The organism is Candidatus Saganbacteria bacterium (assembly GCA_026387835.1).
GTDB lineage: Bacteria > Margulisbacteria > WOR-1 > JAKLHX01 > JAKLHX01 > JAPLKZ01.
Map to the genome: position 1 here is coordinate 54,422 of JAPLKZ010000010.1, position 91,903 is coordinate 146,324.

79 protein-coding genes and 3 tRNA genes (1 of these 82 only partly in view) are annotated in these 91,903 nt (G+C 47.7%); 37 read left to right on the forward strand and 45 right to left on the reverse strand.

Annotated features, from left to right (window positions below):
• Window positions 1–445, forward strand: partial view of a TldD/PmbA family protein gene (locus tag NTZ10_04370; GenBank protein ID MCX5749458.1) — the 3' portion only. Its footprint begins 812 nt before the window's first position; 445 of the gene's 1,257 nt are visible here — the last part of the coding sequence; the start codon falls outside the window, past its left edge; the stop codon is at window positions 443–445.
• On the opposite strand, the gene NTZ10_04375 is transcribed toward NTZ10_04370, so the two are convergent.
• The 8 genes from NTZ10_04375 to NTZ10_04410 all read right to left on the reverse strand — a co-directional run bounded on the left by NTZ10_04375 (window position 442) and on the right by NTZ10_04410 (window position 6,461).
• Window positions 442–615, reverse strand: coding sequence for a hypothetical protein (locus NTZ10_04375; GenBank protein MCX5749459.1), 174 nt, complete (start codon window positions 613–615; stop codon window positions 442–444). The two genes, NTZ10_04370 and NTZ10_04375, sit on opposite strands and share 4 nt — an antisense overlap.
• The gene (locus tag NTZ10_04380; GenBank protein MCX5749460.1) at window positions 612–1,124 is read right to left on the reverse strand and encodes a hypothetical protein; all 513 of its coding nucleotides are present in this window, start codon (window positions 1,122–1,124) and stop codon (window positions 612–614) included. The genes NTZ10_04375 and NTZ10_04380 overlap by 4 nt, the downstream gene beginning before the upstream one ends.
• Entirely contained in the window at window positions 1,121–1,984 is an 864-nt protein-coding gene (locus NTZ10_04385; GenBank protein ID MCX5749461.1) for a methylenetetrahydrofolate reductase, read from the reverse strand. The genes NTZ10_04380 and NTZ10_04385 overlap by 4 nt, the downstream gene beginning before the upstream one ends.
• Window positions 1,981–2,622 carry a methylenetetrahydrofolate reductase C-terminal domain-containing protein gene (locus tag NTZ10_04390; GenBank protein ID MCX5749462.1) on the reverse strand — a complete coding sequence of 214 codons (642 nt, stop codon included), beginning with the start codon at window positions 2,620–2,622 and terminating at the stop codon, window positions 1,981–1,983. Before NTZ10_04390 ends, NTZ10_04385 begins: the two co-directional genes overlap by 4 nt.
• A 1-nt stretch (window position 2,623) precedes the next feature.
• Window positions 2,624–4,132, reverse strand: a complete 1,509-nt coding sequence (gene lysS, locus NTZ10_04395) for a lysine--tRNA ligase (protein ID MCX5749463.1) — start codon at window positions 4,130–4,132, stop codon at window positions 2,624–2,626.
• Window positions 4,108–4,851, reverse strand: a complete 744-nt coding sequence (locus NTZ10_04400; GenBank protein ID MCX5749464.1) for a type III pantothenate kinase — start codon at window positions 4,849–4,851, stop codon at window positions 4,108–4,110. The genes lysS and NTZ10_04400 overlap by 25 nt, the downstream gene beginning before the upstream one ends.
• Window positions 4,852–4,896: 45 nt before the next feature.
• Window positions 4,897–5,139: a hypothetical protein gene (locus NTZ10_04405; GenBank protein ID MCX5749465.1), complete on the reverse strand. Its 243-nt coding sequence runs from the start codon at window positions 5,137–5,139 to the stop codon at window positions 4,897–4,899.
• A gap of 104 nt (window positions 5,140–5,243) precedes the next feature.
• Window positions 5,244–6,461 carry a hypothetical protein gene (locus NTZ10_04410; GenBank protein ID MCX5749466.1) on the reverse strand — a complete coding sequence of 406 codons (1,218 nt, stop codon included), beginning with the start codon at window positions 6,459–6,461 and terminating at the stop codon, window positions 5,244–5,246.
• Window positions 6,462–6,559: 98 nt separating this feature from the next.
• On the opposite strand from NTZ10_04410, the gene NTZ10_04415 reads away from it, so the two are divergent.
• The 4 genes from NTZ10_04415 to NTZ10_04430 all read left to right on the forward strand — a co-directional run bounded on the left by NTZ10_04415 (window position 6,560) and on the right by NTZ10_04430 (window position 10,921).
• Window positions 6,560–7,282, forward strand: coding sequence for a GAF and ANTAR domain-containing protein (locus tag NTZ10_04415; GenBank protein MCX5749467.1), 723 nt, complete (start codon window positions 6,560–6,562; stop codon window positions 7,280–7,282).
• 79 nt (window positions 7,283–7,361) lie between these two features.
• A complete protein-coding gene (gdhA, locus tag NTZ10_04420; protein MCX5749468.1) occupies window positions 7,362–8,699 on the forward strand; it encodes an NADP-specific glutamate dehydrogenase in 1,338 nt (445 codons plus the stop codon).
• Window positions 8,700–8,775: 76 nt separating this feature from the next.
• Window positions 8,776–10,356, forward strand: a complete 1,581-nt coding sequence (locus NTZ10_04425; protein MCX5749469.1) for a TIGR03960 family B12-binding radical SAM protein — start codon at window positions 8,776–8,778, stop codon at window positions 10,354–10,356.
• Entirely contained in the window at window positions 10,331–10,921 is a 591-nt protein-coding gene (locus tag NTZ10_04430) for a TIGR03936 family radical SAM-associated protein (protein ID MCX5749470.1), read from the forward strand. The genes NTZ10_04425 and NTZ10_04430 overlap by 26 nt, the downstream gene beginning before the upstream one ends.
• 51 nt (window positions 10,922–10,972) lie before the next feature.
• Here the strand turns inward: NTZ10_04430 and NTZ10_04435 are convergent, their stop codons facing one another.
• The 4 genes from NTZ10_04435 to trpC all read right to left on the reverse strand — a co-directional run bounded on the left by NTZ10_04435 (window position 10,973) and on the right by trpC (window position 14,178).
• Window positions 10,973–12,199: a hypothetical protein gene (locus tag NTZ10_04435; GenBank protein MCX5749471.1), complete on the reverse strand. Its 1,227-nt coding sequence runs from the start codon at window positions 12,197–12,199 to the stop codon at window positions 10,973–10,975.
• Window positions 12,200–12,303: 104 nt separating this feature from the next.
• Window positions 12,304–12,780: a hypothetical protein gene (locus tag NTZ10_04440; GenBank protein ID MCX5749472.1), complete on the reverse strand. Its 477-nt coding sequence runs from the start codon at window positions 12,778–12,780 to the stop codon at window positions 12,304–12,306.
• A gap of 13 nt (window positions 12,781–12,793) precedes the next feature.
• Window positions 12,794–13,414 carry a phosphoribosylanthranilate isomerase gene (locus tag NTZ10_04445; protein MCX5749473.1) on the reverse strand — a complete coding sequence of 207 codons (621 nt, stop codon included), beginning with the start codon at window positions 13,412–13,414 and terminating at the stop codon, window positions 12,794–12,796.
• Entirely contained in the window at window positions 13,411–14,178 is a 768-nt protein-coding gene (trpC, locus tag NTZ10_04450) for an indole-3-glycerol phosphate synthase TrpC (GenBank protein ID MCX5749474.1), read from the reverse strand. The genes NTZ10_04445 and trpC overlap by 4 nt, the downstream gene beginning before the upstream one ends.
• A gap of 65 nt (window positions 14,179–14,243) precedes the next feature.
• Between trpC and rsmH the strand changes: the two genes are divergently transcribed.
• Both rsmH and NTZ10_04460 read left to right on the forward strand, forming a co-directional pair.
• The gene (rsmH, locus tag NTZ10_04455) at window positions 14,244–15,158 is read left to right on the forward strand and encodes a 16S rRNA (cytosine(1402)-N(4))-methyltransferase RsmH (protein MCX5749475.1); all 915 of its coding nucleotides are present in this window, start codon (window positions 14,244–14,246) and stop codon (window positions 15,156–15,158) included.
• Window positions 15,155–15,430: a hypothetical protein gene (locus NTZ10_04460; GenBank protein ID MCX5749476.1), complete on the forward strand. Its 276-nt coding sequence runs from the start codon at window positions 15,155–15,157 to the stop codon at window positions 15,428–15,430. The genes rsmH and NTZ10_04460 overlap by 4 nt, the downstream gene beginning before the upstream one ends.
• Window positions 15,431–15,451: 21 nt before the next feature.
• Here NTZ10_04460 and NTZ10_04465 read toward each other — a convergent pair whose 3' ends face one another.
• Entirely contained in the window at window positions 15,452–16,348 is an 897-nt protein-coding gene (locus NTZ10_04465; protein ID MCX5749477.1) for a hypothetical protein, read from the reverse strand.
• Between the two features lie 23 nt (window positions 16,349–16,371).
• Between NTZ10_04465 and gltX the strand changes: the two genes are divergently transcribed.
• The 4 genes from gltX (at window position 16,372) to NTZ10_04485 (ending at window position 21,002) form a co-directional block, all read left to right on the forward strand.
• Window positions 16,372–17,817, forward strand: coding sequence for a glutamate--tRNA ligase (gene gltX, locus NTZ10_04470; GenBank protein ID MCX5749478.1), 1,446 nt, complete (start codon window positions 16,372–16,374; stop codon window positions 17,815–17,817).
• Between the two features lie 66 nt (window positions 17,818–17,883).
• Window positions 17,884–19,263, forward strand: a complete 1,380-nt coding sequence (locus NTZ10_04475) for a PIG-L family deacetylase (GenBank protein ID MCX5749479.1) — start codon at window positions 17,884–17,886, stop codon at window positions 19,261–19,263.
• Window positions 19,264–19,340: 77 nt separating this feature from the next.
• On the forward strand, window positions 19,341–20,258 hold the full coding sequence (locus tag NTZ10_04480) for a hypothetical protein (protein ID MCX5749480.1): 918 nt from the start codon (window positions 19,341–19,343) through the stop codon (window positions 20,256–20,258).
• A gap of 237 nt (window positions 20,259–20,495) precedes the next feature.
• Entirely contained in the window at window positions 20,496–21,002 is a 507-nt protein-coding gene (locus tag NTZ10_04485; GenBank protein MCX5749481.1) for a hypothetical protein, read from the forward strand.
• A 9-nt stretch (window positions 21,003–21,011) separates the two neighbouring features.
• On the opposite strand, the gene speB is transcribed toward NTZ10_04485, so the two are convergent.
• Together speB and speD are read right to left on the reverse strand one after the other, a co-directional pair.
• Entirely contained in the window at window positions 21,012–21,857 is an 846-nt protein-coding gene (gene speB, locus NTZ10_04490) for an agmatinase (protein MCX5749482.1), read from the reverse strand.
• A complete protein-coding gene (gene speD, locus NTZ10_04495; protein MCX5749483.1) occupies window positions 21,854–22,318 on the reverse strand; it encodes an adenosylmethionine decarboxylase in 465 nt (154 codons plus the stop codon). The genes speB and speD overlap by 4 nt, the downstream gene beginning before the upstream one ends.
• Before the next feature lie 142 nt (window positions 22,319–22,460).
• Between speD and NTZ10_04500 the strand changes: the two genes are divergently transcribed.
• Together NTZ10_04500 and pyrF are read left to right on the forward strand one after the other, a co-directional pair.
• The gene (locus tag NTZ10_04500) at window positions 22,461–23,930 is read left to right on the forward strand and encodes a S1 RNA-binding domain-containing protein (GenBank protein ID MCX5749484.1); all 1,470 of its coding nucleotides are present in this window, start codon (window positions 22,461–22,463) and stop codon (window positions 23,928–23,930) included.
• A complete protein-coding gene (pyrF, locus tag NTZ10_04505) occupies window positions 23,908–24,693 on the forward strand; it encodes an orotidine-5'-phosphate decarboxylase (protein MCX5749485.1) in 786 nt (261 codons plus the stop codon). Before NTZ10_04500 ends, pyrF begins: the two co-directional genes overlap by 23 nt.
• Here the strand turns inward: pyrF and trpA are convergent.
• Both trpA and rimO read right to left on the reverse strand, forming a co-directional pair.
• Window positions 24,677–25,444, reverse strand: coding sequence for a tryptophan synthase subunit alpha (gene trpA, locus NTZ10_04510; protein MCX5749486.1), 768 nt, complete (start codon window positions 25,442–25,444; stop codon window positions 24,677–24,679). The two genes, pyrF and trpA, sit on opposite strands and share 17 nt — an antisense overlap.
• A gap of 31 nt (window positions 25,445–25,475) precedes the next feature.
• Complete coding sequence (rimO, locus tag NTZ10_04515; protein ID MCX5749487.1) at window positions 25,476–26,702, reverse strand: 30S ribosomal protein S12 methylthiotransferase RimO; 1,227 nt, start codon at window positions 26,700–26,702, stop codon at window positions 25,476–25,478.
• Between the two features lie 159 nt (window positions 26,703–26,861).
• On the opposite strand from rimO, the gene NTZ10_04520 reads away from it, so the two are divergent.
• Window positions 26,862–26,951, forward strand: a tRNA-Ser gene (locus tag NTZ10_04520).
• A 526-nt stretch (window positions 26,952–27,477) separates the two neighbouring features.
• Here NTZ10_04520 and NTZ10_04525 read toward each other — a convergent pair.
• Entirely contained in the window at window positions 27,478–28,566 is a 1,089-nt protein-coding gene (locus NTZ10_04525; GenBank protein ID MCX5749488.1) for an ankyrin repeat domain-containing protein, read from the reverse strand.
• A 341-nt stretch (window positions 28,567–28,907) separates the two neighbouring features.
• On the opposite strand from NTZ10_04525, the gene NTZ10_04530 reads away from it, so the two are divergent.
• On the forward strand, window positions 28,908–30,665 hold the full coding sequence (locus tag NTZ10_04530; protein ID MCX5749489.1) for a hypothetical protein: 1,758 nt from the start codon (window positions 28,908–28,910) through the stop codon (window positions 30,663–30,665).
• Window positions 30,666–30,681: 16 nt separating this feature from the next.
• On the opposite strand, the gene NTZ10_04535 is transcribed toward NTZ10_04530, so the two are convergent.
• On the reverse strand, window positions 30,682–31,833 hold the full coding sequence (locus tag NTZ10_04535; protein MCX5749490.1) for a radical SAM protein: 1,152 nt from the start codon (window positions 31,831–31,833) through the stop codon (window positions 30,682–30,684).
• A gap of 111 nt (window positions 31,834–31,944) precedes the next feature.
• Here NTZ10_04535 and NTZ10_04540 point away from each other — a divergent pair, with 111 nt between their 5' ends.
• The 5 genes from NTZ10_04540 (at window position 31,945) to NTZ10_04560 (ending at window position 34,855) form a co-directional block, all read left to right on the forward strand.
• Window positions 31,945–32,766 (forward strand): ATP-binding protein, encoded by an 822-nt coding sequence (locus NTZ10_04540; protein MCX5749491.1) that lies wholly within the window; start codon window positions 31,945–31,947, stop codon window positions 32,764–32,766.
• A 13-nt stretch (window positions 32,767–32,779) separates the two neighbouring features.
• The gene (locus tag NTZ10_04545) at window positions 32,780–33,178 is read left to right on the forward strand and encodes a response regulator (protein ID MCX5749492.1); all 399 of its coding nucleotides are present in this window, start codon (window positions 32,780–32,782) and stop codon (window positions 33,176–33,178) included.
• Window positions 33,179–33,274: 96 nt separating this feature from the next.
• Window positions 33,275–33,829: a hypothetical protein gene (locus tag NTZ10_04550; GenBank protein MCX5749493.1), complete on the forward strand. Its 555-nt coding sequence runs from the start codon at window positions 33,275–33,277 to the stop codon at window positions 33,827–33,829.
• Between the two features lie 78 nt (window positions 33,830–33,907).
• A complete protein-coding gene (locus NTZ10_04555; GenBank protein ID MCX5749494.1) occupies window positions 33,908–34,774 on the forward strand; it encodes a hypothetical protein in 867 nt (288 codons plus the stop codon).
• Between the two features lie 8 nt (window positions 34,775–34,782).
• Window positions 34,783–34,855 (forward strand) — tRNA-Arg (locus tag NTZ10_04560).
• Between the two features lie 22 nt (window positions 34,856–34,877).
• Here the strand turns inward: NTZ10_04560 and NTZ10_04565 are convergent.
• Window positions 34,878–36,047 carry a hypothetical protein gene (locus tag NTZ10_04565; GenBank protein ID MCX5749495.1) on the reverse strand — a complete coding sequence of 390 codons (1,170 nt, stop codon included), beginning with the start codon at window positions 36,045–36,047 and terminating at the stop codon, window positions 34,878–34,880.
• A gap of 161 nt (window positions 36,048–36,208) precedes the next feature.
• Between NTZ10_04565 and rpoN the strand changes: the two genes are divergently transcribed.
• The 4 genes from rpoN (at window position 36,209) to NTZ10_04585 (ending at window position 40,801) form a co-directional block, all read left to right on the forward strand.
• Window positions 36,209–37,570, forward strand: coding sequence for an RNA polymerase factor sigma-54 (gene rpoN / locus NTZ10_04570; GenBank protein MCX5749496.1), 1,362 nt, complete (start codon window positions 36,209–36,211; stop codon window positions 37,568–37,570).
• Window positions 37,567–38,913 carry a sigma-54 dependent transcriptional regulator gene (locus NTZ10_04575; protein MCX5749497.1) on the forward strand — a complete coding sequence of 449 codons (1,347 nt, stop codon included), beginning with the start codon at window positions 37,567–37,569 and terminating at the stop codon, window positions 38,911–38,913. Before rpoN ends, NTZ10_04575 begins: the two co-directional genes overlap by 4 nt.
• A 182-nt stretch (window positions 38,914–39,095) precedes the next feature.
• Window positions 39,096–39,431, forward strand: a complete 336-nt coding sequence (locus tag NTZ10_04580) for a hypothetical protein (GenBank protein ID MCX5749498.1) — start codon at window positions 39,096–39,098, stop codon at window positions 39,429–39,431.
• Window positions 39,428–40,801, forward strand: a complete 1,374-nt coding sequence (locus NTZ10_04585) for a sigma-54 dependent transcriptional regulator (GenBank protein ID MCX5749499.1) — start codon at window positions 39,428–39,430, stop codon at window positions 40,799–40,801. Before NTZ10_04580 ends, NTZ10_04585 begins: the two co-directional genes overlap by 4 nt.
• 18 nt (window positions 40,802–40,819) lie before the next feature.
• On the opposite strand, the gene NTZ10_04590 is transcribed toward NTZ10_04585, so the two are convergent.
• From NTZ10_04590 to NTZ10_04605, 4 genes are all read right to left on the reverse strand, one after another.
• Window positions 40,820–40,904: transfer RNA gene (locus tag NTZ10_04590), tRNA-Leu, on the reverse strand.
• Window positions 40,905–40,911: 7 nt separating this feature from the next.
• Entirely contained in the window at window positions 40,912–41,190 is a 279-nt protein-coding gene (locus NTZ10_04595; protein ID MCX5749500.1) for a septum formation initiator family protein, read from the reverse strand.
• A gap of 9 nt (window positions 41,191–41,199) precedes the next feature.
• Entirely contained in the window at window positions 41,200–43,758 is a 2,559-nt protein-coding gene (locus NTZ10_04600; GenBank protein ID MCX5749501.1) for an O-antigen ligase family protein, read from the reverse strand.
• 4 nt (window positions 43,759–43,762) lie between these two features.
• Window positions 43,763–44,575 (reverse strand): prepilin peptidase, encoded by an 813-nt coding sequence (locus NTZ10_04605; GenBank protein ID MCX5749502.1) that lies wholly within the window; start codon window positions 44,573–44,575, stop codon window positions 43,763–43,765.
• Window positions 44,576–44,665: 90 nt separating this feature from the next.
• Between NTZ10_04605 and NTZ10_04610 the strand changes: the two genes are divergently transcribed.
• From NTZ10_04610 to NTZ10_04660, 11 genes are all read left to right on the forward strand, one after another.
• Window positions 44,666–46,363, forward strand: coding sequence for an ATPase, T2SS/T4P/T4SS family (locus tag NTZ10_04610; protein MCX5749503.1), 1,698 nt, complete (start codon window positions 44,666–44,668; stop codon window positions 46,361–46,363).
• A gap of 1 nt (window position 46,364) precedes the next feature.
• Complete coding sequence (locus tag NTZ10_04615; GenBank protein ID MCX5749504.1) at window positions 46,365–47,588, forward strand: type II secretion system F family protein; 1,224 nt, start codon at window positions 46,365–46,367, stop codon at window positions 47,586–47,588.
• A 47-nt stretch (window positions 47,589–47,635) separates the two neighbouring features.
• Entirely contained in the window at window positions 47,636–48,694 is a 1,059-nt protein-coding gene (locus tag NTZ10_04620) for a type IV pilus twitching motility protein PilT (GenBank protein MCX5749505.1), read from the forward strand.
• A 148-nt stretch (window positions 48,695–48,842) separates the two neighbouring features.
• Complete coding sequence (locus NTZ10_04625) at window positions 48,843–49,286, forward strand: type II secretion system protein (GenBank protein ID MCX5749506.1); 444 nt, start codon at window positions 48,843–48,845, stop codon at window positions 49,284–49,286.
• A gap of 71 nt (window positions 49,287–49,357) precedes the next feature.
• Entirely contained in the window at window positions 49,358–49,783 is a 426-nt protein-coding gene (locus NTZ10_04630; protein MCX5749507.1) for a type II secretion system protein, read from the forward strand.
• Window positions 49,784–49,830: 47 nt separating this feature from the next.
• Window positions 49,831–50,232: a prepilin-type N-terminal cleavage/methylation domain-containing protein gene (locus tag NTZ10_04635; protein MCX5749508.1), complete on the forward strand. Its 402-nt coding sequence runs from the start codon at window positions 49,831–49,833 to the stop codon at window positions 50,230–50,232.
• Between the two features lie 5 nt (window positions 50,233–50,237).
• Window positions 50,238–50,726, forward strand: a complete 489-nt coding sequence (locus NTZ10_04640) for a prepilin-type N-terminal cleavage/methylation domain-containing protein (protein ID MCX5749509.1) — start codon at window positions 50,238–50,240, stop codon at window positions 50,724–50,726.
• Complete coding sequence (locus NTZ10_04645) at window positions 50,723–51,871, forward strand: hypothetical protein (GenBank protein ID MCX5749510.1); 1,149 nt, start codon at window positions 50,723–50,725, stop codon at window positions 51,869–51,871. Before NTZ10_04640 ends, NTZ10_04645 begins: the two co-directional genes overlap by 4 nt.
• A 1-nt stretch (window position 51,872) precedes the next feature.
• Window positions 51,873–53,513 (forward strand): pilus assembly protein PilM, encoded by a 1,641-nt coding sequence (gene pilM, locus NTZ10_04650; protein MCX5749511.1) that lies wholly within the window; start codon window positions 51,873–51,875, stop codon window positions 53,511–53,513.
• 12 nt (window positions 53,514–53,525) lie between these two features.
• Window positions 53,526–54,380, forward strand: coding sequence for a type 4a pilus biogenesis protein PilO (gene pilO / locus NTZ10_04655; protein MCX5749512.1), 855 nt, complete (start codon window positions 53,526–53,528; stop codon window positions 54,378–54,380).
• Window positions 54,380–55,711: a hypothetical protein gene (locus tag NTZ10_04660; GenBank protein MCX5749513.1), complete on the forward strand. Its 1,332-nt coding sequence runs from the start codon at window positions 54,380–54,382 to the stop codon at window positions 55,709–55,711. Before pilO ends, NTZ10_04660 begins: the two co-directional genes overlap by 1 nt.
• 90 nt (window positions 55,712–55,801) lie before the next feature.
• On the opposite strand, the gene NTZ10_04665 is transcribed toward NTZ10_04660, so the two are convergent.
• The 20 genes from NTZ10_04665 to argF form a co-directional block, all read right to left on the reverse strand.
• Window positions 55,802–56,536, reverse strand: coding sequence for a dipeptide/oligopeptide/nickel ABC transporter ATP-binding protein (locus tag NTZ10_04665; protein MCX5749514.1), 735 nt, complete (start codon window positions 56,534–56,536; stop codon window positions 55,802–55,804).
• Window positions 56,536–57,270: an ABC transporter ATP-binding protein gene (locus NTZ10_04670; protein MCX5749515.1), complete on the reverse strand. Its 735-nt coding sequence runs from the start codon at window positions 57,268–57,270 to the stop codon at window positions 56,536–56,538. The genes NTZ10_04665 and NTZ10_04670 overlap by 1 nt, the downstream gene beginning before the upstream one ends.
• Complete coding sequence (locus tag NTZ10_04675) at window positions 57,264–58,076, reverse strand: ABC transporter permease (protein MCX5749516.1); 813 nt, start codon at window positions 58,074–58,076, stop codon at window positions 57,264–57,266. The genes NTZ10_04670 and NTZ10_04675 overlap by 7 nt, the downstream gene beginning before the upstream one ends.
• A gap of 1 nt (window position 58,077) precedes the next feature.
• Window positions 58,078–59,046 carry an ABC transporter permease gene (locus tag NTZ10_04680; protein ID MCX5749517.1) on the reverse strand — a complete coding sequence of 323 codons (969 nt, stop codon included), beginning with the start codon at window positions 59,044–59,046 and terminating at the stop codon, window positions 58,078–58,080.
• A gap of 3 nt (window positions 59,047–59,049) precedes the next feature.
• On the reverse strand, window positions 59,050–60,672 hold the full coding sequence (locus NTZ10_04685) for a peptide-binding protein (protein MCX5749518.1): 1,623 nt from the start codon (window positions 60,670–60,672) through the stop codon (window positions 59,050–59,052).
• 35 nt (window positions 60,673–60,707) lie between these two features.
• Window positions 60,708–61,121, reverse strand: coding sequence for a type II secretion system protein (locus tag NTZ10_04690; GenBank protein ID MCX5749519.1), 414 nt, complete (start codon window positions 61,119–61,121; stop codon window positions 60,708–60,710).
• Window positions 61,122–61,204: 83 nt separating this feature from the next.
• Window positions 61,205–62,191, reverse strand: a complete 987-nt coding sequence (locus NTZ10_04695; GenBank protein ID MCX5749520.1) for a type II secretion system F family protein — start codon at window positions 62,189–62,191, stop codon at window positions 61,205–61,207.
• Entirely contained in the window at window positions 62,192–62,956 is a 765-nt protein-coding gene (locus NTZ10_04700) for a TatD family hydrolase (protein ID MCX5749521.1), read from the reverse strand.
• 11 nt (window positions 62,957–62,967) lie between these two features.
• Window positions 62,968–64,461, reverse strand: coding sequence for a methionine--tRNA ligase (metG, locus tag NTZ10_04705; protein MCX5749522.1), 1,494 nt, complete (start codon window positions 64,459–64,461; stop codon window positions 62,968–62,970).
• Between the two features lie 92 nt (window positions 64,462–64,553).
• Entirely contained in the window at window positions 64,554–65,687 is a 1,134-nt protein-coding gene (locus tag NTZ10_04710; protein ID MCX5749523.1) for a hypothetical protein, read from the reverse strand.
• Between the two features lies 1 nt (window position 65,688).
• Window positions 65,689–66,981 (reverse strand): transporter, encoded by a 1,293-nt coding sequence (locus NTZ10_04715; GenBank protein MCX5749524.1) that lies wholly within the window; start codon window positions 66,979–66,981, stop codon window positions 65,689–65,691.
• 96 nt (window positions 66,982–67,077) lie between these two features.
• The gene (locus NTZ10_04720) at window positions 67,078–68,850 is read right to left on the reverse strand and encodes a hypothetical protein (GenBank protein MCX5749525.1); all 1,773 of its coding nucleotides are present in this window, start codon (window positions 68,848–68,850) and stop codon (window positions 67,078–67,080) included.
• Between the two features lie 150 nt (window positions 68,851–69,000).
• Window positions 69,001–70,020: a phosphodiester glycosidase family protein gene (locus tag NTZ10_04725; GenBank protein MCX5749526.1), complete on the reverse strand. Its 1,020-nt coding sequence runs from the start codon at window positions 70,018–70,020 to the stop codon at window positions 69,001–69,003.
• A gap of 66 nt (window positions 70,021–70,086) precedes the next feature.
• Complete coding sequence (locus tag NTZ10_04730; protein ID MCX5749527.1) at window positions 70,087–71,586, reverse strand: leucyl aminopeptidase; 1,500 nt, start codon at window positions 71,584–71,586, stop codon at window positions 70,087–70,089.
• Between the two features lie 7 nt (window positions 71,587–71,593).
• Entirely contained in the window at window positions 71,594–72,160 is a 567-nt protein-coding gene (locus NTZ10_04735; GenBank protein ID MCX5749528.1) for a LemA family protein, read from the reverse strand.
• 28 nt (window positions 72,161–72,188) lie between these two features.
• Entirely contained in the window at window positions 72,189–73,091 is a 903-nt protein-coding gene (locus NTZ10_04740) for a TPM domain-containing protein (protein MCX5749529.1), read from the reverse strand.
• Window positions 73,084–73,500, reverse strand: a complete 417-nt coding sequence (gene ndk / locus NTZ10_04745; GenBank protein MCX5749530.1) for a nucleoside-diphosphate kinase — start codon at window positions 73,498–73,500, stop codon at window positions 73,084–73,086. The genes NTZ10_04740 and ndk overlap by 8 nt, the downstream gene beginning before the upstream one ends.
• Window positions 73,501–73,505: 5 nt before the next feature.
• A complete protein-coding gene (gene argH / locus NTZ10_04750) occupies window positions 73,506–74,888 on the reverse strand; it encodes an argininosuccinate lyase (protein MCX5749531.1) in 1,383 nt (460 codons plus the stop codon).
• Window positions 74,889–74,891: 3 nt separating this feature from the next.
• Complete coding sequence (locus NTZ10_04755) at window positions 74,892–76,085, reverse strand: argininosuccinate synthase (GenBank protein MCX5749532.1); 1,194 nt, start codon at window positions 76,083–76,085, stop codon at window positions 74,892–74,894.
• A complete protein-coding gene (gene argF, locus NTZ10_04760) occupies window positions 76,082–76,972 on the reverse strand; it encodes an ornithine carbamoyltransferase (GenBank protein ID MCX5749533.1) in 891 nt (296 codons plus the stop codon). The genes NTZ10_04755 and argF overlap by 4 nt, the downstream gene beginning before the upstream one ends.
• A gap of 83 nt (window positions 76,973–77,055) precedes the next feature.
• Here argF and NTZ10_04765 point away from each other — a divergent pair, with 83 nt between their 5' ends.
• Window positions 77,056–77,595, forward strand: a complete 540-nt coding sequence (locus NTZ10_04765) for a hypothetical protein (protein ID MCX5749534.1) — start codon at window positions 77,056–77,058, stop codon at window positions 77,593–77,595.
• 207 nt (window positions 77,596–77,802) lie between these two features.
• On the opposite strand, the gene NTZ10_04770 is transcribed toward NTZ10_04765, so the two are convergent.
• Window positions 77,803–91,644 carry a hypothetical protein gene (locus NTZ10_04770; protein MCX5749535.1) on the reverse strand — a complete coding sequence of 4,614 codons (13,842 nt, stop codon included), beginning with the start codon at window positions 91,642–91,644 and terminating at the stop codon, window positions 77,803–77,805.
• Between NTZ10_04770 and NTZ10_04775 the strand changes: the two genes are divergently transcribed.
• Window positions 91,628–91,834 (forward strand): hypothetical protein, encoded by a 207-nt coding sequence (locus NTZ10_04775; GenBank protein MCX5749536.1) that lies wholly within the window; start codon window positions 91,628–91,630, stop codon window positions 91,832–91,834. The genes NTZ10_04770 and NTZ10_04775 overlap by 17 nt on opposite strands.
• Window positions 91,835–91,903 lie beyond the last annotated feature (69 nt).

Sequence of the window (91,903 nt, forward strand, 5' to 3'; positions counted from 1 at the left end):
TTTTATGAGCGATATCTATAATTCGAGAATATTAAATATCGGATCCTCCGGGAACGGAAGGCGCGAGGACTTTCAGCAAAAACCCCAGCCCAGGATGACGAATACTTATATCGAAAGGGGCAATTCCGATCCCGGAGAGATCATCAGCTCTGTAAAGAACGGTCTGCTCGTCAAAAAGCTCGGCGGAGGCCAGGTCAACGTGACCAACGGTGATTTTGTATTCGAAGTCCAGGAAGGTTACGTTATAGAGAACGGTAAAATAAAAAGGTCTGTCCGCGGTGCTACTCTTATCGGTAATGGCCCAAAGATACTTGCGGAAATAGATATGGTCGGCAGCGACCTTCATTTCATCATCGGGACCTGCGGAAAGGGAGATCACGCTCCTGTATCAGACGCGATGCCTACGGTAAGGGTACCTGAGATAGTGGTTGGTGGGAGAGCTTAAATATTCCCTTTCCTGACTTTGGCGGCAAATTCTTTGCTTTTTTGCGGCATAAAATAATACAGAAATCTGTTGAGCTTTTCAAGCCCTTCTAATTTTTGTTGAGGCGATAACCGTTCGAATATTTTTTTTCTCTCAGCCGAAGAATCCGTTGTTTTCTTTTCTGTTTTCATTTCATTTTCATTCTTTGTTTAAGAAGTTTGATATCTTCCATGTCTTTTTTTCTGCCTGCGATCTTTTTAAGTTCTATCAGTTCGTCGATACCTACAACAGACACATTTATTCCCCATGCCTCTATCACTATTCTTTTCTTGTATGCTTTCTTAAATGAAATATAGTTTTCTGTCATTACATCAATATTGATATACGGATTGTCTATATCAATAAATGAAAATACCAGCATCCCCTTTTCCTTCTGCCATTTTTTCACCTTATACGGGTCAGCAAGATCTTCCGGATTAACAGGAACTTTGGGTTTTAGCTTGAGTAGCTTCATCACTGAAATGAACTTCAGCAGGTTCCCTCTGTCCATTGAGAGCATAATATCCATGTCCCCTGTAACTCGCTCAACCCCGTGAAGATTAACCGCGATCCCGCCGATAATAAGGTACTTGACTTTCTTTTTCTCTAATTCTTCAAAAATATCTTCATAGTATAATTGTCTGTTTTTAGGTTCTCTCATATTTTCTCTGTTATCCGTTTGACTGTTTCCGCATCGTTCATCGTCATGAAGTGAACGCCGTCGCATAAAGATTTAAGTTCTTTTATCGTCTCGACCGCGATATCCAGGCCTTCTTTGACCGGATCTTTAGCGGCTTTCATCCTTTTCAGGACCTTCTCCCCCACTTTCACCCCGGGAACTTTCTGGTCCATAAAGACCGCTGCCGATAAAGATTTTAAAGGGAATATGCCGAGCAGAAGTTTTGCCTTGAGACGGCCCGCCTTGTCGCGGAACTTTTTGAACAGGTCTGTGTCAAAGACCACCTGTGTCTGGATGAATTCGGCGCCCGCATCTATTTTTTTTCTCAGTTTCATTATTTGAAGGTCCATCTGCTCGCTGTTCGGATTGACCACGCAGCCTGTGGTAAGATCGGCTTTGCCCGACAGACCGTTACCGTGAAGATCTTTCCCGCCGCTAATTTTTTTAATAAGATCTATCAACTGGACCGAATCCACTTCGAACACGGGCTTCGCGAGGACTTTCCCATCCTTGACGGGATAATCTCCGGTGATGGCCAGGATATTTTTAATGCCGAGCGCTGCCGCCGCGAGTATATCAGATGAAAGCCCCATGCTGTTGCGGTCGCGGCAGGACATCTGATATACCGCATCGACACCTTCGCTTACAAGCTTGTGGCAGAGGACAATGGGGTTCATCCTCATCACCGCCCTCTGGTTGTCGGTCACGTTTATCGCGTGTACCGTGTCTTTAAGCTGCCTGGCTTTTTCCAGAGCGGGGATTATATCGCTTCCCCTGGGTGGGAATATCTCCGCAGTCAATATGAATTCATTGTTATCTATGGCTTTTCTTAAGGTGTTCATTTTTCGACTTTTCTCGGCCGCAGCGCTGCGGACCAGTCTTTTACCGGCCGGAAATCCCTGATGTCCGAAACGGAATTTATCTGCTTCAGCCTCTCTTCGATGATCGCCCACGCGCAGTCGTTTTCCTTGTTGACCTCGCATTTGCCCTCTACGGAACCGCCGCACGGGCCGTTCAGGGTGTTTTTAGCGCATCGTGTTATAAGGCAGATGCCGCCCGTCTTGTCCAGCTGGCAGTCCCCGCAGGTGGTGCACATCTCGTAGAATTTTCCCGCGCGCTCCACTCTTGCCAGGAACATGGAATTGAGAGCGGGAAAAGTTTTTTTGCCGATCAGGTCGGCTATCGTCTGGGACCCCGCCCCGCATGACATGACAAGAAAAGTGTCGGCTTCGTCCATTTCTTTACGCAGGTCTTTGAGATCTTTTTTGCACAGCCGCTCGTCGCAGGTCGATTCTATTACTTTTGTCCCGGTAACGCGCTTTCCGGCTTTTTCAAGGGCCTTTTTCATCTCCCTGACCTGTTCTTCGCCGCCGGTATTTGTTGTCGTGGCGCACGAGCCGCAGCCCGCAATAAAAATGCTTTTGCTCTCTTTGAGCATCCCAAGTATTTCTTCGATCTTCTTTTGTTCTGTTACGATCATATTATGTCAAAGGCCTCATGTGCGGGAATAATAATACATCCCTTATCGATGATGAGTTCGTTATGAGCATTATCAGCCTGTCTATGCCTATACCCAGCCCGCCCGCCGGCGGCATCCCGATCTCGAGCGCTTTTATATAGTCCTCGTCAAGAGATTCCGTCTCTTCATCCCCGGCTTTTTTCAGCTCCATCTGTTTTTCAAAGCGCTGTCTCTGGTCGATGGGGTCGTTCAGTTCCGAGAACGCGTTGGCAAGTTCCATCCCCGCGACAATGACCTCGAACCTTTCGACCAGTTTCGGGTCGTTCCTTTTCTTTTTCGCCAGCGGCGACGTCTCAAGCGGGTAATCCGTGATAAAGGTCGGCTGGATCAGGTGCGGCTCCACGAACCTGTCGTAAAGTTCATTTATCAGTTTCCCCGAACCGAGCGAACCGGCCTCTTCGATCCCTCTTTCTTTTGCCAGTTTCCTGAGGTCTTTTTCGGATATGCCGATATCGATCCCCGCGAAGTGCTTCAGGGCCTGCGACAGGGTCATCCTTTTCCAGGGGGCGGAAAAATCTATCCCGTGTTCTTTGTACTTTACTTTCAATGTGCCGAGTACGCTGCTGACGGACTCGGAGACAAGTTCCTCGGTCAGTTTCATGATATCTTCATAGTCGGCATAAGCCTGGTAGATCTCGATCATCGTATATTCGGGGTTATGCTTGAACGACATCCCCTCGTTCCTGAAGACCCTGCCGATCTCAAAGACTTTCTCGAAACCTCCCGCGATCAGCCTTTTTAAATATAATTCCGGAGCGATCCTTAAGAACAATTCCATATTAAGCGCGTTATGGAAAGTCTTGAACGGTTTTGCGGCGGCCCCGCCCTGCATGGAATGGAGCATCGGGGTCTCTACCTCGATAAAGCCTTTTCCTTCAAGCGACCTCCTTATCTGCGAGATCACGCGGCTCCTGGTCATGAACACTTCTTTCACCGCGGGATTAACGATAAGGTCGACATACCGCTCCCTGTATCTTGTGTCGGTGTCATGGAGCCCGTGCCATTTTTCAGGTAGCGGCCTGAGTGATTTTGTCAGAAGGATAAGTTCATGCACTTTAACGGAGACTTCGCCCGTCTTTGTCTTGAATATTTTTCCCTTGACCCCGATGATATCGCCGATATCTATCTTCTCGAAAGCCTCGAATATTTTTGCGCCGACAATATCAAGTTTTACATATATCTGGAGCCTGCCTTTTTCGTCCTGGATATGCGCGAAAGCCGCTTTGCCGTGGCCTCTTTTGAGCATCACGCGGCCGGCAAGCGAGTATTCTTCCCCGCTTTCCTGCCCGTGCTCAAGATCTTTATACTTTTCGAGGATAAAGATCGAATCCGTATTTTTTTTGAAGTTGTATGCGAACGGCTCCATCCCGATCGACCTGAAAAAATCCAGCTTCTCCCGGCGGACCTTTAACAGCGCGCTGAGGTCTTCGGTATTTTCCTGCCTGTTCAGCTCTTCCATATTGCCTTCCATATTAAGTTCAGGCCCTTTAATGTCAGGTCGGGGTCTACAACATCTATTATATCAGTTTGGGATGAAATAATTCCCGCCAGGCCTCCGGTGGCGACTACCCTGGTTTTTTTGCCTAGCTTTTCCCTGAACCTTTTGACAAGACTTTCGACTATTCCCGCGTATCCGTAGATTATGCCCGACTGCATCGCTGAAACAGTGCTGCCCCCTATCGCTTTTACGGGGACTTTCAGAGCGACCAGGGGCAGTTTCGCGGTCTTTTCATGTAATGCGTCCCTTGAGATCGCGACCCCGGGTGATATCGCGCCTCCCAGGTAGGAACCTTTTTTATCGACGGCGCAGAATGTCGTGGCCGTGCCGAAATCGATCACTATCAGGGGCTTTCCGTAAAGGATCATCGCGGCGTAAGAATCGGCAAGCCGGTCCACTCCGATCTCATTTTTATTCTTCAATAAGATCTTCATAAGGCCGTTGAAAGTGGCCGCGTTCAAAAAGAAAGGCTCTATACCGAACAATCTATTGAGAATTCGCCCGATATTCTTCTCAACAGCAGGGACCACCGATGAAATAATGACGCCTTCGATGAAAGCGCCTTTAAAAGAGAAGAATTGTTTTTTGTAATCGTTTAAATACGTACTAAATCGGAATTTCTTTATTAAACGGTCATTTTCAAAAAGACCGGCGACGATATTCGTATTCCCGATATCGACGGTCAAGAGCATGGAAGGATTATAACATAATGGCTCTAAGCGCTGATACTTTTATGTTTAGCGGGCGGACTTGCTCGGCTGGTAGTTCGAGAGCCTCATCCTCTCGCGCATCGCGATCGGAAGGGTGTTCAGCAGGTTCTTTACGGTCCCGAACCTTTTTTTCTCGAGGCGGTGGGTGCAGCTTTCAAAGAATTCGCAGGGTTCTCCGACGACGGTGACCTCTTTGCATCGGGGACATTTGATCTCCCCGTCTTTCATGAGGAGCTTGTTGCATGACGGGCATCTTGTCTCTTTTTTCATCTTGATCCTGCTGCCTTTCCCTGCCCAAAATCCGTTCTATTAATGTATCGACAACTTTCCCCCGAAATTTCACTGAAAATTCGATATTATTCAGATCGATATCTTCAGTCATTCTGGAGCTTGTCTATCATCCTGATCTGCCTGACACTTGTTCTCAGCGTTGTTTCTCCCGGTTTTAATATCCACATTCCGGCCGGATTGAAACCTCTTTCCTTTGTTACAGGGAACTTTCGCCAACCCGGATTAAAGGGATCAGTGACACACGGTGCGAATTCAAAGCAAATTGCATTCGCGGCTAACGGGTTGCTGCTTTTCGGCGGAGCATATACCTGCAGGGCATGTATCAAAGGAAAATCCTTCGGGAAAGGCGTGGACACCTCCACTCCCCATCCCGCGGAAGGATAAAAGGCTCTTGCGGCATACTGTCTGAAATCTGTGTTGCCCGGCATCTGCTCTTCTCTCAATCGGATAATACAATGGTCAAGAAATTTATCCCCTAAAACGCGGTCCTTGAGCGGGCCGCAGAACAGATCATCGAAGGGGGTTTCCTGTCTGTCAATAAAAGGGTTCGGTTTAAAAACAGGGAGCAGTGTCTCTCCCTTCACGAACGGATCGGTTTTTGTCCGGATAAAGCTGTCTCCGGCGAGACTTATCATGACTTCGCTCCTCTTTTGTCCCTTTGGGATCTTAAAATAAGCATGGTCGGTGTCTGAAAAGAATGTCGGAACATTGCCGGGATTGGAAGGGTAAGTGCTCCTTCCCAGAACCCCGTCTGTCAAACTGATCGTCTGGAACAATTGAATAGTTGAGAACCACTCTGTCTCCGGTATAGTAGCCGTTGCGGTGATCGCCGCGGAATTATTGCAGGTATTTAAATTCACATCTACAATTTTCCATTCAAGAAGCGACCCGTACCCGTGAAGCCCGAGCCCGTGAAGCATTACACCGTCTGCATCCACAGGTATCACCTGTGTGTGGCCGTTGATTTTTATAGTTCTCATACCGTCTCCGTATTTCTCAATCGCCTTGACCCTGTTCTGCACCGGACAAATATAAGCACCGAACATCGCGCTGCCCCAGGTGCGGCGTTCATCGTTACCGATCCAGCCCACGGATTGCCGGTAAGACGGCATGGTCCTTATCAGGTCCACCCGTCTGCCGCTGTTATCCGTTCCTTTGATATCCAGGACAGTCATCCCTTTTAAGCGGACACCAACCGTGTCGATAATTCCTTTTCTGCCTTTATTATGCAACACGAAGACATCATCACTGGCGTTTTTGGTCCCGAAATGTAGGGCTTTGATTCCGCAAGTATTTCCCATTCTTTTTATTCTCCTTTTATATTTGTGTTAACTTCGACTATATTCTTATCGAACGTTATTTTCAGAAATTTCACTGAAAATGCTATAATTCCATGGTAATGCCAAAGACTAAGCCGCACAAAAAACAGCCGTTAAAAGAACAGATATTGGCCTTCAGCGAGATAAGCAAGGCGATCTCCTCTGACCTGTCGCTTGATGACATATTGCGCCTGGTCGTGAACGTCACCGCGAAGCTTTTAAAATCTAGCATCTGCTCCATCCAGCTCATCGACAAGGAGAAAAAAGAGCTCGTGATCCGCGCCACGCACAGCATGAGCGAGGAGTACAATAAAAAACCGCCGCTCAGGATCGGCGAAGGCATCGCCGGCAAAGTTGTGCTGGAGAACAGGCCGATAGTCGTGAAAGACATCGCGAAGGAACCGGAATACAAATATAGGGATATCGCCAGGAAAGAAAAGCTCAGATCATTACTCTGCGTTCCGCTTACTGTAAAAGGAAAGGTCATCGGCGTGGTAAATTCGTACACTTCAAGACCACACTCCTTCACTCATACCGAGATCGCAGTCCTGTCTTCGATCGCATGCCTCGCGGCCGTAGCCATTGAAAACACGGATATACTGACCATGGCCCACGATATGGAAGAAGAGCTCAGGACGAGAAAACTTGTCGAAAGGGCCAAAGGCATCCTCATGAGGGACGAGAAACTGACCGAGGAAGAGGCTTATCTCAAGCTCCAGAAGTTCTCGATGGATTCCCGCAAAAGTATGAAGGATATTGCGGAGTCCCTGATAGTAAGTTATAATCTGAGAAGATTAAGGTAACAACCGCACAAAGTCCGTGCTTTCAGTTTGAACACCGTCCGTTCAAAAAAATCGCTTATTCTATTAAAGGAGCAACGACATGTTAAACAGCGTAGAAGATTTTATGAAAAAGGTGATGGAAAGGAATCCCAACGAACCGGAATTCATGCAGGCAGTGAGCGAAGTGGTCGAATCCGTGATGCCGTTCATCGAAAAGAACCCGAAATACCAGAAAGCAAAGGTACTAGAAAGGATGGTCGAGCCTGAGAGAGTGATAATGTTCAGGGTCCCCTGGCTCAACGATAAAGGGGATATCCAGATCAACAGAGGTTTCAGGATAGAGATGAGCTCGGCGATCGGCCCTTACAAAGGCGGGCTGAGGCTGCATCCGAGCGTGAACCTGGGCATTTTGAAATTCCTCGCGTTCGAACAGGTTTTCAAGAACAGCCTTACGACCCTTCCTATGGGCGGAGGAAAAGGCGGTTCGGATTTTGACCCGAAGGGAAAATCCGACAACGAAGTGATGAAGTTCTGCCAGAGCTTCATGACAGAGCTGCAGAGGCATATCGGTCCGGACACCGACGTCCCCGCGGGCGATATCGGTGTGGGCGGAAGAGAGATCGGTTTCCTTTTCGGACAGTACAAAAGGATACGGAATGAATTTACAGGTATTCTCACGGGCAAGGCACTGAGCTGGGGCGGAAGCCTTATCAGGCCGGAAGCAACGGGATATGGTTCGACATATTTTGCCCAGGAGATGCTGAAGACCAGAGGCGAATCCATAAAAGGAAAGGTCTGCCTGGTTTCCGGGTCCGGCAACGTCGCGCAATACACCATAGAAAAAGTGAACCAGCTCGGCGGAAAATGCGTGACCGCCTCTGATTCCAACGGCTACATATTCGATCCCGCAGGGATAGACGAGAAAAAACTCGCGTTCATAATGGAGCTCAAGAACGTAAAAAGAGGCAGGATCAAGGAATATGCCGACAAGTACGGCGTGAAATACGTGGAAGGAAAGACACCATGGAACGAGAAAGGCGATATCGCTTTCCCGTCCGCGACACAGAACGAGATCAACGAGGCTGATGCGAAGACCCTCGTAAAGAACGGCTGCATCTGCGTTAGCGAAGGGGCCAACATGCCTACCACTCCGGAAGGCGTGAAGGTATTTTTGAACGCGAAGATACTTTACGGGCCGGGCAAAGCGGCAAATGCCGGCGGGGTCGCGACCAGCGGTCTTGAGATGAGCCAGAACAGCATGAGGCTGAGCTGGACAAGTGAAGAAGTCGACAAGAGGCTTCACGACATCATGATCAATATCCACAAATCATGCGTGGAGTACGGCAAAGAAGGCGATTTCATCAATTACGTGAAAGGCGCCAATATCGCGGGATTCGTTAAAGTCGCGGATTCCATGATAGACCAGGGTCTCGTTTAAAAAAACGGTTTCTGGATACAAGGAGGGGCGGGTTTTCGCCCCTTTTTGTTATTTATCACCGTGTTATCATTAATATATGCATGATGTCCTTGAAGAGAAAATACTTCCTTTTGTCCTGAAACCCGCAAGATACACCGGCAGTGAACTCAATTCCATTCACAAAAAAGACGAGGACGATTACAATGACAAGATAAAGATCGCCCTTTCCTATCCTGACACGTATGAGATCGGAATGTCGAATTACGGTCTTCAGATCCTTTATCACATCCTGAACAAAAGGCAGGATGTCGCCTGCGAAAGGGTTTTCGCGCCCTGGCCGGATATGGAACAAAAGCTGAAAGAACAAGACATCCCGTTATTTTCGCTCGAATCACAGGTGCCAATAAAAGATTTTGATATTTTGGGCTTTTCGCTGGAGAACGAGCTCACGTATACGAATGTCCTGTATTTGCTTGAGTCGGCAAAGATACCTTTACACAGAAGAGAAAGGGACAAGACACATCCACTGATCATCGCGGGCGGAGCATGCACCAACAATCCGCTTCCGATGTCGGATTTTATCGACGCGTTCGTCATCGGCGATGGTGAAGAGGTCATCCTCGAGATGATAGATGTATATATTAAATATAGGGGTTCGCGGCCGCGGTCCCTGGAAGCGTTGTCCAAGATCGAAGGCGTCTATGTTCCGGACCATAATGAATTAAAAAGCGTCAAACGCCGTATCGTTAAGGACATCAACACGATCGACTATCCCACAAGACCGATAGTGCCCTTTATAGAGATAGTCCACGACAGGGCGGCTGTCGAAATAATGCGCGGATGCCCCAGAAGATGCGCCTTCTGCCAGGCGGGGAATACTACCAAGCCCGTCCGTCTTCTCAGTCCCGAAAAGATAAAAGAACTTTCAAACCGTATCCTTGAAAATACGGGATTTGAGGAATTATCGTTCATCTCGCTTTCAAGCAGCGATTATCCGGGCCTTATCGGGATCGCAAAAGAACTCGGACAGAAGTTCGCGAAGAAAAGGATATCGATATCTCTTCCGTCACTGCGGCCGGACTCGTTCAAAAAAGACATGGCAGGTGAGATACAGAACGTCAGGAGGTCAGGTGTCACGCTCGCGCCCGAAGCAGGGACCCAGCGTCTCAGAGACCTGATATGCAAAGACCTGACGGAAGAAGAAATAATATCTTCATGCGTCAGCGCGTTCTCTTCCGGCGCCAACTCCGTGAAGCTCTATTTCATGATCGGGCTTCCGACCGAGACTGAAGAGGACATAAAAGCAATCGTGGAGCTTTCCAACAAAATAATCGGAGAAGGAAAACGGGCAAATCCTAGGGCAAGGATAACAGTGAATGCCTCGACCTTTGTCCCGAAAAAGAACACTCCTTTTGAGAATGAGAAAATGATCTCGCTTGAGGAGACGAGAAGAAAACAGGACTATCTGAAGCATAACCTGAAGCACCGCGGGATCGAGCTTAAATGGCATTCCCCTGAAATGAGCAGTATCGAAGGTCTCCTTTCAGCCGGAGATGAAAAGACGGGGCAAGTGATCAAAAAAGCCTTTGATCTCGGCTGCAGGTTCGACAACTGGACGGAATATTTTGACTTTTCAAAATGGGAGAAAGCTCTTGCAGAGAATAAGAATAAAATATAAAAAAGGCGATGAGCTGAAGTTTATCGGGCATCTTGACCTTGTCAGGCTGTGGGAACGCGCGCTGAGAAGGACCGATCTTCCCCTGGCTTACAGCGAAGGGTTCAATCCGAGGCAAAAGATGTCGTTCGGCCCGCCGCTGTCGCTCGGAATAACCTCCGAATGCGAGTTCATCGATATTTATTTTGAAAGATGGAACAGCCCGGAGACCGTCAAGGAGGAACTCAACAGGACGCTGCCTAAAGGGGTGGAGATAACAGAAGCCAGAAATATCTTTTCAGGCACAACTGCCTTAACCGCTCAGATCACAACCGCAAAATATCAGGCCACGTCTCCGGACGACATTCAAAAAAGAATAGATGAAATAACCGCTTCCAGGGAGATCATCGTCAAAAGGAAAGATAAAGACGTAAACATCCGTCCGATGATAAAAACCCTGTCCTTTGTTGACGGAAAACTGGACATCACCGTCCAGTGCAGCAATACAGGGAGCGTGAAAGCGAGCGAGATATTCGGATTATTCCCTGATGCAAAGATCGAAGGCATGAAAAGAACAGCTCTATCTTAAGTCTTCCTTCATCGAATCTTCATCTAGATTTTTTACATTTGAGAATCATCTTTATATCCCATAAGCTTCTTCGGCTTTTTCAAGCGCTCTCATCTGGACTTCTGCCCTGTAGAGTATAAGGTCTTCCGGCTCTCCGTTCTTTAATTCCCAGTATTTGTTCCCGACCAGTGAATCCGCAAAGGACCTCATCGACAGCACATAGAGGTAATGCATAAATGATTGCACGGCCAGGCCCCTCAGAGTACGGATCCGTGATGAAGTATAATATTCCGTCGCCCTGCCAAAATAACCGCTGATTATCGCATCGACTATTTTTTTGTCGACACATACTTGATCGATGTCTTTTGGCTCCTCTCCTGCCGGATTTCCGGCCGACCTCAACGCATCCCCGAGGTCGTCAAGCTTATTGCCTTTTTGAATCGTATCCAGGTCTATCCACGCAGCAACAACAAGCTTGCCTTTTTCATTCAGAGAAAAGACCGCGTTGGTGATCTTTGTGTCGCCGTGAGTTGAAGCGTCACCCGCAGGTTCGAGTACATCCAAAAGCCGGGTCCTGCTTTTGATCTTTTTAAATAACGTATCGATCCTTGACCTGTATGTACCGCGCATTTTATCGCTCATCCTGACGGTTATGCTTTTGTCCTGGCAAAGGCTTAAAACAGGAGATCCGCCGTTCATGACCGAGATAAGATAATCATAATGGTATCTAGCGTTATGGAAATTGGGAAGGGGCATTTCTAATCTTTTATACGGGACAAGGTCCAATATCCTTCCGAATACCGCGATCGAATCTCCCAGTGACCTCGCCGCTTCAATCCGCATTGACTGCGGGATACTGCTGAATCTTTCAAAAATAAAAATATTCCCGGGAATGAAGTTCATCGCCCTCCACGGGGATCCCTTCCTGTCAAATAAGATCACATTGTCTGAACCAATACCTGCTGCCTTAAAAACAATGTCCTTCCAATGGACCGGCAGATCCCCCTGGCTTCTTGCCCGGGCTTGGGCATCTATGAATAATCGGAGATTGGCTGCGATAGCTTTGGGGTTGAACACTTGCCCGAGGTTTTGGACAACAAACCTTCTCGTTTCGCTTGCCTTATCCGTCTCCGCCACGATCCAGGTCCTGTTTATATGCCCTGTCACATCCTGGACAACTGAACATGCCGGTATATTCAACGGCCTTCCCAAAGCGAACCTGTCCGCTTGTTTTAAGACCAGCGATCTTGTCGGACGGTCGACAGCGCTAAAAACCACATCGGATCTTATCTTTGACATAAATATCTCGTTCCTGAAAAATATATCTTTACAAATATGTATCGAACGCATTTCAGTAAAATTGCAGCTGATTTTTAGAACAGAAAATAACAGCGGGGTTTTGTTTAATTCAACTCGCCGTCCGGCGGCAGGTCCCTGAAATCGTCCATCGGCCCCTCTAAGCCTTCCGGGGGAAGCTCCTCTCCGATGACACCCATCCCGACCATCGTATCAGCGACATACCTGAAAGGAGGATATGCCTGTTTTTTAGTGTCGGGGATTATCTTGATTATCCTGTTCGTGCTGTGGAGTTCATAAAGGGTCTGGTCCTCCTTTATTTTTTTAACCCTGAGGTAGTCTACGGAGCTTACATTAATGTATATGCGGCCGTTCAAAAATAATGTGGGGTCCTCGGAGTTGGAAGAAACGCGCATTATGAAGCCTTTGCCTTTATTTACGACCCTTTCGCCTTCGACTTCGTAGTACGTGACAAATCCCAGGTCCCACAAAAGGTTCATGATATCCCTTTTAGCATAGATGATCCCGTCATTGACGATAAACTGGAGGTCTTTTTTCTTATTATTGTCAGGTCGATTGTTCATGTTCATCTTTTGTTTATATTATACAGCCGCCTTTTGCGATTGCAATGACCGTTTTCATTTTTTTTGCACTTTTCCTGCCGGGCAATATTTCGACCCCGCTTGAGATATCGACCGCGTACGGCCTGACCGTTTTTATTGCCGGGGAAAGATTTTTTTCATCAAGACCTCCCGAAAGTATGACCGGGATGCCGTACTTTTTCGCTTTTTTCGCAAGGCTCCAGTCAAACGTCTTTCCTGTCCCGCCGTACTTGTCTTTTGAATAAGCATCGAGAAGTATCGCGCTCACTTTATATTTTTTGATCTTCAGAAGGTCTTTTTCGTTTTTTATCCTTACCGCTTTGATCATCCTTGATCTTATTTTTTTACAGTATGAAGGCGTTTCATCCCCGTGCAGCTGCACAAGATCAAGCCCGCAGGCCCTGACGGTCCTGTTTACCCTTTCAGCGCCTTCATTGACGAACACTCCGACCCTTATGATACGCCAGGGAAGCTTCAGTACTATTTCTTTTGCTTTTTCAGGGGATATTTTCCTGGGGCTTTTTGCAAAAACGAAACCGAGCGCGTCGGCGCCCAGGGCAGCCGCGTCAAGAGCGTCTTTCAGGTTGGTTATCCCGCAGATTTTAACCTTTGTCACGAGACGAGCTCTTTGACTGTTTCCCCTATGTCATGGGACCTCATCAGTTCCTCTCCCATCAGGACAGCATTGACGCCGGCCTTTTTCAGGGCCCTGATATCTTCCCTGCTCTTTATTTTAGGGACGAGTTTTATCAGATCAAGCGTTGTGCCGATATCGACGTTGAACGTATTGAGGTCGCGGTTGTTGATGCCGATAATTAAAGGGCGCGCGGCGCTTGGGGCCGGGCTCATAAATATGTCGGCAACCCTCGACAATTCTTCTTTGGTATGGACCTCGATGACCGCGCTCATTTCAAGCTGCCTTGTCAGATCAGAAAAGGAGTCAAGCTGGTCGTCCGACAGGACCGCGGCGATAAGAAGTACCGCGTCGGCGCCGAAAGCGCGGGCTTCGAATATCTGGTATTCGTCGATAATAAAATCCTTGCGGAGCACAGGGATGTCCACATTTTGCGCCACGTTCGCGAGATCTTTTATGCTGCCGCCGAAATATTTTTCATCCGTGAGGACCGATACTGCCGAGGCTCCCGACCTTTCATATTCTTTCGCGATCGCCACCGGATCAAAGTCTTCTTTTATCACGCCTGCCGAAGGGGAAGCTTTTTTCACTTCGGCGATCAGCGACACCGGTTTTGACACGGCCTTTGCAAAGTCTTTCGGTTTTTTTGCAAGATCGATAAGCTCCAGGAAATCGCTGATGTCGGTTTCCCTGTCCTTTATCGATATCTCAAGATTCTTGTTTGCCACTATCTCATCGAGTATCATAATAAAAACTATATATTAGTTGTTTGAGAGATTCAAGCAAGATATAATCAGGAAAGCTTATAACAATGACATACCACACCAGCGTCCTATTAAAAGAAACTATTGGACTGCTAAACCCGCGGCCTGCGGGCTTTTGGGTGGACGCCACCGCGGGAGCGGGAGGTCATTCCGCAGAGATCCTTAAAAGGATCGTCCCCGGCGGAAAACTCATCCTGCTCGACAAAGACAGCGACGCGATAAAAGAAGCGGAAAAGAACCTCAGGGAATATGACGGCCACACGATCTTTGTCAACGATAGTTTCTCGGACCTGCGAACGATCCTGTTCTCCATGAACATCGCGTCGATAAACGGCGCTTTGTTCGATCTGGGCGTCTCGTCTTTCCAGATCGATACTCCCGAAAAAGGGTTCAGCTTCATGAGGGAAGGTCCGCTTGATATGAGGATGGATAAAAGGAACCCCCTGACCGCCGGATCGGTCGTCAACGACTACCGCGAAGAGGAACTGGTAAATATTATCAGAGAATTCGGCGAGGAGCGTTTTGCAAAAAGGATCGCGTCAAATATTGTAAAACATAGACCGTTAAACACTACAAAAGAGCTTGCCGCTGTGATACAGAAATCGGTCCCCTTCAAGAACAAGATCGACAGCGTGGTCCGTGTTTTTCAGGCGGTACGCATTGAAGTCAACGGTGAACTTGACGATCTGAAAAGCGGCCTGAAACAGGCCGCGGGCCTTCTTGAAAAAGGGGGCAGGATCGCGGTATTATCTTACCATAGCCTTGAGGACAGGATCGTCAAGAACTTTTTCAGGGAAGAAGCGTCCGGCTGCATCTGCGACAAGAGAATGCCCGCGTGCACGTGCGGCCATCAGAAAAGCTTGGATATATTGACAAAAAAACCTGTGCCGCCGAGCGACGATGAGATCAAGGCGAACCCGCGCTCAAGAAGCGCGAAACTGAGGGCTGCTGAAAAAATATGAGGAACAAAATATTTATTTTCTTTTTTTTGGTGTTCTCAATGGCGATAGTCCATCTCATGATCTACACCAAGACCGCCGAGCTGGGTTACGCGGCCGGCGAAAACAAGAACGCTTTGAACGAGATAAGGAGCGAAAACAGGACCCTTGCGGCTCAGGCGGCAAGGGAGGAATCACTTGACAGGATAGAGCAGATCGCGAAGACCAGACTGAAAATGGTCGTCCCCGGAAAAATAAGGTACATCCTTGTGACCGGAGAGAGCCTCTCTGAATGACCGCACAGTCCTGCGGCCGGATCACATCCGCCCGCTATCCTCTCCTATCCTGAAGCCGAACATCTGCGTATTTTTTGAATCCGGATTGATTATCACGGCATAATCCAAAGTGACATAAGGAAAAGTCGCGGTCGCTCCGGCGCTGTACCGGTCCTTTGTCCAGCCCCCGCGCACTATCAGGCCGTTCGTCAGTTTGAACTCCGCGCCGTAATGCATATAAATAGTGGCGCCCTTTTCTGATTTCAAGTCCCTGAACTCCGCGTCAACTGCCAATATGCTGTCTTTTGACGCGGCGGGGTTCATCGCCGCCCCTAATCTCACCGTCGAACTGACGGGGGCCGTATTTTTGACAAGGTCCTGGAACAGTACCCCGACATTGATCTCCGCCATCAAAGGAGCTTTGATGCCCGCGTCAAGGGTCCAGCCTTTATCATCACCGCCGGCAAGCGACCACGCGATGTTCTTGAACGTGACGCCCCACGATACTTTGTTGTTTCCCTTTGTCCCGAATGAAAAACCGGTGACCGAGACCTTTTGCCCGGTCTTGTCCCACCTGTTCCAGTTGGCAAAACCCGCCTGACTTGTAGCGACCGCGTAACAGTCATTGACGTCATAGGAATCGGTGTTCATGTCAAGATATCCCCGCGTATATTGCGCCTTTGCATCCGAAAGGCCGGCGGGATTATAAAATATGGCGTCACTGTCATCGGCCACCGCGGTGAACGCGCCGCCCATGCCGATAGGCCGCACTCCGAAACCGTCTTTTAGGACGGATTCAAGATAAGTATCGGCAAATGAAGGTTTAGATATAGATAGCAAGATCACTATAACAAAAAAACAAACGGACCTGAAATATTTTTCTTCTCTAACTGCGAACTGCGAATTACGAACTGCTTTTTTCGAGTTTGTCTTAATCATTTTCTATATTGTATACTATTAGCATGTCCTCTTCAAACAAAAAAGTACGGGTCAGATTCGCCCCAAGCCCCACCGGTTATCTTCACGTCGGAGGGGCAAGGACCGCGCTTTATAACTGGCTGTTCGCAAGGAAGATGAAAGGTGATTTTATCCTCAGAATAGAGGACACCGACAAGGCCCGCTCCACCCAGGACGCCACGCAGGCGATACTCGACGGGCTCGAGTGGCTCGGAATGGACTGGGACGAAGGCCCTTTTTACCAGACAGAGAGGCTTGATATCTACCGAGAGTACGCGCAGAAGCTTCTTGAAGAAGGAAAAGCTTATTACTGTTTTTGCACCGGTGAAGAGCTTGCCGCCCAGAGAAAAGAAGCCCGGGAAAAAAAGGAAGCTCCCCGTTACAACGGAAAATGCAGGAAACTCACGGCCGACGAGCAAAAGAAACTTATAGCCGGCGGAAAACCCGCTGTCCTGAGGTTCAAGACCCCGGTCGAAGGAACGACCATCGTCGATGATCTTATAAGAGGCCCCGTAAAATTCGAAAATGGCCTGCTTGATGATTTTGTGATACTTAAGACCGACACTTTTCCCACGTACAATTTCGCGGCGGTCATAGACGACCACTTGATGGAGATCACGCATGTTATCCGCGGCGACGACCATCTTTCAAATACCCCGCGGCAGATCCTTATGTACCGGGCTTTAGGGTTTGATCTGCCAAAGTTCGCCCATATCCCGATGATACTCGGAAAGGACAAAGCAAGGATGAGCAAGCGCCACGGCGCGACTTCGGTAATAGATTATAAAGGCCTGGGTTATCTGCCGGAAGCCATGATCAACTATCTCGCGCGGCTCGGATGGGGCCACGCGGACCAGGAAATATTTTCAAGGGAAGAACTGATCGATCTGTTCACTCTTGAAAAGGTTAACAAGACTTCCGCGGTGTTCGACACTGACAAGCTTGACTGGCTGAACGCGCACTACATAAGGCAGTCGCTGCCGGAGAGGCTCATGGACCTCACAAGGCCTTTCCTTGAAAAGGCGTACCCTTCTTACACTGAACTGTCAAAAACAAAGGGAGGGATCGACCATATCAGAAAGATAATCGTCTGCCTGCAGGACAGGATGAAGACGGTGAACGAGGTCGTAGCTCTCTCGGATTTCTTTTTCAGCGATGAATTGAAGTTCGATCCCGCGGCCGTGCAGAAACACCTTAAAGAAGAAGGGGTAGCGGACATCCTCTCAAGGCTGAAAGAAGGACTTTCAAAGGTCTCCCCTTTCACAAAAGATAACATCGAGCCCGTTTTCAGGAATTTAGCAAAAGAACTCGGCGTAAAGGCCGGAAAAGTGATCCACCCTGCGCGGGTCGCGCTCACCGGAAGGTCGGATTCCCCGCCGATGTTCGACACCGTCGAGATCATCGGGAAAGAGACCTCGATAAAGAGACTTGAAGCCGCCCTCGCGAAATAATCGTTCCGGACATTTTCCCTGAAATTTCCCGATAAATATACCGATAAATTATTAGAGGTAATTTTTGTGGCTAACGTATGCGGTCTTGTCCCGCAAGGAATAAGCTTGTTTGAGAACAAAGCAAACACATCGTTGCGGCTGAGAGGATATAGAACCACTTTTCTATCCAGGCTTGTGGAGAATAATTTGGTCTTTTCCGAAAAAGCTTTGATGCGGGACCAGAGGTCCATAGGCCTGCGGAAATGGTTCCTGGAAAGCGGCTGCTCGTCATTTTCCGATGATGTCGCGGATGCGGCCAAGGCGGATGTCATTGTAGCGCAGCGGCCTTCCTCAAGAGATGTTGAAGAACAACTGTTTTACAGGAGTATTGTGAATGCGGCACGGTCTGAGTGTGTTTTTATCCATCCTATAAACAGTATAAATGTCAGGAATATGCTCAATTTTGTTTTCCCTTACGACAAAAAAGCCGGAGAAAATAAATATCTATCGGTCACCGAATGTGACTCGCAAGTCTCAAGGGTCAGATTCGACGAAATGCAGCAAAACACGGCAATATCGGCAGCTATGGCCGAAACACCTCCCTCGGGCTTTATCTTCGCGGAGAGATTTAACCTTGCGCTTTTGAACCCGGGCGGAATAATATCTGCACTTGAGGACCCAAATCTGAACCGATTATTCGAGGAGGCAGGAGCAAATGCAGGCGGGACCGCTATATGTTTCAGCCCTCACGCTGACGACTTTCCTATAGCGGCGGCAGGATTAGGGATGCATCTGCGATCCAAAGGCTGGAATGTCTTTGATCTTGTGCTCACGCTTGGCCATATGGGGATACTCGATGATTACGCAAAAAGACATGAGGAGACATCGGACAGAGACCTGATGGCCACAAAATTGAGGATCAGGACTGAAGAACTTGAAAGATCGGATAAGCTTCTGGGAATAAACGGCTGGAAGCTTCTCAGCCTCGGATTTTATGACCGGAGAAAAACCGACGGCCCTGACATTGGCAGACGCGTCGTATTCTCAGAAGATGAAGAACAAGCAAGTAAAGCTGTTGACAGTTTCTCGCGCACGGTTAACCTTGCATTTATACCGCATCAGGCGGACATGAACTGGGACCACATCGCCACTAGAAATATCTCTTTAAAGATCCTCAGCCGGGTTGCTAGCCGGCAGGGCCATCCGATAGTCCTTGCTTCGTATCCGTCCCCGTGGTTCACCGGATATCCTCCAATAAACTCTCTTCTTTATTATCGGGCGGACAACGATTTCGCCGGGATGTATCCCTCGGCTTATTACGCGCAGCTCGCCCTCGCTGAAGCGGGCAGGGAATTAGCGGCGGGGCTGAATCCGCCGCCGCTAGAATATTTTTGTGAAGCACAGCCCAACGCGGGCCGCGTGATGGCAGAGGGCTTTTATATCGCGACCGCAGAGGCATTAAGATGAGAAAGGTAATATTCAAAAATGAAAGGAGGGGTTTTTGATCGTCCGGTTCCAAAATATTTACAAGGAGGAAATAAATAATGTCTGCAAAAATTTCGCTTATTCAGGAGGGTTTTCCGGTAAGTCCGGCTTTAAAACCTCAGCTTAAATGTTTGAGAATGAACGGGATGAACGTTGTCATTGCACCCAACAGAAGGGTGATGGGAGAGGCGGCAGCTTTTGCTCTTCAACATTTTGTAGACCTTCATCTGACCAGACACGTCTCATGGGCGGGAATCTTTGCCGCAGCGCCTTCACAGGATGATGTGTACAGTTCGCTTGTCGGAAACAAGGCATTCCCTTGGGGTTCCATGAGAGCCGCGTTCCAGATGGACGAGTACGCGACACTTCCGCCGACCGATAAAAAAAGCTTCAGATGGTACCATAATACCCATCTATGGGGGGAACTGTCATCACAAGGAAGAGCGATCGATCCTGCAAAGATATCCCAAATCAAAGGAGAGAATCCGGACCCGTCATCGATGGCAAGAATTTATGCGTCCTTGCTAAAAAGTTCCCGTCCCGAGTTCGTGCAGGGCGGTTTCGGAGAAGTGAACGCACACATCGCTTTCAACGATCCTCCACTTGCAAAGTTCGAGGATCCGGAACTGGTGAAGGTCATTGACATCGCGCCTGAAGCAAAAGCCCAGCAGGTGGCCGAGGGACATTATAAAAGACCCGAAGATGTTCCTCTGGCGTTGACCCTGACCATACCGGCCCTGACGCGCGGGATAAAATACTGGTCGTGCGTCGTCCCTACAGAAAGAAAGGCACTGGCTGTGCGTAACGCATTATTTGAACCGGTTTCTGAAAAATTCCCTGGCAGTATTCTAAGACTTGCGGGAACATCCCGGTACGAACTCGAAAGGATGACATCATGCCTGTTCCTTGAACCCGGCTCGGCAAGCTTGATAAAGGATGATGTCGATGCTTTTTATAGGACCGTTGTAGCACAATAAGACCGGCAGCTAGTCGATAGATATTTGAGAAGATTAAAAGGAGTATTTACTATGTCAATAGTCGATTTCGGGAGACCGATCGGAAGACTCGATAAAACTGATTCAAGACACCGTTTCACTCCGTCTCGTGAAGGGCCTATAGCGGCTGCAGTGTTAAAAAAAACAAACATATTGACATATAACGCAGCTCTTCCTGACAAAATAACAATAAGATGTATAACCGGAAATGAGCATTTAATGTTGCCAAGGGAAGAAGCCGTTCCGATCACAGCCACAGGGGTTGATTTTCTCTCGGCTTTTGATATCGCGGAAGTGACAGTCGACGCACTGAACCACCCGGAGGTAGTCGGCTTTGCAAAAATAGCGCTTCACTTGTTCGCTAACAATTATGAGACTATTTGTCATGCGCTGGATCCGGATACGACTATTGCAGGGATTTTCCGGCCATATTCAAATGTTACTACTCCGGAATACGCTATGACATTGCCTAAGTGGTTTTCTCCCAGGCTTAACGGCGAAGGAGCAATACTTATGACCGGGAAGCCGTTGGGAGCAGGGGAATTCAATACCAAAGGTCAAAAAGTCATCGGCCTGTTTGCTCAACTCGGGCTTACAATTCCGCCGGAAGATTCGATATGGTTAAGTTGGTTCCGGTTGTGGGACGATGGTGCTGCACATCAGGCAACTTTCGGGATTCCTTTCCCTTTGCTCACGGCTTATAAGCAACAGAAAATGGGCCAGTAGCTGACCGGTCTATTTATTGGAAATATACCCGATGATCTTATAGATGAGTTTCGCGATCGTATATTCGCAGTGATGCAAATTCGGCTTTGGCGAGAGCTCCACGACATCAAACCCGATAATATTCTTGGCGGAAATAACCGTTCTTAAAATATTCAGGACCTGATACCAGTTAAGCCCTCCGGGCTCCGGGGTCCCGGTCGCCGGCATTATGGACGGGTCAAAAGCATCGACATCGAAAGTGATGTACACATCATTCGTAAGCTGTTTCGCGAGAGAATTTATCTTTGAGTCATCAAAACTATGCGCATAATAGACGTTGCCGTTAAGTCCGTTGTCTTTTAAATATTTTATCTCGTCTATGTCCGCGCTCCTGATGCCGACCTGCACTGCGGGACACATTTCCCTCACTCTTCTCATTATGCACGCGTGACTATATTTTGACCCGCGGTAAGAATCCCGCAGGTCCGCATGCGCATCGAACTGGAGGACGCTAAGATCATCGCAAGCTTCTTTTGCCGCTTTTATTGCCCCGTAACTGACCGAATGTTCCCCGCCTAATAGGACCGGGATCTTTTTATCGGACAATACTTTTTTTACTGTTTTGTAGACCGTGTTATGAGGATCTTTAGTCAGGACCAGCGGAGAGAGGACGCTGATACCGTATTTTTTATAGGGCTCGCACCCCAGCTCGATATCGTAGTCTTCAACTGTCTGGGAAGCTTTCAGTATCGCCGAAGGTCCTTTCCTGGTGCCTTTGCCGTAAGTAGTCGTGGCTTCATAAGGAGCGGGGATGATAATAAATTTGGAAGAAGAATATTTGCTGAACTCAGGTTCTATTTCCAGGAACCTTTTCAATGATAGACTCTCGGCTGCACCTGCTTCACGTCTCTTCTTTCCTTTGAAACGATCTCGGCTGCTTTCTGGATGTTCCTGGGGAACTCCATACCGCGGGACGACAGCTGCACGTCGTAGTTGGCGGCCTCGAAAAGGTCGATCATGAAAGCGGTCGCCGGCGCCGTGTCAAAGTCCTTGCAGGAGAAGATATCGATGAAAGCGTGCTGTTTTTCAGGGAAGGTGTGTATCGTTATATGGCTTTCCGCTATCAGGACCACCCCGGAGATGCCGTAATCCTCGGGCACCACGCCCTGATACTTGAAAACGTAAGGCGGCATTATCTTGGTCATTTTGATCGTATCGGGGAATTTGTCGAGCGTGTCGAATATCAGGTCCATATCGGAGAGTTTTTCTTTGTTGCATCCGTAGCAGTCTATCATCAGGTGCGGACCGAACCCGTACTGGACTTTATCTTTTTTCAACTTGTTCTCTCACTTCCTTTATATATAAATATGTCTACAAAATTATTCTAAACTAACCAGTACGATTGTCAAGCGGTTTTTTGCGTATTCATACAATTTGAAAAAAAAATCCCGTTATGGTATTCTGAAAACAGAGTGATTTATGGAAGATGACCAAAAAAACGGCAGCTCATTCACGCCTCCCGGTCTCGAGGGCACTTCGATCGGTTCCCTGAGCTCAAGGGAAGGCCTTAACGAGCTGGACGCTCTTATAGCGGAGACCCTCAGCGAATCAAAGACAAAGGAAAGGCCCGCTTCGGCTCAGAAAGAAAGCGCCTTCGCGGCAACTCCTTTCACCATAAAACCCGCCGCCCCAAAACCCGAGTTGCAGCCCAAAGAAGAGCAGACGGTCATGAAACCTTCACAGGAGCCGGCCGCTGCCGTTAAAGAAATAAAGGCGGCGCCGCAGGCCGAGACCACAAAAGACCGCTATGACAAGACCTTCAAGACATATAATTCAGGCGATATTGTCAAAGGCACCGTTGTCAAGATCGATCCAACCGGCATCCTTGTCGATATCAATTACAAATCCGACGGTCTCATCCCGAGCCACGAGATCGGCGACAGGGCCCTTAACGTGGGAGACAAGATCGACGTGCTCATCGACGCGGTATCGACAAAAGAGGGGCACGTGCTGCTCTCTCTCAAGAAAGCGGAAATAGAAGGCAAATGGAGGGCTCTGTACGATTCATTCAGGTTCAAGACCGCTCTTGAGGTCAAGGTCACTTCGGCGGTCGGCGGCGGCCTGGTGGTGGATTTTTCGGGTATAAGAGGTTTTGTCCCGGCATCGCAGGTCTTTAAAGGGCCGGACACTCCCCTTTCGGATTTTGTCGGAAAGATCATTCCGGTAAAAGTCTTAGAGATCGACCGCAGGTGCAGCAAGATCATAATGTCTCACCGGCTCGGCAACCAGGAAAGGCAAAAAGTCGACAGGGAAAAACTGTTCGACCAGATAGAGATCGGCCAGGTCCTCAAAGGTACCGTCTCAAATATAAAAAAGTTCGGCGCGTTCGTGAACATCAACGGCATCGAAGGCCTTGTCCATATCAACGACCTCTCATGGAAACGGATCGACGACCCGTCGAAGGTCCTCTCTCCGGGACAGGAGATAGAGGTCTTTGTGATAGGCGTCGACAGGCAGTATAAAAAATTATCCCTGGGATTAAAACAGCTCCAGCCGGACCCCTGGGCGAACGCCGCTGACAAGTACCGGCCGGGACAGTTGATCGAAGTTAAGGTACTGAGATTTGCCAAGTTCGGCGCTTTTGTGGAGATCGAAGAAGGGATCGAAGGCCTGATACATAACACCGAGCTTACCTCCAAGAATGTGCAGAACCCGCAGGAAACGGTAAAGACAGGCGATATTGTCAAGGCAAAGGTGCTGCGCATCTCGCCCGACGAACAAAAAATTGGACTGTCTATAAGAGAAGCGGAGATCGACGAAGAAAAAGCACAGGTAAAACAGGCGCAGCCCGCCGCTAACGGACCTAAGATAACTATAGGCGATACCGTAAGCGAAGATATCAAAGAACAGCTGGCAAATCAAAACAATGGACTTCCTGAACAGGCTTGACCAGGCAGGCGAAAAGAATGACAGCCTTCTATGCGTCGGGCTCGACATAGACCTCGCGCGCATGCCGAAAGAGTTCCTTTCAAAAGAAGACCCGATCTTTTCATTCAACAAGATGGTGGTGGACAAGACCAGAGATCTTGTCTGCGCGTATAAGCCGAACATAGCTTTTTACGAGATGTACGGCATCTACGGCCTGCAATCGCTGATAAAAACAATAGAGTATATCCCCGACGAGATACCCGTCATCCTTGACGCCAAAAGAGGCGACGTGGGCCATACCGCGGGCGCGTACGCGAAGAGCGCCTTTGAAGTATTCAAAGCCGACGCGACAACGGTCAACCCGTACCTCGGATATGATTCGATAAAACCTTTTCTTGAGTACCGGGACCGCGGCACGTTCATCCTGTGCCTTACATCAAACGCCGGGTACCGCGACTTCCAGGACAGCGGGGACGAAAAAGTTCCGCTCTATATACACGTGGCAAAGCACGTCAAGGAATGGGATATATACGGCAATTGCGGTCTTGTGGCGGGCGCGACGAATCCCGGTGAATTAAAAAAGATCAGGGAGATCGCTGTTAATATGCCTATCTTGATCCCGGGCATCGGCGCGCAGGGAGGAGACCTGGAACAATCTGTAAGGAACGGGATCACAAAAGACAAGAACAGGGCTGTGATCAATTCATCGCGGTCAATAATCTATTCGGATGACCCAGCCAAAGCGGCAAAGAAATTAAGGGACGAGATCAACAGGTACAGATAGCTTTTTTAAGTTCTGCGATAAACTTCGGCACTTTCTTAATATTTTCATGAATAAGCTTGACTATCGCGCTCCCGACAATGACACCGTCAGCATGTTTTGACACTAATCCGGCCTGCTGAGGGGTCGATATTCCAAAACCCACAGCGATCGGTTTATTAGTATATTTCCTGATCTTTTTGATGACCGCCCCTATTTCACCGGAGAGCTGCTTTCTTTCTCCCGTGGTGCCTGTCAGCGACATCATGTAAATAAATCCTCTTGAATGCCTTGCGGCCATCCTTATCCTTTCAGGGGCACTGTTAGGCGCGACGAGGAAAATGAGGTCGACACCTTTTTGCTGAGCTTTCTTGCTGATATCTTTTGCGCCTTCGATCGGCAGGTCGGGAAGTATCAGGCCGTCTACCCCGGCTTTTGAACTGTCATTTATGAATTTTTCTATGCCGTAAGAGAACACGATATTATAGCTTGTCATCAGGACGATCGGGATCTGCGTTTTCTTCCTGATCTTTTTTACCGCCCGGATGACCTTAGCCGCATTTGTGCCTTTTCTTATAGCCCTTTCTGCCGCCTCGGTAATAGTCGGCCCGTCCGCTATCGAGTCCGAGAACGGTATGCCGATCTCTATGATATCCGCCCCGCTTTTTTCAAGTTCCGGGACAAGCGTTTCGGTCTTAGAAAGCGACGGATCGCCCGCCATGATGAAAGTTATGAGGGCCTTCCCTTTTTTGAACGCTTTTGAGATATTGGACATTTCAAGAAAAGTATAACATTAAACGGGGCCTTTAGAAATCGCTGCTGCCCGTCAGATCATGGGCATTCGCTGAGGTGATCCTTGCTTCGGCAATGTCCCCGGACCTGAGCCGCCTTTTTGCCCTGACAAGGACTTTTCCGTCTATTTCCGGAGCGTCGCGGAAACTGCGGCCGACAAAATATTCTTTCCCGTGGTTTTCGATGATGACTTTGACGGTCCTGCCGATGAACGCCTTATTGATCTTTCTTGATATCCCCTCCTGCATCTGCATCAGTTTCCTGACCCTGGTATTCTTGATCTTTTCGGGGACCTGGTTCTCCATCTTTGCCGCTGAAGTGCCTTCTTCCCTGCTGTAGGGGAACACGCCGACCCTGTCAAATCCCATCTTTTTGATGAAGCCGCGCAATTCATTAAAATCTTTTTCAGTCTCTCCCGGGAACCCGGCGATGAAAGTCGTCCTGATACAGATACCCGGGACCGTTTTTCTTAATTTTGAGACCAGACGGGTCAGGTCATTCTTTGAATATTTTCTGTTCATCGATCTTAATATCTTATCGCTCGCGTGCTGCATCGGGAGGTCGATATATTTTAAGATCTTTTGTTCTTTGGCGATGGCATCGATCAGAGCGTCCGTAACATGCTTCGGGTGCGCGTACATTATCCTTATCCATTCAACTCCTATTACGGCCGCCGTTTTTCTGAGAAGACCAGGAAGATCGGGGTATGCGGTAGTATCCTGCGCGATATAGATTATCTCTTTTACTCCTTTTTTAGCCAGCATCTTTACTTCCTTCAGGATATCCTCAGGTTTTCTTGAGACCCGTCTTCCCCTGATCTTCGGTATCAGGCAATAAGAACAATCATTGTCGCAGCCTTCCGAGATCTTAACGTAAGCTGTCCACGGGCGCGTTGCTTTGACGCGCGGAGATCTTGAATCGTAAAGTTTTATGCTGTCGACGAACGAATTTACTCCGTCCATTTTTATTCTTTTATTTTTGATCCCCAGGTATTTTGGCAGGCATCCCGCCACATAAAGTTTCTTGCATTTTCCTTTTTTCTTCCAGGCGGCCATTTCACCTATCACTTTTTCCGCTTCGTCCCTTGCGGTCTTAATGAAAGCGCAGGTGTTCACAATGATGATCTCGGCCTCTCTGGGATTTAAGGAGATCGTGTGCCCGGAAGCCGCCAGATGGCCCATCAGCACCTCCGAATCGGTGAGATTCTTAGGGCAACCGAGACTTACAACATATGCCTTCATAATAAAAGTATAACAGGGATAAGACCTGTTTATCGCAGTGAAAATTGAAATAACTATGTTTGTTATATATAATGAGGGAGAGCAGCGAGCCGGATTATTTCCGGCGAGCGTTGAGAGGGATCCTTCCCTCTCAAAACGAGCGAGCGGAAGCGAGCGAGTGGAGGGGTACTCAAGTGGCTTAAGAGGGCGGTTTGCTAAACCGTTAGTGCGATGTAAGTCGCAGCGAGAGTTCAAATCTCTCCCCCTCCGATTGAGCGAAGCGAAAGCGGAGAGCCCCCCGATCAGATCGGGGGGCTTTTTTGCGTCAGCAAAAACGGGGTGAGATTTGAAAGGCAATTTGCCGCCGAGCAAAGCGAGGAAAAGCAATCGATACCCGAGCCCAAGCGAGGTGAGATTGCGACAGGCAAATCGCCATGGCCCGAAGCCCCCGCCCAAAGCGGGGCGCTTGCCCCGAGCGAATGGTGAGCGACCCTGAGCGAGCGAACGTAGTGAGCGAGTCGAAGGGGAGTCGAACCAGAGTCGAGGGGGAGGTCAAATCCCTGCCCGCCGAAGTCCCGATCTGATCGGGACGAAGGAGGGTCTCCCCCTCCGTTTTTTTGCAATATAAGGGCAATAATTTGTTGCTCTTCTTTTTTCGTCTAACAATTACACCGTTGGTAGGTGTGGTCTTTCTAACAATCTTCTACCAAAATGCGGTAAAAACTTAACAGTATATTGAAGAATAGAGGCGTTATTTCTTGGTCCGGTGAACATTAATTAACACACTTTAAGATTATTATTTGGCTCCTGCCCTGATCAATATCTCCACGATTTCTTTTTTTTTTTTTTTTTCTTCTTCATCATGGTGGGGGTTATCTGTTTTTCTTAATATTGATGCATATGAAAGAGCTGTTAATCTAAGATCATCCTTTTCTTTCAAATCAGCTCCTGCTTCAATAAGTGCTTTCGCTATCTCCGCATGTCCAACAATTGCTGCCGCTATTAAAGCCGTATGTCCTTCATGCCCCTTCGCATTCAGATTAGCCCCTGCTTTTATCAGTGCTTTTACCGTCTCTGTATGCCCAAGAATTGCTGCCTCTATCAAAGCCGTATCGTCATTATACTTCTTTGCATTCACATCAGCCCCGGCTTTTATAAGTGCTTTTACTGTTTCTGTGTTGTTAACTGCATGTATTAGAGCTGTGTAACCATATCTACTCTGGACATTTACATCAGCCCTGGCTTTGATAAATATATTAACCAATTCTGTATTCATTTCTTTATCCCATAATTTTGCCGCCGCTATGATAGGGGTATCACAATTCTGATTTTTTATATTAACATCAGCCCCGGCTTTTATAAGTGCTTTTACTACCTTTATATTCCCTCTTTCTGCTCCTCTTACTAGAGCTGTGCTGCGATAGAAATCGGTTATATTCACATCAGCCTTAGCTTCAATAAGTAATCCCGCTATTTCTGTATGCTCTTTAACTACTGCCAATATTAGGGCCGTTTGCTCATCATTATTCTTTGCGTTCGCATCAGCTCCTGCTTTTATAAGAGCTTTTGCTATATCTGTATGGCCATTGATCGCTGCCTCCATCAGAGCCGTCGTTCCAGTATCGTCCTTGGCATTCACATCAGCCTTAGTCTCAATAAGTGCTTTTACTGCTTCTACATGCCCATTGATTGTTGCCTTCATTAGAGCTGTTTGCCCAGATTTATTCTTTATATCCATAACTAACATTGGTGGTGCAAGCTGTGCAAGCAACAAAGGTCTTTCATTGTCCGAAGGATTTTTAACCTCGACATTCCCCTGATTGTTTATCCGCCCAAGATAATTAACGCTCGTGAAACTCATATTATTACTCACTGCTTGTGTCATTTTATTCTCCTTATCAGATATTCCTCAGTAGCTATATATCGATGCTATTTTTATGAAATTTCAATTGATTTTAATTAGCAATTTTAATAACCAGGAAATATTTTAGCCGTTACTAGCGAGAGGCCAAATCCACGCCCGCCGAAGTCCCGATCTGATCGGGACGAAGGATGGTCTCCCCCTCCGTTTTTTAGCAATATAAGGGCAATAATTTGTTGTCCTTATTTTTTTGTCTAACGATTACACCGTTGGTAGGTCGGGTCTTTCTAACAACTTTCCAACAGAACCAAATCAATATATTTGAAATTTTCCGATATTCTGCTCGATATGTTAATAGGAACAATATGGCACAAATAAAGGTTGCGCTTGTAAATCTTGCATCTCCGAATTTTCACGTACGTGAATTGAAGCCCGTTGCGGTCAATATTCTCGCAGGTTATTTGAGGAAAAGGGCATTAGAGCGAGGTATCCCGGTCCAAGTCAAGGTGTACGACATGCAGGAAGAGCTTGAGAAGAAAAGTATTGCGGAAAAACAGGATCATAAAGTTCTCCACAGACAGACTGCGGAATCGATTGCCGGCAGACTGGCGGCAGATCGGCCGGACATTGTCGGGCTTTCAATGAGATGGGAGACGCTCAATGCCGCCTTGTCGATAATCTCAAAGATGAGAGGGTCCGATATTTTGCCGCTTGTGATCACCGGAAACAATGTCGCCACCTATGGGAGCAGAAAACTTCTTACTCTGCCAGAATTCAAAGACACTCTCGCTGTTGAAGGGGAGGGTGAGGATGCCCTGTGCCGCATAGTCGAGAGAGCAATAACATCAGCGAGGATAAATGATCCGTCAAATTATGAGGGTATCCCAAACGTCAGGACAAAACCTGACGGCGATATTTTTAAAAAACGGGTAGACCTGATAAATTATCCCGATCTTGACTTAACTGTAGCGGAAGAACTATACAAAAACGACTGGGCCGGCGGGGTCGAGTTCAGCCGGGGGTGCCCATACCATTCCTGCCGTTATTGCTCTATCGGAGATGATTGGAAGCCTTTCAAAACAGAAATAGTGATCAACAGGATGAGACGGCTTCTGCAGGCCGATCCAAAGACCGGATTTTGGTCCAATGATTCGGAGTTTTTCGGGCACATGAACGGGAATCGTTTTTATGAGAGCATCAGGACAGCGGAGAAAGTCGCCAAAGCCATAGAAGAGCTCGGCAAAGAATTAAAGGCCGCTATTTCAGTCTCACATTTTTCCGCAAGGGTTGATAATATCTTCAAAGCACGTGACGGTGAAGACCGGAACACGGACAGGATACGCATTATCAGGAAGCTGATGCAGGCAGGTTTCGGGAAAGTATATTTAGGGATCGAATCAGGGAGCCCCTCCCAATTAATAAGGTACGGCAAGGGGGTGACGGCAAATGAGAGCAGGGAGGCCATGCGATTGCTGGATCATGAGATCCATATGCCGTTCGAACCCGGTTACATCTTTTTTGATCCTGACGCCACGATCCGGGAACTGAGAGAGAGCATGCTTTTTATCAAAGAGACAGGGCTTCATCGCAGACAATCCAGGATATTCAACACGTTAAGGCCACAGGCAGGAAGCCGGTTGACTGCACAACTTATCGCAAAAGGATTGGTCTCTCCTGATCTTGATCTGGATACGGTGTCTCATAGGATACTCGACTATTCCGATAAAGACGTGAAAGTTGTCGCCGGCCTGTACGGGCTTTGGGAAAAGCAAAGCGCTGACCTGTTCAGATATTTGAACGGTAAACTCTACTGGAAGGGGACCAATCCAAGGAATGCTATTATCGGGCCTTTTCTTGATAAGATCATCGACCTTGACCGCACATTTATTAATGGCTGCCTGGATGCATGTGAAGCCAAAAGCGATCATGGAGTTGCCATCGCGCATTTTTCAAAAGTATTTATCAATATCATCGATCGCATCAAATTCGCGTTAGCAAACCATCATATTGACGACCCTGATGGTCAGCTCCCATTATTCCTAGGTAAAGCAACGGAACGCAACATGGCACTTCCGTGCAATATAGACACCAAAGCAATGATTGACCTTCCCCCATTGTCATAACAAATAACCTGATTCCCTAAAAGAACGGATCAACAGACTGAGTGAGTTCGATATCCTCCATTTTTATCCTGCCCGCCATAAGATCATCGAGAAGGTTGTTCGCATTTTCGCGAAGGCATGTGTGATCCCTGCACATATATAAAGAGGTGAAAGCCATCTGCCTTCTAACCCTGTCTACACTGTGCCAGACCCGTTCAAATGTGTGAGAATCGTCGAGCTGGCCGATAACAGCCTGGTTCACCCCGCGGTAATCAGTACATGAATACAGCGTGCCGTTAGCTCCCACAAGGACTTTAAGAAGACTCGACGGGCACACCGTAAATTGACGGGGGACATGCCCGATATTTTCAAAGACCCCGGCTTTTCCGAGTTTCATCGGCGACCAGTCAGAGCCCGTTACGCGTGCGATCTCCGCTTCTTCCTCTCCGGAGAGAGGGAACATGGATTTGGAGGCAGGGTCCCTTGCGGGGATCAGTAGATGGCTTGCAACGCCGGCCTGTTTAAGGGCTGAAGCAAGCGGCGCGATGTCGAACACATTGTTCTGCGTATGTATCCTTTCTTCCGCGGACCTGCAAAATATCACGGTCGACACAAGTATCCTTATCCCCCTGGAAGACAAAAGGGAAAAATTATCAATAAGTTTCTGAAACGGCACATCGCCGTTCGTATGCTTAATATATTTGTCTCCATACTGGTTCATTGAGACTCTTATCGAAGAACCGGCGACCTGCTGAACTGCTACAAGGGCATCGATATGCTTATCAAGCGTGCTTCCGTTGCTGACCAGGGATATTGCTATCCCGAGCTTTGCCGCGTGCATGCAAAAATCATCAAAATATTCATATAAAGGCACTTCTCCTCCCATTATCATAAAACCTTCGATTCCAAACCTGGAGGCGTAATCCAGCAGGTCGCTTGCTATGTTCCACGGCATGCTTATTTCATCTCTTCTGAACGCGACATTGGAATCGACGCAACCCACGCATTTATAATTACAACGCCACGTCAGATCGGCTGTCATGAATATCGGCGGTATTTTCGCCAGTTTCCCCACATCCATCCCTGAATTTGCCAGAGCGGCAATTCTTGCAGAATGACGTCGAGAGAATATGTGCCTGCTTTCATAAGAAGCCGGGATTATCTTAGGTAAAATTGATGTTTTATTCATGTGTTTGCATTCCTAATTGTTATCGAACACGTTTTTGGGAAATTTCATTAAATCGTTCCGTTTGACAATTACCCGGGTTAATATATAATAATTTAAGAAGAAAAATTAAAAATGCCCACAGAAATTGAAATAAATGCGGAAAATACCGCAGGTTGTTTTCAGGCTGACAACCAATACCAGATGATCCAGGCCGAAAAGATGGACATTATCGGCAAGCTGGCAGGTAATGTCGCGCATGAGGTTAAAAATCCCCTTGAGATCGTGATGCTGGGCATCGAGTATCTGCAGAAAGTGATGAAAAATGACGGGCCTAAAAATCTGGGCATATTAAATAAAATGAAGGACGCTGTGCTCAGGGTGGATTCTTCCGTGCGCAACCTTCTTGATTTCTCAAGGATAACAAATGTGGATTTTATGGACTGCAATATCGAAAACATCATTGAAGCCTCCCTCGATCTGGTCAGCAAGCAGTTGTCTTTGAATAACATAGTTTTGGTCAAAGAATTCAAATGCAAGCATCCGGTCGTAAGGGCGGATGAGAACCGTCTGAAGCAGGTCTTTATCACGCTTTTTTTGAATTCGATCAATGTCATGTCTGGGGGCGGTACTTTGTCGGTAAGGATCAGGAATAGTAAGTTCGGCGATATCAAACATGAGACCATTGAAAAAGCGGCGCGGCTTTTTGACCCCGAAAAGACCGCCGTTGTCTGCGAAGTGGAAGATACCGGCAAAGGGATACCGCAGGATAAATTAGGCAGGGTGTTCGATCCTTTCTTCTCGAATAAACACCTTGATGAAGGTTTAAGCCTGGGGACCGCAAAATGCATCGTTGACGGCCACGGCGGCTTGATCGGCCTGGAAACCGAAGAGGGCAAGGGAACGAAACTGACGATCGTCCTTCCCGCACATCTAGGTTCAAAAAATACAGTCTGAAAAGGAGGAAGACATGAAAGCAATAAAGTTATTGTTTGTCGATGACGAGGTGGCGCTAGTCCAGATGATAAAGATTAATCTCGAGGCAATCAAGAAATATAAAGTAAAAACGGAATCCAACAGCCAGAATGCCCTGTCGGCGGCAAAAAGGTTCAAACCTGATTTTATTTTTCTGGATATAATGATGCCTGTTCTTGACGGCTACGGGGTGCTTAAACTTTTAAAAGAGGACCGCGAGACCCGGTCGATCCCCGTTATCATGCTTTCAGCCGTCACTACCGACGATGCCAAGATCAGATCTGCAGGCCTTTTTGACGAATATTATCTTGAGAAACCGGTCTCCACAGAGACGATAGAAGCCGTGATCGAAAAGATAATGAGCAGAAAATCGGGATCGGCAAATAAGCCCTGAAAATAATCCGTCGCATTAGGGCGATTATTCGTTGTTCTTCTTTTGTTTCAACACCCCCATGTTTGTTGTATAATATCCTCAAGGAGGATCTAAATAATGAAATTCTTGAAATGGCTTTTTATCGATCTTGCTGTTATCGTCCTCGCTGTTCTGGCATTTCTTTATTATATGGGGGCTTTCAGTGACCCGATAATATCGCAACGGGAGTTCGGTCCGTACACGTTCGTTTACGAAAACTTTATAGGACCTTACAACCAGGCCGGTAAAGTAATAGATAAACTCTGTTGGTCGCTGAAGCTGGACGGGTTCAGTACCGTGAACGCTATCGGCATCTATTATGACGATCCGTCAAAGGTCAGCAAGGATAAGTTAAGGAGCAATTTGGGCTGCGTGCTGGAAGCCAAGGATATCAAGAGGTTCATTCCGTTAAAGAAAAAATATAAGACCTGGACCATTAAGAAAAAACAATGCGTCATCGCGGAATTCCCGTTCAAGAATTTTCTTTCATATATGATCGCTCCCATGAAAGCCTATCCCGTTCTGATGAAATATGTCTCGGCAGAAGGATATAAACCCTCGGCTCCTATCGAGTTCTATGATATGAAGAACGGAAAGATACTCTTTATTATGGAGTCAATAAAGCGGAAATAAAAAAGGTTTTTCTTTGCAAATCCTTGACATATTCTGTATAATCATTGAAAAGCCCGGTATTTTTGAAAGGAGAATCATATGAAGATAGGTTCAAGGGAAGTTTTTGACTGCCTCGAAGTAGCTTTTGACCTGAAGAAAGTCCTGTTCGTGTTCCTGGGAGCCGCGGCCGCGTTCCTTGGCGCCATGCTTTTGTTGTGGCTTGGCAATATCCCGAAGAATTTCGCCCTGGCGGTCATTCTGCAGGTCATCGCCGCCATATATTTTTACATTGTTATGATCGGTGTTTGCGGCGGGACAAGCATTATGGTTTATAAGGAGCTCACGACCGGCGAGAAACTTTCCGTTAAGGACGCGATGTCCTTTTCAACTAAAAATCTTTTGGCGCTGGCCCTGTCCCCTGTCGTCTGGCTCGCCGTTTCCGCAGTGGTCCTGCTGGCCGAATATGCGGTATTCATGATCGGTAAATTCAGCGCGGGCCAGATAATCCTGTCACTTTTGACCGTTCCTGTCATTTTATTGAACGCTTTCCTGCTCCTGTTCCTGCTGTTCGGCACATTGCTGCTTTTTGAAATAATCGCGGTCGACGGCGCGTCGGCTCTTTCCGCTGTCGGGAAGCTATACGCCCTTACAAAAAAAGCGCCTCTCCAGATACTGATGTGCCTGGTACCGGTATCGATAGTCGGGGTGCTGGCAGGCGCTTTCGCATTCACCATATTTCTCGGGTCGAATATCATAAGCCTCGTTATTTTCGGTTCGGCATCCGGACTTTTTGCCGCGATGGCCGCGGTAGAGATACCGTCCTTTTCCCCCGCGACACAGGCGGCATGGGCCATCTTCTCATTTTTTGTCTCGATACTGTCCGGACTGATCATCTCTTATCTTTTTGTATTCCTTAAGACTTCCTGCGTTTCTATCTACATGAGCGTGAAAGAGCGTATCAAGTAGTAGCGGATGCGCTCGTAGCTTAACGGATAAAGCGTTCGCCTACGAAGCGAAAGATTGAGAGTTCAATTCTCTCCGAGCGCAGTTTTTATATTTTGTGATGCCGCTATTTTGGATTTTGTTTGAGTGGTTTGAGTGTCGGATAAAAAGGTTCGATATCTTCTTCTTCCCCGGCCGGCTCGATCTGCTTCAATTTCAAAACAGGGGGTTCGACGACATGAGTTTCGGGCTTTGGCTCAGGCGAAAATCCTATAGAAAAGTAATGCGTCGTGTTGTCCGAAATATCCCCGTACCTGTGATAAGCGTAATCGAACGAGAAAGGCGCTAATTTGAATCCCACGCCGAACGTCATGTTCGTCTCTGTACCCATTCCGGACGTGTCCGCAGCGGCCTGCTGGTCAAGCCCTGCTCTTATCGCGAGGTATTTGTTCATCTTCCATTCAAGCCCGGTATGGAAAAGCGCCGGATAATTGTCCTGGTCCATGTTCTTTTCCGCGTCAAGAAGCACCGTAAGGTCCCACGTTGAATATTTTTTTATCGCGCTCTCTCCCAGCACGCGCACTGCAAGACCTCCTTTAAAGTACGCCGGTATCCCTTCGGCGACCCCGTTCTTTTTCCAGATAAATCTGCCCCCCATGCTGGAAGGGATCACATTTGTCACAACTAAACCTATATCAAGCCATTTTCGCGCCTTCAGCTTGAGGCCGATATCCATATCGAGGCCCGTGCCGCTGGCCCCGTCAAGCGCTCCGGACGACTGTGAAAAATACTGGGTAAAATATTTGAGGGTCGCTCCGAAAGAGACGTTCTTTAATTTTTCGCTCCTGAAAAGCGAGCTCAGTCTGTTGGCGTATGACAGAAGGAATACGTTCGATGAAAAATCTGTCGTCGAATAGACCTCGGGCCTGTCGACCCCGCCCGAACTTGTCCATCTTGTGAGAGGGATCGAGCTTATCCCCGAAGACACAAAGCCCGCTCCGAGATATCCTGCCGGGACCGGTATCGCACAGCCGATGACAGTATAATTCACATCACCTATCAACGCGGCACGCATCGAAGTAAAATCAAAACCTTTGATCTGGGTCAGGCCGGAGGGGTTTAAAAATATCGCGGCCGCGTCATCCGCAAGACCGATGTATGCTTTGCCCATCGCAAGCGACCTCGCGCCCACGCCGATTATTGAAGGGTCCACCATCGAAGCCGCAAGCGCAGGGCCCGTGGCAAGCATCATAAAAAGGACGGCTGCCGCCGCTGAATTTTTTAAAGATATTCTCACAAGATATATTGTAGTCTTTCAGTTCCATATAAGTCAAGATAAACCTGCCGGGACGCGGTTTTCAATAAAAAGCTTTCCAAAAAATATCAGGCGTTATATAATAAAATAACTGAAATTTTGGAAAAATACAGCGGATAGTTAATGGGGAGAAAAATATGGGCATGACCGCCGGTCAAAACATGTTCTTGGATATTTCACTGAATATAAATCTGATGCTGAACCCCCGCATGCTGCAGATGCTGAACGTTCTGAACCTTCCGTATGCCGAGCTCGTAGAAAAGATCAAAACGGAAGCCGAAGAAAATCCGCTTATCGAAATCGAACGCAGGGACGCGATGATAGAATACCTGAGATACCACAGCAGCACGCCCCTGAAAGAGACCCCTTCCGGCCTTCCGGAAGAAGGAAGCGAGGCCGGTTTTGAGCATTACATACAAAAGGGCGTCGAACTTGTGCCCCATCTCATGTCGCAGGCCGGACTGCTCGATATTTCCGAAAAGGAAAAAGAGATCGTGACCGAACTTATAAAGCATCTCGACATCAACGGCTATATCAGGGACTGGGAAAGCGTTTCACCGGCCGTTATGAGCGCTCTCGGCGCCGCGGAAAAAGAGATCGAAGAAGCGCTCGGCCTTTTGCAAGGCCTTGAGCCTGACGGCATCGGCGCGAGAGACCTGAAAGAATGCCTTCTGATCCAGATCAGCGAATATGATTTTGAAGACGAGACCCTGGTAAAGCTGCTTAAGAAAGCCGTTTCCTCCCATCTGGACGAGATCGCTTCCAGAGACCTGGCCGCTATCTCAAAGTCGCTTGACATAACCGAAGAAGGGGCGCTCCAGATATGCGATTTCATAAAGAACAACCTGACCCCTTATCCTGGAGCCGCGTTCTCTTCATCCGCGACCCCGGCCATTCCGTCATTTTCCGTAAAAAAAGAAGGGCCGGAAATAAAACTGGTGAACCTTGAGACCAGATACGGGCCTGTCATCAAGCTGAGCCCTCAGTACCTGAAGATGCTTAAGGACCCCGGGACCGACGCGGCGACCGTCTCGTTCATCAAGGAAAAGATAGACAAGGCCAACGAGCTCATCGAGCAGCTTGCAAAGCGCGGCGAAACGCTTGAAAAGATCGCTGTAGAGATCACCGAAAAACAAAAGGATTATCTTTTCGGAAAGTCCGCTCACCCGGCCCCTCTGCTTCAAAAAAGCATCTCGGCAAAGTTCGGCATCCATCCCTCGACCGTCAGCAGGGCCGTTTCCGAAAAATATATCGAGACGCCGAAAGGCGTGATCAGCCTTAAGTCCCTTTGCCCGAAAGAGATACTGGGGACGACCACCAATTCTCTCAGGGAAAAGGTACTTCAATTGATCTCAGCAGAGGACAATAAGGCCCCGTTGTCGGACTCCGACATACAAAGGCTGCTTTCAGCCCGGGGCTTTGACATAAAAAGAAGGACCGTGACCGATTACAGGAAAAAACTTTCCATCGGCACGGTCGCAGAGCGTAAGAAAGGCAAGCCGTGAACAAGCCTAAAATACTGATAATCGACGACGATAAGAACCTGAGGGCTTCCATGAAGATGGCATTGAAGGATTCTTATGATGTGTCCGAAGCCGAAAGCGGCGAGACAGGGCTTCAAAAGATCGTCAGGGAAAGTGTCGATCTTGTGCTTCTCGACCTGCGTCTGCCCGGCACGAACGGGCTCAAGGTCCTGCAGGAGATCAAGAAGATCGACGAGACGATGAACGTAATAATGATAACCGCGGACAACACCGTCAAAAAGGCCGTTGATGCGATGAAACACGGCGCGTATGATTACATCACAAAACCGTTCGATCTTGAAGAACTGTCCCTGCTGGTCGCAAAAGCTCTTGAAAAAATATCCATACAAAAAGAGAACCTCATCCTCAGGCAGTCTATCGGTCCCTTGAAAGACCGGATGATCGGCAACAGCCGGAAGATAAAGGAACTTTTTTCGCTGATCGACGATATCGCCGGCAGCTCCGCGACAGTACTGATCCAGGGTGAGACCGGAGTGGGCAAAGAGCTCGTCGCGCGCCAGATCCACAAAAGATCCGGCCGCTCCGCCAAATTGTTCATCACGGTCAACTGCTCCGCTATTCCGGATAACCTCATAGAATCCGAACTTTTCGGCCACGAAAAAGGCTCGTTCACGGGAGCTTTCGAACGCCACCTGGGAAAATTTGAGATGGCCGACGGCGGGACGATATTCCTTGACGAGGTAGCGACCCTCGCTCCCAACATGCAGGCCAAACTGCTCCGGGTACTTCAGGAAAAGACGATCGAGCGCGTCGGTTCCGAAAGGCCTATAGATATTGACGCGAGGATAATCTCGGCCACCAATATTGACCTGAAAAAAGTCGTCGCAGAGGGCAAGTTCAGGGAGGACCTTTTTTACAGGCTGAACGTGATCCCTGTCATTGTCCCTCCCCTGCGCGAAAGAAAAGATGACATAGGCCTTCTGGCGGCGCATTTCATAAAGAAATACGCCGTAATGCTTAACAAGAACATAATCGGCATGACTGAAGAAGCCGCTCGTCTGCTGAATGATTATTCATGGCCGGGCAACGTAAGGGAACTCGGGAACCTTATCGAAAGGCTCGTCGTCCTGGGAAAGGAAAAATACATATCCGCAAAGTCCCTTCCCAGCGAGATAACAAAGGATGAAAAGTCGCCTACTATCAGGGAGATACGGCGTCTCAGCCTTAAAGAGGCCACAAAAGAGTTCGAAAAGGACTTTATCAGGCAGATAATCGTCAAAGCCGGCGGCAGCAAATCCAAAGCCGCAAAAATGCTGGGGATCCACAGGAACACTCTTCTGCAGCTTGAAAAAAAACTTAATTAGGATTACAATTGTCTTGCACATAAACATGTGCACCTGCACATTTTTATATGCATTTTTTACGGGAAGCTCTGGCTGATTTTGTTCGGATTTAGAGCGGCGGGCCTGTCCGCCGAAGCCCGGAGGGCGAAGGCGGGCAAATTGCTTATTTCCTCTTATAGATATAGCGGAAGGAGGAAAAGACCATGGAAAGTAATAATCTCGACAGGACCATCGGGAAAAGACCCTCAAAAGATCTTGAAGGCGCGTTGATGTTCGGCATCAAGGACCAGGACAAAATAGAGAAGTTCGAGGGTATCCTTACTGAAGTTTTTTGTACTTCGGACAGCATCAGCGAAGCTGTAGAAAAGATGGTGACGGCTGCCCTCACCGTGGAATTCGGCGAAAGCCTGCTTAAGAAGGATGGAGCAAAGAACATGGTATCCACAATCTCAAGAAGCATCATATCCGACAGCGAACTGAGGAAACAGTCCCTGATAATCATGGACAGGTTCGCAAAGCCAACGGAACTCAACGCATGACACCGGAATTAAAACCCGTGGTCCTCGTGGTGGACGACGAGACAAGTATAAGGGAGTCTTTTTCACTTATACTGCAGGACCAGTATAATGTGGTCGGCGTCGCTTCGGGCGAGGCCGCGGTCAAGAAGATCGTCGATTCAAGCGTAGATCTGGTATACCTTGACATCCGCATGCCCGGGATAGACGGCATTGAAACTCTCCGCAAGATAAAAGATATCGATGACACCATCGAAGTCGTGATGGTCACCGCCGTGAACGATATCCAGAAAGCCGGCGAAGCCATCCGGATAGGCGCAAATAATTATATAGTCAAGCCGTTTGACGTGGACCAGATAATCATGATGACAAAAGCGCTGACCGGAAAAAAGATACTCAAACACGAGACAAAAAAGATAAGGAACGGCGCGAAGTCGCGGCCATCGGCTCCCGAAATACCGGGGGTCTCAAAGCAGATAAGCGACGTCACGGCCAGACTGGACAAATTGTCCTCATCCGATGCTACCGTACTTTTTACCGGCGAAAGAGGTTCCGATGTCGAGAGATTCGCGTTCTTTGTCCATTTAAAAAGCGGCAGAAAAGCCCTCCCCTTCAAGGTCATCGATATAGCGCAAAACATCCAGGAAGACATCCTTTATGACAGGCTTTTCGGAAGCGGTAAAGGCTCTTTCATAAATGCTCTTGAAAAAGACACCGGCATCATTGAAGAAGCCGCCGGCGGAAGCGTCCTTATTCTGAACATCGAGAATGCGCCGCTGACGGTGCAGGACGCGCTGTTAAAATTTATTTCGGAAAGATCATTCAACCGGAGGGGAAGCCTTTTTTCCCTTTCAGCCGATGTCAGGGTGATGTTCTTCAGCTGCAAAGACCTGAAATCGCTTGCGGATGAGGGCGCTTTTTCCGCAAAGCTGCTGTCGCTCTGCAAGGACTCATCCGTGGAGATCCCGCCTCTGAACCGCAGAAAAGAAGACATCGCGAGCATAACAAGCGATATCATGGAAGAACTCAATACCGAATACAACAGGAGTTTCAAGGAATTGAGCCGGGACGCGCTTGATATTCTTTCCTCTTATTCCTGGCCCGGTGATGAATGCGAGCTAAAAAGCCTTCTGAGGCGCGTTATCTGCTCCAGGGATCAGCAGATGATCAGGGCCTCGGACCTGCCGTACGGTTTTTTCCTGGACCGCGGCTTGTTCCCTGCTTCCGAAGAAACCAGGCAGTTCTCACTTGCTGAAATGTCGTCTAAGTTCGAAAAAAACCTTATCCGAGGCGTCCTGAAAAAATGTAATTTTGACCTTAAAAAAACCGCGCAGGCGCTCAACATCACAAAGACAGCGCTGACCTCGAAGATAGAAACGCTGGAGATAGCCTGAATCAGGTCTTTTAATGAATGCCGCGGGCCGGAGTCGAACCGGCATGGATTATGCATCCAAGGGATTTTAAGTCCCTCGTGTATACCAATTCCACCACCGCGGCTGACGGTCTACTTATTATAGATTATTTTGTAGGCAGTTTCTCCGCTTTTTACCAGCCCTAATTTCTGTCTCGCGATCAACTCGATGTCATCATCGCTATTTAATGATCTCAATTTTTTGAGCAAATACTGTTTTCTCTCGGTTTCCTGCTTGACCATTACAGACATCTTTTCATTTTGCTTTTTCAGGTTTGCCAGCATATCAAGGTCATTTTTTACGGTTATGACAAGCGCGAGCAACAGAAGGATAAAGATCGTCAGGTCCCATTTTATGTTTTTTAGCGTCATCCTTCGGTCCTATTTTAAGATGTTCTTCAACTTCAAAGCCGTTTCGTTCTGGCCGTCAAGCGAAAGCGCCTGGTCGACTTCCTGTCTTGCGGTCTTGATATCGCCTTTTTTATAATAATAAAGCCCCAGCCCGCTGTGAAGCTGCGGGTAAGCCGGGTCGGACAGCATCACAGTCTGGAAAATCTCAAAAGCCTTGTCCGTCTTTCCCGTATTGACACAGATGATCCCGATACCCGTCATGGCGCGCACGTCACCGCTGTTTTTTTCCAGCACCCTAGTATAATAGTCGTTTGCCTTGTCAAACATCCCGAGATCCGTATAAATACTTCCTATCATGACTGCAACATCGATGCCGTCCGGATTTTGCGCCAGTACTTTATCGAATACCTCCGCTGCTTTTTCAGGCTCGTTCGTGAACTTGTAATATCTGTAGATCGCCTTTCCTACATCGGCAAGCGTCGGGTTCGCTGCGAATGCTTTTTCATAAAAAGAGATCGCTTCTTTAGTCCTGCCTTTTCTTTCGCTCAAGAAACCCATGTTCTGGTATGCCTCGGCATAATACGGGTCTATCTTTATAGCCGCGATCGTATAGGCCTCTGATGATTGATTAAAATCGCCGGCTTTGAGGTCGGTCAATATAAGGTATGTCCGCGCCGCCATGTAATAATTATCGGCATTATAAGGGTCGGCTTTCTGGCCCTGCTCGAATATCGAGACCGTGCGCTTTACCTGTTTTATATCTTCTTCCCTGTTGCCCGACCTGACGTTCAGCGCGGCCATTCCGAAATTCGTATAATACATCCCTTCATAAGCGGAAAAATCGAGCGCCTTTTTGTAATCGGACTGACTGGCTTCTGCCTGGTTAGAGTCGGATTCGTTCTTTGCCGTCTTGTAAAACTTGTCCGCTATATACGGAAATGCCGATATATATAAAAGCACGGCTATCAGGGCCCATGCAAGGATCACCGGCACCCAGTCCGGCCTGAAATCCTTTTTCCGCTCCTGGGTCTCTTCTTTTTTGGAAGTTATGTGCGCGGCCATTCCGATCATTATCCAGAAAAGCGATGTGATGGCCACGACCCCGAAGCTGAACTGGTTCTGGACAAGATATGCCGTCATCGCCCCGAGCAGCCCGCTGAGCATTATCTGATCTTTCGGCCGTTTTTTTATCCCCGAAATGCACAGAAAAAACACCTGCGCCAGGAGAAAAATATAGGCGCACAGGGTCACAAACCCTCTTGTAACGGTCATGTCAAGGACTTCATTATGGCAGCGGTCCTGTTTAACATGGAACGCTTCTTTGAAACGGAACATCGGGGTCTCGTACTGCGGGAATACCATCTTAATGACCTCCGGTCCCACTCCGAATACCGGCCTGTCGGGAATAAAGCGGAGCGCGGATGTCCATGTTTCAAGGCGGGATCCCGCCGCTCCCTTTAGGTCCAGCCTGGCTGCTCCGGATCTTTCCGCCACGTTTACCTCAAAAAATCTCTGGGCCTGCTGGGACCCGAGATTCATGAAAGAGAACAGCGTGACCAGGACGCAGATACCCGCGATAAGTCCCCATATCCTTATGTTGTCGAAAAATATTTTACGGCCGCACAGCAGGATGAACAGCGCGAGCGCGCATATAAGACCGAACCATCCTCCCCTGCTCTGGGTGGAGAGTATCCCCAGGAAAATGAAACAAAGAGAGACCGTCAGGATTATGTTCATCAGTCTCGTGTCAAGTTCTTCAAAATACCACGAAAAATATATGGATATGCCGAATATCAGCAAAAATGCCAGAAGCCACTGCACCAGCATCGTATTCCCTTCGGCATGGTAGATCGCGTAGATGAATATGAGAGGAGCTGAGATATAGGCCAGTGCGAATTTCGCCTGGAAGAATATCTCGTTCCAGTCGCGCCTGAAAGTCGGAGCCGCTTTCTTATACTTGGGTTTCAGCTCGATCTTATAAAGCGGATAGTTCTTTTTCAGCGTAAAAAGCAGCAGCAGCCCGAGCATGAACGTCATGTCAAGGTAAGCTGCCAGAAAGTTCGGCTGGCCTATTGTCGCTATGACCCTTTCGGCCGTAAGTACCCCGCCCCATGCGTACGGATCTATTTCCAGCCTCTGGATCAAACCGTAAGAGGACATCACGACAGCGGCCATGACGGACAGCATCAACACCCTGCGCATCTTGACTTCATCGGCCAAAAAGTTTGTCGAGATGAAGAACAGTGCCGCGTAATTTATTATCGTGATGAAGCCTTCATATCTTCCGTAAGAACCGACGATGCTTATATATACATTGATCGAAAGCAGCGTGGCGGCCGCAACGCATAACAGATACGTGACGACAGGAAGGTCGAGCCCGGTCCTGATAAGTTTTTTGCCTCCCCCGACCGATAATTTTGTCACCCACAGGCCGACGACTATCAGCGTAAGCGCTCTTATCCATGTCGCCTTGCTTAAAGAAAAGACTATGCCGATCCTTCTGTCAAAGTATAGAGGAGCAAACAGGATTATGAGCAGAATAGTGATCTCGATCGCGTAATCGATATATTTTGATATTTTTTCGGTCATCTTGTTATAAAAATATGATACCAATTCCCGGACTGATTAACAAGCCGGCGTTTACATGCCGAGGTACCACCGCCAGATACTTGCGGAGAAGAAAAGCGTTATTACCGCAGCGGCTGTCATGGACGGCCCGAAAGGCGAAAGGTATCTCGTCACGCCGTCCTTTCTTCAAAAAGATCATGTAGGCCGATGCTGCTGCCGCTCCTACGATAAATGAAATAAAAAGGCAAAGCAATCCGTTCTGCCATCCGAAAAAAGCGCCGAAAAACGCCGCGAGTTTTATGTCTCCGCCGCCCATCGCTTCCTTTTTATAGAAATATGTACCTAATTTATATATGACATACATTACAACAGCGCAGGAGACCGCGCCTATCAATGAGACCATTATTTTCCCAGAAAAATAGTTGTATGCCAACCCGGTCGCTAATCCCAGATAATTTGCCTGGTCAGGGATAATCTGCGTCTCAAGGTCCGCAAATGTAATAAGTACGATTATAGCGGCAAATGCCAGCATAAAAACAAGCTCCGGTGTGAGGCCGTACCTTTGATATATGAAAAAAAACAATGCCGCCGTGACCAGCTCGACGACAAGATATCTCGCGGATATCCGGTTTTTGCAGTACCTGCATTTGCCTCTCAAAAGCAGAAAGCTCAGTGCCGGAATAAGGTCAAAAAATGCCAGCCTGTGCCCGCATGCAGGACAGTTGGACGGGGGATATACTATCGACAGGCAGCGCGGCAATCTGTAGACGCATACATTAATAAAACTTCCTGTCACGAGCCCCAGCACGATGACGGCTGTAGCCTCAAATAAAAACATTAATTAGTATGTTATCAGAAATGCGGGCTTAAATAAAGAGTTTTTCTTTACATTTATTATTCGCCGTTATATAATAGCTTAAAATCAAACATGTTAAAAGAAAAAAACTCCCTGGGTGAATCGCTTGTAGAGAAGAAGATCATCACAAAAGAACAGCTCGCTTCCGCCGAGCAGGAATCAAAACTGAGCAACGAACCCCTCAGAAAAACTCTTGTCAGGCTCAACATGGTAAAGGAGACCGATATAATCTCGTTCTTCGAACAGTATCTTCATATCCCGTATGTGGACCTTAGCAGTTATATCATAGACCCAAAGATGATCGCGTTGATCACCGAAGAATTCGCGAACGTCAACCATACGATCCCTCTTTTCAAGGCCGGGGAGATCCTGACCGTAGCCATGGTCGATCCGCTGAACGTAATGGTGCTTGACGAATTGCGCTCAAGGACAAAATGCACGATAGAGCCCGTGCTGACCACCGAAACCGATATCAAAAAAGCCCTTAACCAGTATTACGGTGTCGGGTCGTCCATAGACGATGTCGTCAAAAAGATGGACACGGAACTCGTGATGGAGGAAAAAGCGGAAGAAGAGCTTTCCACGGACAAGATAAGGCTCGCGGCCGAACAGGCTCCTATCATCAAACTTGTGAACATACTGATAAGGGATGCCATAAAAGACAGTGCTTCGGACATACATGTCAATCCCGAGGAAAAGATGGTCAGGATAAGATACAGGATAGACGGTATCCTCCACGAAGTCTCAACCCTGCCCAAATATCTCCAGGCAGCGGTCATCTCAAGGATAAAGATCATGTCCGACATGAACATAGCGGTAAAAAGAAGTCCGCAGGACGGAAGGTTCAGGATAAAGATCGACAATAACCAGATAGACCTCAGGATCTCTTCGTTCCCTTCGGTCCACGGAGAGAACATCGTGATGAGGATACTGGATCCCAATAGTCTGCTGATAGGTCTCGAGCAGCTGGGTTTCTCGCTGGAAATGCTTGAAAAGTTCAAATTGCTCATTAAAAAACCTTACGGGATGCTGCTTGTGACCGGACCGACAGGCTCCGGCAAGACAACTACGCTTTATTCCGCGTTATCCTCGATAAACTCGCCCGAAAAGAACATAATAACCCTGGAAGACCCGGTAGAATACCAGCTGGAGATGGTGAGACAGTCCCAGATAAACCCTAAGGCCGGGCTGACTTTTTCGACCGGGCTGAGATCTATACTCCGCCAGGACCCTGATGTGGTAATGGTCGGAGAGATAAGGGACAAAGAGACCGCCGAGATCTCGATCCAGGCCGCTTTGACGGGACATCTTGTCTTTTCGACCCTTCATACCAACGATTCATCCGGCGCATTGACCAGGCTTATCGATATGGGAGTGGAGCCTTTCCTTGTCTCCTCTTCCGTGATCGGGATACAGGCACAAAGGCTTGTAAGAAAGATCTGCAAGAGCTGCAAGGAATCGTACACACCTAGTGAAAAGACCCTTAAAGACCTCGGCATCGAAGATACCAAGGGCAAGATCATCTTTTACAGGGGAAAAGGATGCAAGAACTGCAAGTGCACCGGTTACAAAGGAAGGATCGGCATCTACGAACTGCTGATCATGAACGAAAAAATAAGGGGGCTTGTGCTTGAAAGGAATTCCGTGGATGCCATCAGAAAAGCGGCCCAGGAAGCAGGGATGAAGACATTGAGAGAAGACGGACTTAAAAAAGCTTTTGACGGTGTCACTTCTATCGAAGAAGTGATCAGGGCGACTACAATAGAATAATATGCCTTTTTATATTTACCAGGGTATCGACAAGTTCGGCAACAAAGTAAGAAAGACGATCGAATCGCCGAACAGGGACGTACTCGCCGAAAATCTCTTAAAGCAGAATTTCACTATCCTTTCCGTCAAGGAGAAGAAGCCGGGACTGGATATCGGGTTCATCGACGAGATACTAAAAAAATCCGTGAAGGTTAAGATCTACGATCTTGTGATGTTCCTTGTCCAGCTTTCAAACATGCTCAGCGCCGGAATGACCCTTCCCGCCGCTCTCACGACCCTCGCGGAGCAGACAGACAATAAAAAATTGAAATCCGCCGTTGCCGAAATATCCGAAGATATCAAACAGGGCAGGACTTTTTCGGAATCGCTTGAAAAGCACAAGGATATTTTTTCGAGCGTGTTCGTCAACATGGTGGCTGCGGGAGAGACCTCTGGCAACCTTGATGAGATCCTGAGCAGGCTCGCAGGCTTCACGGAGCACGAAGCGGAACTCGGGCAGAAGATCTCATCCGCGATGATGTACCCTATGATACTCATGATAACCGGCATCATTGTGGTGTGTTTCGTCGTCACCACCGTAATTCCTCCTTTTGCCAAGATCTTTATGGACGCGGGGGTGCCCCTGCCGCTGCCTACTCTTATGCTCTTTAACCTCAACCTTATCATCAGGGCTACATGGATCTATTTGATCATTGCCGCGGCCGCAGGATGGACCGCGGTAAAGTTCTTCTCAAAAGATCCTGCCGTAAAAATAAAGATCGATTCCATCAAGCTCAATATGCCTCTTTGGGGAGATCTTCTGAGAAAAGTTACGATAGCCCGGCTTTCAAGGACCCTTTCGGCTCTCCTTTCAAGCGGTGTCCCGATGATACAGGCGCTTGAGATAACCGAAAAGACCATCGATATCGCCCCTCTGGCAGCAGTGATCCGCGACGTGGCCGCGGCGGTCGGCAAGGGCCAGAACTTAAGCGAACCCCTGAGAGCGAGCAGGCAATTCCCTCCGATGACCGTACATATGATAGCCGTCGGCGAAGAGACCGGGACCATTGAGACAATGTTGAACAAGATCGGGGACTTTTACGATATGGCCAGCGATTACGCGATAAAAAAAATGACATCGCTTCTTGAGCCGATGTTCCTTGTGATAATCGCAGTCCTGGTGGGTTTTATCTTTGCATCGATCCTGCTGCCTATATTCCAGATGGTCAAGACGTTGAAACATTGACAGGTGTATAATATATTCTGCATAATCTTAAAGGAGCGGATGCGGATATGGAAATAAAGACCCTGCTGAAAACAGTGACCCAAAAAGGTGCCTCCGACCTGATAATCGTAGCGAACTCCAAACCGATCATAAGGCTCGGGGGAAGTCTGATCCCTTTAGGGGAAGAAACCCTGGACAAGGCGAAGGCAAAAGAATTGATCTACTCCATGCTTACCCCGCATCAGATAGAAATATTTGAACGGACAAAAGAGCTTGACAGCTCCTACGAGCTTCAGGGAGTATGCCGCTTCAGGGTGAATGTCCACTTCCAGGAAGACAGCGTCGCGGCATCGCTTAGGACCATTCCTTCGGAAATACCTTCCGCCAAGTCGATGATGCTTCCGGACATCATCAACGAGTTCATAAAAGAACCCAGAGGCATGGTGCTTATCACGGGACCCACGGGATCCGGCAAGAGCACGACACAGGCCGTCATGATCGACATCGTCAATTCCACAAAAAGCCGCCATATTATCACGATCGAGGACCCTGTTGAGTTCATGCACAAGAACAAGAAAAGTATTATTGAACAAAGGGAGATCGGACAGGATACCGAATCTTTCTCTGCCGCGCTGACGCACGTGCTCAGGCAGAACCCCGATGTGATCCTGATCGGAGAGATGAGGGATGTTGAGACAATTTCTATCGCAATAACAGCGGCGGAGACCGGCCATCTGGTCATATCCACCCTGCACACCAACGACGCCGTTCAGACGATAGACAGGATAATCGATGTATTCCCTCCGCATCAGCAGAACCAGATCAGGACCCAGCTTGCCCTTACGCTCCGGGGTGTTATCTCGCAGCAGCTCATACCGAGGTCCGACGGCAAAGGGCTTGTACTTGCCGCGGAGGTCCTGGTCATCAACCAGGCGGTAAGCAATATCATCAGAAAAGGAAATACCCAGGAAATATCTTCGATGATAGAGATAGGCTCCAAATACGGCATGCAGACGATGGATGCCGCACTGAAAAACCTTTACAGAGAAGGCCTGATCTCTTATGAGAACGCCATGGCGCGGGCTGTAAATCCTGAAAACCTTGAAAAGCTTCTGGCCAAGGCCTGACGGATGATGCAAAAATCGGTATTGCCAATTAAAATGATTTAGTATATACTTCTTAATTAAGCACATGGGCCCCGGCAAAGAATGTTTTTCCGGGTCTTTTGTGAAAGAGCTCATGCTAATTTGAAATACGGGAGGAGGTGAGAGTTTAATGTTTAAAAGAAGAGGCTTCACATTGATCGAACTTTTAATTGTTATGGCTGTCATTGCTGTGCTTATAGGTATTGCCATACCAAGTTTCAGGGGAATGCAGCAGGAAGCTAAGACCGCAAAAGCGGGTGGCGACCTCAGGGTGTTGAAGTTGGCGGTTGAGGCTTACAATGCCAAACACAATACTCTTCCGGCTTCTCTTGGTATCCTGACTGCAGAGTCTAACGCAGTCATATCAGTTGAACCGACAGATGCTTTCTCAACAGTTGCATATTTATATGCAACCGAAGGCGGAACGACACCGAGATACTATGTAATATGGTCAATAGGACCTAACGCTTCAGCAACAGCTTGTACCGTGACGAGCGCTGGAGTTGTTACTGCCGGAGAGGCAAACCAGATAGGAGTGACTAACGGGACTCCCCCAAACTCTAACTGGAAGTAAGTTTTTGATCTAATAAAAATGGGCCCCGATCCGATCGGGGCTTATTTTTTTATGCTATAATTTCTAAAATCATGAAAAACAAAGGCTTTACTGTGATAGAGCTTGTTATGGTCATAGCCATCATCTCGATAATCCTTTCTGTCGCAGCAATGAATTTTTTTAATATCCAGAACGATGCCCGAGGGAGCAAAATAGAAAGTGATCTTCGCGTGCTCAAGCTGGCGGCAGAAACTTTCTGTTCCTCAAAAATGAAATATCCCGACGATTTATTGCAGCTGGAAAACGGACCGGTAATTCAAACCCTGCCAAAAGATCCCTATAATTCGGACAACAATTACCAGTATTTTGTCTGTAGAGATTATTTCGCTATATGGTCAGTGGGACTGAACGGAACAAGCGGAACGGTGATAATCAATTTCGGCGGCAAGGTTGACGATACCGATGCAGATGATATAGGCACTACCAACGGTGCCTGCCCGAACTTATACTGGAAATAGAAAAATTCCTTTACAATATATATCTTCTCTGTTATAATCTTTGAAAAATGGTATATATCAAATCGTTTTTTGATGTCCGTCCATCAAAGGCCGGTTTTACGCTGCTTGAGATGGTGATCGTCCTCGCTGTTCTGTCCCTTGGGCTTCTTCCCATAATGCTCCTTTTTTCAAGCGGGATAACAGCCAGTTCCGACGCGACCAACAGGTCCGTCGCCGTCCAGCTGGCCCAGCAGAAGATGGAACAGATAAAGGGCCTGTCATATTCAGACATTGAAAGTACAAGCGAAGCTTTCGGCCAGATCTCCGGATTCAGCAATTTTTCAAGGGCTGTCACATCTTCTACGGCTGAAGGGAGTCCCGATCTGATAGATGTAAAGGTCAATGTCCAATGGCAAAGCGGGCCGTCTATAGGAAGTTATGAAGTCGAGACATTTATCGCAAATTATTAAGCATTATGAGAAAGAACGGATTTTCTTTGATAGAGCTCGTGACCGTCATAGCAATACTCGTGTTGGTGGTGTCTTTGCTAGTAACGATATACTTAGCGGGAGCGGACATATTCGGAACGGAGAAAAATTTATCTGACATCGCGATCGAGGGGGACAGGGCAATGAAAACAATGGTCGATGAAATAAGGAACGGCCGTGAAGTGACCGTTGCTGATAATAGGCAGTTCACGTTCTGGATGCAGGATGCGGACAATGATACAGTGATAGATTCCTCCGAGACGGTGTCTTATTCCTGGGATGGAACATCCGGCGGAAATCTGTTAAGGGCCGTTGCCGGAGTTCCTTTCATCCTGTCAAAATATGTGAATGATCTGAACTTTACTTATGACAGCGGCACCTTGTCATCCATCAGGAGCGTAAACATCCGGCTTACAAACAGTATCGGAACTGATGTTCACACGCTTGAATCCACGGTCCGGCTGAGGAATTTATGAGAAGAAATAAAGGGAATCTTTTGCTGACTTTCATAATGCTGATCGGCATAAGCGCGCTGATAATGTCATTTTTGTTTTTGGTCACCGCGCGTACCACCGGCTCCGTATACCAGATGAACAGGGTCAAGGCTTTTTATATCTCTGAAGCCGGAATAAACAAGGCGATCTGGTGTCTCAGCTTCGGCAGCATGGGAAGCACTTACAGGACAGGGAGCAGCATAGAGGCTTTTGGAGGCGGAAGTTATAACTATTCTATTCTTGACGGCCCTTTAAGTTCGATAATCATAACTTCTACCGGCGAAGTGAACGGCGTTTCGCGGACTATCCAGCAGCTGATAATATCAAGCGCTCTTCCTCCGGCGTTCGATTTTGCGGTCTACGGGAACGGAAATTTGTCGCTACAGGGGAACTCATCAATAAAAGGGCCTGTTTTTTCTAACGGAAATATCTCAATAAAAGGGAATACAAACCATCCTACAGGAGAGACATCCGTTTCACCGGGACACACTGTAACGGTAAACGGCAAGCCTGTTCCGTTCACCGTGATTGATCCTCCTCCCCCACCCCCTACAATGAATACAAAATATTATGACGATCTTATCACCGCCGCCGGCACTTCAGCAGCAGGTAACCGGACTATCGGCAGTACTAATCTCAACGGAAATACTATTTTTGTGAACGGCAACGTGACGATTTCCGGGAATTCTACATTGACAGGGGGTGGAATCATCGTTGCGACGGGTACTATTAATATATCTGGTAACACTACGATCGGGCCAAATACTAAATTTATTTCAAACAAAACGATGACAATAACAGGAAATACAAATATCCAGGATGACGGTGTTCTATATTCAAATACGACAATTACTGATTCCGGAAACAATCGTTTGAAAGGTGCTATCATGGCGCCCTCTATAACGATCAACGGGAACGATACGATATACGGATTCCTGTATTCTTGGGGAGTAAGCGTTGCGCTTAACGGCAATATTAACATGTACGGCGCGATAGTGAATCCTTCCGCCGCAACTTACACTGGCAATATCAAGATCGAGTATGACCCGTCTTATCTGCCGGAAGCCCCTATCGGCCTTACAAGCGGCGGATATACATTGTTAAAAGGCTCATGGAAGGAATTATGATATGAGTCCTGTAAGGGACGCAAAAACGGAATTTTCGGTCGGATTTGATATAAGCGGCGGATATATTCGCCTTGCCGAGATATCGGAATCCGATAAAGGTTTCAGGCTCGAGGAATACAGGATCGCCGAGACCGCGCGCGAAAAAGACGGCTCTACTTCCGCGGGTTCTGTCCTCGATCTGTTAAAAAAAACCTTCGCTTCACTTCCGTCAAGAAAACGCAAAATATACTGCCTTTTATCCGGCACTGAAGTAGTGATCCGCAGGGTCATCGTCCCAAAACTCAAGGAAAAAGACCTTCTTGAAGCCGTAAAATGGGAGATGAAAAGCCATATCCCGTTCACTCTTGAGAACACGGTCATTGATTACAAGATGCTGGGAGCTGTCCATGAAAGAGGTGTCGAAAAGCTTGACCTTCTCGTGGCTGCCGTTTCAAAAGAATCCATTGCCGGCATCCACGGTCTTTTTGAGTCCGCCGGAATAAACCTTGACGGCATTTCGTTAGCGCCTTTCGCCGTGTGGGACCTGCTGAAAAAACTGAACATCCTTGAAAAAGATAAGACCACCGCTTTTATCAACATGGGCGTCGATTCCACGAGCCTGATCTTTTTCAACGGGGAGAACCTTGAATTCTTCAGGGAACTGTCTATCGCGGGGAATAATTTTACCAAAGCGATGATCGGCACTTTCGTCAGCGACAAGTGGCAGATGGACTTCACCTATGAGCAGGCCGAAAAGATGAAAAGGACCTACGGCATCCCGGCCGAAAACACTCAGGAGAACACTCCGGACGGCGTTCCGCTGTCACAGATATCCCAGCTGTTAAGACCGGTCCTGCGCAGGTTCCTTAACGAGATAATCCGCTCGTTCAGTTTTTACAAGGAAAATTTCAACAGGACAGCCGTCGACAAGGTCATCTTGTCCGGCGGTTCCTCAAAAATGAAGAGCCTTGACACTTTTTTATCTTCCGGTCTTGAGACAAGTGTTCAGAACTTTGATGCCTGTGCCGGCCTAGAGAGCTCTAAAACAGACGGAGAATTTAAAGAGATCTGCCCTCACCTTTCGATAGCCATAGGCATTGCCCTTTCCCAGGCAAAGGAGATGAACCTCCTCAAGAGAGCAAGGATCGGCAAAAAAAATCCTGCCCCTTTCAACATCGATAGGGCGTTTGAGTTCCTGTCTGATACCGATAATTCCATAAAAGTCCCCGCCGTCACCGGCGGAGCCGTGCTTCTGCTGTTTATTGTCATAGCTTTTTCCGCAGCGGTCATGATAAACAGCAGGCTTTCTTATTATAACGGTCTTATCAACGACAAGAGCTCCGTCCTTGCCAACATAAAACTGCTGCAGGAGCGCCGGGCTATCGTCAACAGAATATCGGCGGAGCAGACCCCGGTCAGGCAGGTGATCGCGGAACTCTCGAACATCCTTCCCCCGGGTATCCTCCTGAACAGTTTTTCATTCACAAATTCAAGCCGGCAAATGGTGATAACAGGTTCCTGCAACGGCATGAAGACGATAGGCGAGATGCTCAAAGATATCGAAATGTCTACGCTCTTTTCCGGAACTACGCTGATAGAGGCAAAAAGATCCGCCTCAAACAGTACAATAGATTTTAAGGTGATATTTAAAAGCGTAATATAAAGGAGAAATGATTTGGAAAGGCCGCTTTGGCAAAAGATCCTTCTGATGGCCCTGATAGCTATAGTTGTGATCTGGGCATCATACAATTATTTCTTGAAGGGGAAGATCAGGGAGCTTTCCGCTTCAAGGGAAACGCTCTCTTCGATCGAAAAGGAGATCGACCTTATGATCCCGAAAGACATAATCGCGGGAAAATCGGAAGCGACAAACCTGATCATCGAAAAAAAACTCGGAGAACTGGGGAAAAAACTGCCTTCCGAGATAGATATACCCTACCTTATGCAGGACTTTATCACAAACTCGTCAAGAGATATCAAGATAAATTATTCCCTGGTACAGCCTTCAGCCCTGATAAGCGAGCAGAAATATAAGAAACTTCCGATAGATATTGAGCTGTCCGGCGATTTTGAAAATCTGAACCTGTATCTGGTAAGGCTGGAAAATCTTCCTATGATGGTCCGGATCGATCAGCTCGACATAAACAAGAATTCAGACGCGAAGGTGCTCGACGTAAAGCTTCTTGTCTCGGCTTTTGTGATGCCGTCAGCCGCGGGACAAACTTCACAGGAAAAGATCGTTATGCCGGGCGTCGTAATGTCCGATCCGTTCTTTTCGCAAAGATACTGCGTGGCATCGTCAAAGGAGGCGGCCGCATCAAAGAAGAGGACGATCAAGAAGTCGGCAAAAGTCCGGATCAAGTTCAAGGGTGTCTACGAAGGCAGTATCCAGGCTGTTTTCCTTAATGATTCGCTGGTAAAGACAGGGGAAAGCGTTGACGGTTTCACTGTAGAAAAAATAGGCGGGAAGTCCGTAACGGTCTCAAAGTCCGGAAAACGATACACATTAAAATTAGGAGGTGAGATCTGATGAAAATCAAGACAGCGGTTTTATTGGTATTTTTGTTCTGCTGTCCGGTCCTCGCTCTGGATAATATTTACAGCAGCGGCACCAGCAGCGAGACTATTTCTCTCAGCCTGAAAGATGCGCCAATAACCACGGTGCTCTACTCGCTGGGAAAAGAAGCGGGAATGAACGTCGTCGTAAGCAATACCGTCAAAGGAAAGGTAACTCTTTCTCTAAAGGATGTCCCGCCGTTTGAAGCTTTGCTGTCTGTCATCAGGTCCTGCGGTTATTCCTACAAGATAGAGAACGGTATATTAAGAGTGACCGCACCCAACGCCCAGCCCGGGGAAAAACCTTCGTATGAAGTGGATATTTTCAGGGATAAAGGTCTTTTGACAAAGTCTTTTACGATCAATCAGGTGACCGCTGATGACGCAAAAGATATGCTTATGAAGCTTGATTATCCCAACACAAGGATCTTTTCGACAAAAGGGTCAAACATCGTTGTCGTCGAGGCGCCCGCGGCCTCGATGCAGAAGATCTCCGGGATAGTTAAACAGCTGAACATCGCACCCAACCAGGTTCTCGTCGAATCGCAGCTGATGGAGATAACCCTCGGAAACGGCGCCACGCCGTCAAAGCTCGGCGTCAAAGGAAAATACTCCGGAAGCACCTATACCGCCCAGACCGAAGGTTTTGCAAATCCCGCAACGACAGGCACTCCCGGGTTTTACGCCCATGTCGTCAAGGGCAATCTTGACGCTTATCTGGAAGCCCTGGAGCATAAGGAAGGATACAATCTTCTTGCCAATCCCAAGATCGTGGCGGTCTCCGGAAGATCGGCAAACATAATAAGCGGGTCAAAGCTGGGCTATAAGACAACTCTCACGACGACCACCGGCACAAGCCAGATAATCGATTTTCTCGAGGTAGGAACAAAGCTCACTTTCACGGCGTATATTTCAAGCGACGGCACAATAAAGATGGATATTCATCCTGAGGTCAGTGAAGGTTCCATATCGACAGACGGCCTTCCTCAAAAGCAGACGACCGAAGCCACCACGACGGTCATAGTAAGGGACGGGGAAACGATAATCATCGGCGGCCTGATCAAGAATAAATCAAAAGAGGTCGAGAACGGGATACCGTTCCTGATGAGCATTCCTATTATCGGCAACGCATTCAAAAGCAAAGAGATCCTCTGGGAGAAAAAAGAGATAATCGCAATGCTCACGCCTCATCTTATCACTCCGGCAAGGATCAAAACCATGGGAGTAGAGATAGACACGGCCCGCCAAAAACAAAAAGATGCCAATACGGGCGAGGCGCCTAATCTGTGGTGGTGGATGAAGTAATGATTACTAATGACTAATTCTTAATGACTAATTAAGGAATAATATAATAATGCTTCCTTCATTAGACATTAGTCATTAGTAATTAGTCATTTAAATTAAGTCTTCTATCAGCTGCCGGGTGTATTCTTCTGACGGGTTGTTGAATATTTCATCGGGTGTCCCCGTCTCAATCAGGCTTCCGGCCTTCATGACCGCTATCCTGTCGCAGATATGTCTTGCCAGCGAAAGATCGTGAGTGATAAAAAGATATGTAAGGCCTTTTTCTTCTTTCAATCTCATCAACAGGCCGATTATCTTTTTCTGCAGATCAAAGTCTAAGGAGGAGACCGGCTCGTCCAAGACAATGAACGACGGCCCTGTCGATACAGCCCTTGTGATACAGACCCTCTGGGCCTCTCCTCCGGAGATCTCGTGAGGATACCTGTTCAAATAATCTTTTGTCAGTCCTGCCTCTGACAGAAGCTCCGCCGCTTTTTTGGGGATCTCATTTCTCGGGCAGATATCATGGATCAGTAACGGTTCCGCGATTATATCCCTGATCCTCATCCTCGGGTCCAGGCTGGAAATAGGGTCCTGGAACACTACCTGCATCTTTTTTCTAAGATCGCGGCATTTTGTTGTTTCCTGTCCGAGAAATTTCAGTTCCCCGCTGTCCGGCCCGGTAAGGCCGAGTATCAATCTGGCAAGGGTCGTCTTGCCGCTGCCCGATTCTCCTACAATACCGAACACCTCTCCCTTATTTATGAAAAAGCTTGCATCCTTTACGGCCGCAAATCCGCCGTATTTTTTTGACAGCCCGTCCGCTTCAATTATATTTCCGGACATCAATCAAACACCTCCCGAACTTTTTCCGATTCTCCCTGGAATATGAGCCTTCCGTTCTTCATCACGGCGCAGGAACTGCAGTATTTTTTCACAAGTCTTAAATTATGCGTGATGAGCATGACCGACAGCCCCTGCGTTTCTTTCATCTCGACAAGCAGGTCCATTACCCCCCTCTGCGTCGTGACATCGAGAGCCGTAGTGGGCTCGTCAGCGATGATATGCTTTGACCCGCACGATACCGCGATTGCGATGATTGCCCTCTGCCTCATTCCGCCGCTCAGTTCGTGGGGAAAATCATTATACCTTTTTCCCGGAGGATCTATCTTTACAAGATTTAGCAGTTCTATGGCTTTTTCTTTGGCGCTTTTTTTATCCATCTTAAGATGATATCTAAGTGCTTCGGATATCTGCTCCCCTATTGTAAGGACGGGGTTTAAAAAAGTCATAGGGTCCTGAAAGACCATGGATATCCCGGTGCCCCGGACCTTAGTCAGTTCTTCGCTGTTTAGTGCCATGATATCTGTGCCGTCGAGCAGGACAGAACCTTTGACGATACGCCCCGGTTCACTTATCAGTTTCATTATCGAATATCCCAAAGTGCTTTTGCCGCAGCCGGACGGCCCTACCAGGCCGAAGAACTCTTTATCCTTTACCTTCAGGCTCACATCATCGACCGCTCTGATGACTTTGTCATCCGTGTAATAATATGTGGATAAATTCGATATTTTCAGCATGATCTCGGGTCCATGGCTTCCCTCAGTCCCTCTCCGACCAAATAGATACACAGCACCGTCAGCAATATCAGGCAACCCGGGATAAAAGCCATCCACCACGCGTCCCTGAGATAAGCCTGCGAGTCCTGCAGCATGTTCCCCCATGAAGAATACGGCGGCTGGACCCCGAGGCCTAAAAAGCTCAAAGCGGATTCGGTGAGTATCGCGCCCGCTATCCCGAGCGTCCCTGCCACGATGACAGGGTGCATTGCGTTCGGCAGTACATGCCTGAATATTATCCTTAAATTTGAAGCGCCTATGGCCTTTGCGGCATCTATATAAGGGCGTTCTTTTACGGAGAGGATCTCTGCTCTCACAAGCCTCGCGACTCCCATCCAGGAAGTAAGCCCTATTACGATCATTACGTTATATATGCTCGGCTTGAGCATGACTTGTATCGACAGCAGCAGAAATATCGACGGAAATGACAACATTATATCTATAAACCGCATTATGACGGAATCGACGAAGCCTCCGAAAAATCCGGCTACCGCTCCGAACAAAAGCCCGAGCACTACCGCGATCGATACCGCGATAAATCCGACGGCAAGAGAGACCCTTGCCCCGTAGAGCGCCCTCGAAAAGATATCCCTGCCAAAATCGTCTGTCCCGAAAAGATGGACGGCCGAAGGTGCCTGCAGCGCGGTACTGCCGAGATCTCCCGGATCGAACGGGCTCATTACCGGCGCAAGAACCGCCGCAAATGCTATCAAAATAAGGATTGTCAGTCCGAAAACCGCCAGCCTGTTTTTAAAGAAGTTTTTCATTTCATTTTTCTATTTTGATCCTCGGATCCGCAGCGGCATAGCACAGGTCCGCAAGGAGGTTACCGATAACTATCAAAAATGCCGATATCATCACGACACCCATTATCACCGGATAGTTCCTGGAAAAGACCGCTGTCACGCCAAGGCGTCCCATCCCCGGCCAGGCAAATATCGTCTCAATGATGAATGCTCCGGCAAAAAGGTCCGGAAGCATCATCCCAACCAAAGTGATGAGCGGCAGCATCGCGTTCCTTAAAGCATGCTTAAAAAGGACCGTTCTTTCGGGTAACCCTTTGGCCCTTGCCGCTTTTATATAGTTCTGCCCCAGCACTTCTATCATGCTCGCCCTTGTATAACGCGTTATCCCAGCCAGGCTTATTATGACCATTGTCATTACGGGAAGCGCCATATGCCTTAAGAGATCTGAAGACCTTGAAAATAATGATGGCGCTTTCATAAGCGGGTCGTACATGCCCGTAGCAGGGAGGATATTAAGATTCACCGAAAATAACAACATCAGCATCAGCGCAAGCCAGAACGAAGGCATCGACATGCCGACGAAAGAAAATACCGTAACGACATGGTCAAACAGTTTGTTTTTCTTTAACGCGGATATCACTCCCAGCGGCACCGCGAGAAAGACCGTTAATAATATGGAAGTCCCCATAAGAAGCAAAGTCGCGGGCAGTCTTTCAAATATCACTTCTGTCACAGGGCGGTTTATAAGATAGGCTGTCCCGAGATCCCCCCTCAGGGCATTGCCCAGCCAGTAGAAATATTGTACGGCGACCGGTTTATCAAGACCCCAGTTGACCCTTATTCTTGCAAGCTCCTGAGGCTTTACATTCGGGTCTGTGAACAGCGCTGTCGGGTCTCCGGGAGCAAGATGCATCACAAAGAACGAGATCAAAGATATGCCTATCAATAAAGGGATAAGAATTAACAGCCGCTTCAATAAATATTTTCCCATATTTTATTTGTTTCTCACGAACACCTTCTCGATATTTAAAAACAACCCTGCCGGCCCCGGCTTTGAAAGCCCCCCTACCCTGTTTGATACCGCCACCACACTTTTCGGATACCATAAGAATATGTACGGCTGGTCGTCTGCTATGATCCTTTGAAGTTTTTGATATATTTCTTTTCTTTTTTCTTTTGCCACCGTTACCCTGCCAAGCTCTAAAAGTCTGTCAACTTCTTTATTATTGTATTTAATGAAATTCAAGCCGGATGGATACTGGCTTGAATGCCAGATGCTGTACGAGTCGGGATCTATCCCGAGCGACCATCCGATGATCACGCTGTCAAAATTTTTCGGGTCCTTGGGAGAATTGATTATCTTAAGAAGCGCGCTCCATTCCATCACTCTGATGTCCACTTTCACGCCGATCTTCTTGTACTGCCACTGAAGAACGACAGCGGCTTTCTCCCTTTCCTTGTTTCCCTGGTTGACGAGAATTGTGAACTCAAGAAGCTTCCCGTTCTTCATGCGCCGTTTGCCGTCATCCGCGTATTTCCATCCCGCTTCATTGAGTAATCTCTCCGCTTTCTTGAGGTCATACCGGTATTTATTCACATTATTTTCATAGACCCAGGAGACAGGCGCGCTTGGGCTGTACGCGGGTGCCGCGAGGCCGCGGAAAATAAGATCTGCAAGCTGGGATTTATCCGTCGCATAAGCGAGGGCTTGCCGGACTTTTTTATCCTTGAACAGCGGGTTTGTGAGATTGAGCCCCAAATAGGTATATGTCAGTGAATCGTACTCAAAGACGTTCACCCCCGGCATTTTTTTTATCCTCGAATAGTCTTTGGGAGGAATATCGCTTTCATCGACTTCGCCGGCTTCAAGTGCGATAAGCCTTGAATTCTCGTCGGGGATTATCTTAAATAATACCGATGAAAGAAGAGGGCTGCCTCCGTAGTATTTTTCATTCCTCACCAGTGTCACATGGTCCCCCGACACCCATTCTTTAAAAATGAAAGGCCCTGTCCCTACCGGATGCTGGTTGAAAGAGGCCGAGTTGATGTCCTTTCCGCGCAAAATATGCCCCGGAAGAATGCCCATGCCCATGCTCGCAAGAAAAGGAGCGAACGGTTTGGGAAGTATGGCTTGCATTATATAAGGTCCGGCAACATTGAACTTTATCGGCTTTCCGTCGATCATGTAATCGCCCCTGCGGACCGAATTTACTTTCGGGTCAAGGATGGAATTAAAGGTGAATTTGACGTCCTGCGCGGTGAATTTTTTGCCGTCATGCCATAAGACATCATCCCTTAAATAGAAAATGTAGACCCTCCCGTCTTTTGAAACGGTCCACTTCCTTGCAAGGTCCGGGATTATTTCAAGGCGTTCGTTCACTTTTGTAAGGCCCGAATATATGGGCCCCTCGACAGCCGAAGAAGAGCTGTCGGAAGACAGTACCGGGTTGAGAATGGATATCTCGCCGCCAAGACAGAAGACCAGAGTGCCGTTCTTATCGATTTTTGTTTTTCCGTCGTTGGCGGCTGTATTGTTTTCACATAAACTTGTCGTCTGACGGCATCCCAGGATGCCTAATAAGATCAGGATAAATATTGCTTTTACTGCTGTTTTCAACGGAAATGCCCTTCCTGCCTTTTTATCCAATTATATCAGTCCAGGTTCGTCAGTTCCTGCACTTTTGATGTCCCGTTCTTTTTATATCCCGTGATCGTGTAGCCGTTCTTTGCCGCATCATACGTGTAAATTATTTTCCCAGCGGTATCTGACGCGGCATAAGCTTTTCCGGTAAAAGGGTTTTTGGGAACCGTGGTGTACCCTATTGCGCTAAGATAATTTTCGTAAAGAGTCTTTATCGGAATCTCCGTTGCGATGGGGAACGTCTCGTTCTCCATATTATAGGATTCTACGGCCAGCTGCACGGAATGCATCACCGATTTCACTCCGGCTTCCTTTGCTTTATCCTGCACGCCTACAAAAGTCGGCAGTAAAAACGCGGCAAGCATTCCGATGATCCCTATCACTACCAGAAGTTCTATCAAAGTGAAACCTTTTTTTCTCTTCACTTTCATCACCTCCTTTCTTTATTGACCACCCTCTCCCTCTCGCCCTGAGCCTGCCGAAGGGCTGGGAGAGGGAAGGGTGAGGGTTATAAACTTCCCATTATCTTCATCATCGGAGAGAACATCTGTATCACCACAAAGCCGACGACCGCTCCTACCAGTACTGTCGACAACGGTTCGACGAGCAGGGTAGCGGCTTTTATGTTCTCGTGCGCCTCTTCTTCAAGGATGTCGGCGGATCCTTCTAAAACATCTTCAAGGCAGGCGGATTCCTGCGCGGCAGCAAGGATCCTTGTCATATCGCTGTCAAAACACTTTTCGCCCCTGAAAGCATCCGACGGCGTGCAGCCGGACGATATTTTTTCGGCTACTTTTTGGAGCGCGCTTTTATATGTGACCGGCTTTACGGATTTTTCGGCATGCCCGAGCGCTTCCAGGAACGGCATCCCGGACCTCAGAAGCATGGAAATGTTCCTGCAGATCATGGAAGTCTCCAGTTTTGCCGCGATCTTCCCGAAGAAAGGGATATTATATTTAACGAATTCCAACTCCCTGCGGAACATCCCTTTGCTGGTGCAGAATGACAACACCGATATCGCAAAGATAATGACAATTCCGATCAGAGGCGTCATCTTTGAGATATTGCTCATGACTGCCAGCGATCTTGGCGGCGGCATCCCGAAAGAAATAAATATCTCGTTCATTTTGGGGATGCCTACAACTATGAAACCTATAAGCGTCATAAGGCTTGCCGAAAGTACTATCAGCGGATAAGCTAATGCTTTTGTCAGTTTGCTTCTAAATTCTTTTTTTCTTTCGAGGATCTGCGCGGCTTTCAGGAACATTGTGTCCAGCTCCCCTGTCCTCTCTCCTATTCTGACCAGGTCAATTACATCCCGGGAAAAGTACTGCTCTATCGAATCTGAGACGGCCTTTCCGTCCATTATCATCTCTGCCGCTTTTTCCGGAATATCGGCGATACCAAGAGCCTTTGCGAGCGGCACGCCTCCCTTGATAAGCCGCGACATCTGCCTGCATATCTTGATCTGTTCTTTTATGGATAATTGTTTCATTTAGGAAAGTTTAAAAAACGCCTCGGCGTTTCTTGAAGTTCTTTCGGCTATAATTTCGACCGGGATATTTTTTATTTCGGCCAGTTTTTCCGCAACGGACCGGACATAAGACGGCTCGTTCCTTTTTCCCCGCATCGCCTGCGGCGCAAGATACGGACAGTCGGTCTCGAGCATGATACTCTCAAGCGGCACATATCCGGCCACTGTCCGCACATTGTGAGCGTTCTTGAACGTTATCACCGCGGTGAAAGATACCATTAACCCCATTTCCAGGACCTTTGCGGCAAACTCCCTGTCTGAAGAAAAACAGTGGAATACACCTTTGATCCTGCCCTGGCCGTGTTCTTTTATGATCTCGATCATGTCGCCGTCCGCGTCCCTGCCGTGGAAGATAAGCGGGAGACCGAGCTCTTTTGCCAGCTCGATATGTCGGGCAAAAGCTTTTTTCTGAACTTCTTTAGGTACCGGGTTCTCAAAATAATCAAGCCCCGTCTCTCCTATAGCCACGACTTTATTATTTGCGGCAAGCTCTCTTAATCCGTTTATAGACGCGTCATCGACAAAGTCCGCGTGATGAGGATGTATCCCCACCGAGGCAAAGATCATGTCATGCTCTTTTGCCAGACTAACACTTTTTTTTGACGATTCGAGATCAAAGGAAGCATTTATTATTTTAGTGACGCCGTTGTCCTTTGCTCTCTTCAGGACTTCAGGGAGGTCGGTAAATTCATCCATCGTAAGATGCGCGTGAGTGTCGATATACATATGCTTTGGGATTAGTCCTGTTTTTCGATCCTGGGAAAAAGCGGTTTTCCTTTATTGATCTTTTCTGAACCCGGTTCAAGGCCAAGCTGTTTTTTCATTTCCACGCAGGTTGAGGGCATGAAAGGCGCTATCAGGTCGGATACCACCTTCAAGACCTCGAACAGATTGCCGAGGACTGTTGAGAGCTCTTCTTTTTTACCGTTCTTTGCAAGAGACCAGGGAGCCTGTTTCTCAATATAATTGTTTGAAAGACTTATCAGGTCGAATATACACGACAGCGCCTCGGTCAAAGCGATCTTGTCCATGCATATTGCATATTTTCTCGGCGTGTCTTTGATTAGCTCTGTCATCTCCCTGTCCAGACCGTTCATTTTATCGTTTTTTTGAGAAGGGACTTTCCCGTCAAAATATTTCTCTATCATTGTCAGCGTCCTGCTCAAAAGATTGCCAAGATCGTTCGCGAGATCGGCATTATAGCGTTTTATCAGATTTTCCCTTGAATAATCGCCGTCAACTCCGAAAGGCACTTCCCTTATCAGAAAATATCTCACGCCGTCAAGGCCGAATTCCTGTGACAGGGCTATCGGATCGACAACGTTGCCTTTTGATTTGCTCATCTTGCCGCCCTCGACCGTCCACCAGCCGTGTCCGAATACTTTTTCAGGCAACGGCAGGTCCAGAGCCATCAGCATCGCCGGCCAGATGACGGCATGGAATCTCACGATCTCTTTTCCCATGAGATGAAGGTCCGCGGGCCATAGTTTTTTGAATCTTTCTTCGTCCCATGTATAGCCTATGGCGGAAATATAGTTTATCAGCGCGTCGAACCACACATATATGACATGCTTAGGGTCAAATGGCACCGTGACACCCCACGAAAAATTGGTCCTGCTCACATTGATGTCCTTGAGCCCGCTCTCGATGAAACGCATGACCTCGTTCCTTCTTGACTGAGGGCAGATAAAGTCGCTGTGGCTTTCAATATATTTGAGCAGCCCGTCCTGATATTTTGACAGTTTGAAGAAGTAGGCTTCTTCTTTCGTATTTTTCACGGGTCTTCCGCAATCCGGACAGTTTTCTTTTCCGTCAAGCTGGAAAGCCGTCCAGTACGATTCGCACTGAGCGCAATACCACCCTTCGTACTCGCTTAAATATATATCGCCTTTTTCATGAAGTTTCTCGAATATCTTCTGCACGGTCTCCTCGTGACGGCTGTCCGTGGTCCTGATAAAACCGTCGTAAGTTATGCCCAGTTTTTTCCACGCTTCGATGAACTTTTGTGCCATTATGTCCACATGCTCTTTCGGCGACCTGCCCGCTTCTGCTGCTGCCTGAGCAATTTTCATGCCATGTTCGTCGGTCCCGGTCAAAAAGAACACCTTATATCCCTGGCTTCTCTTCCATCTCGCAAGTACATCCGCAGCAATTTGAGTATAACTATGCCCGATATGGGGCACATCATTCACGTAATAAACGGGTGTTGTAATGTAGTATTTAGACTTCATATTCAAAAATTATATCACTTTTATGGGTGCTTGCACCGAGCGAAGGAGCAATAGCGACTGAGTCGAGGTGTCGAAAATCCCTACACTCTATCCTAATTTTCTACAGGGAATAATATCCTGACATGCGTCACGTTCTTCAGCGCGGTGTTCGCCCAGTCGGGAAGCTGCTTGCGCAGATCAGGATCGATCCAGAGCCGCGGCATCGGCTGCCAGCCGATATCATTGATCTTGACTTCTACGAGAAATCTTTTTAAAAGGTCCTCGCTCCATGTCTTTGAATCCAGGTCCATCGGCTTATATCTGGGCTGAAGATAGAGTGAAAATAACGGTGGCTGGCCTTCAAGGGTCTTTCCAAATATCGATGTCGGCCCTATAACCATCCACTGCGTCATGATCCTTGCGTTCAACATCTCCGGGCTCATCCCGTGCCTTGATGGGATTATCTGGAAACCTCCGACCCTTCCCATAGGAGATGTTGAAACATCTATCACGCCCGTATGGTTTGCCCTAATGCGGCCCACATCGGCAAATTGGGTCCCCTGAAAACGCCCGATGCCCTGTACCGGCTTTAAGACTTCTCCTATCACGCTTTCCTCGTCTCCGCCGTAGTCTATACGTATCTTCCCTCCGAATTTATTCTCAAATATGATCGCTCTCGGGTAAGAAACAGGCCTTATGACAGAAATAATTATCGTTTGGCCTATATTAGGCACATAACCTTCCGTGATCTCCTTTATTTCTTTAAACTCATCTATGTAGCTGACGGGATTGCCTACTATCGGCGCAAAATCCCCGCCGAATATGGAGGTGCCTGCCGGAATATTTGTATATATCGAAGAATCCGGGCTCAGGAAAGAATTATAATATTCCGGAGGGTTCAGCATATCGGCCGGTATTATCGAAAATACCACGCCTTTGCCCTCTTCGGTGTTGGTCCCCGTCCTTATATGTATAGCATTGACCGCCGTTGCCGCGACAGCTCCGACACTAGCCCATTTGCTTGCAGTGTAACCGTCCCTGTTGACCTTCTGGCACGGATACAGGACTTTTCCGACTGCTTCCCAGCTGTTGCCTCCGTCCCTGCTCACTGCAACAATGCCGTTCTGCCTGTTCTCTACGGATATCCTGTAGATCTCCGCGGACTTCACTGTCTTCTCAGCGGCGAACGAGATATGATACAGGATCAAGATCATTAAAAACGACAGCAATAATATTTTTTTCTTCATGTTAGAAATATCTGAAGGCCGCTATTGCAAGTCCGGCTACCGCCAATATCCATATGTATAATATCGTCCTTTTCAGGATATCCTGGACGTTGATGTTCAAATAATTCGCTATCCAGACGTTCTGCGTGTTAGTCGGGTCGCATACGCCCTGTATCTGGCCGACGCTCATCAGGGCCGCCATTATAGCTACGGGAGGCATGACATTTGAGGTGACCATGAGCCCGATAAGTCCCGCGCCCATTCCCCAGATATTCAACGGTCCCCTGTACAGTGTGAGCGGTGAAAGCACTGCAAAGAACAGGACATAATACAGCGGGCTTGAGGGAAGTATCTTTACCAGCACGGGGGAAAGAGATGACGTGACATTCGGGTTCATCACTGCATTGAGAAGCATGCCGATCCCTATTATCAAAGCGACGGCAGGGCCGACAGAGTTGATCCCTTCATATATAGATCTGCTCAGGAGATTTACGCTGTCTTTCCTGAGTGTCGTCAGGAATCCGTATAAAAGCCCGATCACCATCGCTGTTATTATTGGGAATTCATAAGGATTTGCGGGTTTTGCTAAAATATTGTAGACCGAAAAGCCAAGTACAAGGACCAGAGGTATCACGGGCGTCAGGGCCGCGTACCAGGAAACGAACTTTGGTCTTTCTTCCTCAGTTTTTTCTGTCCATCCTATCGAAGTCCCGTGCCTTTTTATTTCTATGAAAAGGAACAGCACCGTGACAACAGAAAAACACAGGCCCAGAGGTATCGCGAACCTGAATATCTGGTCCTGCGAAAGCCCCAGGACGCTTATATAAAGCTGCCAGTTGATCAGGTTGAATATCCCGCCAAGGCTCATCCCGATCAGAAAGACACAACCTGTGACTATCCTGGGCAGCCCGATCGAAAGCATTATAGGAAGCACTATCGTCGCGACCATTATCACCGAGCCAAGCCCTCCGAGGACCGAAAAAAGCACCGCCACCACCGCGGTGAGGACTATTGACACAAGAAAAGGATTGTCGCCCGATAGTTCGGCGACTTTCTTTATAAGTGTTTCCGCGATGCCGGACCTGCTCACGAACTGTGAGAGCATGGAACCGAAAATAATGACGATTATCGGTGTGCTCAGACGCGTCGCGCCGTCAGCGATCACTTTTGTCGAGACATCGGCCGGCGACAGGCCCGAGACAAAAGCTATCAGGACCGCCATCACCGGGAGTGCTATCAAGGCCGGGACTTTGTTCAGGTACATAAGGACGGCGAAAATGATGAAGATAAGGAAGATGACAGAAAAAAGTATCATGATTAGAGATTATAACATGATATATATTAAGTGTGAAGAATTCTTCAATAAAAAAGGCCGGACAAGCCGGCCTTTTAACAAAGTTAAATTATCCCATTATTTCATTATATTCGGGGTTTCTGTCTGTATGACTTCGATCGGCGACTTATCCCCTCGCTGCAATAATGCTGTTGTGAGCCCTGTTGTTGTACTTCTCACCATCGCCACATTTGGATTTGAATCCGGATTTGTCCCGTTCATAATAAGGTAAGGATACATCAGGTTCTGATAGAAAGCGGTCATCAGTGCCAGGTTACGGAAGTTTACGCCGTCCATTGTTGTCATGAAATTCGGCGCTCCGGCGAACGAGAATTTTGCCTGGTTCGGAAAGACACATGCCATCTTGAGCAGGTCTGACGTAAGCCCTGCATGCCCCTGCTCACTTGCCAGCAGGTCCTTTATTGATAAAGCCGTATCTTTGGGGTTAAAGCTTGTATCAAATACAAAAGCACCGTATGAAAGCGCTGATACAGCTCCGCCCAGAAGCCCGTCCGCCCCTGCATGCGCGAACGGCAGCATCTCCATGCCTGCTCCAAAAGCAAACATCCCGTTGCCGATCTTTCCCACGGCTTCGTCGTGCAGCTGGAACACCTGCCGTAAACCGGCTTCAAGTACCGGATGATTGCTGCACGCAAAGAAACCTGGGATATTGTATGCGCTTGTGTACAGGTACAGGTGCGCTGCAAGGTCCCTTATCGTGGTGTCTTTCCCGACAGGCCAGAATTTGTCATCAAACTCTATCATCGCCTTTGTATAGTCCGCACATGCCTCGTCGCTTGCGCTGAGCATCATCGGTACAAGGACGATCTTGCCTTTTGCCCACATATACCTTCCTCCGATGTTCGGATTCAGGTCAAGGACTACTGCCCCGTTATCGTTAGCGAACTGTTTTACTTTCCCCTTGTTCGCATATGCCACCAAATACTTAAGATGCCCTCCTTTTTTTGCAAACTCCATTGATTTCAGGGTCTCTTCCGTACCGCCCCCCCTTGATATCGCGATGAAAAGTGTATTACCGGCCATCACATGTAAAGGAAGTTTAATGAGCTGGCTTGGTTCAAACACCGAATAAAGGCTCCTCTTGCTCTTCGGATCTTTGTTTACGAGCATTGGAAGATCTTTCAGATACATGTCGTTTGCGCCAATACCGAGAACAACGATATTCTTTATTTTATTCATCGTACCGCTGCCGTATTTCTGATCCACGAGAGTATTGATATGTTTTGCGCTGTCATAAGCTTCCTGCACCGCGGCTTCCATGTTCCCGCGTATATTCCTTATATCCGGGGTCTCGGTCGCCCAGGACGGATTATCCTCAAACAGCTGAACAGGACTAGGTCTTCCTGATGGGGCAGACATATTCTGTTCAAGCAGGGCTATCACCTCATCTGCCCTTTTTGCATGGTCAGGCAATATTGCCTTTACCAGACTAAGCGTTTCAATTCCCGGATATACTGTAAGCCCCATCCCGCAGATATCATGAACAGACGCCTTGCTTATCGGTCCGAAAAGCCTGTCAAGCTGCGAAGTTCTTTCAAATTCCTCACGGAGAGTTTTTAAAACTTCTCCACCTGGAGAGGTCTCCCCTGTTTTCATCTTTAACAGAAGACCATCCAGCCGTTGGCGGCCAAGTTCCACAACAAATGAATAGAAGCCCCTCGTCTGATGTGCCGACGCATCATCAATTGCCGGTTTTGACCATTTCTCCTCTCGTAGCGCCCACACTCCTACATTCGCCATGGCATGCCTTGCGTTCTGAGTTCGTAGTCTTAATCTCAACAGTGCCGCAGGATTTGTAATAACTTCATTCATATTTATTCTTATGCCCATTTATGTTCTCCTTTGATTATATTTTTGGCACATTAATCCATCGAAAGGTTTATTGGAAAATTTCATTAAATCTCATCAATATTGATTATATCTAAAAAACGGGGTGTTTTGGATTTTAAAGTCATGATGTGCCGGTGACGCGATGACTGTTTACTGGGTCTTGTCTTGTTTAATGGCGTCTATGAGTTTCTCGATCGGGAATTTCACGGTGATCTTATTTTCTGTTGCCGTTATCTTTGCGCCTATTTGCGGCGCCTCGAATATGTTAGGGCTTTCAAACCTCATGATGAGGAACACTTTGCCGTCTTTTGCTCCTTTTACCAGGAACTTATCCTTGTTCATGACCATCGTGACTGAAGAAAGTATCTCGACCCTCTTCTCGCCCTGGAGCATTTTTTCTTTCATCGATATCAGGACGTTGGGCGCGAACTCTCTTTCCTGGACAACAAGTATGTCGGGCAGCGGGCCTGACGGGCTTGTCAGGGTCTGGCCTCGGTAATAGAGCCCGCTTGAGGAGCCGCCGTCAAGATTCATCGCGTCCTTGCAGCCGAGGTCCTTCATTACAACAGCCAGTTCCTCGAATAAAACCCCTGAATTAATAGTAACAAAAAGAAGGTTCTTATCCCATGTGACGCCTACCGCGCTTCTGTTTCTCCTCGTAAAAAGGTTGGGATCTTTAAAGCCCTCCGCCCGCGCGTCAACGATGACCCTGCCTTCTTCAAGAAGCTTAGGACCGCAGGAGATGACCGTTTTGTAGCGACCCCAGTTCATGTGGCGGTACTTTTCCACGGTGATGAATTCGATGTTATTGTCCTCTGTGATGCCCATGGCTGTACCGAGCCCCCCGAAATGGACAAGCTCACCGTTTATCACCACATCCCCTACAGGTTTATATGTCCTCTTGCAGAAGAAATTGCCGTTTATTGCCGCTACCGGGTCTTCACGGGCGACCATTTTTTCGAATGATTCCGGCGCCGCAGGGAACTGCTTGGACATGACCGGAGTCACGGTGATATGGGGATCCTTAAGGTCGACCTTGACCACATCCACGGGAAATCCCCTTACCGTAAGGTGTTCATATGTGACTGACCCTGATTGGCCAAACGATACGCCGCCTCCTAAAAGGAATAGGCACATTGCTATTATAAAGATAATATATATCGTTTTCATAGGCTTATACTAGTTAATCGATTAAACTGAAAGAAAACTTGCAGGCAGAGATATCTATTTTATGGCTTATTTAAGCAAATAATTTAATATTGTGAGCACGCCTGCCCCTGACGGTCCTTTGGCAAAATGGCGGAACTTCCTGTCAAGATCCGCTGTTCCAGCTATATCTATATGGACCCAGGGGGTGTCCTCGACAAACTTCTTGATAAATGTGGCCCCAGAGCTTGTGCTTGCTTTGCCAAGGTCTGAGGCATTTTTGATATCGGCAATATCACTTTTCAGGTATTCTTCGTATTCTTCATACAGAGGCAGTTGCCACAGCTTCTCGCCCGATGCCCCTCCCGCCGTGATCACGTCCCTGATGAAAGTCCGGTCATTGCCGAGTATGCCCGACGCCGCGTCTCCCAGCGCCACTATGCAGCCGCCGGTAAGGGTAGCTACATCCAGGATCTTCGTGACACCAAGCTTTTTTGCATAGGTGACGGCATCAGCAAGGATCATCCTGCCTTCGGCATCAGTGTTTATTATCTCGATCGTTTTTCCGGACAGTGACTTGACGACATCCCCCGGTTTTGAAGCTATGCCTCCAGGCATGTTCTCGGTAAGCGGCATTACGGCAAGGATGTTCTTTTTTATCTTGAGTTTTGACGCGGCTTCCATGGAGCAGAGCACCGCCGCAGCGCCTGCCATATCGCCTTTCATCTCATGCATCTTTTTTGCCGGTTTTAAAGAGATCCCGCCGGAATCAAAAGTTATTCCTTTCCCGATAAGTGCCAGAGACAGCGGCTTATTTTTGCCCGCTCCAAAATACTTCAGGACAACGACTTTCGGCTCTTCGCGGCTTCCTTTTGCCACCGACCACAGGGCGCCCATCCCCATCTTGAGGATCTCCTGCTTGCCGAGTATATTACACTCAAGCCCGTTTTCAGCGGCGATTTTCTGGGCCTTTTTCGCGAACACGGACGGGGTCAGCATGTTTGACGGGATGTTCACCAGGTCCCTTGTATCGTTCACAGCTTCGCATATTATCTCTGAGATAGCCGCCGCTTTCCGGAACTCTTTTACTTTCTTTTTATCGTTGTCGACTATGACCTTTTCCTCGATCTTGAAGATGTCCTCTTTTTTATCGGTCTTGTAGCCCTCAAAATCGTATTCCGACAAAAGGGACGCTTCCACCAGGGCTTTGCACGCGTCAAAAGAAACAATGCCGGGCTCTCCGGAGCCGTGGACCACAGTGACGATCTTTTTTGCTTTTATCTTTTTTGCCGTTCTTACCGCGGAAGCTGCCGCTTCCCTTATCCTGTCGAGGCCGAACCCGGCCTTCTTTCCCAGGCCGACGATAAGGACGTGCCGCGCGGAAAAACCAGCCGGCGTGTGGATCACGGTCACCGTTCCCGTTTTTCCCGTGATCTCTTTTGAAGAGATCAATTCTGATATCCGGCCTCCGAGCGCTTTATCCGCCGCGGCGGCAGCGCCCGACGGTTTTTCGACGCCCTCAAAAACATTCACGACCAGGACATCGCACTTTTGTTTTAAAAGATCCGAATTTTCTATATTAATTTTCATGGGCTATTTAGAACTTCACTTTGGGTGCCTGATCTGCCCCTTTTTGGGCTTCGAACATCGGTTTTACTTTTTCAAAACCGAACATGCCTGCGATAATATTTGTCGGGAACCTGCGTGTCGATATATTGTAGACCTGCACAGCTTCATTGTATTGGCCCCTTGCATAAGATATCCTGTTCTCCGTTCCTTCAAGACTGTCCATCAACTGCCTGAAATTCGCGTCCGCTTTCAGCGTCGGATAATTCTCGACGATCATCAAAAGTCTTGATAAAGCGCCTTCAAGACCGTTAGTCGCTTCTACTTTTTCCGACACGGTCCGCGCTCCGGCCAGTTTCGCGCGCGACTGCGCTATGCTTTTGAAGACATCCGCTTCGTGTATTTTATATCCTTTTACTGTTTCAACAAGGTTAGGTATGAGGTCTAATCTTCTCTGGTATTGCGTTTCGACCTGCGCCCAGGCAGTTGTCACTGCCACGTCCTTCGAGACCAGCCCGTTATAAGAAGTTATCACCCATAATACGGCTACCAGAAGTATTCCTGCTATCCCTATCAGCCACATTATTCCTTTTGACATCTAACTTATCCTCCTTTCGATTATCTCCCTACCATGATCTTCCTGCCCCTCCGCCTCCTGATCCTCCGCCTCCAAACCCTCCGAAAGACCCCCCGCCTCCTCCGAAACTTCCTCCGCCAAATCCGCCGCCCCAGGTACCGAACCCTCCGGAACCAAAATATCCGCCCCTGAAACCTCCTGCTCCCGAGGCCAGCCCCATTATAACACCAAAGATAAAACCCCCGACACCGGCGATTACGAGCCCGATGACGCCTCCGATCAATGCCCCGATCACGGCATTTCTGGTATTGTCTCCCATCTTTTTAGTGCTGGCAACTATGACTGAGACAACGAGCAGCACTACAAGTATGCCGAGAAATATCATCATGCTTTTCTTCTTTTTCTCTTTTAGAGGCAAGGGTTTGTAATCTTTATAAATTTTCCTTGCTACCGCTATCGTACATTTATAGAGACCTTCGCCGTAATGCTCCTGTTTAAAAGAAGGGATGATCTCTTCATCGATAAGTCTTCCGCAATAGCCGTCGGGAAGCACATCCTCAATGCCTTTTCCTGTCTCGATCTTGATGCGCCTGTCATCCTTAGACATAAGGATAAGCACGCCGTTGTCGAGGGCTTTTTTGCCAATCCCCCATTTATTGAAAAGCTCTACCGCGTAAGTATCTATATCCATCGGCTGAGTTGACTTTACCGTGACCACTACCACTTCGGCACTCGTCTTTTTTTCGAGCCTGATGAGTACCTGCCTCATCATTGCTTCGCTTGACGCGTCTATGACATCCGCATAATCGTTGACGTAGCCGACCGGTTTTGGGAATTTAAAGTCTGAGGCAGAAGAACTGGCACAAGTTAAAGCAATTATCCCCGCAAAACAAAGCAATTTGGCGGCCATTCTTACTTTTGATTTTTGACTTGTATTTTTGACTTTACCCAAAAAATATCCCTGTCTCTCTTTTTGCGCTGGCTGCTGAATCCGACCCGTGAATTGTGTTCTTGATGATCTTCCCGTCCTGCTTGTCCGGTTTAAAATCCGCCCTGATAGTGCCTTTTTCCGCTTTTTCCGGGTCTGTATTTCCCATGAGACCCCGCATGACAGATACCGCCGACTCTCCCGCCACTTTCATGACCGTTACCTTGCCGGACATGATATAGTCGACAAGACCGTTGTAAAAAGGCTTGTCTCTGTGCTCCCAATACAGGCGTTCTGCCTGTTCTTTTGTGACGTAGATATCTTTTTGTTCGGTCACCAAAAGCCCTGCTGAACTTATTCTTTTTATTATCTCGCCCGCTAAACTTCTTTCCATCCCGTCCGGTTTAACGATGACGAAGCTCTGTTCTATCATTCTGTCTATTTCTTCCTCATCTCCACTTTTGCCGCTCTTATCGCGAACTGCACCTGCCGTCTCGCAGTTCCTCCGATGATGTCCCTGCTGTTCACGCTGTTCTCGATGGTCAGGTGGTCATGGATGTCCTCGCCTATCCTGTCGCAGAACTTTTTAAGGTCCTTTTTTGACATCTGGTAAAGGTCAAGCCGGTTGTCCACGCAGTAGCGCACTATCTCGCCTGTCACTTCATGAGCTTTCCTGAAAGGCAGGCCTTTCCCTACCAGGTAATCCGCAAGGTCTGTTGCCGTGAGGCATCCTTTTTCCGTGGCTTCATGCATCTTTGCCGCGTTTATCTTTGTGGTCTTTAGCATCTCTTCCATTATTATCAGGACCGCTTTTACCGTATCGATCCCGTCAAAAAGCCTTTCCTTGTCTTCCTGCATATCGCGGTTGTAGGCGAGCGGAAGGCCCTTCATGACCGTAAGTATGGCCATGAGATCCCCGAAGACGCGTCCTGTCTTCCCTCTTGTCAGCTCCGCGACGTCCGGATTCTTTTTCTGCGGCATGATGCTTGAACCCGTCGCGTAAGAATCGGAAAGGTCCATGAACTTGAACTCGCTCGATGTCCAGAGCACTATTTCTTCCGACAGCCTTGAGAGGTGCACCATCAGGATCGAGATGCACGCGAGGAATTCGATGACAAAGTCCCTGTCAGAGACTGCGTCTATGCTGTTCCTGGAAATGGATTTGAACTTGAGGTCTTTGGCCAGTTTTTTTCTGTCTATCCTGTAACTTGTACCTGCCAGCGCGGCGGAACCAAGCGGCATGACATCCATCCTTTTAAGGCACTCCGCCAGTCTTTCCCGGTCCCTGAACAGCATTTCGTAATAGGCCATGATGTAATGCGAAAAAAGGATCGGCTGGGCCCTTTGCAGGTGCGTGTAGCCCGGCATTATCGCCCCGAGGCTTTCCTCGGCTATCTTCAAAAGCGTCTTCTGGAAATTTTTTATCAGTTCCATAATAAAGGCCGTTTCTTCTTTTAGATACATCCTCATGTCGGTCGATACCTGGTCGTTGCGGCTTCGGCCCGTGTGGATCTTTTTGCCCGCTTCGCCGATCTTCTGGGTTAGAATGGTCTCGATGTTCAGGTGGATGTCCTCATATTCTTTTTTGAACAAAGTTTTGCCGCTCTCTATTTCCTTTTCTATCTTTTTCAGGGAGGAGATTATCTGGGATGTCTCTTTTTGCTTCAGGACTTTTGCGCCTAACAGAGCTTTGGCATAAGCGATATTCAGAGCGATATCCTGTTTATAGAGGCGTCTGTCAAAATGCACCGAAGAGTTGAAATCTTCAAGCGTCATGTTTATCTCGGTCGAGAACCGTCCGGACCTTGCCGCGCTTTTCATTTTTTATCTCCCCATGCCTTTCATCTGAAGACCGAAAAGGTTGATGAATCCTTCCGCATCCTTCTGATTATAAACTTCGTCTTTTTCAAAAGTAGCAAGTGAGCGGCTGTAAAGCGACTTTTTTGCTTTTCTCCCGGCCACAGTACAGTTGCCTTTAAATAATTTTATTCGTACGGAACCCGTAACATTTTTCTGCGTGCTGTCGATAAAAGCATCAAGAGCTTTTCGCAGCGGCGAGAACCACTGCCCGTTATAAACGATCTCCGCGTATTTTTTGGATATCAGTTCTTTGTAATGCGCGGTCTCACGGTCGATCGTTATCGATTCAAGCGCCTTATGAGCCGCATAAAGAATAGTTCCTCCCGGAGTTTCGTAAACGCCCCTTGATTTTATCCCGACAAGCCTGTTCTCTACTATGTCGATCCTGCCTATTCCGTTCTTGCCGCCGATGTTGTTCAAGCTTTGTATCAGAGCGACAGCAGTTATTTTCTTTCCGTTAAGGCTGACCGGTACTCCTTTTTCAAAACCTATTTCTATATAAGTTGCTTTACTTGGCGCTTTTTCAGGTGATACCGTTAGGATGAACATGTCATCCTTCGGTTCTTTCCACGGGTCTTCAAGGATGCCGCCCTCGTAACTGATGTGCCAGAGGTTCCTGTCCATTGAATACGGTTTTGCTTTTGTCGTGGTAACAGGAATATTGTTTTCCTTGGCATAATCGATCTCATCCTGCCTTGACTTTAAATCCCACTCTCTCCACGGAGCGATTATTTTCAGTTCCGGAGCAAGCGCTTTGAATGTCAGCTCGAACCTGACCTGGTCGTTGCCTTTTCCCGTGGCGCCGTGGGCCACTGCATCGGCTTTTTCTTTTATAGCTATCTCCACTTGTTTTTTCGCGATAAGCGGCCGCGCGATGGAAGTGCCCATAAGATAATCGGCTTCATATACCGCTCCGGACTTCAGCATCGGAAAAAGAAAATCTTTCGCGAACTCTTCCTTCAGGTCCTCGATATAGATCTTCGACGCGCCTGTCTTCAGAGCTTTTTCCTTGAGACCTTTCAGCTCTTCCGCCTGCCCCACGTCCGCCGCAAAAGCGATGACCTCGCATCCGTAATTATCTTTAAGCCACTTGATCATTATCGAGGTATCAAGGCCTCCGCTGTAAGCCAGAACTATCTTGTTCACTTTTTTCTTCATTTATTTTCTCCAATCAGTTTTACTAATACAGCTTTCTGCACGTGCAGCCTGTTCTCGGCCTGGTCGAACACTATGGAGTTACTTCCGTCCATCACATCATCAGTTATCTCCATTCCCCTGTGCGCGGGCAGGCAGTGCATCACAAGCACATCCTTTTTGGCATTTTTTAAAAGAGCTTTATTGACCTGATATTTGGCAAAATCTTTCGTTCGTTTTGTTGTTTCTTTTTCCTGTCCCATAGACGCCCACACATCGGTATAAATGACATCCGCATCTTTGACCGCTTTGACAGGGTCTTTTTCGATATCCACACCCTGCATCTCATAACCTTTTGGACAGCATAAAATAAAATCCATATCGACCTTTTTACAAAGTAAAGCAAGTGATCTAGCAACATTGTTCCCGTCACCGATAAAGACCATCTTCAGTCCTTTGACATCGCCTTTCTTTTCCATGACAGTAAAGATATCCGCCAGCGCCTGGCACGGGTGCTCGGCATCGGAAAGCGCGTTTATTACGGGAACGGAAGCATATCGCGATAATTCTTCGACATTCTTATGTTCGAACGTCCTCAAAGCTATCAGGTCAACATACCTTGAAAGCGTGCGGGCCACGTCTGCATAGGACTCTCTCTTGCCCACCTGTACCATTCCGGCTGAAAGCGAGACAGCGTGGCCTCCGAGCTGGTACATGCCTACCTCGAACGATACACGTGTCCTGTTCGAAGGTTTCTCAAAGATCATTGCTATCGTGCGCTCTTCGAGCAGTTTCTTGTTCGGATATTCTTTTAACTCGCCGGTCAATTTATATATATCAATAATATCTTGAAAAGATAAATCATTAATTGAAACGAGATGCTTGCACCGAGCCTTGTCGGGATTGTTCATAATTATATTATTATAAGTTTTATTACTTGCGTTTGTCAAACTTCATTCAGTTATGATAAAATATATACAAGGAGAATATAATCATGGTCACACCTTTAGGCCAAAAACAGCCTTTTTCGGTATCAGCCGCGCCGAAAAAAACCCAGACCGTCGAAACCGACTGGAAAGGCAGGGTAAACAAGGCCGCAAAATCAGCTGTCTCAAACAACCCAAAGCTCGATCCTAAAGCGATACTTGCCGAGATCAAAAACTTGAACGGGCTTATCAGGCAGGAATACAATGCCGCCGGCAAACTGGTCACTGTTGAAGACAGCCGGCTAAATCAAGGGTCTCCTTCATATATTATTTTTCCGCCCGGAATGAAGGCGATCAGCGCCATGAAATATAACGAGGTCATGCTTATGACAAGAGCGGCGCACGTCCTCGGCGCCTTATCTTCCGCCGCCCCGGGAAAAACAGAAACTGTCACCCGGTCCAAACTCAGGCAGGCTGTCGCGGTTATCCAGGAACAGCATCAGATCAAGGTCGATGATTATGAAAAAGGCAACAAAGTGGGTTTTAACACAATTAACGCCTTCATAGAAGAACTTGAGGCCCTGATTAAGGCCGGAAGTAAACCCTGATCATACCAAGCGTATTAATTATCCTATTATCTTTTGAATAAATTCATTTATGGAAACGAGGTGCTTGCACTGAGCTTTGTCGAGGTGCTTGCACTGAGCTTTGTCGAAGTGTTTCATAGAGGTAAATGTAGCATAGAACATATCGAAAATCAAAATGGAAAATACGGAAATAATCGGTAATTATTGAGGGTAAATCAGCACGAATATTCAATATGGTTCTATGTCACCAGTGTATATATCGGCTGGCTGAAGCAACCCGTAATTTCTGGAGATCTCGGCCATTGCTTCCCTGCATTTACCGGCTTTCGACACTTCTTTGTTGATCTCATTTATTCTCGCAAACTCCGAGTAATCCGCTTTTGACCTGCAAGCTTTCACAAGAATTTTTACGATCTCATCCCGTATAGCACCGCCATTTCCTATTGCTTTGGCTATGGCGTCCGATGTCGCCTTATTTTCCAATATTATTCTTATACATTCACTTGTTGCGTTCCTTATCCTCGCGTTTTCAGCGGCGGTACCGATCCTTGAATTATGTATCCTTGAATAAAAGCCTAAAGCTATGTCATATTTGCCGCTACTAAATGCTGATTGTGCCTTTTCCCTGCAAGAAATGTATAACTGAATCTCATTCCCCAGCATTTCTTTTTTGGACGATTCGCTTTGCGCATATTCTATTTTTCTTCCAAGTTCGGCTATATTTGCATAAGCGCTCCATCTGGTATTTGACTTCGGCAACGCAGGCTGTTCCGGCTCAGCAGGAAGATAGATTTTCGATCCGAACCTGCTTTCAAGGAACCACCTGAAACCCGAGACCAGGTTTGGATTCTGCTGAAGCCAATATATCGTATATTCACCATTACCAAGTCTGAGCATCGACTGGGAAGGGACTTCTTCCGGACATTTTATATTGCACTTTATTTTCCCGGTAACTTTATCAATTTCATTTCCAAAGACATCATCTATATCCTTATCGCTGATGGAATCGGATATGCCCTGTCTATTACTTACATAGAATTCGGACAGTCTCTTTAAAAACTTTTCTCCCGTTGGCTGAAGCGAGACACGGCCGTTCTGTCCATTCTTTGTCTTCAAGAACTCATTAAATTCTTTTATGAATATTGCAGCCTCTTCTTTATTCATTCCCTTTATAAAATTATCCAAGGTAAATAATTTTTCGATCTGGAAATCGGCCGTCTTATCGATCAGCACCCTGTTTTTGGCATATGCCCCTACGGATTTCCCGATGTTATATGCTACATACAATTTGAACAGAGCCAGCTTGTCATTGACCTCGGCAATATTTACTCCCCTGATTGAGCAATACCCCTCGAACGCTTTTCTTTCGTTTTCTTTAAGCATGCCAAGATCAAAGACTGTTCCCACTATCGAATCCTGGATCTCTGCTGTCTTTTTCTGATATTCGCTCAGGTGAACTTTTCTGATATATTCCCTGAAAAGCGACGGACATTGTTCTTGTATATCGCGCTTCAGCGGGGTCGCGGGCATTCCCTGGATCAGCATGTTATTCTGGCTCCTCGCAAACGCCGCATCGTCAGCTTTAAGCATAATACTTCTGGTCATTCTCTCAACCGAGGGTAGGTTGACATAAGCACGTCTTGCGATCTGTTCAAGGACGAGGTTTTTTATCTTTTCCTTTGCATCTTCCAGTTTTATTTCGTGTCTGTCTATCCTGCCAAAAAGAAATGCTATTTCCTGAAATGCCTTTTTCTGATTGACGAATTGTTCCAGTGTTATTGAAGGATTATCTTTCCTTTGCTTTTCGAGCTGAGCGGATACTTTTTCCATAAAAGTTTTACTGTCCAAATAACCAAGTTCATAATATTTCAAAATATTTTCAGTATTTTCACAAATTGACTTAATCGTCTTCATATAGCCTATCACTTCTGCTCCCTCCACCCATGAAAGAGCTGTGGTTGAAAACAGCCATTCTCTTACCGAGTCTTTTCCTTTTCTTATATAGGCGTTCTCCTGATCTCTGTAAGCCTTGCGCATAGGAACGACCCATTCTTCATATAATTTATTCCTTTCATCAATATCAGCCGACGAGTTTCCGTTCATTGCATCGCTGATGCGTGGGGCTCCCTCGCATATGACTGTTCCTATAAGAGCACCCAAGCCGGCTGCTCTGGAACCGACCGCTACCGAAGCTTTGCCTAAGTTTAAAGCCCAAAGAGAGGCTTTTGCGCCTATTTGAACATAGAGTTTATTAGCTAAAACATGAGATGTCCCGTCAAGAACATCTCCGGTCCTCGCTGCTGCCGGCGATGTCATTGCACTGTAAAGCCACGGAGCTTTCTTCATCGTCCAGTTATACCCTACTCCGAATATTTCCATTCCTGCCATTGCTACTACATTACCACCAAATTCCGCAAGCGGCCGCGGCAACTTCTTGCTGAGCGCCCAAGTGGCAATCTTTTGTGTCAACATAAAGGAACCCAGATTACCTGCGCCCTGTACGGTCACGACTAATTTTCGATCCATGCTTGCAGATTTTATATCCCTTTGAGTATTCAGAAAGATTGCAAATGCTGTTCCCTGCCCGCCAGATAATCCGAGTAAAGCCTGCCCTACCCCTCTCTCAAGACCGAACTTGGCCCATCCGATAGTGCCCTGGATAGTTTCGTCCTCTGTCTTTGCCCACATCGTAGCGCCTTCTCCGCGAAGACCGTAGAGCAGAAAATTCTTGCCTGCGCTGACAATTATGGAAGCAAGAAATCCTGAAGCGGCGTCATGAGCGGTATTCGCTCCAACCGATGTAAGCTTCTGGCCGAAATTCCCTCCCGGTGCACCGAGGCACATCCACTGCCAGGCCCCGACCATCTCTCTGACATTATATGTCCCGTCCGAGGCTGCCGGCATTGAAAACTCCGGCACTTTAAGGCCTTTTGCTTTGTATTTTTCCGCAAGAGACTGATATACGCTTGCAAGGTATTTGTCAACAGCCTCGCTGCCGAGCAGGTTAATATCTTCCCTCACTGCCATTTTGAAGATACTGTCCATTGACATCGGAGATGATATATCTTCGATTACACTGTTCGCTTTCTTTTTTGCCTGCTCTGTTTTTTTCTGGAAATCCGGGTCCTTCGGATCCAGTTTTGCTATCTCTCCTTCAAATATCTGCGCGGAAACAGAAGATGCCAGGTCGCCGAATGTCTGGCTGAACCTTGAAAGACACGTTATCTGGAATATCGTGCTGAACACCTGTGTTCTGGCGACTTTTTCGCTTACGCCTATTTTTTTCAGTTCGGCCGCAGCCTGACTTATAACTCTTTCAAGTTCATTTGCCGCGCTCTTGTATTCCTTTGATGACGACAGGCATTTCGTCAGGCAGGCAAGGGTCCTGTTGTTCAAAGAGACTGTTATCTGTGCTCTCCCGTCTTTGCTGTTGATGACAATTGCTGTTTCGGTGAAAGGCTTCAAAAAGTCTGATTTTTGCACTTTATTATATTCAGTATCGGCAGCCCTTGCTTGTTGTAATTGAGCGTCTATTTCTGCCTCAAGCTTTTTCACGGCTTCAAGATAAGCATCTGTCTCGGGAGAAGCGCTCATCAGCTCGGCTATCGTCCTCTTGCTGATCTTTACGGAATAAGTTTTCCCGCCTTTTTCAACCGCGATATTCTCATAAAGGATGTTCTCGCGGTTTCCGGAAATTATCACAAGCGGAATATCGCTTGAACCCTGCACCTGGAGCTCGCTGATGCTCTGCGAGAGCCTGGTCCTTATGGCCTCCGGATCGAAGCCCTTTCCTTTATTTGCTTCAACGGCTGCGCTGATGATCTCGTCCAGCGCTTTCTGGCCATCGATCAGCGCCCTGGCATCCGAGACGGATATCTCCATCTTTTCGCCGTCGGCTTCTATCTCGATGATATCTCCGCTCTTGGTCAGCTTTATTGTCCCTGCGTCTGCATCTTCTGCCGTTTTTATCTCTATAACTGTAGACTTGTCTGTCAGGAACGGTTCAAGCCGACCTGAGCTTTGGGCCAGATGCAGGGAGCCGGCAAGCAGATCATTTCCTGTCAGGACGTGTCTGACGACCCTGACATATTCCCTTAACTTTGCAGCCTGTTCCCCTGATACACTGTAATCTATCCTTTCGGCGCTTTCATAATATATGTCGCTTCCCTGCGGAGTTCTTTCGATCTCCTCAAGCAGTTGCACAGGCGTCTTTGCTTTTTCATGGGAAATGACTATACCGCGTGGACGTACGCTCGAGTGACGGCCAAGGTAATCCTCGGCTATCTGTGCGGCTTCATGAGGATCCATTCCCTGAATTACCATAAATCTAAAGTGTATCTCGGTAAGTTCATGGGTGAAGGCATCGGAGATCCTGAGGCTGCTGTTAATTGTCAGAGTGCCATTCGCGTCAAGTTTGACAGCTGATTCCCTTACGAATACTGTATCCCCAGCAAATGCCGCGTCACCGGATATGTCCGCATCAGTAAATACCTTGTCAGGAACAACTACTACTTTATTGATCGTCTTGAGAGCGCGTGGGTTTATCATCCCCTGGCCCATTTCAAAGAATAGCTTGGACAACGCGGGAATTTCTTTTCCGGAAGAAGCCGCTCTGATCAGGACATCGATCTGGCTGGGAGCTAAATTACCTGATTGAGCTCCTGCAACTACTGGTGCTGCGGTCGGTGCCGGCACAGGAGAGGCTGCACTGGTGTCTGCCGTTGCAGTAACGCTTGGCGCTTTCCACGCGCCTACAAAGCTTTTCGCTCCTACTGATTTGCTTATGGCATACAGCATCCTTTTTGCTGCGTTTATCCTGTTGTCCCTGCCTATGGCTGTCGCTTCCTGCTGGAGCCGCATTTCTATATTTTCGTCTTCCTTTATAAGCCCCGTGCGGAACCTTTCTACCAGTCCGAGCTGTTCATTACCAAGCTGCCTGTTAGCGGCACTGAAGACCTCTACTATGATATTTTCCCAGCTGTTCTCAATGTTAAAGCGCATGCCCTGCTGTTCCACTTCGAAACGCAGGCTTCCTGACGGCTTATGAGAACTCGAATATTTTGCCTTGCCGGAAGTCCCGGCCAGAAAACCGTCCACCATTGTCTGCAAGCGTCCTTTTATTTCTGTTATTGACAGATTTTCTTTTGTTCCGGGATCAAGCGCTCTTGTCACTTCCTCTTCTTTTATCCCCAAAAGCCATGCAAGGTCTTTGCTCAGTTTTGCCAGAGCATCTCTATTGAGAGGTTTGTTCCCGTCAGCGTGCCTTTCTATCACCGCTTCCACGCCTGCCATAATGAACTTTTTCGCACATTCTATTATGTTGAGACTTCTGTTCGGCACAACACCGACACCGTCCCGCGTAACGAACAATTCATCCGAGATCCCGCGATAGTGATCTTCAATTCCCTGAAAATATTTCCTGATTATCAGTCCTTCTTCAGCCTTTGCACAGGCCTGTTTTGCCTGTTCTGTCCTGAGATCATTCTGTATAATCCTCCTTGCTGTAGCCATATCTCTGCGTGAGACTGCAACCTTTAGTTCGTCGTACATATTTGGTTCATTGGAACTTGCGGAGCTTGGCATCACACTTAAAGTTGCTTTGATGTTCGGATCATCAATAGAATATATCGGGACCACTTCTACGCTGTCTATGAACCTCCCGCCGCGCTCTCTCAACTGAATGAATGCCCACTCGTTACCGGCCGGCGAAATAGGGATCACCATGATCCCTCTTCTGACAGCCTCGGAACCCGGAGCACCTTTCACCCTGATATCGTCCGCGCGGGCGAAAGAGCCTATCGTTATTCCCGGGGTCCCTGCATGAGCGATCGCAGCGTTCCTTGCGTTCTTTCCGGACCTGATCTCATGGTCGCACAGTTCCACTCTTCCCTTTATCGCGGCTTTCTGCTGAGGAGACAGCCCGGCTTCTATCGCATCAGTTATCTTTCTTCCTCTTTCGGAATCTCCGGCTGTTTGTATCAATATCGGTCTTGGGGCATGCCCCTTGCTTATTGCATAATCAATTTCTGCCTGTATCCTGGTAACGATTTCATTTATCTGAGTATCTTGATCGATAACTATATTCGGATCATGCCGGACGATCAGGCTCGGGATCAGCGGCAGATCCCTGCCGCTATTTTGCAGTGCCATCCCTCTCATCTTATCTGCAATATCACCCAGCAGACTGTAATAACCTGTTTCATTCCCGACTGTTTCACCGCCTTCAGCATTTCTGGTCACAACCCTGCCGTCACGCATCTGGATACAGACCCTTACAGGCACGCATTCCTGATCAGCCGTGCCTCCCGGCAGTTTAAAGAACAGTGTCTCAAGCCTCACATCACCTGTTGTTGCAGCCCCGCTCGTTCTTGCATCAAATATAGCCTGCAAAGCTCTCCTGCATCCGTCTGCATCCTGTCCCGCGTAATCCCATTCGGAAACGTTCCTGCTCAGCTCGACAACTTCAATACCAAGCCTTTCAAAGAAAGCCCTGACCTCCGGAACCGTGAGGGTGCCTGACATGAATACCTTCAACCCCCGGAAGGAAAGCAAGAATTGCTGAGGTGTCTGCGACTGTATTGCCGTTAGTTCCTGCCTGATGGGGAATCCGCACATTGCCTCAAGCGCCTGATGGAGGCCTTCGTTAAACCTGTTGTCAACCATTATCTTCGAAACATTTTCATCGACAACATAAACTTGTCTTTTAACACGGTCCACATATACTTTTTTGTCATCGATAGTTTTTTGGGCTTTCATGCAATTTATGACCATATCCACTGTGCCCGGTTTGTTTGCCAATTCGCTGAATTGTTTATTGGCCATTAAAAGTGCTTCTATATTTGGCCTGTCGCTTTCTCCAATTCCTCTTGACATAACATATTTTGCTGCTTTGGCTGCTTTTCTCCATTGTTTTGCATTGGCTACTTCACTTCCGTCCCCGCCTCCGGAAAGGATGAGAGGCGTCTTGCTCATGTCTATCATAAAATATTCGCCTTCATCCGCTGTATAGCTGCGCTGAAAATCGACAAATGCGGCTTCCGCGGGCGGCATCGTCCTGCTTATCAGGTCAACCACCATGAAATCGTACAAAGAGCCGTAAACGACCGGCGATGAAAGTTCCGTCCTCAGCCTCGCCTGTGAAGATTTCGAATCCACCACGCCCACCTTTGGCACGCCCATCACCTCATAACATTCCCTGAAACACTCGGCATCGCGCTCGGCAAAGATATGGTCTGTCGTGAAAGAATAACTCATACCCTTGTCCGCCCGCCACCTGTTTATGTTCACGCCAAAGCATATAGCCGATTTTCCTCCGCCGCATTCTTTATTGAACGAATACCCGAGATAACCTCTCGCGACCGCTTCCATCTGTGGGAATGTAAAGCGCAGGTGGTTATATTTGTATTCCACTTTCTTGGTGCCGGGGATCGTTCCGGGGACTTCATCCGCGCTTTTACCGAACAAATAGACCGAGATCCTGGTCAAAGCCAGTAGTTTTGTCCTCGCTTCAAAACTACTAAAATCACCGTGAAATCCTTCCATTTGTTCATTGAACAGTTTTTGATATCCTTCTTTTGCTCCTTTGATATTTCCGCTGTCGACCAATTCTCTTAATCTTTCTGTCTCAGCAGTGATCGTACGCTCATTGCATACTCTCATAGCATCTTCGACCATCTTTTGGACTGCTTGTTCCTGTGTCGTCACTCCGGCCGGCAAAACGAGTTCGACATGTCTTCCGATATCAATTCCCAGGTCTTGAGCTATTTCGCTTAAGTTTTGGCCGCTCACAAATTTTATGTGGTCCGCTAAATCAACGATTGCTCCTCTTAAAGTCGCAACTTGCTCAGGTGCTGATATTACCTTTCTGTCAATTATCAATCTTTCCCGCCCTATCTTTATCCTTAATAGTTTTGCGCCCGAATTAGTTATATATGGGCTCATCGCAATCTCATTACCATCAACGATCTCTATCCTCCCTATCGGCAAAGTTTCGATAGACCTGTCAATACGAATAGTCTGTGTAGGTCCGCTTTCAAATATTTCCTCGACCGCGTCTCTGAATATCTCGCATCTCTTATCCCCTTCTATCACCGAGATCGGCTCATCCTGCCTTTTCACAAATCTGACAGCTCTTGCGGTCCGGGTGCTGTCCGGAAGGCTTTCGAATACAAATGTGCCGCTTCCGTTAAGATGTTCAGGGAATTTTGCGCGGTAATCAGGCTGATAAGAACCGCGGATCGCCCTTCTCGTTACTGCAGACGGGCTTACACCGAGATCTGCGGCTGTCTGTCTTTTTTGATCGCCGACAAAAATAAAATCTTGAGGGTGTTCGGCTGCTTTTACCGCTCTTCCTACCCTGTCAGCTAAACAGCTGATGAAATATAAAGAGACGACCCTGTATGAAAATCTTCCTGTTTCGTACGCAGTTCTGCCCCCTGCCATTACCGCCGTCCTTAGGGCAGGGTGATCATTCAAATACTTCCTGACAGGGCCTATTTTGGTGGGGTCTCCGGAATAAGAATTCTTTACCCATTCTGCGCCTCTGACTAAACAATCTTCAATCGTGATATGTACCCAGTCAAGCCCCTTCCCTATTTTCCCGTCCCTTCCTACACGGTCCATAGTCCATTCGGCGCCGCTGCCTAAAACTCTGAATACTGTTCTTGTACCAAGAGGCAGAGTCTTATGGGACATATACGGCATACCGCGCGCTCTTCTAGTGACATAATCCGCCCCCCGCAGGGCAGAATAACTTGCCGCCATTGTCTGGAGCATCCAGAACACTGATTTTCCTATTAATTTGTCCCAGTCGTCTTCAGTTTTCCAGAGATCGTTAATTTTTGAAAGTCCCAAGCGCGGGTCTATTCCGTATCTTACAAATGCTTTAGTCATGCTTGCAAGCTGGTAAAGCAGGCCGTCTTCATATCCCGTCCCTTCGGTCCCGAAGAAAATATTGTCTGCCGCTGACCAGTTGCCTGTTGTTTCGCCTTTGATTATTGCTTCGGACCACGATTTCATCTTCCCGCCGACATTTCCGATCTGCCAGCCGATCGCAGCCGGCATCGTCTGCCACGGCAGAGCCTCTTCAACCATGTTGAACAAAAATGGAACGCCGCTGAATGTCTTTAGCGGTGTCGCCCATGTGCCGTCGAATACAGGGTTCATCCTGTGCTCCGGAGTGCATTCCCCGTACATATTTAATTCGACCATCTGAGGTATTTTCTGGGTACCGTTTATTCCGAAAGTCTCCCTCAGCCCGCGCTGGAGGTAATGCTGGACGTTGGCGAGGTCAAAGCTTGCTTCCGGAACTCCGGACGTCCTCTCGAACAGGTCGAGCACCGTGAAAGCGTCAAGCAGGGCGCCGGAAAAAGCTTTTTCAGCTTCGCTCTTTGCGGCCTCCGGATTAGAGATATCCGAGGCATCTTCCGCTTTGAAACGGTCTACTGGACTGATCCATTCCCATTTTTGCGCCTTATCATCAAACCTTAAATTATAAAGTCTCTTGCTTGCGGCGGACGGCCACATCGATCTGTTATTATTTAATCTGTCAAGAACAAGGTTCAGGTTAGTTACTGTTCGTCCGATATCCTGCACGTCCACCTGGTTGAACCTTGCTATGCCTTTTTGATCACCTTCGAACGGCCTGAAATCAGATATCATCTGCTTTTTTTGGCTTTCGGAAAACCTGTAGTTAAAGAATTTTACATAAAACCCTATTGATGTCTTTGGATTAGCCTGCGTCATCGCGCCCATCGTTGCAAATATCCTTTGCCAGACGATATTCTTCGCGGACATCAGATTTTCTCCGGATACTGGCGCATTTGCCTTAAATTTTGTTGTGTCGGTATCCGCGGCATTTGCGCCCATTGATGTCAGCGCTATAGGCAAGCCGCCTGTCATTATTAAAGACGATGATATTAATGTGAGCCAGTTGAGGTCCGACGAAGAGACGGGTATTGCGAACATCATCCTTATCAGGAGCATCTTTGCTATCGTCGTGTCGCGGTTTTCTACCGGAAGCACCGTCAGAGTCGTCCAGCCGCCGTCCCTCTGGATCGTCTTTAAGATGAACTTTTCGATATCTTCAAACGTTTTCAGCCCCGTTGCTTCGGCAATATAATCCGAGATGGACTTTTCATATTTCGGCTTGCCCTGCTCGTCATAGACGACCATGTTTTGACCGAAAACATATTTCATTATATTTTCCGAGGTCTTTATCCTGCTGATGGCAGGGCTCAGCGACAGGAAGAAATTTTCATCGATCCTCGTATCCATCATCGGTGAAAGCTTCTTTGAAAGTTCTCTCCTCAGACTGCCGAGTTCCCTGTTAAGCGAAATTAATTCGGTATAATCATCCGGATATTCTTTTTTCCAGTCTTCCAGTTCCTTTTTCTTTGCACCTTTGGTTTTTTCGTTCAGGAACGAGTTAATATTTGCCTCGATCGTTTTTATCTTCTGCATCGTAACGTCGATCTCACCCTGGAGCTCACCGATCTTTTTGACCGCGGCTGGCTGAAGAGAGGCTTTTAACAGCATCACCTGCAGCCAGGCTTTTTCCCCGCTTATCCTCTGTCTCGGCACTGTCACCAGGGACCTAGTATCCTGGTTCCATACGCGCAGCATCACGCTTGCAGTCTTTGATAACCAGGAATCACCTCCCACCACTTCTCCCGGGATATCGGCGACAAGATCGACCTGGTCAAGCTGCCAGCATATCCTGTTCACTGTTTCCGCATATTTTCTGATGTTTTCAGGCAGGTCGTTCAGCCTTGTAGTCCTGAGGACTTCTCCGGATTCTTTCAGCCATTTTGCAAGCGCCATCAGTCCGTCTTTGTCTTCATCATTGTTTATCCCGCCCTGCACGGGGATAAAATAGCCTTCCATCTGGCCTCTTTTAATCACCGCGTCTGCATCGCTAAGCTCTTTAGGGCAAAGTTCCCTTGTGCCGACATAAAGATTTGCCAGCGCTTTTAAAGTTTTTAACTCCTTTAGAGTTGAACCGTTTAAAAGCATGATGTTTTCCGCTATCCTTTCGAATTTTTTCCGGTCGCTAGGATCTTTCAGAAATTGTGCCAGTTCGTCGAGGAATTGCTTCAGCTCGCCCTCGTCTTTTGGCGTGGCTTTTACAAGTTCTGTTTTCAATAATTCTGCCAGCCTCTTCCTTAATTTCCCGATATCATCTATATCCTGCAGGGTCAGGAACGTTTCCTGCCCGGGATTCACCAGACATGTAAATAATTTGCCCAGAAGTTTATTTTCTTCGGCTGTCAGGCTTATCTCGTGTTTTTCTTTTACGACAAAAGAAAGAGAGGCTATAAAATCGTCAAAGTTGCTTACAGGCAGTGCCGATGATAAGTATATTCGGCCTTTCCTGTCGAGAAGGACGGCCAAGGCCGTGACGTCAGAAAAAGTCATGTAATTTTCTTTTGGTGATGAAATATTTCTGCATCCGGCGCCTATCATCATAGCCTTGGCAAGCGAGTAAGGCGCTTTCTGTCCGAAGACGTTTAGGTCTACTTTTTCGTTTTCATTTGTCGGCTTTATTTTCGGTCTATCCGAGATCTCTTTCGGGGACGCTTCCTGGGCTTGGGTCGGTTTGTTTATTGTCGTGAACATTTTTCCGTCAAGTGTGACTGAACCTGCGCTCACATAGGTCTGCCTTGTCTTGGGATCGCCCTGGTCCATGAAATACACTCTGGCGGCGGCCCCTGCCAGTGATCCGGAGAATTTCTTTTTCAGTTCCTGCTGGTCAGGATCGAATTTTGTCTTTTCTTCTTCATTTTCGGTGATCCCGGAAGCCTTTATCCACGCGGCTGTCCTGTTCTCTTTTACGACAAGGCCGGCGGTAGCCAGAGCCCTGTTAATTTCCGAAATGCTGAAAGCTGCGAACTTCAGTGCTTCTCTTTTTTCCGGCTTCTCGTTTTTTTCGGCCTTCTCTGTAGCTTTAAAGAACTGCTGCGCAGCGATAAAGAAAGCCTCGCGTTCTTCGGCAGTCGCGTTATTCAGCCAGCCCAGAAAGGATGTTATCTTGTCTATTTCTTCTTTTGTCGGTTTGTATTTCAGAATCAGTGTGATCAGCTGCTTTTCCATGTCCGTAAATTTTGGTTTGGCTTCTTTTTGTCCGTAAAAAGTGCCTGTCAGGGGGGTAAGGATCCTGAGTATCTTTTCGCCCTTGTCCTTTTCGCCTTTCAGGGCGTTCTGCAGGCACAGCACATACGCCGCAGCCTGCTGATCGACAAGCGCGTCCCTGTATCTCGTCTGGTCTTTTGCGGTGGAAGACATCACCCTTCCGAATGATTCGTTGAGCAGCAGGTCTTCGGCCGTTATTTTTGTTGCTTTTGCCCCTTTTGACCTGAACGCGATCGTATTAAGCAGCATCACCAGGTTCTGGTCGGCTTTCCCCTTTTCATAGTTCTTGTATCCGTAGTGTTTTTCAAGGACATCCTGGATCGTTTCGATTTCTTTCAGCGTAGCAGGCACAAGCGAGTGTGTCCTGTCCCTTTTGAGCACGATGATATTTTCTATCCTGCCAGTCTCTGACGGGTCGTCAAGGTTCACGGGATAGTAGAATTCAAACCTGAAACCGTCAAGGATCGTCTTGGTGCCTGTGATAAAATCGCCCTCTTCGAGCTGCGGTATCTGTCCGAGCTGTCTTGGAGTGCTCAGTTTCTCCAGCCTTTGTCTTTCCTGATCCCATTTAGAATGGACCTCATCGATCGCTGATGTGATCCTGTCAGAGTCCTTTTCACCGGGACAAAATACCTGATGGAATGTGTCAAGTGCCTGAAGCGTCGGTTTATCAAGCTTGTTCTCGTCCTGATTCACGTCAGAAGTGAATATCGCCTTGACCCTGAAATCTTTTTTCGCCGGATCGGGAAGCAGGCCCATGGGAGAAGATGCCAGCATCAGGCTGTCTTCCATGAAACCCATCTGAGAAAGAGTCTTTTTCTTGTCCTCGCTGAAATGCGTACCCCTTGCGAAAGGAAGCCCCGGTCTGTCCTCCGGTGTCTTTTCTGGTTTTTCAGATTGTACATGTATATTCAACCTTCCTATGCCCGAAGCTGTCCAGCTGCCGCTGTCGTCTTCTTTGATCCCTAATTCTTCACTGTATTTTTGAAGGATCAGGGTCACAGTCCTTTCGGCTTCTTCTTCTGAAGAACCCTTAGGGATAAGCAATGTTATGCTGAACGACCTGTCAGGACCGCTCTTTGTCCTTCTTGCTTCGGCAAGGGCCGTCTTAATGGATTTTAAAAATTCACCTTCCCTGACATGTGTATCTATTTCAGTCCCGAATGACGCCGACTGGTCTTTCCATGGCATGATATTGAGCTCTTTTTCGACCGCCGCCATCTCTTCTTCTGTCAGGCAGTCCATAACAGCCTGCACCTGGATGTTCCTGAACTGTTCCGCGAGCATTTTTATCCCGTCCTCGTTGAGCGGTATGCCGCCGAACGCCGTTATCTGGGCTTTTATCTGCTCCGCAGTTGAAGTTATTGTTATTTGTGAAGGATCAAGTATGAATTCATTTACGGTAAGCCTGCTTCCTTCCCCTATTTTCTGGCTGAGAATATCCATTTTCAGCATCGAGAAATATCGTTTTCCTGCATTCGTCTTCAGGTATTTTTCGATCAGCTCTTTTGTCCTGGGGCATTCTTCAGCCTTTTTCTGCTTTTCTCTGACATTGTTTAACCCGTCAAACAGCTTGCTTGAATACTCGCCGTATTTTTTCTGGTATTCCTCTATCCTGGCCTGGTTTTCGCTGACCCAGCTCCATTGTTCGACCGGGTTCCCGGCAAATAAAATAGATCTCAGGTTCGCGTCCCTTATTCTTTTCGAGTCCTGTTTCTTAGTCCCGGATATTTGTTCATCCGCGAATTTTTTCAGTCTTTCGGACGCATAATCACGGACAGCTTTCGTAACCGCCTCGGAGAAGGCATCCTTTGTCGCCACTTTTGCCTGGTCGGTGTTTATCTCGCCGAGCATCGTTAGCAGTTCATCGGCTCCCGGTATATCTTTTTCCTCGCCTTTAAATGTCGTCGCCCCGAGCTTTTTCATGATCTGGGCAAGCATCCATCTGGCACCTCTTGCCGCTGCATCTTCTTTTTTGACGGCCTCAAAGTCCCTTGATACGATCAGCTGCGCAGCTTTGTTCTTTGCCGCTTCATCTGAAAATATTTCTTTCGGGGCTGTCTTGCAGATGTCGGCCAGCAGCGCTCTTTCCCCGGATATCTCACTTGACCTCTGCAGGCCGGCTTTGTAGCTTTTTATTTCCGACAGGGCTTTTTTTATCGCCTGGGGAAGTTCCTGAGGTTTTACAGTATTCTGGGTT

Bases quoted from the DNA above. Each gene is read 5' to 3' on its own strand.
- NTZ10_04425 (MCX5749469.1), top strand. From the start codon at position 8,776: ATGCATGATGTCCTTGAAGAGAAAATACTTCCTTTTGTCCTGAAACCC.
- NTZ10_04555 (MCX5749494.1), top strand. From the start codon at position 33,908: ATGAAGATAGGTTCAAGGGAAGTTTTTGACTGCCTCGAAGTAGCTTTT.
- NTZ10_04595 (MCX5749500.1), bottom strand. From the start codon at position 41,190: ATGACGCTAAAAAACATAAAATGGGACCTGACGATCTTTATCCTTCTG.
- gltX (MCX5749478.1), top strand. From the start codon at position 16,372: ATGTCCTCTTCAAACAAAAAAGTACGGGTCAGATTCGCCCCAAGCCCC.
- NTZ10_04500 (MCX5749484.1), top strand. From the start codon at position 22,461: ATGGAAGATGACCAAAAAAACGGCAGCTCATTCACGCCTCCCGGTCTC.
- NTZ10_04680 (MCX5749517.1), bottom strand. From the start codon at position 59,046: ATGGGAAAATATTTATTGAAGCGGCTGTTAATTCTTATCCCTTTATTG.
- NTZ10_04380 (MCX5749460.1), bottom strand. From the start codon at position 1,124: ATGAGAGAACCTAAAAACAGACAATTATACTATGAAGATATTTTTGAA.
- rsmH (MCX5749475.1), top strand. From the start codon at position 14,244: ATGACATACCACACCAGCGTCCTATTAAAAGAAACTATTGGACTGCTA.
- NTZ10_04485 (MCX5749481.1), top strand. From the start codon at position 20,496: ATGTTGCCAAGGGAAGAAGCCGTTCCGATCACAGCCACAGGGGTTGAT.
- NTZ10_04660 (MCX5749513.1), top strand. From the start codon at position 54,380: ATGAAAATCAAGACAGCGGTTTTATTGGTATTTTTGTTCTGCTGTCCG.
- NTZ10_04765 (MCX5749534.1), top strand. From the start codon at position 77,056: ATGGTCACACCTTTAGGCCAAAAACAGCCTTTTTCGGTATCAGCCGCG.
- NTZ10_04400 (MCX5749464.1), bottom strand. From the start codon at position 4,851: ATGCTCTTGACCGTCGATATCGGGAATACGAATATCGTCGCCGGTCTT.
- NTZ10_04620 (MCX5749505.1), top strand. From the start codon at position 47,636: ATGGAAATAAAGACCCTGCTGAAAACAGTGACCCAAAAAGGTGCCTCC.
- NTZ10_04670 (MCX5749515.1), bottom strand. From the start codon at position 57,270: ATGCTGAAAATATCGAATTTATCCACATATTATTACACGGATGACAAA.
- NTZ10_04465 (MCX5749477.1), bottom strand. From the start codon at position 16,348: ATGATTAAGACAAACTCGAAAAAAGCAGTTCGTAATTCGCAGTTCGCA.
- NTZ10_04410 (MCX5749466.1), bottom strand. From the start codon at position 6,461: ATGGGAAATACTTGCGGAATCAAAGCCCTACATTTCGGGACCAAAAAC.
- NTZ10_04440 (MCX5749472.1), bottom strand. From the start codon at position 12,780: ATGAACAATCGACCTGACAATAATAAGAAAAAAGACCTCCAGTTTATC.
- NTZ10_04640 (MCX5749509.1), top strand. From the start codon at position 50,238: ATGAGAAAGAACGGATTTTCTTTGATAGAGCTCGTGACCGTCATAGCA.
- NTZ10_04665 (MCX5749514.1), bottom strand. From the start codon at position 56,536: ATGTCCGGAAATATAATTGAAGCGGACGGGCTGTCAAAAAAATACGGC.
- NTZ10_04625 (MCX5749506.1), top strand. From the start codon at position 48,843: ATGTTTAAAAGAAGAGGCTTCACATTGATCGAACTTTTAATTGTTATG.
- NTZ10_04610 (MCX5749503.1), top strand. From the start codon at position 44,666: ATGTTAAAAGAAAAAAACTCCCTGGGTGAATCGCTTGTAGAGAAGAAG.
- rpoN (MCX5749496.1), top strand. From the start codon at position 36,209: ATGACCGCCGGTCAAAACATGTTCTTGGATATTTCACTGAATATAAAT.
- gdhA (MCX5749468.1), top strand. From the start codon at position 7,362: ATGTTAAACAGCGTAGAAGATTTTATGAAAAAGGTGATGGAAAGGAAT.
- NTZ10_04530 (MCX5749489.1), top strand. From the start codon at position 28,908: ATGGCACAAATAAAGGTTGCGCTTGTAAATCTTGCATCTCCGAATTTT.
- NTZ10_04480 (MCX5749480.1), top strand. From the start codon at position 19,341: ATGTCTGCAAAAATTTCGCTTATTCAGGAGGGTTTTCCGGTAAGTCCG.
- NTZ10_04605 (MCX5749502.1), bottom strand. From the start codon at position 44,575: ATGTTTTTATTTGAGGCTACAGCCGTCATCGTGCTGGGGCTCGTGACA.
- NTZ10_04725 (MCX5749526.1), bottom strand. From the start codon at position 70,020: ATGAAAACGATATATATTATCTTTATAATAGCAATGTGCCTATTCCTT.
- NTZ10_04435 (MCX5749471.1), bottom strand. From the start codon at position 12,199: ATGTCAAAGATAAGATCCGATGTGGTTTTTAGCGCTGTCGACCGTCCG.
- NTZ10_04645 (MCX5749510.1), top strand. From the start codon at position 50,723: ATGAGAAGAAATAAAGGGAATCTTTTGCTGACTTTCATAATGCTGATC.
- trpA (MCX5749486.1), bottom strand. From the start codon at position 25,444: ATGTCCAATATCTCAAAAGCGTTCAAAAAAGGGAAGGCCCTCATAACT.
- NTZ10_04630 (MCX5749507.1), top strand. From the start codon at position 49,358: ATGAAAAACAAAGGCTTTACTGTGATAGAGCTTGTTATGGTCATAGCC.
- NTZ10_04545 (MCX5749492.1), top strand. From the start codon at position 32,780: ATGAAAGCAATAAAGTTATTGTTTGTCGATGACGAGGTGGCGCTAGTC.
- NTZ10_04695 (MCX5749520.1), bottom strand. From the start codon at position 62,191: ATGAAACAATTATCCATAAAAGAACAGATCAAGATATGCAGGCAGATG.
- NTZ10_04715 (MCX5749524.1), bottom strand. From the start codon at position 66,981: ATGATACTTTTTTCTGTCATCTTCCTTATCTTCATCATTTTCGCCGTC.
- trpC (MCX5749474.1), bottom strand. From the start codon at position 14,178: ATGATACTCGATGAGATAGTGGCAAACAAGAATCTTGAGATATCGATA.
- NTZ10_04390 (MCX5749462.1), bottom strand. From the start codon at position 2,622: ATGATCGTAACAGAACAAAAGAAGATCGAAGAAATACTTGGGATGCTC.
- pyrF (MCX5749485.1), top strand. From the start codon at position 23,908: ATGGACTTCCTGAACAGGCTTGACCAGGCAGGCGAAAAGAATGACAGC.
- argF (MCX5749533.1), bottom strand. From the start codon at position 76,972: ATGAACAATCCCGACAAGGCTCGGTGCAAGCATCTCGTTTCAATTAAT.
- NTZ10_04675 (MCX5749516.1), bottom strand. From the start codon at position 58,076: ATGAAAAACTTCTTTAAAAACAGGCTGGCGGTTTTCGGACTGACAATC.
- NTZ10_04525 (MCX5749488.1), bottom strand. From the start codon at position 28,566: ATGACACAAGCAGTGAGTAATAATATGAGTTTCACGAGCGTTAATTAT.
- NTZ10_04460 (MCX5749476.1), top strand. From the start codon at position 15,155: ATGAGGAACAAAATATTTATTTTCTTTTTTTTGGTGTTCTCAATGGCG.
- NTZ10_04615 (MCX5749504.1), top strand. From the start codon at position 46,365: ATGCCTTTTTATATTTACCAGGGTATCGACAAGTTCGGCAACAAAGTA.
- NTZ10_04385 (MCX5749461.1), bottom strand. From the start codon at position 1,984: ATGAACACCTTAAGAAAAGCCATAGATAACAATGAATTCATATTGACT.
- ndk (MCX5749530.1), bottom strand. From the start codon at position 73,500: ATGATAGAACAGAGCTTCGTCATCGTTAAACCGGACGGGATGGAAAGA.
- NTZ10_04550 (MCX5749493.1), top strand. From the start codon at position 33,275: ATGAAATTCTTGAAATGGCTTTTTATCGATCTTGCTGTTATCGTCCTC.
- rimO (MCX5749487.1), bottom strand. From the start codon at position 26,702: ATGAAGGCATATGTTGTAAGTCTCGGTTGCCCTAAGAATCTCACCGAT.
- NTZ10_04710 (MCX5749523.1), bottom strand. From the start codon at position 65,687: ATGAAGAAAAAAATATTATTGCTGTCGTTTTTAATGATCTTGATCCTG.
- NTZ10_04415 (MCX5749467.1), top strand. From the start codon at position 6,560: ATGCCAAAGACTAAGCCGCACAAAAAACAGCCGTTAAAAGAACAGATA.
- NTZ10_04535 (MCX5749490.1), bottom strand. From the start codon at position 31,833: ATGAATAAAACATCAATTTTACCTAAGATAATCCCGGCTTCTTATGAA.
- NTZ10_04375 (MCX5749459.1), bottom strand. From the start codon at position 615: ATGAAAACAGAAAAGAAAACAACGGATTCTTCGGCTGAGAGAAAAAAA.
- NTZ10_04720 (MCX5749525.1), bottom strand. From the start codon at position 68,850: ATGGGCATAAGAATAAATATGAATGAAGTTATTACAAATCCTGCGGCA.
- lysS (MCX5749463.1), bottom strand. From the start codon at position 4,132: ATGGAAGGCAATATGGAAGAGCTGAACAGGCAGGAAAATACCGAAGAC.
- NTZ10_04585 (MCX5749499.1), top strand. From the start codon at position 39,428: ATGACACCGGAATTAAAACCCGTGGTCCTCGTGGTGGACGACGAGACA.
- pilM (MCX5749511.1), top strand. From the start codon at position 51,873: ATGAGTCCTGTAAGGGACGCAAAAACGGAATTTTCGGTCGGATTTGAT.
- NTZ10_04635 (MCX5749508.1), top strand. From the start codon at position 49,831: ATGGTATATATCAAATCGTTTTTTGATGTCCGTCCATCAAAGGCCGGT.
- NTZ10_04700 (MCX5749521.1), bottom strand. From the start codon at position 62,956: ATGTATATCGACACTCACGCGCATCTTACGATGGATGAATTTACCGAC.
- NTZ10_04755 (MCX5749532.1), bottom strand. From the start codon at position 76,085: ATGAAGAAAAAAGTGAACAAGATAGTTCTGGCTTACAGCGGAGGCCTT.
- NTZ10_04730 (MCX5749527.1), bottom strand. From the start codon at position 71,586: ATGAAAATTAATATAGAAAATTCGGATCTTTTAAAACAAAAGTGCGAT.
- metG (MCX5749522.1), bottom strand. From the start codon at position 64,461: ATGAAGTCTAAATACTACATTACAACACCCGTTTATTACGTGAATGAT.
- argH (MCX5749531.1), bottom strand. From the start codon at position 74,888: ATGAAAAGCGCGGCAAGGTCCGGACGGTTCTCGACCGAGATAAACATG.
- NTZ10_04405 (MCX5749465.1), bottom strand. From the start codon at position 5,139: ATGAAAAAAGAGACAAGATGCCCGTCATGCAACAAGCTCCTCATGAAA.
- NTZ10_04580 (MCX5749498.1), top strand. From the start codon at position 39,096: ATGGAAAGTAATAATCTCGACAGGACCATCGGGAAAAGACCCTCAAAA.
- NTZ10_04600 (MCX5749501.1), bottom strand. From the start codon at position 43,758: ATGACCGAAAAAATATCAAAATATATCGATTACGCGATCGAGATCACT.
- NTZ10_04775 (MCX5749536.1), top strand. From the start codon at position 91,628: ATGATCTGGGCAAGCATCCATCTGGCACCTCTTGCCGCTGCATCTTCT.
- NTZ10_04540 (MCX5749491.1), top strand. From the start codon at position 31,945: ATGCCCACAGAAATTGAAATAAATGCGGAAAATACCGCAGGTTGTTTT.
- NTZ10_04735 (MCX5749528.1), bottom strand. From the start codon at position 72,160: ATGTCAAAAGGAATAATGTGGCTGATAGGGATAGCAGGAATACTTCTG.
- NTZ10_04770 (MCX5749535.1), bottom strand. From the start codon at position 91,644: ATGCTTGCCCAGATCATGAAAAAGCTCGGGGCGACGACATTTAAAGGC.